This is a genomic window from Bradyrhizobium yuanmingense (genome assembly GCF_029167105.1).
In the GTDB taxonomy this organism is placed as follows: domain Bacteria; phylum Pseudomonadota; class Alphaproteobacteria; order Rhizobiales; family Xanthobacteraceae; genus Bradyrhizobium; species Bradyrhizobium yuanmingense_A.
Genome location: NZ_JARFML010000001.1, coordinates 169,453 through 283,455 on the forward strand (window position 1 = coordinate 169,453; position 114,003 = coordinate 283,455).

Genomic DNA, 114,003 nt, shown 5'->3' on the forward strand with positions numbered 1-114,003 from the left:
AGGTCGGCAATTCCCGCAAGCGCGTCGAGAAACGCCTCGGTCGCTGAAATGGAAAGGCGGCTGGCGTTGAGGCTCGCCGCCAGCCCTTCTAGTCTGGGGAGCATTCTGGGCAGGTGTCGCCGATCGAGTTCAGCACGTCGTGAACCTCGGCCGCCGCAGCATCAGGGGAGACGCCTGCTGGCGGTTCTCGGCGGGCGCTATCAAAGGCCCGCTACCGTGCATGAGGATCGGCGCGATCTTGCATCCAGCCGTGTTCTTCGCACTCGCGGATGGCGCCGGCTTCCTAGAGCACGTGAATTGCCCATCCTCGCAGCGTCCGTATCGCTGGCCTTCGTTCACGCGTCGTCAGCATTGAAATAGCTCCGGATACGACGAATCGTTATGTGCGTCATTTGTTCCCGTTAGCACAGGGTTGGATCGACGAGAGAGCAAGGTTGGCACGCTACGCGACCGCGAATTGCCGGCTTATTGTATGGGCGCGTGCGGATTCGCCGCACCGGGCTCTCGTGGACCGAGCCGCTTTGCGTCTCGGCCATCCGGCTTCGATCCCTCGCGCAGAGACGGCGGAGCTCCTCGCCGGGGGCACTCGGGAAAGGGGCTCGCCTTCGGCGATCGCTATCACTGCCCCGTTCCCGGGTGCCGCTGTTAACCGGTCTCGTCGCTGCACTCGGACCCGCGTGCCCCTTCGGGTCGCTATGCTCACGCTCTCCGGGTGCCATTTCAGTGGGGCGATGCGCCAGTGGCGCACGCCTGGTCGGGGCCTGCGGCGCTAAGCAGTATGACCCTATCCCATGAAGAAATGAGACGGACGGGCGGGGCGCCTCGCAGATTCCTTGTCCTCACGTTGTTCGTGCGGCGAGGGCCAACAGCCTCGTTAGTCACACGGCGAAGTTTACGCGCGGACAGAGCCCGAGAGTAAGAGTGCCGGCTGGGTTTTGCCGTGACGGGTTACAGGCTGCGAGAGAGGCTCGCAGCGCCCGTCGCGGAGGCCCGCGATGTCCAGACATTTTTCTCGAGCGCATACCGGTGAGAACCGGACGAACCTTTATGACGAAATCACCAACAAGATCATCGGCGAACTTGACGCGGGCCGAGTGCCATGGGTGCAGCCTTGGGTCACCACCGCGAAGGCATCATTGGCCATGCCGAAAAGCGCCGCGACCGGCCGCCAATATAGCGGCATCAACATTCTAATCCTCTGGGGAGCTGCCACTGAGCGCGCATTCACCGGTCAGAGCTGGCTTACATTCCGCCAGGCGCTGTCGCTCGGTGGTCACGTTCGCAAGGGCGAGCGCGGCACGACCGTCGTCTATGCCGACCGCTTCGTGCCGCTCGACGAAAAGCGGCGCGCGAGCGAAATGGGCGACGAAGCGCAGGCCATTCCGTTCCTCAAGCGCTTCGCGGTCTTTAATACCGATCAATGCGACGATCTGCCCTCGGAGATCGCGACGACGGCGCTGCCTCCGCCGCCAGGCCTGGTCGAGCCGCGTGTCGAAAAGCTCATCAAGGCGAGTGGGATCGATTTTCGCATTGGCGGCAACCGCGCATTCTATGCGCCGGCAGAAGACTATGTACAGGTGCCTCCACCACAAGCCTACTTTGAGCCAATCAACTGGCATCGAACCGCCTTGCATGAGCTGGCGCATGCCAGCGGCCATCAGTCACGTCTCAACCGCGACTTGTCAGGCGGCTACGGCACCAAGAAGTACGCGTTTGAGGAGCTCATCGCCGAGATGGCGTCCGCGTTCAGTTGCGCTTCGCTCGGTATTGCGCCGACGGTCCGGCACGCCGACTACATCGGCTCCTGGCTCGACGTGCTGCGCGAGGACAATCGTGCGATTGTGCGCGCCGCCTCGCAGGCCAGCAAGGTTGCGGATTATATTCTTGGATTCTTGCCGGAAGGGGTTGTCGACATGGCGGTGGAGAGAGCGGATCAGGAAGCGACCTGAGGTTCTGCTCGGTCACGGCGGGCTCGAGAGTGAGAGGGCCGGGTCGTTTTTCGCGACGGGTTGGAGGCCGGGAGAGAGGCTCCTGGCCGCCCGTCGTGGAGAATCGACATGACGAAGGCTGTCCAAAAGATCACGCTGTCGCCCTCACGCGACATTCCCTTCAACAAGCTGGTGCTCAGCCAGTCCAACGTCCGGCGCGTGAAAGCGGGCGTTTCGATCGAGCAACTAGCCGAAAGCATCGCGCAGCGTACGCTCCTGCAAAGTCTCAACGTGCGGGCGGTTGTAGACGCGGAAGGTAATGAGACCGGCATGTTCGAGGTGCCGGCGGGTGGCCGGCGTTATCGCGCGCTAGAACTTCTTGTCAAGCAGAAGCGCATGGCGAAGACGCAGGCGGTTCCGTGTGTCGTGCGCGAGGGCGGCATCGCAGAAGACGACTCGCTTGCGGAGAACGATGAGCGGGTAGGGCTTCATCCGCTTGATCAGTTCCGGGCTTTCCAGATCTTGAGTGGCGCCGGCATGTCCGAGGAGGATATCGCGGCTCGGCACTTCGTGTCACCGGCCGTCGTGAAGCAGCGACTGCGGCTGGCGTCCGTGTCGCCAAAGCTGCACGACGTCTATGCCGAAGACGGCATGACGCTTGAGCAGCTCATGGCCTTCTCGGTCACGGCGGATCAGACGCGTCAGGAACAGGTCTGGGAGAATGTCAGCCGCTCGGGCTACGATGAACCCTATCAAATCCGGCGGATGCTGACCGAAAATACTGTGCGGGCGTCAGATCGCCGCGTTCAGTTCATTGGGCTCGAAATCTACCAGCAGGCAGGCGGCGGCGTTTTGCGCGACCTGTTCGAGCACGATGACGGCGGCTGGCTTCAAGACGTCGCTCTGCTCGACCGTCTTGTTACGGAGAAGCTCAAAGCCGAGGCGGAAGCAATTGGTGCGGAGGGATGGAAATGGATCTCAGCGGCCGTTGACTTCCCCTACGGCCACACGACACGCCTGCGCGAGCTGGAAGGCCGACCTGTCGATCTCACCTCCGAGGAGCAAGCCACCATCGACGCTCTCAACGCCGAGCAAGCGAAGCTCGAATCCGAATATCAGGATGCGGATGAGCTGCCCGAAGAAGTCGACCAGCGTCTCGGTGCGATCGAGGCGGCGCTGCTGGCGCTCGAAGACCGGCCGAAAACTTACGATCCGGCCGAGATTGCTCGGGCCGGCGTTTTCGTCAGCATCGATTCCGAAGGACGCCTGTCCGTCGATCGGGGCTATGTTCGGCCTGAGGATGAGGTGCCTGCGGCCGATGTCGATATCGAGCAGGGCACCGATGCGTCGTCGACTGAAGGGCAGGAGGCTGGAGCTTCCACAACGCGCACGGCGATATCGGTCGCCGGCGCATCGACCGAAGCCGAGGAGGATGATGAAGATCCGGCAAGGCCGTTGCCTGATAGGCTCATCATCGAGCTGACGGCGCATCGTACGCTGGCATTGCGGGATGCGCTGGCCGAAAATCCTGCGATCGCATTCCAGGCGGTGCTGCACAACTTCGTGCTGACGGCCTTTTACCGGTTTGCCTCAATCGGGAGCTGCCTTGAGATTGGGCTGCGCACGCCAACCTTTCCCGCTCAAGCTCCGGGCTTAAGGGAAAGTGTCTCGGCTAAGGCTGTCGAGGCGCGGCATGAGGGCTGGAAGGCACGGTTGCCCAAGAGCGAGAACGATCTCTGGGATGCGCTGACGGCTCTCGATGGTGGTGCACAGGCATCGCTGTTCGCCCACTGCGCGTCCTTTGCGGTCAACGCCGTCTATGAGCCGGCCAACCGTTACCATCAGGGTCGCGTCACAGCCCACGGCGTCCGCACGCGTCTCGACCAGGCCAACGTGCTAGCGCGCGCTGCCGGACTTGACATGGTGCAGGCTGGCTGGAGACCGACCGTCGACAACTATCTCGGCCGAGTCACTAAGCCTCGCATTCTGGAGGCGGTGCGGGAAGCCAAGGGCGAGTCGTCGGCGCAACTGATCGACCATCTGAAGAAGGCCGACATGGCCAAGGAGGCCGAGCGTCTCCTGGATGGCTCGGGCTGGTTGCCGGAGCCGCTGCGTCTCGCCGATTCCAACCCGTCTTCGGCGGAGCCGGAAGGTGAAGCGGGCCCGCTGCCAGAATTCCTCGCTGGCGAGGAGGATCCGGAGAACGGGAGCGACGAGCATCCGCAACAGCTCGACGCGGCTGAGTGACAGCATAAGGGCTGGCTCCGGCTGTCCTGCAGTTGCTTGGGGGACCGGTGCCCAGCACCGGTCCCATTTTTATTGGGAAGGGCTGAGAGGAAGAGTGGGGCCGGAAGGGTTTGAATCGCCGTGGTCGTGAGAGCGCCGGGCGGTTCGACCCGTTCCTGCTCTCCGAAAGAAATCCCCATGACCGACTCTCTCGCTGGCGGCGCTGCCGCTGCGCCGCTCTCGATGCGTGCCGCTGCAACTATCACCTCCGCTGCGGTCAGGGCTGCGCGACAGCTCTTGACCAATCTCGAACGCGGCCGGCGCATCGATGCCGCCGTCCTGCGTGGCGCCATGGAGGCTGCCTTCGGCGCCTCGGACGCGGCCGGTGCCTGGAATTGGAAGACCGCCTATGACGCCTGTGAGGCGGCAACCATTCTATTCCTTCGCAAGTTCGGTCCGGCGATGCGGACCAAGGCAGGTTCGACAGCCGCGATGCTGCCGATGCTCGCGAGAGCCGCCAGTCTCCTGCCGACTCACACGCGGCGTTCCGAGGACAGCCAGCTGCTTCAACAATTCTCGACGCCTATCCCACTGGGGCTGGCCGCATGTACCGCGGCCTGCATTACGCCTTCCGACCGGGTTTTAGAGCCGTCCGCGGGGACCGGTTTGCTCGCCATCTTTGCCGAGCTCGCCGGCGGCGCTCTCGTGCTGAACGAATTGGCCGAGTCCCGCGCGTCGCTGCTCGATCACCTGTTCGCCGGTGTTGAGGTCACCCGGTTCGACGCCGCCCAGATCGATGATCACCTCAATGCGGGTGTCGCCCCGAGCGTTGTCCTGATGAACCCGCCGTTCTCGGCGCTGGCGAATGTCGATCGACGAATGGCGGACGCGGCGCTCCGGCACATCGCTTCGGCCTTGGCCCGCCTTTGCGACGGTGGGCGTCTGGTCGCCATCACCGGTGCAAGCTCCGGGCCGGACAATCCGGCATGGCGAAATGCCTTCGTACGCCTTCAGGAACGAGGACGAGTGGTGTTCTCTGCCGCCGTGGACGGAGCCGTCTACGCGAAACACGGGACACAAATCGACACAAGACTGCTCGTGATCGACAAGCAGCCTGCTGCGGATCCGACGGTCTTTCCAGCCTGGCTGGGCATGGCGGGCGATGTCGCGACGTTGCTCGAGTGGGTGAGCGGACATGTGCCCCCGCGGTTGCCCGTTGCTGCTCCCGTCGTGGTCGACGTCCTCAGGCGCCCTGCGACGTTGCGGCCGGTTGCAGCCCTCGCATCCCGTCCATCATGCACTTCGGGAGATGTCGCACCCCAAGGCGTCGAGCTAACTTACGAGATGGTCGAGTGGACGCCTCAGGAAGGCGCCAGGCTTACCGATGCGCTCTATGAGGAATACGGATTGCAGTCGATCCGTATTCCGGGCGCGCACGCGCATCCCACAAAACTCGTGCAGTCCGCTGCGATGGCATCGGTCGCGCCGCCGAAACCGTCGTACCGTCCACATCTGCCGGCCAATGTCGTGGCGGATAATATCCTGTCCGACGCCCAGCTTGAGAGCGTCGTCTATGCCGGCGAGGCGCATTCCGAATTCCTCGCGGGCTCCTGGACAGTCGATGCAACCTTTGACGTTGTCGCGGCCGCGCGCGACGACGCAGAGAATGCCGTCCGCTTTCGCCGGGGCTGGTTCTTGGGCGACGGCACCGGCGCGGGCAAGGGGCGACAGGTCGCCGGAATCCTGCTCGACAACTGGCTCAAGGGCCGCCGCCGCGCGGTCTGGATCAGCAAGTCCGACAAGCTGATCGAGGACGCACAGCGCGACTGGGCAGCGCTCGGCATGGAGCGGCTGCTTGTGACGCCGCTGTCGCGTTTTCGCCAGGGCACGCCGATCCGGCTTTCGGAAGGCGTCCTATTTACCACCTACGCCACGCTGCGGACCGACGAGCGTGGCGAAAAGCTTTCGCGCGTTCGGCAGATCGTCGAATGGTTGGGCTCCGACTTCGACGGAGTAATCGTCTTCGACGAGAGCCACGCGATGCAGAACGCGGCAGGCCAGAAGGGCGAGCGCGGCGACCAGGCAGCCTCTCAGCAGGGGCGTGCCGGCCTGAGGCTCCAGCATGCCTTGCCGAATGCCCGCGTCGTCTATGTGTCGGCCACCGGTGCCACCACCGTGCACAATCTCGCATATGCTCAGCGGTTGGCATTGTGGGGCGGTACCGACTTTCCGTTCGCCACCCGCGCCGAGTTCGTCGAGGCGATCGAGGAGGGCGGCGTCGCGGCGATGGAGGTGCTGGCGCGGGACCTCAAGGCGCTCGGTCTCTACGCAGCCCGCTCGCTCTCTTATGAAGGCGTCGAGTACGAGCTCGTCGAGCACCAGCTCACGCCAGAGCAGGTGCGCATCTACGACGCCTATGCCGGCGCGTTCAGCGTCATCCATAACAATCTCGATGCGGCAATGCGGGCCGCGAACATCACCGGCGAGACCGGCACGCTGAACGGTCAGGCCAAATCGGCCGCGCGATCCGCGTTCGAGAGCGCCAAGCAGCGCTTCTTTGGTCACCTCCTGACCTCGATGAAGACGCCCTCGCTGATCCGATCGATAGAACGCGATCTTGACGTGGGCCATGCCGCCGTCATCCAGATCGTCTCGACCGGCGAGGCGTTGATGGAGCGCCGGCTCGCCGAGATTCCGACCGAAGAGTGGGGCGACGTCCAGGTCGATATCACCCCGCGCGAGTATGTTCTCGACTATCTCGCCCATTCCTTCCCGGTCCAGCTCTACGAGCCGTTCACCGACCAGGAGGGCAACCTCTGCTCCCGGCCTGTCTATCGTGACGGTCAGCCGGTCGAGAGCCGGGAAGCTGTCGCTCGCCGCGAGCGTTTGATCGAGAAGCTCGCCTCCTTGCCGCCGGTCCCGGGTGCGCTGGACCAGGTGATCCAGCGCTTCGGCACCGACATGGTCGCCGAAGTCACCGGCCGCTCACGCCGCATCGTTCGCAAGGGCGAGCGGCTGGTCGTCGAAAGCCGGGCCGCTTCGGCCAACCTCGCCGAGACGTCGGCCTTCATGGACGACGTCAAGCGGATCCTCGTGTTCTCCGACGCGGGCGGTACGGGCAGGAGCTACCACGCCGAACTGTCGGCGCGGAATCGCCGCTTGAGGGTCCACTATTTGCTCGAGCCCGGCTGGAAGGCGGACGCCGCGATTCAGGGCCTGGGCCGCACCAACCGGACCAACCAGGCGCAGCCGCCGCTGTTTCGGCCTATCGCGACCGACGTGAAGGCCGAAAAGCGCTTCTTGAGCACCATCGCCCGCCGGCTCGATACGCTGGGCGCCATCACGCGCGGCCAACGCCAGACCGGAGGGCAGGGCCTGTTCCGGCCCGAGGACAATCTCGAAAGCCAGTATGGCCGCGATGCGTTGCGCCAACTCTACACGCTGCTGGCGCGCGGCAAGGTCGAGGGATGCTCGCTCGAGAGGTTCGAGGATGCAACCGGTCTGAAGCTGACCGATACCAACGGGCTCAGGGATGAGCTGCCGCCGATCACGACGTTCCTGAACCGGTTGCTGGCGCTCACGATCGAGCTTCAGAACATCCTGTTCACCGTGTTCGAGCAGCTGTTGACCGCCCGGATCGAGGGTGCGGTTGCATCCGGCACCTACGACGTCGGGCTGGGAACGCTCCGCGCCGAGAGTTTCGTCGTCACCGACCGGAGCACGATCTATACCCATCCCGGCACCGGCGCCGAAACCCGCCTGCTCACGATCACCCAGCGCCAGCGCAATTATCCGGTGAGCCTGGATGATGCTCTTGCTCGTCGTTCCGACCATCGTGCCATCCTGTTGATCAATGAGCGCTCGGGACGGGCCGCCGTCCAGCTTTCGGCTCCGAGCTTCATGCTTGATGACGGCGAGATCGCGCGGCGCGTCCGCCTGATTCGGCCGATGGAGCAGCATAGCTTTCCCTTGAAGATGATGGCGGAAAGCCATTGGGTCGAGACCGACCGTGATCGCTTTGCCGCAGCCTGGCTGGCGGAGCTCGCCGAGGTCCCCGAGTTCACGGAAACCACGATTCACGTCGTGGCCGGCTTGCTGCTGCCGATCTGGAAGCGCCTGCCGAACGAATCGACGCGGGTCTATCGGCTCCAGACCGATGCGGGCGAACGCGTCATCGGCCGCAAGGTCTCCGCGACCTGGGTCGCGAACGTCCTTGCGGCTGACGCGCCGGCGCTGACTCCGGTCGCGGCCTTCGCAGCGGTGATGGAGGGGCGGACCGTCCTCGAGCTTGCGGAGGGGCTCCAGCTTCGCCGTGCCCGGGTGATGGGCGCATATCGCATCGAAATGTCTGGGTTCAACGACACGATGCGCGACCGCTTGCGGGCCTACGGCCTGTTCGGAGAGATCATCTCCTGGAAGCTACGCATGTTCGTGCCCACCGACGCGAGCGGCGTCGAGATCCTGGCGAAGGTGCTCGAGCAGTATCCGGTCGCGCGCGTCAGTGAGCGGGAGGCTGCCTGATGCCGCGCGATGCCTCCGACCTGGCACATCGCCTCGCGCGCGATGCCGAAGCGGTGTGTCGACACTATCTCTCCAATGGCAGACGGGCCGGGCGGTACTGGCTGGTCGGCGACGTCCACAACACGCCCGGCCGCTCGATGTTCGTGCGGCTCCAGGAATCGCCGAAGGGGCCTGCCGGCAAATGGACGGACGCTGCGACCGGCGAGCATGGCGACCTCCTCGACATCATCCGCGAAAGCCTGGGATTGCGTGACTTCCGCGAGGTCGCCGAGGAGGCAAGACGCTTCTTGAAATTGCCTCGCGCTGAACCGGAGATCATCTCAAGGCCTGTCGGTCCGGCAGCACCGGCCCGATCGCAACAGGCCGCCCGTCGGCTCTTTGCGATATCCAGCCCGATCGAGGGAACAGTGGTCGAGACATATTTGCAGGGGCGCGGAATAGCCCATGTGCACCATGGTGGCAGCTTGCGGTTCCATCCACGCTGCTACTATCGGCCGGACGAGCACCTGCCGACCGAGACCTGGCCGGCGATGATCGCTTCTGTCACTGACCTCGATGGCAGGATCACCGGCATACACCGTACCTGGCTCGACCCGGACGGCTTTGATCGCGTTCGGCTGGGCAAGGCTCCGATCGATACGCCGCGACGCGCGATGGGCGACCTTCTCGGCAATGCCGTTCGCTTCGGCGTGGTGGACGACGTCCTCGCCGCCGGCGAGGGCATCGAGACCATGCTGTCGCTGCGCTACGTGCTGCCGACGATGCCGATGGCCGCTGCCCTTTCCGCCAATCACCTCTCGGCCATGTTGCTGCCGTCTGGCTTGCGGCGGCTCTATATCGCTCGCGATGCCGATGCCGCCGGTGATACGGGGCTCGCCGTTCTGACCGAGCGCGCAGCAGACGCCGGCATTGAAGCGATCGCGTTGTCACCACGGCTGGGCGATTTCAACGAAGATCTGCACGTCTTCGGCCTCGATGCCCTCCGAGCCGCCTTGCTGATTCAGCTGGTGCCTGAAGATGTCGTCCGCTTTCTGCATTCGTCGACGGTGCCCGCGGAATAGGTCACGACGGTTCGATCGACCGTGGCAGGTCGGTGATGGGCGAGGCCAATACCGGAAGAGGACGCGACCTCGGCCTTCTAGAGGGCGATCGGACGGCAAGCGGCCCGGGCCGGCAATGGCTGCGTCCGGCTATTTTCCGCCGCGCGCCGGCGCTGGGAACACATCGCTCATCTGAACGGCGCGCTTTGCATCGCGAGGCAAAATAGCCGGCCTCCGCCATCCTCCGCTGCCGCTTCGGCCCTTCGGGTTCTGGCCCGTTCCGCCCGCCGTCTGAGTGATCGCCACGAAGGCCGCGAAGGGCGCGGCCAAACCCGGCACAGGACCTCTTCCCATGACCGACCATGACGACATCGAACCGCCGCATGCCTCTTCTCCGGCCGATCACGTCCTCACCGAGCTACAGCTCTTCGGGTATCGTCCCTTCGACGACCAGCCTGATCCGAGACCGCTTCCCGAAGGCAAGATGATCTCCGGTGCCGTGGCCGATATCTTCGACGCCCTGGTTGCGACCCTGAACGACACGCGGCTCGAGCCGGACCTTGACGATCTGCTCTGGTCGACCGTCAACTTGTTCCATCGTGCCGTCGATCGCATCGAACGCCAGCTCGACGGCAACGAGCAGGCGCAGCACAAGAGCCAGCGCGAGCAGAACGGCTCCGAAGTACGATCGGTCGAACTCGAACGCCTCACGGCTGAAGGCATCACGCTGATCGAGCGACGCAACTGCCTGGAGCTCTTCCGCGACCAAGCCATCGAGCGATTTGAGGTCCACACCGGCTCGTCCTGGCGCCCGCGGTCGGGATCATTGGTTAACCACCGCACGCTCACCGCTGCAATGATCGACTCCCGCGACTTCATCGCAGCAAAACGCCGCGCCGAGACCGAGGTCCTGGTGCCATCAGGGCCGAAGATCGCACTCACCGGCGGGCTCGACTTCAACGACCACCACCTCATTTGGGATCGCCTCGACAAGGTTCACGCCAAGCATCCCGACATGGTCCTGCTTCATGGCGGCTCGCCGAAAGGCGCCGAACTCATCGCCTCCAAATGGGCGACCAATCGCAAGGTGCCGCAGATCGCCTTCAAGCCCGACTGGACCAAGCACGCCAAGGCGGCACCCTTCAAGCGCAACGACGCCATGCTCGAGCTTCTGCCGATCGGCGTCATGCACTTCCCGGGCACGGGAATTCAGGACAACCTCGCCGACAAGGCGAAGCGGCTCGGCATCCCGGTCTGGAAGTTCGGCGGCGCGTGAGCGTCGTCTTGCTCGTCTCCAAGACAAGGTGGAGTTGCACGCCGCAACTCCGCCTCGTTTCGATATTAGGTCCGAAGCCGCGCCGCGGTGGTGGTGGAAGGCGCGACTGGTACATCTATGCACATGGAGCCACCACCATGCTCGCCCTTGGGCTTGTTCTCAACACACTCGGCATTGGCTTGTTCTGCTGGGCGACCTTTGCGCTCGCTGTGTATGCCCTGCCGTTTTTCGTCGCACTTAGTATCGGGATGTTGGCATTTCATGGCGGCGCCGGCGTGGTCGGCGCGCTGGTTCTCGGATTGGCCTCCGGCGCCCTGACGCTTGCTGTTGGTCAGGCCGCCATCGCGGTCAGTCGGGTCCGGACCTTTCGCCTCGCGATCGCAGCCGCATTCGCCGTCCCTGCGGCTATCGCTGGCTATCATGTGATGTTCGCCCTGTCGAAGATTGGGGTGCCTTTGCTGGCGTGGCGCGAGGCCTTCGCTTGCCTAGGTGCGGTTTGCATCGGCGGCACGGCATGGACTCGCTTGACCGTTTTCGCGGAGACCCGCCCGTTGGAGTCGGCCGGGGTGGCGGAGAACATGCCTCGACCAGTGCTCACAGCAGCCACGCATGAGCGATGACGCTTCGTTGCCATCATCGGTCGAGCAAGGTCGCTCAGGGCGCCACGTTGAACGAGGGATCATCGAGCTTGAGCGAGAGGTAATCCCGCTTTTCCTCGTAGCGCTTTGACCAAGCCCCCCAATCTCCGCCTGGTCCACATTGCTGCGGTGGAGCGGCGCGCTGCGCTCGATCATTCCTTCCTGGACGATACCGCCCTTTGCGGCAGATTGTTTCTCTTTCTGCGCCGAACCGTACCAACCTCTTGTGCAGCTCGACCGAGATTCGCCAAGTCTTCTCCTTAAGATTGCGGTTCAGCACGCGGACGCACGTGGCCTCTTTGATGGCTTGATCTGGCCGAAGACCGGCTGCGCCTCGATCGCCTGAGCCGCAACGCCGTTGATGCGACTTTCTTCCCCTGGGCTTCGCCCATTCCTCGCGAGACAAGAAAGTCGCAACAACGGCGTCCTCCGCTGCGCTCCGGCCCGCGAGCGGGTGCGTCGCCGATCGTCCTCGGCCTCTAGATCGCCATCGAGGCCGCGGTGGTCGCGGACTCGAAACACAACAGGAGAAGTGACATGGCTAACATCGGTTCTTTCAAGAAGGTCGGCAATGAGTTCCAGGGCGAGATCGTCACCCTGAGCCTGCAGGCCAAGGGCGTCCGTATCGTCGCCGAGGCCAACCGATCCAACGACAACGCTCCCAGCCACCGGATCTACGTGCGCCGCGCCGAGATAGGCGCAGCGTGGTCGAAGCGCTCCGAAGAGGGCCGCGATTACCTCTCGCTCAAGCTCGATGATCCCTCGTTCAACGCGCCGATCTATGCGAACCTGTTCGAGGACGAGGGCGGCGAGGGCTACACGCTCCTCTGGTCGCGGCCGCGCAAGAGCGGCGAGTAGATGCTCCGCCAAGCCCCGTCCGGTCCGCCGGGCGGGGCTTCTCATCCTACTGCGCGTAACCAGCGCGACTCCGTCACCATGGCATGCTATCAATCGGTGACGGGCTGGTAGTCCGGTTACCGCCACACAGCGGCACAAGGACTGGCACCCTGCGAGGTCGCAGATGGGCCAACAGGAGACATTCCGACAGAAACAACCAGTCGCGCTACGTGTTGGCGGTTCCTAAGAGCCGGTCATAGTGACGCTTTATCGTCTCGTAGCACTCGCAGGCGCCCTCTTGCAGGGCTTCTACGTCAAGGATCTGGATTTTGCCCCGGCGGTATGTGATTAGATTAGCAGCTTGCAGCGTGTGTGCGGCGAGCGTCACGCTGGTTCGCTTTACGCCCAGCATCTCTGCCAAATATTCCTGCGTAAAATTCAGCGTCTCGCCGCCCGACAGGTCTCTTGCCCGCAACAGCCAACGGCAAAGCCGCGCGTGAATATGATGTGTCGCAAAGCAAGCCGCTGATTGTTGTGCCTGCGAATACACGGTCTGCTCATGACGGATGAGCACGGACAGCAGCGATGGACTTTCCATTGCAGCCGCCCTCAATCCGGCAATGCTACAAACGACGATGTCGCCCGGCAGCTGAATAATGCCGCGGCTGAGAGAAATGCGTCCATCGAGCGCTGCCGAAGCTCCGACGACGCCGTCCGAGCCAACCATGGCCGCCTCGACCATCTCTCCGGACTCGAGTGTCACGACTAAAGAGACCACCGCGCCGCTGGGAAAGTAGACATGCTTTATTTCCTGTTCGGCTTCAAACAGAACGGCGTGCTGTTTGAATGGCGACATCTTGAGAAAGGGCTCAAGTCGCTGAAAGTCATCGGGGCTGAGCTGAGCGAGCAAGCGGTTCTTCATTACGCGCTCCCTTGTGAAAGGCGGGAGCTTGAAGAACTCTCAGGTATCGGTGCCTAGGATCGTGTCCGATAATGCGACGATACTAGGCGCTTTAGAGATTATAGATAGCTTTAGTTCTGCTACGTCAGTTTTTGACATAAAGGAGATCAGCCCAACAGCGGGAATACAGGCTGCTGCAGTGCGAGAAGCTCCTAGCGAACCCTATTTCTCTGTTGCCCGGACAAGTTTTCCAGCGCCTTGGGCGGCTGTAATCCGGGAGAGCTAAGCCACTTATTGATATTCGAGGCCGTTTCAGCCTGTCGGGCCCGCCGCAAAAGAAGCTCCTTCGCTAGGCTTCCGGGAGGCTGCCTTTCCGCGGCTTCTCGAAACTTGATTGCCTCGTTCGCCAACCGCTCTTCAAAGGTCGCCGTGTGTTTAACGCGATTGCGCTTCTTTAGCATGGATGATTCCTCTCACGCCCACCCATGAATACTGAAAGCGAACTCCCCAATCGCGTCTGTCCCATACCCGACAAAACAGACTGGCCAAGCCACGAGAGCCAAGCCCGCTCCTAACACCTTCGACAACAAGCGAGCCAGAGGCGTCAATGTCGCCTTGGGGTCAAAGGCGGGCCTTGATAGCTGCAAGACCTCGGTCGGCTTGCCACCTGGAAATGGCCGTCGCGCGCAATCATGCATGTTTGCTCTGTCGAAGATCGGGGTGCCTTCGCTGGCTTGGATAAGATCCATCAAGCCCGCCCGAGCCGGGTGGGGCTTTCTAAAAGTCTGGTTCGGACCTTGCAACGGGTACCGAGCCGCGCAGCCCTTTGCTCAGCCTGACGGTCATTTCGGCCGCAACACCGCATTCGTCGTCGCCGGGATTGCTCGACGAGCCTTCCCGCAGCGTCATAGTCCGCGATTTGCAGCTCAATCACCTCCGCTTGCCGGGTTTTGGCCGCTCCTCTCGTGCCTCTTCATCTGGGAGGACGAGATCGACATGACTGACGCCCAACGTGCTAGCGAGTTCAAATAGAGTTACGACGGTTGGATTGCGGCGGCCACGCTCTAGATCACTGATATATTGTTGTGTGAAGCCGGACGCTTCGGCGAATTTCTCCTGCGTGAAGCGCTTCTGCTTCCGCAGTCTTGCGAAATTTCGGCCGACTAACTTGCGCATGTCCATCGGCGCAAGTTGCGTCTTTACATACTATGAGGTTTATCTCCTATAGTATGTATTTCCGGCTGGGCGACTGGTCCGGAATGGGGCTAAAATGAGACGCTTAGACAATCTTGGCCGTTCAGAGAGATTAGAATTATTCGCTGTTTGTTGGGATGCTCATGACGAAGCCGCCGCTAGATCCTGACGTCGCGGATGTCGCGCCGAACGAGCCGGCGCTGACGGCCTATGACGAACAGCATGTCCTCACGTACCTTCGCCTTCTGCAGGCGGAGGGCGAGGGGGCAGACTGGCGCGAAGTGGCTCGAGTAGTGCTGCATATGGACCCAGAGCAAGAGCCAGACCGTGCGCGGAGCGCATATGAGAGTCATCTTGCGCGCGCCAAATGGGCGACCGAGCAGGGGCGTCTCTTACGCGGCGCCGGCTCGAAATAGAAGAAAATCGCCGACTGGCGACTTGCAGGCAGAACGATTTTCTTCTGTTATCTGGTGGTCATTCCGGTGCACCACGTGGTGCCAAACTAGGGGCTTCCTACAACCGCATCGTTCATACCTATTGCGCCGCAATCCTTGTTAGCTGCATGTAATGGGGTGGAAGCAATGCCTGAATTCGACTGGCGGTCGCCGGATTCCTATAAGAGCCTACAAGACGCCGAAATCACCGACATCGCCTGGGAATGTCTCCGCCGCAACGCGGACTATCGACGCGAGTTTGAGGCGACGATTGCCAACAGTCCCGATGGCCAAGTGACACCGGAATTCAGGAGGAGGTGGGGCATCTGCTTTCGCCCATGACCCGCAGAGGTCCTTCGACGAACAGACGATCTTTTGGGCGCCTGAGGTTCTAGCGACGGTCGTTCCGGTTGCCTTGGCTGCCGATCTCAGTTCGGCGTCTCAGCCATTGCTCGATCTTACAGCCGGTCAGGTGCGCCGTGCCGCCGATGGCTGGCACACTGTGCTGCGCATCGGTGCGGTGGATCACCGTGTCTGGTCCAAAGAACCGCCGGTGCTCGGCGCGTCATACGCAGCGAAATTGCCGTTTGACGGCGATTTGGAAGCGCGCGCGTATGCAGCGCGGCGGCTGTGGCGCGCGATGAATGGACGCGCGCCAGGTCCTGCATTTCACAAACTATCTAAACAGCGGCGCGAACGACTGAGCGCCGCGATCCGTGCGCTCGATGCGCATACCGCGGGCGGCAGTTATCGCGTTGTCGCCGAAGCTCTCTTCAGCAAAAAGCGCATCCCCGATCGCGCCTGGAAGACGCATGATCTGCGCAATCGAACGATCCGCCTGGTGCAAGGCGGCATCGCGTTGATGCGCGGGGGCTACCGCAAACTTCTGCGGCCTGGGCGCAGGGACGAGTAGCGCAGTCCTCAAGGGGTGCCGAAAATCGCCCCCTCAAAAGTCGGCATCCCCTTCCGAGATCCTGCTTCTCCATGATGACCGCAGACACGCCGGCCTAGCCAGGCGTGGTGCGCTGTCCTCCTGGAGTTCTCAAATGCCCGATCTGATGGCCGGTCTTCCCCCGCGATTCCTGCGAACACCTGAGGCCGCGCGCTATCTTGGCCTGTCCGGTCGCACGCTCGAGAAGCACCGCACATACGGTACTGGGCCGACGTACCGGAAAATCGGCGGACGTGTTGTCTACGCCGTCGATGACTTGAAAGCGTGGGCCGACCGCGGCGCCAAGACGTCGACCTCCGACCCCGGGAAGGGGACCGTGCTGCCGGCCAAGAAGCATCCCGCCCTGCGCCCATATGCGGGCCAGGAACGCCGCTGATCACCGCGGAAGGACTGTGATCATGCGGCGTAAACTCCATTCCGAGCGCGATCAGCTTGAGCTCTTTCGGGCGCTGCCCGGTGACCTTGCGCCCCGCGACGCGCAGGATCTGATGGCATATCCGTTCTTTTCGTTGGCAAAGACCAAACGCATTGTGCCGATCGATTTCCGCGCGGGCGCGATTGCAATTCGGGTCGAAGCCGTTCCGGAACACGGCATGGCGACCATTTGGGATGCTGATGTCCTGATCTGGGCTGCGTCCCAGATCGTGGAAGCCCGTGACGCCGGCTTGAAGACGTCGCGCCTGATGGCTGCAACGCCTTACGAGATTTTGACGTTTGTCGGCCGCGGCACCAGCGCGCGTGACTATGACCGGCTGAAGGCCGGTCTCGACAGACTTCAGTCGACGACTGTGATGACATCGATCCGTCAGCTGACAGAACGGCGACGACATCGCTTCTCCTGGATCAACGAGTGGAAGGAGACGGCCGATGCAAATGGCCGTCCATTTGGGCTCGAATTGATCCTACCTGATTGGTTCTACGCGGGCGTAATCGATGAGGCGCTCGTGCTGACGATCGATCGCGCCTATTTCGATCTGACGGGCGGACTTGAGCGTTGGCTTTATCGTCTTGTGCGCAAGCATGGTGGCCGCCAGGAGGGCGGCTGGAGCTTTGACCTTGTGCACCTCCATGCCAAGTCCGGCATCCTCTCACCGCTCAAGCATTTTGCTTACGACGTACGTCAGATCGTCCAGCGCCAGACATTGCCCGGTTATCGGCTTCTGCTCACGCGCGATCCTAACGGCATCGAGCGGCTGAACTTCTTGCCTGCGCCTGTTGCTCCCCTAACGGCACGCCTGCGCCGGCGCGGTCTCATTCCAAATTCGGAGGACAACCTGTGAATCAGCTGGTGCTATCGGGGACCGCAACCCTCGTGCTATCGGGGACCCGATCCTCGTGCTATCGGGGACCGGAATCGGACTTAAGAGCTTGTTTCTCCGCGCTTTCCGGCCGCTCTAACTTTACTAACCAGAAATCCTTCGGATTTCTTCTAACGGATCAGGCCGAAAGCCGCGTTGGCGGTGTTCGGCGATGGCAGTCCGACAGGTCAGCCTGGCTTTGCCGGCCATACACGCTCTTTACCGAGCCCCAAGCTCACGGCTGCCAGCTCCGGCGTCAGGGTGCCGCCGCATGAGCGATCTCACGCAAGTGGAAGTGTTGTGGCTCGAGAAGCGGATCGAAAACCGCATTCGGTTCGGTCGCGTTGTCAAGGAACGGAAGCTTGATCGCCATCGGCGTGTCCTGTCATTCGCGCCAGGCAGCATCTTTGCCTTCGTCCGTTGGACCTCGAACGACTTTGGCACGATCATTTCGCGGATCGACATCCTGCGCGCAGTCGCTCCGGGACAGCGCTGCTTGACCATACCGTATGTGAAGCCTGGTGGAGAGATCCTGTTGCGGCTTTCCGGCTGGCAAAAGGTCGAACGGGTGCTGCAAATGATCGATGCCATCGAGGCACTTGGCATCGATCCCGCGGACATCGCGCCTGATCATTGGCATCACGTTCATAACCGCCTGTCCGTCAACGAAAACCCGCGTCCCTACACCAAGGCACGCCACCAGGCTTGGCTTCACCGTCAGAGGGTGATGCGATGACAGGCCGCCTGAAGACGCTAGCGGCGACGATTGGGGTCGCTGCTGCGCTCGTCGCGACGATCGTCCTGGAGCCGCTTCCGCTCTACATCTGGAATGCATCGGCAAGCGTGCCTATCGGTCTCTACCGTTTACTGCCGACCATGCGCTTCCATGTCACCGAGCTGGTCGCTGTTCACCCGCCGGAGCCGCTCGCGACCTTCCTCGACCTTAACGGCTATCTGCCGATCGGTCTCCCCATGCTCAAACGCGTCTTGGCGCTTCCCGGGCAAACTGTCTGCAGAAATGGGCTAACCATTTCGGTCGATACCGTCGCGGTGGGCGAGGCGCGGGATCGCGATGGACGCGGCCGGCCGCTGCCGAAATGGCAGGGCTGCCGCGTCGTCTGCGACGGCGAGCTGTTTCTGATGAACTGGCAGTCGGACGACTCTCTTGATGGCCGGTATTTTGGATTGCTTCCGGCATCTAGCGTGATCGGCAGTGCGATCCCGGTGTGGACGTGGAAGGAGTGATCGTGCGTATTCGACGTGTTCACCTCGCCATTCCTCTGTTCGATCGATTGCGAGATCATTCTTCCGTTCCAATCAGAGTCTGCAAGGCCGGCGCGCGCAGCGGCAGTCCAGGGCGGCCGAATGGCCGGCGCGGAACCGCTTTACCCTGGACGCTCGCGAGCACGGCGGCCTGCTTGGCTCGGTCGGGTGCGTGTGTTTGGGCTGTCGTGTCGCTGCTGTCTATTTTCGGTGTGCCGCACAGTGCTGCTCTGGCTGAGAGCGGAGCGGTCGCAGTTCGAACGGTCAACCAGGCGAGCAACTCATTTGCAGCGTTCGCCAACGACGCCTCAGAGCGCTTTGCCGTTCCGGTGAACTGGATTGGTTCAATCATCAACATCGAAAGTGCTGGTGAGGTGCACGCCAGATCGGCTAAAGGCGCAATGGGCCTGATGCAAATCATGCCGGCGACCTGGGCGGAACTTCGCGATCGCTATAATCTCGGCAGCGATCCCTACGACCCGCGCGACAACATTCTGGCAGGCACAGCATATCTGCGTGAACTGCTCGACCGATATGGTTCGCCTGGTGTGTTTGCCGCGTACAATGCGGGACCGGCTCGCTACGAAGAGCATCTCGCAGGCGGCTCTTTGCCAGACGAGACGCGAGCATACGTCGCAAAGCTTGCAAGCCTGCTTGCCATCGAACTGCCGTCGAGGTGGACGACCAGCGGACAGTCATCAGCAGGTGCGACGCTATTCGTCGCACGTTCCGATCTTATAAAAACACGCAATCAGTCGCCGTCGCTCATTCCGTCGAGCGGCGCCACGACCGCAATCTCAGCGCCTGATGTTTCGCGCATGGTCCCCCTACCTATCGGCGTGTTCGTCCCTCGATCGGATTCGGGGTCATCGCAATGACCAAGTGTGCGGGTTCGCAAGCCGATGGCGTATGGGCGATGCCTTCGGCCCGCGCTCTACTCGTCGCTTCGCTCCTCACCGAGCCACCCTTCGGGTGTCTCGGCCCTTCGGGTAACGATCGCTATCGCAAGCGCTCGGAAGCAGCGGGGGCTTCGCGAGTTGGCTGCCAAGTCGCGGCGGCTTTGTCACAATGAATCGGCCGCAGCCGACGTTTTCGGGAGGCGCTAGTGGAGGATCCAGTGCAATGACCAAGTGTGCGGGCTCGCAAGCTGACGGTGTATGGGCGATGCCTTCGGCCCGCGCTCTACTCGTCGCTTCGCTCCTCACCGAGCCACCCTACGGGTGTCTCGGCCCTTCGGGTAACGATCGCTATCGCAAGCGCTCGGAAGCAGTGGGGACTTCGCGAGTTGGCTGCCAAGTCGTCGCTACTCTTTCGGGAACCGGCGACCGGGAGACCACGACGGCAGGACGGCGAGATAAAAGGGGCTCGCCGGTCGAACCGCAAGCCATTGGCATGGCTTGGGTTCTGGCGTGCCGGTCGGTCGGGGCGCGTGCCGCGCTTTGCATTTTGACGAATTCAATCAAAGGCTTTTTCGGCACCATGTGCGCTTTTGATCTTGGGGAGGCCCTGCCGTGAGCGCGGGCGACAGCGATCTGCGTGTTCGGCCCGGACGCATTCGCAGTACCCGCGCGCCGAAGCAAAAGAGCTTTATCAACCAGGTGCTGCGCGCCGCCAAGAAAGCAGGACACACGCCACGTCAGGGGACCGCGGGCAGGCGTTCTGCGGCGTATGGACGCTCGACGTTTGGCCGCGGCAGGCTATCCTTTAGCCGCGCCAGATTGTTCAGCCCGACGCGCCGCGTTGTGGTGAAGGCGCGCGTGGTTCGTCATAAAGGGCGAGTCTTCCGTTCAGCACCACTGACTGCCCATCTCTCTTACCTGAAGCGCGACGGCGTGACCCGGAGTGGTGAGCCGGCCAAGATGTTCGACGCCGGCAGCGACCGTGCCGACAGCGCGGCTTTCGCAGAACGCTGCAAGGACGACCGGCATCATTTCCGGTTCATCGTCTCGCCCGAGGAGGCAGGCGAGATGACCGACCTGAAGGCCTTCACCCGCGACCTCGCCAAGCAGATGGAGATCGATCTCGGCACGCGGCTCGATTGGATAGCCGCCGATCACTGGAATACGGACAACCCCCATATCCATCTTCTCGTTAGGGGAGTCGATCGGGAGGGAGCCGATCTCGTGATCTCCCGCGACTACATCAGCCAGGGCCTGCGCTCCCGCGCCGAGGAACTGGTCGCCATCGAACTGGGTCCGAAACCGGAGCATGAAATCCGCAATTCGCTGGAGAGGGAAATCACGGCAGAACGATGGACGCGGCTTGATCGGGAGATCCGGCTGGCAGCAGATGAGACTGGCTACATCGATCTCCGCCCCGAACATCCCAGCGGCTCCGATCCCGAGATACGGCGCCTGATGATTGGTCGCCTTCAACACCTGGAGAAGATGGGTCTTGCTGCCTCGGCCGCACCAGGCGATTGGATGGTAGGGCTTGAGGCCGAGCGTAGCTTGCGCGACCTCGGCATGCGCGGCGACATCATCAAGACCATGCACCGTGCCTTCACCGAGCGTGGGGAAGCGCGCGGCGTTGCCGACTTCGTCATCGAGGGTGGACGGCCGACAGCCCAGATTATCGGACGGCTGGTCGACCGCGGATTGCATGACGAACTGACCGGCGAGGCCTATGCCCTGATCGACGGAACAGACGGACGGGCCCACCACGTGCGCTTCCGCGGCGTCGAGGCCTTCGAACATGCACCGCCGGTCGGCGGGATCGTCGAAGTGCGACGGTTCGGTCAAGCTGGCGAGCCGAGTCCCACCGTGATGCTTGCGACCCGTTCCGATCTCGATCTCAGTGCGCAGGTCACCGCGAAAGGGGCGACCTGGCTCGACCATCGCTTGGTCGAGCGCGATCCGATGCCGATCGCCATGGGCGGATTCGGCCGCGAGGCCCGCGATGCCATGGAAGCTCGAACCGAGCATCTGATCCAGGAAGGTCTGGCACGGCGCCAGGGACAGCGCATCATCCTGCAGCGCGACCTCCTCAACACGTTGCGCCGGCGCGAGCTGGACGAGGTGGCCGCAAAGGTCTCGGCCGACACGGGGCTAGCTCATGTGGCGGCCGCGTCCGGGGAACACGTGGCAGGCACGTATCGCCAGCGGCTGACCCTCAGCTCGGGACGCTTCGCCATGATCGATAATGGGCTCGGCTTCCAGCTAGTGCCGTGGTCGCGCGAGCTCGAAAAGAGGCTCGGGCAACACGTCAGCGGCGTCGTGAAAGACGGCGGTGGCATCGAATGGGGCTTTGGCCGCAAGCGCGACCTCGGGCTCTAGCAATCTCTCCAATTCAGCTGCGGAAGGACGTTCGGGATGTCGGGAACCAAGATCCTCTGGGGACAGGTCATCGTTGTCGGCCTGATCGTCTTGCTCGCCATCTGGGGAGCAACCGAATGGACGGCCTGGCGGCTTGCCTATCAACCGGAGCTTGGGCGGCCATGGTTCAAACTCTTGGGCTTCAAGGTCTATTACCCCCCGGTCTTCTTCTGGTGGTGGTTCGTCTACGATGCCTATGCGCCTCAGGTCTTTGTTGAGGGAGCCTTCATAGCGGCGTCGGGGACCTTCGTTTCGATCGCGGTGGCGATCGGCATGTCGGTCTGGCGGGCGCGCGAGGCCAAGAACGTCGAGACCTATGGCTCGGCGCGCTGGGCCGGTGCGGAAGAGGTTCGAGCGGCCGGACTTCTCGGTCCCGATGGTGTGGTGCTCGGCAAGCTCGACCATGACTACCTCCGCCATAACGGACCGGAGCACGTCCTGTGTTTTGCGCCAACGCGATCGGGCAAAGGTGTCGGGCTCGTCGTTCCCTCGTTGCTGGCCTGGCCCGGTTCGGCCATTGTGCACGATATCAAGGGCGAGAACTGGCAGTTGACCGCCGGCTTTCGCTCTCATCACGGCCGCGTCCTGTTGTTCGATCCGACCAACCCAAAATCCTCGGCCTACAATCCGCTGCTCGAGGTCCGGCGTGGGGAGTGGGAGGTGCGCGACGTCCAGAATGTCGCCGACGTCCTGGTTGACCCCGAGGGTTCACTCGACAAACGGAACCATTGGGAGAAGACCAGTCATTCGCTCCTGGTCGGCGCCATCCTCCATGTTCTCTATGCCGAGGCGGACAAGACTTTGGCTGGCGTCGCCGCTTTTCTCTCCGACCCGAAGCGACCCATCGAGGCGACGCTGAAGGCGATGATGACCACGCGACACCTTGGCGAGCAGGGCGCTCATCCCGTGGTCGCTTCGACTGCGCGCGAACTCCTCAACAAATCGGAGAACGAACGTTCAGGCGTCCTGTCCACGGCGATGTCGTTCCTCGGGCTGTACCGCGATCCCGTCGTGGCCAAGGTGACCTGCCGATGCGACTGGCGGATCGCCGACCTGATCGCCGATCACCGACCGACGACGCTCTACCTGGTGGTGCCTCCCTCCGATATTTCGCGGACCAAGCCCCTCATCCGTCTGGTGTTGAACCAGATCGGCCGGCGCCTGACCGAGGACTTGCACGCCCGCGATCGTCGACATCGAGTCCTGATGATGCTTGACGAGTTCCCGGCGCTGGGGCGTCTCGATTTCTTCGAGTCCGCACTCGCCTTCATGGCGGGGTACGGCATCAAAAGTTTCCTGATCGCGCAATCGCTCAATCAGATCGAGAAGGCCTATGGGCCCAACAATGCGATCCTCGACAATTGTCACGTCCGAGTCAGCTTCGCGACCAATGACGAGCGAACCGCCAAACGCGTGTCCGACGCCTTGGGTACGGCGACGGAGATGCGCGCGATGAAAAACTATGCCGGGCACAGGTTGAACCCCTGGCTGGGGCACCTCATGGTCTCTCGGCAGGAGACGGCGAGACCGCTGCTGACCCCCGGCGAAGTCATGCAGCTTCCGCCGATGGACGAAATCGTGATGGTGGCAGGCACGCCACCGATCCGGGGGAAGAAGGTGCGCTACTATGAGGATCGGCGGTTTAGCGAGCGGGTCTTGCCGCCGCCCGATCCGGCGACATCCGGTCGGTCATCGCGAACGGACGGATGGTCAACGGCCGGAACGCTGAGACCGGTGCCACTTCCAACTGACAGAGCGCAAGGAGAGGAAGACACGGCAAACAGCGGCCTTCGTCGCGAGCCCGAACTCCCCGATCACGTTGCGATCGCAAAGGAGACGACCGAGCCGACGCCGGCAGAGGAATTTGCCGTCGTTCTTGACGACGACGAGGATGCAGTCCGCCAGTCCCAGCTTATGCGTCAGCAGATGCGCGGCGTTGCCCGTCAGGTCGCCATGGACCCCTACGATGGTATGGAGCTCTGAGGCGACATGCGCGACCGGATGAACGTCTATTTCCCGCCAGAGCTTCTGAAGCAGATCTCGGATCTCGCCGACCGCAAGAAGCTTTCCCGGTCTGCGATCGTGGAAGCGGCCGTTGCTTCATTTCTGTCACCGGACGCAGCGGACAGGCGGGAAGCAGCATTCACGCGGCGCCTCGATCGGCTGTCGCGTCAGATGCAGCGCTTGGAGCGTGATGTTGGTCTAACGGCTGAGACCTTGGCCCTCTTCATTCGCTTCTGGCTGACAATCACGCCGCCGTTGCCCAACGACGCGCAGGCGGCCGCGCAGATAAAGGGTAGGGAGCGCTTCGAAGGATTTGTCGAGGCGCTCGGACGCCGCTTGCAAAAAGGGCAAAGCTTTCTGCGCGAGATTCCAGAAGATATCCGTCAGGAACCGGCCGGCGAAACCTGACTGAGCGTCCTTGATGCGCCGACCGCGTCGGCTCTTCTTTTTCTACGCCAGCCTACGACCGCAGCAACTTAGCCGAACTGACAAAAAGCTGGACGCGCTATCCGCTCGAACGAGCCGATAGCGAAAAGGACCAGCATGCAAATCTCACTAGGATGGTCTCGAATTGCGCGCGTTTTCCTCCCATTTGCTGCTGGATACTATCTTTCGTATCTGTTTCGAACGATCAACGCTTTGATCGGAAGTCATCTCAGCTCAGATGCCGGGCTGGGTACCGCCGACCTCGGGTTGCTGACGTCAGTCTATTTCCTTGTTTTCGCAGCCGCTCAGATCCCCGTCGGCATATTGTTGGACCGCTTTGGTCCGCGCCGAGTCCAGAGTGTTCTGCTTTTGGTCGCCGCCGCCGGCGCCGAACTGTTCGCGACATCGACCGCCTTCCTGTCACTTTTGATCGCGCGGGCAATGATCGGGCTTGGCGTGGCGGCGGCGCTGACAGCTGGACTGAAGTCCATCATCATCTGGAGTCCCAAGGAGCGAGTTGCCTTGCTGAACGGCTACATGGTCATGCTGGGCTCGCTCGGAGCGGTCACCGCTACCGCTCCCGTCGAACACCTTCTCGCCTGGATCGGCTGGCGGCAGCTCTTTGAGATCCTGGCGGCCGCTACTGGTGCGGTAGCCATTCTCATCTATGTCGTGGTGCCTGAGCGAGGCATTGTCCCATCAACAGCGCCCGCCACCCTTAGCTCCGTTTTCGGCGATCAGCGCTTCTGGCGAATGGCCCCGTTGTCGGCGACTTGCGTTGGATCGGCTTGGTCCCTGCAGGGATTGTGGGCCTCACCGTGGCTAGTGGACGTGGAAGGCCTTGATCGCGCGAGTCTGGTCGGGCAGCTGTTCATGATGTCGATCGTACTTAGCGGCGGCGCCTGGCTGTTTGGTACGACAGTCCACCGCATGAGGCGACGAGGAATCGGAGCTGAGACAGCATTGGCGATAGTCGCGGTGCTGTTCGTCGTAGCGCAGCTCGCCCTGATCTTGCGCGCGCCTCTGCCATCCATTGTGCCATGGTCCGTGGTGGCAATTGTAGGAACGGCAACCGTGGTGAGCTTCGCGGTAATAGCGGATTACTTTCCGCCGGAGCTTGCCGGTCGTGCCAACGGCGCCTTGAATGTCTTGCACTTTGGTTGGGCGTTTCTGGCACAATACGCGACAGGTCTTATCCTGGAGCAATGGTCTGCGAATGATGGCCATAGGCCCCTCCAAGCCTATCAAATAGCGTTCAGCCTCAACGTAGCTCTGCAGATCGCATCGTTTGTCTGGTTCGCGCGGCCCTGGCGCCGATCCATCGCTTCGTGGACGAGTTCAATCCTCTTGTTCAGGCCCGCTGATGTTTCCTACGCTCCCGAGTCAGTTGGGTTGTATGAGGATTCGGTTATCGTCCTGCCCGCGGATGATGATGGGGAGTGGTGAGCAACGACTCGCTACGAGCGGATACGATTAAGTAGCCGTCAAATACCAGTTCTCAGTCTTCCTTTTTCTACGCCAGCCTACGATCATTAAAGGCGCTTGTTGCGCCAAGTGCATTGGTGCCTTTTCTAATGATCCCCATCTGAGGACGCGCTTTGGACGTCCTCATTCGTGGGGCGAACGGTGGCAATCCATACCTTTCAATCGGAAGCGAATTCGCGCGGTGCGCGAATGCTACGTAGCGCGCTTGGCGCTGCGATCGCCGGTTACCTCGAAGACGAAGCGATTATCGAGGTGATGCTCAACCCGGATGGGCGGCTGTGGATTGATCGGCTGTCAAATGGCCTGATCGATACAGGCGAAACTCTGTCCGCAGCCGACGGCGAGCGCATCGTTCGCCTTGTAGCGCATCACGTAGGTGCCGAGGTGCATGCCGGCGCGCCCCGGGTTTCGGCCGAACTGCCCGGGACCGGCGAGCGTTTCGAAGGTCTCTTGCCTCCGGTCGTTGCGGCACCGGCTTTTGCCATCCGCAAGCCCGCGGTCGCCGTGTTTACGCTGGACGACTACGTCGGCAGGGGGATCATGACCTCGGAGCAGGCCAGGACGCTGAAGGGCGCGGTCGATGCTCGTAAGAACATCCTCGTCGCCGGGGGGACATCGACCGGCAAGACAACATTGACGAATGCGCTCCTGGCGGAGGTGGCCAAGACCTCCGATCGGGTCGTGCTGATCGAAGACACGCGGGAACTCCAGTGTATGGCACCCAACCTTGTGGCGCTGCGGACCAAGGACGGCGTAGCCACCCTATCTGACCTCGTTCGGTCCTCGCTCCGACTTCGTCCTGATCGCATCCCGGTCGGCGAGGTTCGCGGTGCCGAAGCACTCGATCTGCTCAAGGCCTGGGGCACCGGCCATCCCGGCGGCATTGGCACCATTCACGCAGGCAGCGCGCTCGGCGCGCTGCGGCGGCTCGAGCAGCTCATCCAGGAAGCCGTCATCACCGTTCCGCGGGCTCTGATCGCCGAGACCATCAACATCGTCGCTGTCCTTGCGGGTCGCGGCGCTGACCGTCGCCTCGCTGAACTCGCCCTCGTTTCAGGGCTTGGCGCCGCTGGCGACTACGACCTTTCACCAGCAGGAGACTGACATGCGTCATAAATTTCGCCTTCTTCGAGATGTCGCTTCATTAGCTGCCTCCGGCACCGTTTCTTTGGTGTCGGCGTCGGCATGGGCGGCCGGCTCGAACATGCCGTGGGAGCAGCCGCTCAATCAGATCCTTCAGTCGGTTGAGGGACCTGTCGCCAAGATCATCGCCGTCATCATCATCGTCGTGACCGGGCTCACGCTCGCGTTCGGAGATTCGTCTGGTGGTTTCCGCAGGCTGATCCAGATCGTGTTCGGGCTGTCGATCGCCTTTGCCGCCTCGAGCTTCTTCCTGTCGTTCTTCTCGTTCGGTGGCGGCGTGGTGATCTGATGGACGATCAGGTGGCAGGCTTTGTTGTGCCCGTTCATCGCGCGCTCACTGAGCCGATCCTGATGGGTGGTGCGCCGCGGTCCGTTGCGATCGTCAACGGCACGCTTGCTGCGGCCCTCGGGCTCGGATTGCGGCTCTGGATCGCGGGCCTCGTCCTCTGGTTCATCGGCCACATGGCCGCCGTCTGGGCCGCCAAGCGCGATCCCGCTTTTGTCGATGTGGTGCGCCGACATCTGCGCATTCCAGGTCACCTCAACACCTGAGCCCCGGTCATGATGAATCTCGCCGAATATCGCCATTCCAATACGCGTCTTGCCGACTTCCTGCCCTGGGCAGCACTCGTCGACGAGGGAATCATCCTGAACAAGGACGGCTCGTTCCAGAGGACAGCAAAGTTCCGGGGGCCTGACCTCGACAGCGCGGTGCCGGCTGAACTCGTCGGCGTCGCCGGTCGCTTGAATAATGCGTTGCGCCGTCTGGGATCTGGTTGGGCTGTATTTGTCGAGGCGCAGCGTCATTTTGCTGGGGCCTATCCTCCCAGTGCATTTCCAGATGTCGCGTCCGCGCTGGTCGATGCCGAACGCAGGGCTCAGTTCGAAGAGGCCGGCGCTCACTATGAATCCAGCTTTTTCCTGACCTTCCTCTATCTGCCGCCGGAGGAGGGAGCCGCCAAGGCAGAGCGCCTGCTCTATGAGGGCCGCGATCGGACTGTTGGCGCTGACGCGCAGGAGGTGCTTCGCGGGTTTATCGATCAAACCAATCGCGTGCTGCAGCTCGTCGAAGGATTCATGCCTGAATGCGCCTGGCTCGATGATCAGGACACGCTGACCTACCTGCACTCGACGATCTCGACCAAACGGCACCGCGTCCGGGTGCCGGAAATTCCCATGTACATCGATGCGCTGTTGGCCGACCAGCCGCTGACCGGCGGGCTTGAGCCGATGTTGGGGTCAGCCAACGTCCGGGTTCTGACGATTGTCGGCTTTCCCGGTGCGACGACGCCGGGAATTCTCGACGATCTCAATCGTCTTGCATTCTCCTATCGCTGGTCGACCCGCGCGATCATGCTCGACAAGACCGATGCCACCAAGCTGCTGACCAAGATTCGCCGGCAGTGGTTCGCCAAGCGAAAGTCGATTGGCGCCATTCTCAAGGAGGTTATGACCAACGAGGCGGCGACGCTGCTCGATACCGATGCACACAACAAGGCGTTGGACGCCGACGCGGCGCTACAGGAACTGGGGTCGGACCAGATCGGACAAGCCTTTGTCACGGCGACCGTCACCGTCTGGGACCGCGATCCCGATGCTGCCGACGAAAAGCTGCGGCTGGTCGAAAAGGTCATTCAGGGCCGCGATTTCACCTGCATGATCGAGACGGTGAACGCAGTAGAAGCCTGGCTCGGCAGTCTGCCGGGGCATGTCTATGCGAACGTGCGGCAGCCACCGGTATCGACGCTCAACCTCGCTCATATGATTCCGATGTCGGCCGTGTGGGCCGGCGAGGCGAGGGATCTGCATTTCAAAGCTCCGCCCCTCATGTTCGGCAAGACCGAGGGATCGACCCCCTTTCGGTTCTCGCTTCACGTCGGCGACGTCGGCCATACGCTTGTGGTGGGACCGACCGGTGCGGGCAAGTCGGTGCTCCTCGCTCTGATGGCGCTACAGTTCAGGCGTTATCCAAACTCTCAGGTCTTTGCGTTCGATTTTGGCGGTTCAATTCGTGCGGCCGCACTCGCCATGGGCGGTGATTGGCATGATCTCGGCGGTGCATTGTCTGACGGGGACGAAAATCCCGTTGCGTTGCAACCGCTGGCCTGGATCGATGATCCCTCTGAGCGCGGATGGGCCACGGAATGGATCGGGGCGATCTTGGCGCGCGAAAAAATCGAGATCACGCCGGAGGTCAAGGACCATCTGTGGTCGGCGCTGACATCTCTCGCCTCGGCGCCGAGGGATGAACGCACCCTGACCGGGCTATCGGTCCTCCTGCAATCGAACTCCCTGAAACGCGCCTTGCAACCGTACTGCCTGGGTGGTCCGTCCGGGCGCCTGCTCGATGCCGAATTCGAGCGCCTTGGCGAGTCCTCGGTCCAGGCCTTTGAGACCGAAGGGTTGATCGGAACGAGCGCGGCCCCGGCCGTGCTGGCCTACCTCTTCCATCGTATCGGCGATCGTCTCGATGGCCGGCCTACACTCCTGATTGTCGATGAAGGTTGGCTTGCCCTCGACGACGAGGATTTCGCCGGTCAGCTCAGGGAATGGTTGAAGACGCTTCGGAAGAAGAACGCGTCCGTCATCTTCGCCACCCAGTCGCTGTCGGACATCGATGGCTCCGCGATCGCGCCCGCGATCATCGAAAGCTGCCCAACGCGTCTGTTGCTGCCGAACGAACGGGCGATCGAGCCGCAGATCACTGCCATCTATCGCCGCTTTGGCCTCAATGACCGCCAGATCGAGCTTCTGAGCCGGGCAGCGCCGAAGCGCGACTACTACTGCCAGTCCCGCCGCGGCAACCGGATGTTCGAACTGGGTCTTGGCGAGATTGCGCTCGCCTTCACCGCGGCCTCTTCCAAGACCGACCAGGCTGCCATCGCGCAGCTACTCGCCGAACATGGGCCGGACGGCTTCGTACCGGCCTGGCTCCAGCGCCGTGGCGTCGCCTGGGCCACCGACCTGATTCCCAATCTCGTCAATCTGGAGAAATCGCTATGAGGCGTCTTGCCCTATTGGCGACCGCTGGCACCGTCGCGCTGGTGCTTGGCGTCGCGGTACCTGCACGGGCGCTGATCGTCTTCGATCCCAACAACTACGTCCAGAATGTCCTGACCGCCGCGCGAGAACTTCAGCAGATCAACAACCAGATCACCTCGTTGCAGAACGAGGCACAGATGCTGATCAATCAGGCCAGGAATCTGGCAAACCTGCCGTACTCTTCGCTGCAGCAATTGCAATCATCGATCCAGCGCACGCAGCAACTGCTGGCCCAGGCCCAACGCATCGCATACGACGTGCAGCAGATCGATCGGGCTTTTTCGACCAGCTACGCGCCGGCGACAAGCAGCCAGTCGAACCAGTTGCTGATCGCCAACGCTCAATTGCGGTGGCAGAATTCTGTAGCCGCATTGCAGGATGCGCTCCGTGTTCAGGCCGGCGTCGTCGGCAACCTCGACACCAACCGCATCCAGACGTCAGCGCTTGTAACTTCAAGTCAGGGTGCCAGTGGCGCCTTGCAGGCAACTCAGGCCGGCAATCAGATCCTCGCGCTTCAAGCGCAACAACTTGCCGATCTCACGGCTGCCGTGGCGGCGCAGGGCAGGGCACAAAGTCTCGAAGCGGCACAGCGCGCATCGGCCCAGGATCAGGGGCGAGAGCAGCTCAGGCGCTTTCTGACGCCAGGACAGGGCTATCAATCCTCCAACGTGCAGATGTTCCACCGATGACCGACGTAAAGGCATTCAAGGCGCTGTCGCTGCTTACGACAATCGGCCTAGTGGCCGTCGCCGCCTGCACGATTCAGCTTCGTGGTGGAGAGGAGTCTCGGTCGTCGCCCCAGGCGGAGCAGACGACAGGCATAACGAGCTCAGACCTCGCACGTTGCCGCAGCGTCACTTCGGAGGAACCGGCAGCCTATCAACATTGCAAGCAGGTTTGGGCCGAAAACCGGCGTCGCTTCTTTGGCAGGAAAGACGGTGCGGCCGTTCCTGGCCATGATGATTCTGCCGCAGCCTTGGCGCCCGTCCCAAAGGATCAGAGCCGGATGCCGCAAAGATATCCACCCTTGGCGACACCTGACGCGAGCAAGCCATGACCGATACGGGGATTATCGACCAGTTCTTGGAAACGTTCACGCGTTACATCGACAACGGCTTCGGGCTGTTGGGTAGCGATGTCGGGTATCTCGCAGCGACCCTTGCCGCGATCGACATCACGCTTGCTGCGTTGTTTTGGAGTTGGGGCACCGACGAGGACATCATCGCCCGTCTTGTCAAGAAGACGCTCTTCGTCGGCGTCTTTGCCTACCTCATCGGCAATTGGAATAGCCTGGCGCGTATCGTCTTCGAGAGCTTTGCCGGCTTGGGACTGAAAGCATCAGGCGCAAGCCTCTCCGCGGCAGATTTCCTGCGACCGGGAAAGATCGCTCAAGTCGGCCTCGACGCCGGCCGACCGCTGCTCGATTCGATCTCCAACCTGATGGGCTATATCAGCTTCTTCGAGAATTTCATCCAGATCGTCGTTCTCCTATTCGCCTGGGTCGTGGTTCTGCTCGCTTTCTTCATTCTGGCGATCCAGCTCTTTGTCACCCTGATCGAGTTCAAGCTCACGACGCTCGCTGGCTTCGTCCTCATTCCCTTTGGCTTGTTTGGCAAGACCGCCTTCGCGGCAGAACGGGTGCTGGGCAACGTTATATCGTCTGGAATCAAGGTCCTGGTCCTGGCCGTCATCGTCGGCATTGGTTCGACCTTATTCTCGCAGTTCACCGCAGGCTCCGGCGGGGCGCAGCCGACTATCGAAGACGCGATGACGCTTGTCCTTGCGGCACTTTCCTTGCTGGGTCTGGGCATCTTTGGTCCCGGCATCGCGAACGGTTTGGTCTCTGGCGGACCCCAACTAGGCGCCGGGGCCGCAATTGGAACAGGCATCGCCGCAGGCGGCATCGTCGCGGCGGGTGCGGGCCTCGCTGCCGGCGGCGCCGGTCTCGCAGGAGGCGCAATGGTCGGCGCCGCGCGCGGTGGCGGCGCTGTCATCAGCGGAGCATCAGCCGCCTATCGAAGCCGCGGCATTGCTGGCGTCGCGGAGGCCGGCGCCTCAGCTGCCATGAGCCCTTTACGTCGGGTAGCGGCTGCGCTCGGCGGAGGTGGGCGAGCGGGCAGGCAGACCGCGAGCTCCTTCGGGGAAGGGCAGCCCGACTGGGCGCGTCGCATGAAGCGTGCTCAGGCCGTTCGACACGGTGCATCCGCCGCTGGTCATGCGGTCCGCTCCGGTGATCACGGTGGCAGCGGATCCTCTGTCGATTTGTCCGAAGGAGATCGCTGACGGGCAGTCAATAGGCGCTCGCCACCGGCCGTGCGCCCACACGTTAAATCCAAACACACTCGTTGAAACGACGACCTTAATCTAAGGGGCCATTATCGATGTTCAAACGACCTTCAGTTCACTACGGGCGCATGCCCGAGCCGATTACGCCTTATCAAAAGGCAGCACAGGTTTGGGATGAACGCATTGGATCGGCCCGCGTGCAAGCCAAGAACTGGCGTCTGATGGCGTTCGGCTGCTTGATGCTATCCGCCGGCCTCGCGGGCGGACTTGTTTGGCAATCGAGCCGAGGATCGATCACGCCGTGGATCGTCGAAGTCGATCATCTCGGTCAGGCTCAAAGGGTTGCGCCGGCCAACATCGACTATCAGCCCACTGACGCTCAGATTGCCTACCATCTGGCGCGCTTTATCGAGGATGTCAGAGGCCTTCCTGCCGATGGGATCGTTTTGCGCCAAAACTGGCTCAGGGCCTATGATTTTACGACCGATCGCGGCGCCGCTGCTCTCAACGACTACGCGCGCAGCAATGATCCCTTTGCCAAGCTGGGCAAGGCTCAAATCTCGGTGGACGTATCGAGCGTCATTCGTGCGTCTTCAGAAAGCTTTCGGGTCGCGTGGACCCAGCGCACCTACGACAACGGCTTGTTGAGTGCGACCGAGCGTTGGACAGCAATTCTCACAGTCGTGATCGAGACGCCGCGCGATGCCGAACGTCTGCGCAAGAATCCCCTTGGCGTCTACGTCCGCGCCATCAACTGGTCGAAGGAGTTGAGTCAGTGACCAAGACGACCTCTGACATTCAATCGAAACGCTTCCTCCAGCAAAGCCGGCTCGATCCGACGCCGCCCAAGTCCGTGACCGCCAAACGAGCATGTCTTCACACTCTGCTGCTTTGTGCGTCGATGCTTGGCGGGTGCGCGACCTACATTCCGCCCGAGATCAGCTATGATGCTGAAGTCCCTCCGTTGCCGGCGCCGGCAGTTACTCTCGACGACAGACCACGACCGCTTCACGTGCCGCCGCTCTGGAAGCCGGCTCTCGGCGGCAGGTCCGCCGCGAAGGAAGAGCCCGAACCCGTGAGCCGGGTTGAGACGGCAAACAGCGCAGCCCGGGTTGAACCGCGCAAGCGGGGGTATTTCAACGCGGCGCAAATCTATGCCTACAGCCCAGGGGCGCTCTATCAAATTTACGCCGCGCCTGGACAGATCACGGATATCGCGCTCGAGGAAGGGGAACAGTTGACGGGATCAGGGCCCATTGCGGCCGGTGACACCGTGCGCTGGGTCGTCGGCGATACCGAGAGTGGGAGCGGGGACACACGACGCGTCCATATCCTGGTCAAACCGACCCGCGCATCGATCGAGACCAACCTCGTCGTCAATACTGACCGGCGCACCTACCTGCTTGAGCTCCGTTCCCGCGAGCGGCCCTATATGCCATCAGTTGCCTGGTACTATCCGGAAACATTGCGCGAACGATCGCGCGCAGTTGCTTTGAAGCCGGTCCTTCCGGAGCCGGCGCAGCGTATCTCTCGATATGCGATCGAAGGGGACAGTCCGCCCTGGCGGCCGCTTGCCGCATATGACGATGGCCGCAAGGTCTATGTCGAGTTTCCGCAAGGCATCGTCCAAGGCGAGATGCCGCCCCTCTTTGTCATCGGCCCGGACGGCAAGACCGAACTCGTCAACTATCGCGCCTACGGCAACGTATTGATCGTCGATCGGCTGTTTGCTGCCGCCGAACTGCGGCTCGGCGGCGAGCACCAGCAGAAGGTCCGCATTGTCCGGACCGACGGGAGGCCGTCGTCATGAATGTCAGGAATGGAAACGATCAGGAGCAAGCGGCTCCCCCTGAGACACAAGAGGATCAGTCCAGGAGCTTCCGCTTGAGAGCAGAGCATCCGCGCGTGACCCGGTTGTCACGGAAAGTTCTGGCTGGAGGGAGCGCGGTTGCCCTGCTTGTCATCGGCGGAGCCGTGTTGTGGTCGCTGCAGAGCAATCGCCCCCGCAACCAAGCTGCCGATGAGCTTTATAGCACCGACCATCATAATGTTGCCGACGCCATTGCGACGCTGCCGAAGGACTACGCGGCTGCTCCACGCCAGACTATCCCACAGCTTGGTCCACCACTCCCTGGAGACCTCGGTCGACCGATCCTTGCTGCGCAAGGCCAACTGGCGACGAACGGCGCTGACCCGGATCAACAGCGCCGGGACCAAGAGACCGAAGCAGCACGTATCAGCCATCTGTTCGCTTCGACAAATGGGAGTGTCGGGCGTCAACCCGCAGCTGCAGTTGCAGGGAGCGACCGCAGCGCGTCAGCGAATCCAACGAGTGCCAGCGACGATGGATCGGCGCAAAACGGTCAGGACCGAAAGCTTGCCTTCGTCAACGCATCTGTGGACCGTCGCACGGTCAGTCCTGACCGCATCACCAGGCCAGCTTCACCATATATCGTGCAGGCTGGGACGGTTATTCCGGGAGCCCTGATCACCGGAATCAGATCGGACCTACCAGGCCAAATTACGGCGCAGGTAACCGAGCACATTTTTGATACGCCGACAGGCCGCTTTCTGCTAGTGCCCCAAGGAGCGCGTCTGATCGGGGTTTACGATAGCCAGGTTACTTTCGGCCAGTCGCGCGTTCTGCTCGTCTGGACGCGCCTGATCATGCCGAATGGGCGTTCAATCGTCCTCGAGCGGCAGCCTGGCGCGGACGCTGCGGGATATGCGGGCCTTGAAGACCAGGTCGACAATCACTGGGGCGAACTCTTCAAGGCTGCTGCACTATCGACGTTTCTGGCAGTCGCGACCGAACTAGGTACCGGCTCTGACACCAACAACAACGACGGCGCAATCATTCAGGCGTTGCGGCATGGCGCCTCCGACTCTCTGAACCAGACTGGACAGCAGGTCGTACGGCGCAGCCTAAATATTCAACCTACTTTGACGGTACGACCTGGTTTCCCAGTTCGCGTTCTTGTCAACCGCGACCTCATACTTGCGCCATACGAAGGGTAATGCATGCCCAAGCTTAAAATAGGAGCCTTGCCCGACGATAGGCCGGTCAAGGTCACCACCGAGCTCTCAGCAAGAGTTCATCGAGATCTCGTCGCCTATGCAGAGGCTTTGGCACGCGAAAATGGGCAGCCCATCGATCCGCTAAAGCTGATCGCGCCTATGCTGGCGCGCTTTATGGCCTCGGACCGGGCCTTTGCAAAGGCGAGACGGGTCGGTCAGGCCCCGAGAGCCGGCGGAGACGGAACAGATTGAAGAAACGGTTCAGAGCCGGATTCCCATTGTTTTCGCGCGGGCGTGCTGCGTTGGAAAGCGAAGACCCGGTTTTTGTATCGGGGCGACGCGCCGCCGCTTACTCGAGGAGGTCGACCGACCGTCGCTCAAGCCAATCGCCGGGAGGAGAGCGCTGCGTCGTCCCGGAGTGGCGGCTCCATCGCAGCGGCCTCGATTACGCCGAGGTGAAGAAGCATTATTTCAGCGCCGCGCATCGCTTTGTGTGCGCCGAGGGCAAGGTGCGGTGCATTGCCTCAATCGTATCTCGCTCCCTTTGCGCTGATTGAGATTCATCGGGCCTTCCGCGCGCCAAATCTCGAAACGCTTGAAACTTGACTTTCTGCCCAGTGCGGCTGCGACCAAATGGCTCACTAGAATTAGCGCGTGATCTTCGGCCAATCAGAGGGCTGACCAACAACGCGCACACGCAGAGTGGCTTGATTCTAACGTAACGTCAGGATGTAGAGATCTTGCTCTTGAGCTACCCTTCGCACCCAGAGTTGTTGAGACGCAGCCCAGCGCAAATTTCAAGGACACACATACAGCAGGGGACGGAAGTGAACCGGCTTATTAAGGGGACGTCTTCGGCCGCTTGGCAGAAGGCGCGCGCTCAAGAGATCTGGACTTCATGCTTCTCGCCACGTGAGAGGGTGAAGTATATCCGCCGAAATCGCTCGCAATTCGAGTTCAGCAGCTACGCCCAAATGTTCGACGTGGTGCGGCGGCGTCGGTTCAATGGTTGCGCATTGACGTTAATCCACTGGCGCAATCGACTAAGGACCACTACTTGGCGGGAGGCCGTGGTCTTCTGCATTGCTATCTGGGCGCTAATCATCTTCATCGGTGTCCGCGCCGTACAGGCTCTAGCCGGATAGTTTAGAGGAGCGAGTCTCTCAGCCGGAGAACGAATGCGCCCCCTGCGGTTCGCGGCGACGCCGCCGCCTTGATGCGATCCCTTCAACTGCTTTCCCTACGAAAAAGCAGCTGGGGCGCGTCCAGCTGTAAAGTCGGAGGCACAATGTCGGTCCGGTGAGGCCTTGATCACCAGTAAGTTTGCCCAATCGGACTGCTCCGCCGATCGACGAAATCTTGAATGAAAATCACTCGCTTGAAAGAGCTCCCGCCTACGTCGCGTAGCCATGGCCTTGCCCGGTGGTGATGGAAGCCGGTGTGCCAATATTGTTTCACCCTAAAGCCGGTGATCGCCAGCGATGATTGCCGCTGAACGGACCAGGCGCATGGGCTTCCGGCCCGGAGAGAAGATCGAGCGCGGAGCCACGGCGAGCCATTCCTTTATGATCGGGAGGAGTCGAGCATCGATGGCCAACGTGGCAAAGGCTTGAGCCGCACATAGCGGGGCCTCGACCAAGGGATCGACCTCCGAGCTCGCGATCAAGCTGAACTAGTCGGACCCGCTCACCTTCGTCGACACAGGCTCGGCCTACATGGCGGTCCAGCAGAACAAGGTGGTCGGAATCGTGGCCAACACCATGACCATCACCAAGCTCGTCAACGAATCCAAGAGCGCCGGCCAGCCGCTGAGGATGATCGAGGAGCCCATGGTGCTGCAGCCGATCGGTATCGGTATGAAGAAGGACGAGCCGGCGCTGCTCGCCAAGGTCAACGAGACGCTGCTCGCGCTCGATCAGGCGGGTGAGATCAACCAGCTGTGGGACAAGTGGCTCGGCCCGAACACCGAGTTGAAGATGACCCGCTCCGACAAGGTCGTGCCGCTCAGCGAGCTCAAGTTCACGTCGTTACCGTGAGCAGTGCCGCCGGGATCGGCCCCTCCTTCCGTCGAGACGCAGATCAGCCGTCCGCTTGTTCAGCTTCCGAGATGTTCGGTCAGACAGTTCGATCTCACCGCGACGACCCCGGCGTCTCGACTCCGAGTTGCGCTACGACCCAGTCTGCGAAAGCTCGCACCGCCGATCTCTGTCGGCTGGCGCGCGGGTAGATGAGGCGGTGACCAACATATCGAATATTGGTTGCGCGCTTCGCCAACGGAGCAACCAATCGTCCGCTGGCCAGTTCGCGTTCAGCCAGAAGCGTCGATTCCAGAGCAACCCCCAATCCCTCGGCCGCCGTCGCAATCGCCAGAAAGCTGCGATCGAATCTCATGCCATGAAGTGCGGGAGCTTCCAATCCGTTTGCGGTAAACCATTGGTGCCACTGGACCTGTTTGACATCGGAGCGGATCAGCGTCTGATCGAGCAGGTCGGCAGCCTTTTTTATCGACTTTGCGAGTGAGGGCGAGCAAAGCGGCGTGACCATCTCCTGGGCTAGAGGAACAACTTCGACACCCTCCGCACGCGGTGGACCGTAGACGATGTCGACATCGAAGTCGTCGTTGCTGAAGCGCGCATATTCCGTGCTCGCAGCAAGCCGAACCTCGAGCTTCGGATAAGCGGCGAGAAATTGTGAAAGCCGTGGCGCCAGCCATTGCGCAGCAAAGCTCGGCGCGGAGTGGACGCGTACCAATTGCGGTCCGCGTGCGGCGACCTCTTCGAGCCCGCGGCGGATTTGATCGAAAGCGGCTCCGGTGTGACGCATCAGATTTTCGCCCTCAGGGGTCAGTCGCACCGAGCGCGTACTGCGTTCGAACAGAACGGTCCGAAGCGTATCCTCAAGCTTGCGGATCGCATGACTGACCGCACTCGGCGTCAGGTGAAGCTCATTCGCCGCATCACGGAAGGATCCCGTGCGGGCCGCAGCTTCAAAGACGCGAATTGCCGATATTGGGATGTTTGAAAGCATTTCATAAGTGAACCAGATTCATCGATCCGTGACAACTATGCGCTTGTCCGTTTTCGTCGCGCAGGTCATTCCTAATCTTGGCAAGCAGAATAATTTGAGGGAGGAACGGATGCTGCTCAGCGGTAAGACGGCCATCATCTCGGGCGCGGCGTCGCCGCGGGGAATCGGGCTTGCCACGGCACGGCGGTTCGCCGCTGAGGGTGCTCGGGTCGCCATCCTGGATATTGACGCCGGCGCTGCCGAGGAAGCTGCGGCTTCGCTTGGAAAGTCCCACATCGGGCTTCGGTGCGATGTTGCCGACAAATCGTCTTGCGAGCAGGCGGTCGCGAGCGTGGTCGAAGCGTTTGGGGGCATCGACATCCTGATCAACAATGCTGGAATCACCCAGCCGGTCAAGTTCCTAGACATCTCGCCGACCGATTGGGATCGCATTCAGGACGTCAATCTCAAGGGCATCCTGTTCCTTTCTCAAGCAGTAATTCCGGACATGCGCGCCCGGAAGGCCGGGTCGATTGCCTGCATGTCGTCGGTATCGGCCCAGCGCGGTGGCGGAATTTTCGGCGGCCCGCATTACTCTGCCGCCAAAGCCGGCGTTCTTGGTCTCGCCAAGGCGATGGCGCGGGAGTTCGGCCCGGACGGCATTCGTGTCAACTGCGTTACGCCCGGCCTGATCGGAACTGATATCACGTCAGGCAAGCTGACCGATGAGATGCGGGCGAAAATTCTGGAAGGCATTCCGCTCAATCGCCTCGGCACGGCGGAAGACGTCGCCGGCATCTACACCTTCCTCGCGTCTGATCTCTCCGCCTACGTCACGGGTGCCGTGATCGACGTCAATGGCGGGATGCTCATCCACTGACCCGCAAGACAAGGTCCAGTTCAATGGCAACCTCTACCAAGACGCTGACCAATACGCCTACCCTCGCGGATCGGGCGTACAACATTCGCCGCAATGCACTCCGCATGGGTGAAGTTCAAGGTCAAGGTTATATCGCGCAAGCGCTAGACATCTCCGACGTCCTTGCTGTGTCCTATTTCCATGCAATGCGCTACCGGCCCGAAGATCCGTCCTGGGAAGAGCGCGACCGCTTCCTGCTTTCAAACGGCCACTACGCCATCGCGCTTTACGCAGCTTTGATAGAGGCTGGCATCGTCCCCGAGGAGGAGCTCGAAACCTATGGCAGCGACGAAAGCCGCTTGCCAATGTCAGGCATGGCGTCCTACACGCCTGGAATGGAAATGTCGGGCGGCTCGCTCGGGCTTGGGCTCAGCATTGCAATCGGCATGGGCCTCGGGCTCAAGCGCAAGAAATCCGAGGCTCGGGTATACACCTTGTTCTCCGATGGTGAGCTTGATGAAGGCTCCGTCTGGGAGGCGATCCAGTCGGCAGGCCACTACAAGCTCGACAATCTGATCGGCATCGTCGACGTCAACAATCAGCAGGCGGACGGTCCTTCCACGCAGGTCATGGCATTCGAGCCGCTCGTCGAGAAGCTTCAGGCCTTCGGCTGGTTCGTGCAGCGTATCGACGGCAACGATCTGGAGGCGGTAATCGCAGCATTCGATAACGCCAAGTCACATCCCGAGCCAAAACCGAGGATGATCGTTGCAGACACGTTGATGGGGAAGGGAGTACCTTTCCTGGAACAGCGCGAGAAGAACCATTTCATCCGCGTCGAGCAGCACGAATGGCAGCTCGCGCTTGCGGCACTCGAAGCCGGGAGGCAGGCATGAAGACCGTCAGATCGGCACCACAACTGGGCAGGCCGCGCCTGACCACTTCGGCCATGATCGCTTCGATCGCAGCCGAGGGACAGAAGACGAAGCCGGCGCCCTTCGGGCATGCGCTGGTCGAGCTCGCTCGCACCCGCTCTGATGTGGTCGGCATGACAGCCGATCTCGGCAAATACACCGACCTGCACATCTTCGCCAAGGAATTCCCAGATCACTACTATCAGATGGGTATGGCCGAGCAGCTTCTGTTCGGAGCTGCCTCCGGCCTTGCGGCAGAAGGCTTCATGCCCTTCGCGACCACTTACGCGGTGTTCGCATCGCGTCGCGCCTACGATTTCATTCACCAGACGATCGCGGAGGAAGACCGCAACGTAAAAATCGTCTGCGCGCTGCCGGGGCTGACTTCGGGCTATGGCCCGAGCCATCAGGCCGCCGAGGATTTGGCGCTGTTTCGCGCTATGCCGAACATGACGGTGATCGATCCCTGCGATGCTCATGAAATCGCGCAACTGGTTCCCGCCATCGCGGCGCATCAGGGACCGGTCTACATGCGCCTATTGCGCGGCCAAGTGCCGGTCGTGCTGGACGAATACGGCTACAACTTCGAGCTCGGCAAGGCCAAGCTGATCCGGGACGGGAAGGATGCCCTGATCATTTCATCAGGCATCATGACGATGCGTGCGCTCGAGGCCGCGCAAGCGCTGAAGAACGACAGCGTGGACGCCGCAGTGCTGCATGTTCCGACAATCAAGCCGCTCGATGCTGAGACCATCTTGCGGGAAGCCGGCAAGCCGGGCCGCCTTGTGGTGGTTGCCGAAAACCACACCGTCATCGGTGGCCTCGGTGAAGCAGTGGCCGCACTCCTCATGCGTTCAGGGATTCATCCGGCTTTCCGCCAGATTGCATTGCCTGACGAATTTCTCGACGCCGGCGCACTTCCGACCTTGCACGACCGTTACGGGATTTCCACGGCAGAGGTCGCAAGGCAGATCAAGCAGTGGCTTTAGTCTGCCGGCGCTAGGCGCCAACCAAGCCAAGCCTCTGTGAGGACCTACGCCCGCCGCATGGTGCGGCGGCGAACGATGGCTCTTTGCCCAAACGCGAAGAGCCCGAATACCCGCGCGTCGGCGATGCAGCGGGAAGCAAATTCAAAGCAGGACCTGGAGGAACACATGACCGTCTCGAAGACAGGAAGCATCAACCGCCGTTCGTTATTGATGGCAGCCACGGCCCTACCTCTTTGCGGGGTTCTGACCCGCCCGGCCTCTGCCGCCGAGTTCGTCTACAAGTTCGCGACGGGACAGGATCCGGCGCACCCGGTGAATGTCCGGGCGCAGGAGGCGATTGACCGCATCCGCGAAGCGACCGGCGGCCGGCTGGAGATCCGGTTGTTTCCGGCCAATCAGCTCGGCTCCGACACCGAGCTCCTGACCCAGGTTCGCAGCGGCGGAGTCGAGTTCTTCAACCAATCGTCCTCGATCCTTGCCACCCTGGTGCCCAGCGCGGGCATCGTGAATACCGGCTTCGCATTCGCCGACTACGACAGCGTATGGAAGGCCATGGACGGCGATCTCGGCACTTACATTCGGGCGCAGATTGCGAAAACGCCGATCATGGCGGTCTCGAAGGCCTGGGACAATGGCTTCCGGCAGGTGACCTCGTCCGGGCGCGAGGTGCGCACGCCGGAAGATCTGAAGAACTTCCAGATCCGCGTTCCGCCGGCGCCGCTCTTGACCTCGCTGTTCAAGGCTCTCGGGGCGGGGCCAACGCCGATCAATTTCAACGAGGTCTATTCCGCGTTGCAGACCAAGGTCGTCGATGGACAGGAGAATCCATTGCCGATCATCGCGACTGCGCGCCTCTATGAAGTGCAAAGCACGTGCAGCCTGACTGGGCACGTCTGGGACGGTTATTGGATCCTCGGCAACAAGCGCGCCTTCGAGCGTCTTCCGAAGGATGTGCAGGAAATAGTGACGCGTGAGCTCGACCGCTCCGCCATCGATCAGCGCGCCGACATCGCAAAGCTCAGCCAGTCGTTGCGAACCGATCTCTCGGCCAAGGGACTCAAGTTCATCGACGTCGATCGCGCCGCCTTCCGCCAGGCCTTGTCGAAAACTAGCTTCTATTCCGACTGGAAGGGCAAGTTCGGCGGGGAGGCGTGGTCCCAACTCGAAAAGGCCGCGGGACAGCTATCATGACCGGCATGAGCCGTACGCCGCACCTCGATGCCGGTATGGCGGCCGGCGCATCTCAAGGAGGCTTGCGCAGTTGGACAGTGAAAGCGAATGCGGTGCTCGGTCACGTCGTCGCAGTACCGGCGGCGTTACTCGTGCTGGCCGAGGTCGCGGTTCTATCCGCTGGCATTGTAGCCAGATACGTGTTCCGTTCGCCGATCGTCTGGTCGGACGAACTTGCCGGTATCCTCTTCCTCTGGCTCGCCATGTTTGGATCCGTGATTGCGTTCCAGCGGGGCGAGCATATGCGGATGACCGCCATCGTCGGGATTCTCAGGGCGGACGTTCGCGCGTTCCTGGATGTCGTGGCCGCCGCTGCATCGCTTGCATTCCTCGCGCTCGTCGTCTGGCCGGCCTATGAATTCGCGGCCGACGAGGCATTCGTGACAACGCCGGCGCTCGAGATCGTCAACAGCTGGCGCGCGGCAGCGCTACCCATCGGCATCGGACTGATGCTGGTCGCAGCGTCCCTTCGCCTCATTCGCATCGCGAGCCTGCGTAGCTTGCTGGGTTCCTTGGCCATCGTCGCAGGCATCATCGGGACGTTCGTTCTGCTGGCGCCGGTCCTGAAGCCGCTCGGCAATCTAAATCTTCTGATATTCTTCGTCTTCGTCGTCGGGGCGATGGTCTTTGCTGCCGTGCCGATCGCATTCGCATTCGGCCTTGCCACCGTCGGCTATCTCGCCCTGACCACCAGCACGCCTGACGTGGTGATGATCGGACGAATGGATGAGGGCATGAGCCACCTGATCCTGCTAGCCGTGCCGCTCTTCGTCTTTCTGGGCCTTCTCATCGAGATGACCGGGATGGCCCGCGCCATGGTCGGCTTCCTCGCGAGTATTCTGGGCCATGTGCGCGGCGGACTGCACTATGTGCTGGTCGGAGCGATGTATCTGGTTTCGGGCATTTCGGGTTCCAAGGCAGCGGACATGGCTGCTGTGGCTCCGGTGTTATTTCCCGAGATGCGGCAAAGGGGGGCCAAGCCGGGCGATCTCGTTGCGCTCCTGGCGGCGACCGGCGCGCAGACCGAAACGATCCCGCCCTCGCTCGTTCTGATCACGATCGGCTCGGTGACCGGCGTTTCGATCTCAGCGCTGTTCACCGGCGGTCTTCTTCCGGGCGTAGTCCTTGCCGTCATGCTCGCGGCCGTGGTGTGGTGGCGATATCGCCGGGAAGACCTGTCTCACGTCAAAAGGGCGACCGGACGGCAGATCGGCCGCGCCTTCGTTATCGCGGTCCCTGCCATCGCCCTGCCGTTCGTGATCCGGACCGCCGTCGTAGAAGGGGTTGCGACGGCAACGGAGGTCTCGACCATCGGCATACTATACTCGGCTTGTGCGGGTCTCTTTATCTACCGCCAGTTCGATTGGCGCCGGATCTATCCGATGCTGGTCGAAACAGCCTCGCTCTCGGGAGCGATCCTGCTCATTATCGGCGCGGCGACCGGCATGGCCTGGGCGCTTACCCAGTCTGGATTTTCTGCCTCTCTCGCGAAGATCATGACCAGCCTCCCGGGCGGGGTGCCCGTCTTCCTGGCCGTGACGATCGTGACTTTCGTGATCCTCGGCAGCGTGCTCGAAGGGATTCCGGCCATCGTCCTGTTCGGCCCGCTGCTGTTCCCGGTTGCGCGGCAGGTTGGCGTGCACGATGTTCACTATGCGATGGTTGTCGTTCTCGCCATGGGCATTGGCTTGTTCGCGCCCCCGTTCGGGGTCGGCTACTATGCGGCCTGTGCCATCAGCCGCATCAACCCGGATGAAGGCATGAAACCAATCGTGGGCTACATGATCGCGCTCCTGATCGGGACACTGATTGTGGCCGCCGTGCCCTGGCTATCGATCGGATTTCTTGAGAAGCCGTAGCGATGATGTGCGATGCCTCGCGGGACAGGCCGCGAGGCTCCTCGTCAATCGAATTTAGGCAGATGCAGCGGCAGACCCTCACAGGGCACATCGATCTCCTCGACCTGGCCCTTGCCGACTTCAGTGACGCGAAGCTTCTTGCCCTCGAGCGTGAAGGCACAATTCGTTGGCTGTAGTCCGTCTAAGATCAGGCGGTCGACCACCTCTCCTCGGCGGTCTAGTACCGTGACGTTCTTCTGGTTGTACACCGTGCAATAAAGCCGGCCGTCCTTGCTGAAGGCCATTCCGTCTGGGCCCTTGAAATCGGGATTGGCATCGGGTTGCAGGACGTTGCCGAAGACCACGCGTTCCGGCGCGGTCTCGCCGAACACGTCGTATCGATAGACATCGCCAGTGAAGGATGCGTTAGCATAAAGGTGATTGTCAGGACCGAAGGCAATACCGTTGGTGAAACGGATCTTACGATCAAGGACGCGCAGCACCTTCATGGCCGCCGGATCGATCTCGTATACGCGGCCGTCCCAATCGAGGTCCATGTAGCCGACTACAAAGGCCTGGCCATTGATGAAATCCTCGGCGGCCATGCCGGAATCTGTCATGTAGAGCAGTCCGTTCGGACCGAAGCAGAGGTCGTTCGGAAACAGAAAGCGATCGGCGCCTTCGCCCTGCATGCGTCGGATTTCGTTTCCGCTGTCATCGATGCAGATCAGCGCGCGGAGCCCGGCTTCGGCGATCCAGATCCGGCCATGGCCATCGATCGTCAGTCCGTTCGGACGACCGCCCGTTGTCCGGATCACCCTGCGGTTGCCGCGAGGGTCGAGCCGCGTGATGCAAAGGGTCGACGCCGACATTTCCGTGACATACATGGACCCGTCCGGCAGGCAAATCGGTCCCTCGGGTGCTCCAATTCCCCTCGCAAAAAGCTTCGGCGTCATTTCTGTCATCCTGTTCTCGATGTTGACCCGGCCCTTGCTATGCAATGACCAGCCCACTAGCCGGATCGATCAGCACCACGCGATTGAGGTCGATGGCGAGATCGATCCGCTCGCCATGCCTGCTGACGTCATGAGCCTGCAGCTCGGCAACCACATCCACTCCGCCTATCTTGATGGTGGTGAATGTACGGGTCCCTGTCGGCTGAATGAGATCAGCGACGGCCGAATAGGCGACCACTCCATCGCGGAGAGATCCGCCGCCGGCCCGACTGAAATGCTGCGGACGAATGCCGACGAGAACCTGTCGCCCTTCCGCGCTGGTCAGTGACGTGGTCTTCGCGCTCGGAAGTGTCATCGTACCACCGGATTCAAACACAACCGCTGCGCCGCCGCCGTTGATCTTGAGGGTCGCTGGGATGAGGTTGATCGACGGGGAGCCGAGGAAGCCGGCCACGAAACCGGTTCGAGGCTGCTCGAATAGCTCGAGCGGAGCTCCCTGCTGCTCGATCTTCCCGTCGCGCAGCAGCACGATGCGGTCGGCGAGCGTCATCGCCTCAACCTGGTCATGGGTGACGTAGATCATCGTCGTCGTGATCTCGTGATGCAGACGCTTGATCTCAGTCCGCATCTCGTCGCGCAGCTGGGCGTCGAGATTCGAGAGCGGCTCGTCGAATAGAAACAGGTCCGCCTTGCGGACAATGGCGCGGCCGATGGCAACCCGCTGACGCTGTCCGCCGGAGAGCTGACGAGGATAGCGTTGGAGAAGACTGCCGATCCCGAGCATCTCGGCGGCTTCGCCGACCCGCTTCCTGATCTCGATCTCGGGCGTTTTGCGGGCACGCAGACCAAACGCGATGTTATCGTTGACAGTCAAATAGGGATAAAGCGCGTAGTTCTGGAATACCATGGCGATGTTCCGTTCGCGCGGGCGTAGATCGTTGACCACTGCGCCGCCGATCGTGATCGTTCCATCGTCCGGATCTTCGAGGCCGGCGATGGTGCGCAAGAGCGTGCTCTTGCCACAGCCAGACGGTCCCACGAGCACGGCGAATTCACCGTCGCCGATGGTCAGATCGAGACCTCGAACCGCGTGCACATTGCCGTAATATTTGTGCACCCCGGACAGCTTGACGTCAGCCACTCCGCTCTCCCTAACCTTTGACAGCGCCTAAGGAGATGCCGCGTACGAGATAGCGCTGCATCACCGAGACGGCCACGAAGATCGGCAAAGTTCCCAAGACAGACATGGCCGCGATCTTCCCCCAAAAATTCGATTGTCCGCCAAAATAGTGTGTCAACTGGACCGGGAAGGTGATGACCTCGGTACGTGTCAGCACGAGCGCAAAGAGAAAGTCATTCCAGGCGAATACGAAGGTGAACACCGATGTGGCCATAAGGCCGGAACGAACCATGGGGAAGACGACTTTCCAGATCACTTCCCATCGGTTCAGTCCGTCGACGAGAGCGCTTTCCTCAAGCTCGAGCGGAACATCGACGATGTAACCGCGCATCATCCAGATGACGTAGGGAAGGTTGAATGCCGTGTAGAGCAGGATCAATCCGAAGAAGCCATCAACCATGCCGAAATGGACGTAGAGCAGGAATATCGGGAAGACGACCGCGATGGGTGGGATCATGCGCTGGGAGATGATCCACATCGCGAGGTTCTCACCACCGGTACCGAAGCGGGCAAGGCTGTAGGCGCAAAGCGTACCCAAAACGATTGCGATGCCGGAACTGACGCCGGCGACGATCAGGCTGTTCAGGATGGCTACAACGTCACCATCCTTGAACAGAACGTAGTAGTTCGAGAACTGGATCTGTGCAGGAACCCACAAGGGCGGCACGTGATAGATCTCGTCCGGTGTCTTGAACGAGATCATGAACAGCCAGTATACCGGAAACAGAAACAGCAGCGTCACGACGGTCGCGCCGAGATAGCGAAGGCCCAGGATGCGGACCTTTCTCGCTGGAAGTTTTCCGACTTTCATCGCGCAAGCTCCATGCGCTTGAGGACGAGAGTGGTGATGATCGTCAGCAGCGCGATTACGAGGAAGGAGATTGCGGCTGTGTAACTGATCTCGAACTGCGAAAAGCCTTGCACGTAGGTGTAGAGCGATATGGTTTCGGTCATCGAACCCGGACCGCCTTCGGTGAGGGCCCAGATGATGTCAAAGATGCGGACGAGGTCGAGGCCGCGGATCAGACAGGCAACAGCTATCACCGGCGCAATCGAAGGCAGAATGATCGCGCGAAGCACGCGGAGGTATGACGCCCCGTCGATTTCCGCAGCTTCGAGCTGCGACTGGTCCACGTTCGACAGGGCCGCAAGCAGCAGCAGGAACATGAATGGCGACCACTGCCAGACCTCGCAGATGATGATCGCCGGGTAGACGTAGGCGGGATTGACAGTCCACAAGATCCGGACCGGCTCGCCAGCGAAGAAGCTGAGGATCTGGCCTATCGGACCGAAGCGAACGTCGAACATCAACCGCCAGGTCGCTCCGGCGACAATCGGGGAAATCACGGTCGGAAGCACCAGGAGCGCGACGAAAAGTTGGCGGCCCGGCAGGCGGTCAATGAAAAGCTGCGCCATCAGAAAGCCGATCAGAAGCTCGAGGGGCAGGGCGACTGCGGTGATGATCGCAGTATGACCAAGCGATGCCCAGAGGCGGGTGTCCCTGAATAGCTCTGCATAGTTCAGCAGGCCGACAAAGGACGTGTCGTTGTCGGTCATCGTGATGCGCTGAAAGCTCACGACCAACGAGTAGATGAGTGGGAACAAGCCGACTAAAAGAAGAATGAAGATCGCGGGTGCGACGATGAGATAGGGTAGGCGGTCCTCGAGCATACGCCCGAGACGGCTGGGGCGGCGTTGTTCAGCCCCATTGAGACTTGTGGCAAGCGTCATCATCAATCCAGGAGACAGCGCTGCATGGGAGGAGGCGCCTCCCATGCGGCAACAAAGGCAGTTACTGTGGATAGGCGCCAGGCTTTGCCGCCCAGACCTTGTAAACGGCCCTTTGATTTTCGATGCCGACCTTCTCCGTGATGGCGTCGAATTGTTGTGCCAGGCGGTCGAGAATGGCCTTGGCATCTTCGCCCGCCCAGAGGCTGGAGATCGCCTTGGTCATTGCCTCGTCGTACTTGTCCTGTTGCAGCAGGGAGAGATCGAGCAGGCCCTTCTCACCGGATGTCTTGACGGTGTCGAGATAGGAGGGTGCATCGGGCCAGAGCGAACGATATTTCTCGCTCGCGTAGTGCGACACGCGGAACGGGTCGCGCAGCGTATAGGGGAGCTGGACGCGCTCGAGGCTCGTCTTCTTGCTGTTCAGCCACTGGATGAACAGGTAGGCGGCTTCCTTGTTCTTGCTGGTGGCAGAGACCGCGAGGTCGAAGCCGACACCGAGTTCCGGCCGACCGAGCGGGTTGAGGGCATAGCCGACCTTGCCGGCCACCTGCGATTTTGGCACCCATTTCAGCGCCTCCTCGCCGGAGCCATAGCCTGCTGCCCAACGTCCATAGGGAGGCCAGGAGATCGTCATTGCCGTGGTGCCCTGGAGGAACGCCGCGAGATTGTCGACGAAATTCCACTGCTCCACGCCGGGCGGCATGAACTTGTTTTCCGCCAGCATCTGCTTGAACACTTTAAGGCCGACGTCACTGTTCACCGTTGCCTTCATGGTATCCGCATTGAAAAACTTGCCGCCTTCCATGCGGAAGCGTTCCTGAAACATGTACTGCGGATAGGGCGCGGCGCGAAAGAAGCCGGCGCCGTAAACCTTGGGCGCCATCTTGTCCGTGATGAACTGGCCGATCTCGTCGAACTGCTTCCAGTCTTTCGGTGGCGCCAGTTCGTAGCCGAACTTGGCCTTGAACTCGTCCTTCATCTTCGGATCTTCGAAGATGTCCTTCCGATAGTAGAGCAGCATCACGTCGCCGTCGTCCGGAAAACCGTAGATCTTGCCGTCATACTGCATCTGGTTGTCGCGGTAGGCGGCTGCAATGTCCTGCAACTCGTCGCGATAGCCGAATTTGTCGACATACTTATCGAGAGGCTCGAGTGCGCCGGCGCGTGCAAGGTCTGGCATCCAGGACGGAATGACGTTCAGCGCGTCATAAGCTCCTGCGCCCGATTTGAAATCCTGCATGATCTTGGTGAACATCTGGTCGGTAGGGACTTCGACCACCTTGACCTTTATGCCGGTGAGCTTCTCCCATTTGGGACCCGAATAGTTCAGCGGGTCGAGAGATTGGAGGCCGGCTTCCCAGACGATGCTGATCGTCGCGCCCGCATATTTCTTTGCGGCTTCGACGGCGGTGTCGGCCGCATCCTTATCGGCGGCATGCGCCGAGGCGCCGGTAAGCGCCAGCATGGCCGATGCACCAAGAAACGTCCTGAACTTCATCCCTTCTTCCTCCTCTTCTGAGCGTCCGCGGGCCGCCGGTCGGCTTAGGTGCGCTTCTCATGTGATTTTTCGCCGAGCAGCCAGCCGTGAGCGTCATCGGACGCCGTTTCGGCACGACGAGCGATCGAACAAACGGATTCAACTATGTCGAGATTTGCCGCGCGGGCCCAAAATGCCGGGTGACTTTGCGCCAACACGCCCGAAATACGCGATAGCTTCATTGAAGCGCCTGTATCCTCCCCAAAACGCTCGCAAGCTTTGATTTTGGAGCAGTCTGCGTCGTCGTGGGATGGACGGACAAATGAGAACTTTGCACGTATGGGTGATCTGGATTCACTTGTCTGTCTGCACCCGAAAGAAAGCCGGTTAGAGCATGGCCAACCCCATAGTCCGGACGCGGCTCGTGCCATGCATGGATCCAACAGGCCAGCTAAATCGATCGCCCAAGTTGCGGCGCGCTTCGAAGCCGGATTTCCACTTCGTGCGCGATGATACAGCCGTGGGGCCGATTTCGTTCGCCGCTCAATACGCGAAGCGCTGACATCGAACCGGGCATCTATGCAAAAGCCGAGATCACGGTAATAGTGCGAAGCCGCAGACGACGGGCCACGATGGGAATCGCCCTGCAGAGACGTTGAGAAAGCGTTTGAGATTCGAACCGGCGCGCGAGCCGTCTCCGACTAGACGGATCTAACCCAGCGCCGCAGGCCTTCGATCGTGCGAAACCCGTCGGCAGCGTAGGACCAGCGATGACTCGGAGGCTTACACCGTCTGGGCAGGCGCATGTGCTGGGTCGAGGTCTAGCACGGCCTTTGCACCCCGCTCTGCAACCGCTTTCAGAGTTGCCGTCCAGTCGATTTGGCGCGCGACCTGGTTTGCAAGTTTCGCAGGCCGCGGCGGCGGAGAAGATGCGTTCGCCCTCACGCCGGCAAGCAGAACGTGCTGGCCTGCGACGGCCGAGTGCTTGCCGGCATCAAGCGCTTGCTGCAGAGGCGCCCGCGCGAGCCTCGCAACAAGGCCTGTGCGCGCGCTCCCTTGGCAGCCCTCGTCGCGGAGAGCGCTGACATCCGGCTCCGCGCCCCCGCATACGAGCAGACCGGACTCTTTAAGCAGGCGACTTGGCGAGCCAACGGTCCCGTTCAACAATTTAGGCCAATTGTCGATGGAACTGTTGAAATTGATTTTCCTCGATAAATTTCGTTTCAACGGCGGGGTCAAAAATCGGGCCGGATTGTTGAAGCCATGGATTTTCAAGAATTTAACAACGGTCAGGTCAATAGTCAGCAGCGCTTCCGCGCCCTGAGGGACGCCAAAGAGGCTCCGCTGGAGCGCAGCCGTTTGATCGAGCTCCACGAAGGCTCGCAACCAGCCAGAGCCGGGCTGCGATCAAGAACACGATCATCTTCGCAACGAAGGGGGTGCCGATCATCACGATCACCGCCTTGAATACACCGCGGCTCAACACCGGCGTCCGCATCAGTTTAGCCAAAGAGCGTTTGCGCTATAGTACAATCTTAGGAGAGAAAAATCTGGCTGGATCGCCTCGCAAGCTCATCCAAGTATTGCAGATGTCGTATTTTATGAGGGATCAATTTGGGCGCGCTTCGAAATCTTTTGCAATGCTGGCCCAGCTATCAACCACCATTTGCCCAGCCGCCCCGTTCTCATTTGACCGCCGAGCTAGATGAGAAGCACTACCTGAGTTATTTCGAATAGCTAGCTCGTGCGACGTGCTAGCAGCAGCGTCGCTCCCAGACCGCACATGACGGCGCCCGATGCCTGTCGCATCCTAGCAACAAACGACGGGCGCTTCGCCAATCCATCTCTAGCTTTTGCAGCCCAATAGGTCACGATCAAGTCTACGCTCGTGTTGAGTGCAACCGAGATAAGGCCCAGCACGACGAACTGCTCTGCAACATTCGCCGATGGGTCGACGAACTGCGGGATGAAAGCAAGAAAGAATGCCGCCGTCTTCGGGTTGAGTGCTTCGACGACGATGCCCTCGCGAAACGCTCGACGCGCGCCGGTCGTGCGAACTTCGCCAGGTTCGACGAGACGCGCTTCGCGCCAACTTTTGATCCCCAACCAGACGAGATACAAGCCTCCCGCGATCTTCAGTACAGCAAAGGCCTCCGCGCTGGCCATGACAAGGGCTGATAAGCCGATGGCGCCCGCCAGGACGTGCACGAGGCCACCGAGGCCTAGGCCGACGCTTGACGTCAAGCCCTCAGTTCTGCCGCCCGCGAGTGTTCGTGCAACAATATAGAAGATCCCGGGTCCGGGCGTGACCGCCACCAGCAATGCTGCTGCCGAGAATAGGACGAAAGTCTGGTATCCGAACATGGCTTCTCCATATCGCATAAGGGCAAAGGAGATCTGCTCGTCTCCTTGCTACAAGGCCGGGGGTGGGCAGGGCTGCACGGCTAAGGCGTCTCGCGCTTGGCCTCGAACCTGATCATGGGGATACAACACGCGGACGACACGAAGCAACCGAGCGTTAAGGTTGTGCTTGACTGCTACGGCCTGGCCGCGAAGCTTCTGCGCGGCTTTCAATCGGGATCGCGGTACGGATCATACGATCAGTGTAGAGGATATGCCTGTCAACCTGCCGACGCACGGACATGGGCAAGGCTACGCCGACGTCAAGTTCCTGATCCCCGGGCTGGTCCAGCCGGTTGGTATCCGCAAGGTTCATACTTCGCAACTGTCCGCAATTCGCTACGCTTGCGCGGTCAGCATCGACGCCATTAACAGCCTGCCGACAACTATCGCGGAAATGACCTTGGCAATTTTGGGTGTCGCCGCGGCGGGTTCCACCGAGGCAGGCGGCGGCGCACTGATCGCCGGTCAAGAATAGCAGCAGGGACTATGCGTGGAAGGTGTCGCACAATGGGCGCAAGATCAACAGAGCCCTGCGCTGTAGCCAAGATACCGCAACCGATTGGTTCACGCTCTCGACACTGATTAGACGGCGCAGCGCGCCATTGATCCGGTATGTCATCTGCCGCTTCGGCTCGCTGGATCCACCGACGGCGCCACCTTCCGTCACTTCAGCCTCTCCGGCAGCTGTACGATAGTTTGCTCGGCGCACGCGACTAAGACGAGTACTCCTACGGTGCTCCTATCTTGTAGTTTTTTGCGTCTGCTCGCCTGTCGAGTTCAGAATCAATGAAATCAATGAGTTAGTAGGCGCCGTATGGTTCGAGACGCAGGGGGCGTCCACCGTCAGATCCCGACTTGAACCGATGCCAATCGGTGGTTGCGTCTTCCCGATTTGAACCTACAACCGAATTGTCTCAGCGGCCTCATCTCGGACCCGCAGTACGAGGCAGGACCCTAAGCGCGCTTGGCTTCCATTTTACACGACATTGCCCGCTTTCGTACAATCTGCGTTGGCGACCGTTAAACACTTCTCGTCAACGGCGTAAAGCAGCTTCTCGCTCAAGTCTCCCGAACTGCTTCATGCGAAGGAATGGATGAGATATCGTATGTTTTGGTGGTGTGGGGAAAAGCGGTAGCGCTCCCCCGCTACCAAACAATCCCGCTACCAATCTGGAATTTCCCGGCTAATCTACAATTTCGGCGTGTATTTTCGCGCCGTTAGTGCTGCGCATTCCTTAGGGATGACGTGGTTTGGCGGCGGTTTGACAAGATTCGTCGTAGCACCTTCACTCTCGACTGTACTCTCAGTGAATGTTTTCGACGATCGGCGCGACAGTTGATTGGCTTGCAAAGGTTCTCTCATGGAGACGAACAATTTTCAGCGGGTGGGGGCCGCTAGCAACACTGAGGTCGGGCGCGATTTTGAAGCTGCTGCTCACATTTTTTTCGACCAGAGTGGCATCAAACTGAGGCGTAGCTTTCCGGTCGAGATAGAATTTCGTGTCAAGAAAAGTCACAGCTTCGATTTTGGAAGCGAAGACCCGCCGATTTTGGTGGAGTGCAAATCCTATACATGGACGTCCGGCGGTAACTCACCCAGCGCCAAAATCAAGGGACTGAATGAAGCGATGCTGCTGTTCAGCGTCGCGCCAGAACCATACCGCAAGATCCTTTTCGTTCTAAAACACCTTCACGAACGCAGACGCCTGAGCTTAGCGACTCACTACATCAAAAATCACGCACATCTTTTTCCACCGGGCGTGGAAGTTTGGGAGTTTGATTTGGGTGGCTCGCACGCAGAGCGAATGTTCTAAAATCTCACGGCCAAAAATTGCAAGGGCTGCTGAGTAAATCGAAAGCTGGCCGTCATAGAATTCATTCGTCACAAGCCGGATAGAGCGAGCAGGAGTGGTTGTTATGGGAATGCCAGAAGAGCCGTACTACACGCTTATAGTGGAAACTTACTATGAGTCTGGATCCGGCTTGCATGGTGATATTCATGTGCGCTGCATTGAGGGGCAGCAATTTCCTCAATCGCTCCGCATTCGATCTCCGAGAGAGATGCGGCGCAGTTATCCAATTGGAACACGCTTCCGCATCTATGCGAAGCTAACCGATAGGGAGGGAGGAAACCAGTTCCTGCACACCCACCACAACTGGCCCTATGAAGTTCTGAAGGATTAGGATTCCGGATGGGATCTCGGTGGGCCAGCTTAGTTTTCCTATTCTGCCTACAGGCCAGCTTGGCTGGAGCAGCAAATCATGATTCTAAGTCGGCATAAGCTGCATCAGCTCGGCCTGATAGCTTCAATCAAAGATAACGTTATTAGACACGGTTATGCCTTTGTCCCGGAATACCGTCCGGACGAGCCGATAGTTTCGATTGCACATGCGCTTGGCCGGCCATTGGCTCTATGGCAGAACCGATTAGTTCAAGAGCTAATCCCACGGCCGATTGCGCCGCCAAATACCTATAGCGGAATCTTTGGTCTGCAACGCTTTCCGCTTCATACCGATCTTGCTCATTGGCGTCTACCGCCTCCCTATCTCCTGCTTCGATGCGTCAAGGGCTATGCAGAGGTCCCAACTCAAATCGTAGATGGTCGTACCCTCATCGAGGCTATTTCCCAAGATATCCTGACGAGAGCCATTGTTAAGCCGCGCCGCCCTCAAAACGGCTCGCTTATTCTACTCCGGCTTTGCGAGTTCGTTGACGAGCGGTACTGCTTTAGATGGGACGAAGTATTCCTCAGGCCGGCCAGCAGGGTTGGTGATGTCGCCAGCAAAGCAATCCGGGCGCTACTTAATTCGAGCGAACCTTCATCTATCCCCCTGGTGCAGGCCGGCGACATGCTTTTGGTTGATAACTGGCGGATATTACACGGTCGTTCGCCAATCCCTGCAGGTCGGGAAGACCGGAAGATCGAAAGAATATACTTGGAGCGACTGCATTGAAGAAGACAGTTCTGCCGAACGCGACACCACCAACGTGGGATGCCAGTGCTCTCTACCTCAAGGCGGAGCGTTATGTTCAGCACATGAGCGCTCTTGATAGCGACGAATGGGAGTATGCGCTGTGGTCGAGTCTTTCACTGGAGTTCCTAGCACGTGCGGCTCTGGCCAATGTTAGTCCCGCGCTCTTGGCGGATACAGAAAAGAGTTGGGCGAGTCTCTATCATGCATTGGGATTTGCTCCTCTTGAAGAGCGATTTGCGCCAAAGTCCATCGTAGTCAGTGAGGTATTCAAACGCCTCACCGCCATTCTTCAGGACTTCACGAAGGAGCACGAGAGTTTCGGCATCCAGCATACCGGCCGACGCAATACTGAATTGCACTCAGGCGATCTCGCGTTCGAAGGAATCAAAAGCTCAGTCTGGCAGCCACGCTTCTATCAGACTTGCAAGGTTCTTCTCGATTCAATGGGGATGACTCTCCGAGATTTTCTCGGCGACGATGAAGCAAAAGTGGCTGAACAGCTAATCAGTGCCGCGGCTGATGACAGCGCTAAAGCTGTAAAGGGGGAAGTCGAGGCCCATAAAAAGGTTTGGCTTGCAAAGGGAGAACAAGAACGAGCAACCCTGAGCGCACAAGCCTCAGTTTGGGCGTCAAGACTCGATGGGCACAGGGTGGACTGCCCCGCCTGCGCCTCGAAAGCATTGGTTGTCGGTGCAGCTGTCTCAGCGCCCGTGCAGCGGCTCGAGGATGGCGAAATAATCGAGACGCAGGAATATCTACCCAACCAATTCGAGTGCATAGCTTGTGGCTTGAAAGTTGCCGGACTTTCGCGCTTGGCGGTCATCGGCCTCAGTGATCGTTATAAGAAGACCCAAGTCTATGATGCCTCCGAGTACTATGCTCCCGAGGATGATTATGTCGGTTACGAGGACGATAACAACGAGTACTAAAAGTCTTGAACTTGACCTCATCTAAAATGGAAGGTCGCTCTCCTCTGGAGAGACTCCCGATTGGATAACCCCACTCGGTAGTGGTAAATTGCTGACTACGTAAAGGTTGATGATGTCTTCGCGATCCATGAATAGAATCTGACTGCGTTTTGACGCATCGAGCTTGTTGCCAAGCCAATTCCTTGCCGCCTTAGTAATTTCACCGCCCGCGATAATAAATGCATGATCGACTAGAACGCGCTTTCCAATCTCCGGATCGAATACCTCATGACCTAGCATCATCGTCGCCTGGTTGAGAATCTCGGCTACATTGGAAGTGGACGCTTTGCTAACGCCAGATGTGTCGAGCTTGCCCCGTTTTACTTGCATACCAAAATACAATACATGCTGTGTGGGTAGGGTGAATTTCATCCACGCGTCCTTGCCATATTCGAGTTGCTTGTCCTTATGTCCAGCGGCTGTGACTCGATGGAAGCCTAGTTGCCGGAGGAGCGGGAGAAGCATCTCTTCAATCAGTATGTCTTCCGACGCTGCATCTAAAAAAGCTGTGAGTTGCTCGCGTCGCCTGAGCTCTGCTGCTGTGAAAGGGCGGTGCGGGTTAGGGCTCGGCGTCGCAATCGCTCCTGTCGCTATGTTTCGCAAATAGCATTGCTTGTCCTCCGAATAGAACGCCTCAAATCGTTCCCTTGATAACGCAGTGTTCAGCATCGACAATGCTCCTGGTCTGTCGGCACCTTCGTTCTTCGCATTTGATTGATCCATGAGCACTCGGATCACGCGGCAGAATATTTCAGGAGGAAAGTTCGGGCTTGGCTGTGGCCCCGCTAGAATGTCCTTCAATGTCTGGGCTACCCAATAGTTGCGGGTTGATCCATCGTGCGCATAGTCAGTGTCGCAATCGTAAAAGAACTCGGTCAGGCGGCTGCTACTCCGATACTCAAAAAAGCTCTCTTCGTCGTTGAAATTTCCGCAGATCATGTCGGCGATCTGCATGAGCGTCCGTTGCTTAAATTCCATCGGGCTGACTCAATGCGGCTCGGATTGTTGATTGTAAGCCGAAAGATACAGTAGTTTGCGATCGGAAACATTCATTTCCGCGCGCTATTATTGGGGACCCGACTGCTGGGCCTTTCGTCTCGGGCAAAACACCCCCGTCAACCCCTCCCCACAAAAATATTCCCCTTTACCGAAATTCTGAAATCCCGTATATCCCGCCCATCCCGGCTCATCCTGAGGGGCGATCGCGTCGTCGTCTTGATCGCGAGCCGGGCTTGCGGTGGACGCGGCAGCGTCGGGCGCGAAAGGTGCGGGCAGGGAGGGTAGTCCCCGGTGAGCTCGCGGCCGCGCGCGGACGAACGGCGCTGCTAGGTCTCGTCTCGTCTTGCAAGTTTCCGGCGCTGTCGACGGTGTCAGGGAATACTGCGGCGAAATGGCGGGCCGTGCGTACGGCAAAACCGTGTGGTCCTGGCCGTCGTTGCTACGGTCAAGCTCTTGCGGAGGCGGCTCTCGCGTCAACCGGCGCGAAAGCCGGTGAATTCCGCGAGCGCGAGGGAGGCCAGAAGGAACTCGGCTCCCGGGAGAGCGCGGCATAAGCCGTCCGACCATCGCGCAGGGAAGGCCGAGTGATCGGCACCACCTGTATGCTGCTGTGCGGTTCTTCTGCGTGTGCAATTTGCGCAGCAGACCGCGGGTGCGATGTCAGCACCCGGCCTTCCCTGCGCCCTCTTGGCTTTCAGAGGGGCGAAACATCCGGCAAAGCTCGGGCGAAATCAGCCGCGAGGCTGCGAAGGCGTGTCTGTGATGCGAAGCGCTGTCAGGTCCCACGACGCTGCCCTTCACTCCCTCGGCGCGGGCGCCATGTCCGTGGCGGATCATGCTGGAGACAAGGACGAGAACCTCGACCGCTCACGCCGACTTATGCTTGAATACTGATTTGACCTGCCGTCGCGCCGGTCCTCGAAGGTTTGCTCGGGAAGCAAGCGACCGGTTCTGTGATCACCATCACAGGTGTGGCCGCCTTCCCCATCTATACTGCCGGCTCGGAGGCAGGGTGGCGACCATGCGGAATCGGATTGCACTGGTTTTCAGTTTGTTTTTTTTCACTTCTCTGGCAGCCGCTGATCGTGCGGCCGCAGACGATCGGACCATCTGCGCGCAGCGCGGCCATGAAGACCGCATCGCCGCGTGCTCGCGGCTGATCGCAAAGAGCGGTGGGCGCGACGCCGTGGCGTTCGACAATCGCGGTGCCGAATATGGCGACAAGGGCGACTACGATCGCGCAATCTCCGATTTCAGCGAGGCCATCCGCATCGATCCGAAATACGCGCTTGCCTGGCAGCATCGCGGCGCCGCCCTGCTTCGCCGGAACGAGGTGGATCGGGCCATCGCCGACTTGACCCAGTCGATCCGGCTCGATGCAAACAATCTGAACGCCTTGAACGACCGCGGCATGGCCTATGCCGCTGCAGGTGATTCCGAGCGCGCGCTCTCGGATTACAACGCAGCGATCCGCATCAATCCGAGGTTCAAGTTCGCCTACTTCAATCGGGGGCGGCTCTATGCCGGCAAGGGCGACCATACCCGGGCGATCGCCGAATATTCCGAGGTCATCCGCATTGACCCGACCTACGGTTATGCGTTCAACAATCGCGGACTGTCCTATCGGGACACCGGCCAGTCCGATCGTGCCGTGGCCGATTTCAGCGAGGCGATCCGGCTTTTGCCGAGGACGACGCTGGCCTACAACAACCGCGGCGACATCTATCTCCTTCAGGGCAGGTACGATCAAGCCCTCGCCGATTTCAATCAGTCGCTGCGCAATGATCCGCAACACCAAAGCGCGCTGGTGAACCGCGGAATGGTGTTCGAGAAGCTGGGTGAGGTCGCAAAGGCCCGCGCCGACTTCAACGCAGCTCTGGCTGCCCCGCAGAAGTACGACAGCGCGAAATGGGCGATGGACAAGGCGCGCGAACGCCTCGCCGCGCTGGACGATACGTCCATCAAGACCGTTCCCCCCACCACCGCGCCGGTTGTCGCGCTGCCGGGACCGTCAAGTCGAAATGACAGGCGCATCGCGCTCGTGGTCGGAAACTCCGCTTATGAGAATGTCGCAGCGCTCGCCAATCCGGCGCGCGATGCGGCGCTCGTCGCCGAAACGCTCAAGCTCACCGGATTCGATTCCGTCACGCTGCTGACCGATCTGCGCAAGGATGCGTTGACCGCGGCACTGCGCGACTTTGCAAGGCAGGCGGAAATCGCCGACTGGGCGATGGTGTATTACGCCGGTCACGGCATGGAGGTCGGCGGCGTCAACTATCTGATCCCGATCGACGCGAAGATCGCCTCCGACCGCGACGTCAGCTTCGAAGCCGTGGCGCTGGACCAGGTGTTGAACGCGGCGGAACGCGCCAAGCGGCTGCGCCTCATCGTCCTCGATGCCTGCCGCGACAATCCCTTCGCCAACCAGATGAAGCGCACCATGACGCTGGCGTCGCGTTCGGTGTCGCGCGGCCTTGCGGCGATCGAGCCCGAGGCAGGCACGCTGGTGGTGTATGCCGCCAAGGACGGAGAGATGGCGCTCGACGGAGAGGGCAGGAACAGCCCGTTCGCCACGGCGTTCGTCAACAACATGCGCAAGCCCGGTCTCGAGGTGCGCCGGCTGTTCGACGTCGTGCGTGACGATGTCATGGAGGCGACCAATCGTGCACAAAAGCCATTCAGCTACGGATCGGTCTCGGGCCGGCAGGATTTTTACTTCGTTGCCGGGAAATGAGACGCAAGGCTTTGGCTGTCGCGGGAAAGCGAGCCTCTGGTTCGCAGGCAAGACGTAGGTCACCGCCAACGGCCTAGATGGAATGTTGACCACCGGCCCTGATACCTGGCTGCGAACGCTCCACTGCTGAAGGAGCAACGAACAGCAGAAGCGCATCATCCGGAAGATGGAAATCCGCTGCCATCGCCTTCAGACCGACCGCGCTTCGTCGGCGGAGATCAAGTTGTTGGGTCGGTGGCCCAATTCTTGCACCAAACAGGTGACAACAGAGGGCGAGAGTTGGATTTGAAAGTCCTGATTCAAAGTGTCGGCAATTGGTGCGCGAAGGTCTGGCGCGGGATCAACGATTCCGTCAAGCACGTCCCAATGCACTAATCGCAGGCGAGCCGAAGCTGGCAGCTCGAGGCTGCAAGCGTTTCCGGCTGCACATCGTGCGGTTCATTTGGCCGTTTACTGCTGATCGTCTTCGATGTGCCGTCTCGCGCGTCTCCGCGGCGATGTCCATGTTTGATGCCGGCTTCGCCGCCATACCGAAATCCGTCGAAGCGCATAGTTTCTTTTGATTTCTGCTGCGAGGAAACGCTCTCTAAGCTTTTGATCGCGCGCGGGGGCGGGCGTCATGTTTACCCTGAGCGATACCGATTTCCCTGCGACAGATGAGAAAGCGCGGTCATGACCTCTGCCACGGTTTATTTCCTGAATGGTCCCAATGCGAATCTCTACGGGCTCGACAAGAGCGGCACCTATGGCCGGGAGAGTTTCGTCTCCATCAAGAAGCGCTGTGAAGATCACGCGGCGTCACTTGGCCTGACCGTCGATTTCCGTCAGTCCAATCACGAGGGCACTTTGGTGGACTGGATCCAGGAGGCGAGGGAGAAGGCGGAGGGCATCGTCATCAATGCGGCCGGGCTGACTTATTCCTCCGTCCCGATCCTCGATGCCTTGCTCGCTTTCGAGGGCCCCATCATCGAGGCGCATATGAGCAATATCTGGAAGCGTGAGCCGTTTCGTCATCACTCCTATGTTTCGCGAGCGGCGACGGGCGTGATCGCAGGGCTCGGTGCGCTTGGCTATGAACTGGCATTGACGGCGGTGTCGCGCCTGATCGCCGAAAAGGCCGCCCGATGACATCGGAGGTCATGGCGTTCTACAGCGCCTTCGATGACTTCGAGACGTGGCGTGATGCGCTTGTCGCAGAGGGTATCGATCTGCGCCGGGCAGACGACATCGCAAATCCGCTCGAGGTCAGGCAGGCGCTGGTGTGGAAGCCGCCGCATGGCTTTTTCACCCGTTACCCAAATCTCGGACTCGTGGTCAATCTCGGCGCCGGCGTGGATGCGCTGGTCGGGCGCGATGATCTGCCGGATGTGCCGATCACCCGCCTGTCCGATCCGAAGATGGCGCGGATGATGGCCGGCTATGTGCTATTCGCCGTGACGCGCCATGCGCGCGATATCCCGGCCTTCGAGCGCGCTCAACGCGAGCATCGTTGGCGCTACATTCATCCGCGCGATCCTGAGACCATCACGGTGGGCGTGCTTGGTCTCGGTGAGCTCGGGCTGACGGCGGCGCTGGAATGCGCGCGGCAGGGTTATCGGGTGCGTGGCTGGTCCAACACGCTAAAGTCGGTGGATGGCATCGAGACCTCTGCCGGCCTGTCCGCATTGCCGGACATTCTGCGCGATAGCGACATCCTGGTCTGCATGCTGCCCGAGACGCCGCAGACCCGCGGCCTACTCGACGCCGAGCGGCTGGCGCAGATGAAGCCGGGCGCCGTCTTCATCAACGTGTCGCGCGGCAGCATCGTCGATGAGCCGGCTTTGATCGAAGCGCTTCGTTCGGCTCATATCGCGGAAGCGACGTTGGACGTCTTTGCCTCCGAACCATTGTCTCCGGACAGTCCCTTGTGGGCAATGGACAATGTTCTGGTGACGCCGCATCTGGCATCGGTGGCGCTGCCGCGGTCAGCGGCACGGCAGATCGGCGAGAATGTGCGCCGGCTTCGGGCCGGGCAGCAGCTGCTAAGCCGCGTCGATCCCCGACGGGGCTATTGAGCCCGGCGCGAACTGGCCGCCAACGGCAAAGGCCTCGCGCGCGTAGTCGGCAAATGTCTGCACCGCCGGCCGCAGCGCGTGACGCTTCAGGCGAAGCGCCATCACATTCGTCGGCGGCAGTTTCTCGGTGATGGGCACCACCGCGACGCGGCTGCCGTCATAGCCGATGGTGGTGCGCGGAACGGCGTTGTGGATCGAATATCCCTGGCCGTGCCCGATCAGTCCGCGGATCAGTTCGAATGACCGGGTCCGGAACGAGATGCGCGGTTCGATGCCCGATGCCGTGAACAGGCTGGCGAAGTAATCGCGGGAATGCGGCAGATCCAGCAGGATGAACGGTTCGTCCCGCATTTCGGTCAGGCTGATCGAAGACCGCGTCGCCAAGGGATGACTGGCCGATAGCACGATAAAGGGCGGCAATTCGCAGAACTTTTCGCCGATGACTTCATCGGGGACGGCAAAGGAATAGGAGAGCGCCAGTTCCGTCCGCCCAGAGGTCAAACCGTCGATGATCTCTTGCTGGTCGCCTTCCTCCAGTTTCACCGAGATGCCTGGCTGACGGGCGCGAAAGCCGGCCAGCAGCCCAGGCATGAAGCGCGTCGCAAGCGTCAGGAAGCTGCCGACCACGATCTCGCCATGCAGGGTACTGCCAAGCGATTGGGCGCTTTGGGCAAAATCGCGAGCATGGTTGAGCAGCAGCCTCGCATCGTTCACCAGCCGCTGGCCGGCCGGTGAGAGCGTGACGCCCTTCGCGAGGTGACGGATGAAAATCTGGATACCGAGCTCGGCCTCCATCTGGCTCAGCGCAGCGGAGATCGAGGGCTGAGAGACGTTCAGGCGCTTGGCCGCCTCCGTCACGCTGCCCGCGTCGGCTGTCTCGACCACGTAACTCAGGGCCCGGAGCGAGAACCTCATCGCATTTTCCTATGCATCTCCAAACATAAAAATATTTTTCTTATGATAGGCACTCCGGCACCCTGTCGTCCAGTCGAACAGGAGCCGATGAATGATCCGCACGGGCGAAGAGTACAAACAGGGCATTCGCGATGGTCGCGAGGTCTGGGTCGATGGCGAGCGCGTCAACGATGTGACCACCCATCCCGCGCTGAAGCCGATCATCGATATCAAGGCCCGCATGTACGACATGGCGCGGGAAGAGCGTTACAGCGGCGATCTGACCTATGTCGAAGGCAATGAGAAGTATTCGATCTTCTACCGGCCGCCGACGGAACCGAAGGACTGGCACGACAAGATCAAGGCTGTCGACCATGTGATGAAGGATATCGGGGGAGTCGTCACCCGCGTGGGCGACGAGACGATCGGCGAGATGTGGTCGCTCAGCGATGGGCGCGACGTGCTGGCCGAGATCGATTCGCGCTTCGCCCCCAATATCGACCGGCATATCCGCGCCGTGGTCGAAAAGGACGTTTTCCACGTCTCGGCCAATACCGACCCGAAGGGCGATCGCTCGCTGCCGCCGCAGCAGCAGGATCCCGACCTGATGGTTCACGTTACCCGCGAGACCGATGCGGGCATCATCATTCGCGGCGCGAAATATGAAACTGCGGCCCCCTATGCCGATCAGGCCTATCTGAAGCCGACCGTCGGTGCCTGGGCGAACGAAAAGCTGTCCGACTACGCGGTGGGCTGCATCGTCAAGATGGGCGCGCCGGGCGTCAAGCATATTTGCCGCTCCGGCTTCGCCAATCGCGGCAGCGCCAAGGATTATCCGCTCTCCAACCGCTTCGACGAAGTCGAGGCGCTGGTCGTCTTCGACGACGTTCTGATCCCGTGGGAGGACGTATTCTTCTATCGTCATACCCGTGCGGCGCAGTTCGTGCGCTCGACACTGCACCGCTATTCGGCATTCCCCTATGTGCTGCGGTTGCTCTACACGGCTGACATGATGATCGGCGCGGCGATGTGGAATGCCAAGCAGACCGGTCTGGACAAGCTGCAATCGGTGCGTGAGAAGCTCGCCGATCTCGTTTGTTATCGCGAAGGCATCAACGCGCATCTCACCGCCTCGATCGCTATGGCGGAGAAGAGTCCCGGCGGACTTCTGATGCCGCAGCAATCGATGCTCTATGCCGGCCGCGTGTTTGCCTGTTCGCAGCTTCCGGCAATGATGCACATCGCCCGCGAGCTCTGCGGCGGCCAGATCTGCATCACGCCGAATGCCGATGCGTTTGAGGCTGAAGGCAGCGGCAAGTGGCTGAACAAGTTCTATTCGCTCAATGAGCAGTGGCAGGCCGACGATCGCCGCAAGCTGCTCGCTTTCGCGCGCGATCTGTTGAACTCCGACTATGCCGGACACCGCCTGACCTTCGTGCAGTTCGCGCAGGCGCCGCACTTCAACCATCTGGCTGCCGTCTACAACAGCTTCGACTTCGCCGGACCGCTCGACTTCGTGAAGAAGTCGGCGGGGCTGTCGGACCGTATCGACGGGGGACAATCGTGAGCCGCGCGTCGCATGACGTCGTCGCCGTCGATGAATTTCGCGACGCGATGCGGACGACTGCGTCGGGCGTCGCGGTGGTGACGACGGATGGTGAGGCCGGCCGGGCCGGTGTCACGGTCTCGTCGTTGTGCTCGCTATCGATGGAGCCGCCGTCGGTGGTGTTCAGCGTTCACCGCGACAATCGCGGTCTCGCTCTGCTGCTCGCCAATGGCGTGTTCGTCGCCAATGTTCTGTCAGATACGCAGGAGCGTGTCGCCAGCAGCTTCGCCGGGCTGATCCCCGAACTGCGCGACAACCGCTTTCTCGCCGGCGCTTGGTCGGAACTGCTCACCGGAGCGCCAGCGCTCGATGGTGCGTTGTGCAATTTCGATTGCCGCGTCGCCAGCCTGTTCGATTTCGGCTCGCATCGCATCGTCACCGGCGAAGTGCTGAGTGTCCGCAAACAAGCTGCGCGTCCTTTGATCTTCTGCGATCGCACATTCCGTCGTCTCGCTGCCGCCTGAGGATTTGGTTCATGACCCATCAGCGTTTCCGCAAATTCAATACCAAAGATGCCTATCCCGAGCAGAACCTCGACAACGATGTCTGCATGGTGGTGCGTGCCAACAACACCGTTTACGTGCGTGGCCAGACGGCGATGGACCTCGACGGCAAGATCGTCGGCATCGGCGATGCCGCTGCGCAGACTGAAAATGCCATGTTGTGCGCCAAGGTGCTGCTTGAAGAGGCGGGTTCGAGTCTGCAGGACGTGGTGAAGATCGTCATCTACATCACCGATCGCGCCTATCGCGAGCCGGTCTATCGGGTTGTCGGCAAGTGGTTGAAGGGCGTCTACCCGGTTTCGACCGGAATCATCGTTCAGGGGCTCGCCAAGCCCGAATACCTGATGGAAATCGACATCATCGCGGAAATTCCGACGTAGCACCGCGTAGATTTTCGACGCCGAAGTATAGCTACGAAGTTTTGCAGCCGGATCTTTCGAATGAAAGGTCAACGGAGTCTCTTGCGCTGTAAATACTTGAAAATATTGCTGAATTCGTTTCGCTTGGCATGGCGTTTGCTTTTTTATCGGCGTCATAATTCTCATGAGGTTCCGAGATGAAGCGCGTCTTGAAGTTTACTGCAGTGATGTTGCTGTCGACGCTTGCGATCGGCGCGCCGGCATCCGCCCAGGAGAAGCTGATCGTCAGCACCTGGGGTGGAAGTTTCCGCGATCTGATCGATGAGGCGATCGCGAAGAAGTTCACCGCCGAGACCGGCGTCAAGGTCGAATACATCACCGGCGGCACGATCGACCGGCTGAATCAGGCCAAGCTCGCTGCAGCCAAGCCCGAGAGCGACGTCACCTTCACGACGGCCCATGTCGGCTGGCTCTATGCCAACGACAATCTGTTCGAGAAGCTCGACATGGCGAAGATTCCGAATGCCAGCCATCTGGTCGGGCAAGCCAAGATCAGTCCGTACCACGTTGGCGCCTGGGCCTATGTCTACACCATCGGCTATCTGCCTGACCGGCTACCCAAGGGCGTCAGCTTCGATAGCTGGGAGGGCCTGTGGAATCCTGCGCTCAAGGGTATGATCTCGTCGCCCGATTTCGACCCGAGTCATGTGATGGTCGTCGCGGCCAAGCTATCTGGCGGTGATGCTGCGAATTGGGAAGTCGGCGAAGCCAAGATGAAGGCGCTGAAGCCGAACTACAAGGCCTTCTACACCAACGACGCCAACAGCCAGCAGCTGTTCGCCACAGGCGAGACGCCGGTCCAGGTCGTGCTGTCGATGAATGCCTATTACATGCAGAACCAGGGCGTGCCGATCAAGCTCGTGATCCCGAAGGAGGGCGCGGTGCTCGGTATCGACACCATGGCCATCACCAAGGGTTCGACCAAGGCGGAGCTGGCCTACAAGTTCATGAACATCGCCCTCGACCCGGAAGTGCAGGCCAGGATCGCCGAACTGAAGAAGGGCAGCCCGGTGGTCGACAATGCCAAGCTCAAGCCGGAGATCGCTGCTTTGACCGGTGTCTTCTCCACGCCGGATCAGTGGGCGAAGCAGAGCCTGGTGATCGACGCCAAGCTGCGTGCCGAAAAGACCGGTACCTGGCGCAAGTGGTTCACCGAGAACATTATGGCTCCATAACACGGTCCTGGTCACGATCCGGCTGATACGGCCGGATCGTGACCATCGCTGTGAGTTTGCCCACGTCGAGTTTGTCCATGAACACACGTCCGTTTCTGGGTTGGTTCGTTTCGCCGGCCGGCCTCGTCGCTGTGGGTCTCATCGCGGCGATGCTGGCCGTCTTTCAGTATAGCGTCCGGGCCTACATTCCAGGCTCGCTCGAAGTCGGTGGGTTCACGTGGCAGAATTTCGCGGCCATGCTGCGGCCGCTCTATGCGTTGGCATTCTGGAATACAGTGTTGTTGTGTTTCGAGACGGCGGTGTTCACGCTTATCCTGGCCTATCCGCTGGCTTATGCGCTGGTGCGCACCAATAGCTCGGCGCTGCGCTCCTTCATTCTGATCGTGTCGGTCACGCCGCTGTTTCTCGGCGAGGTCGTGCGGACCTATTCGTGGATGATCGTGCTCGGCAGTAACGGCTTTCTGAATACGCTGTTGCTCAAGCTCGGCCTGCTGGATCGTCCGGTGCAGATGATGTTCACCGCCGGCGGCGTGGTCGCCGCGCTGGTGCATGTGACCATGCCGATCATGGTGATCATGCTGGCCGCGGCGCTTTCGCATATCGACCGCAACTACGAGAAGGCCGCCGAAAGCCTCGGTGCCGGTCCGGTCCGCGTTTTCCTCACCATTACCCTGCCGCTGTCGATGCCTGGAATCGTCGCCGGCTTCTCCACGGCCTTCGCATGGACGTTCAGTGCTTTCGCGACGCCGCAGCTGATCGGCGGCGGGCGGGTCAGTACCGTGTCGACGCTGATCTATCAGCTCGGCTTCTCGTCCTTCAATTTCCCCTTTGCTGCCAGTCTCTCCATCATTGGCCTCGCATTGTCGCTGGCCGTGATCGCCCTGCTGAGGAAGGCCGCGCGCCCACTCGAGCGTATGGCGAGCACGACATGAAGCGCTCTCCCGGTACCCTGCTGCTTCGTTGGTCGGGACGCGTCCTCGTCGCCACCGTTCTCCTGTTCGTGCTGCTGCCGGGCATCGTGGTGGCGATTTCGGCCTTCAACGACCGTGCGATCTTGGCGTTTCCGCCGCAATCATGGTCGCTGCGCTGGTTCTGGCGCGCGTTCTCCTATGCCGATTTCGCCAAGGGCTTCTGGAATGGCCTGGCGGTGACGGTATGGGCGTCCAGCATTGCGCTGGTGGTCGGATCGGCCTTCGCCTTCGCCATTCACCGCTACAAATTCGCGCTCAGGGATCTTCTCGAAGGCATTTTGCTGTCGCCGCTGATCATTCCGCACTACACAATCGGCCTCGGCGTTCTGATTCTCGCCTCGCAGACCAATGTCGAGCGCGGCTTTCCGCTCGTCATCTTCGCCCATGTGGTCATGGTGCTGCCTTTCGTGATGCGCAGCACTTACATCTCGCTGGAGAATCTCGACATCCGGCTCGAACTGGCGGCGTCCAGCCTTGGCGCCACGCCGCTGCGGATCCTGTTCACCGTGACGATTCCGCTTTTGATTCCGGGTTTGCTGAGCGGCTGGCTATTCGCAGCAATTCTATCCTTCAACGAGTTCACGGCGACCCTGTTCGTCAGCAGCCAGGCCACGCAGACGCTGCCGGTCGCCATGTACAATTACGTCCGCGAATTCGCGGATCCCACACTGGCCGCCCTGTCGGTCATCTACATCGTCGTGACTGCGACCTTGCTTACGATCGCCAATTCCGTCCTGGGCCTCGGAAGAATCCTGAATGTTGATGCGCACTAATCAGATGGCTGCGAACACGTCAGTCGCGGGAAGCGACAAAGCCCGTCCGGCCGTGCAGCTCGACGGCGTCACCAAGCGCTTCGGCGATTCCATCGCGTTGCATGAGGCCTGGCTGAAGATCCGGTCCAGCGAGTTCATGACCTTGCTGGGGCCGTCGGGTTGCGGAAAGACCACGCTGCTCAATCTCGTTGCGGGCTTCCTCGAAGCGGACGGTGGCGAGATCTTTATTGAAGGCGCTCTGGTCACGGAAACGCCGGCGCACATGCGCGAGATCGGCATCGTGTTTCAGAACTATGCGTTGTTTCCGCACATGAGCGTCGCGAAGAACGTCGCTTATGGACTGAAGACCCGCGGTGTCGACAAGAAGGAGATGGCGCGTCGTGTCGACGAGGCGCTGGCTCTGGTCAAGCTCTCCGGCTTCTCAGACCGCAAGCCCCGGCAGCTGTCGGGTGGTCAGCAGCAGCGTGTCGCGCTCGCGCGCGCGCTCGTGATCAGGCCGAAGGTGCTGCTGCTGGATGAGCCGTTCTCCGCGCTCGACAAGAATCTGCGTGGTTCCATGCAGGTCGAGCTCAAGCAGATTCAGCGCGAGCTCGGCGTCACCACGATCTTTGTTACCCATGACCAGGGCGAGGCGCTGTCGATGTCGGATCGCATCGCGGTGATGTCGGCCGGACGCATCCGCCAGATCGCCGCTCCTGACGAGATCTATCGTCGTCCCGCCGATCGCTTCGTCGCGTCCTTCGTGGGTGATGCCAACGTTCTCAATGGTCGGCTCGTCGAGCGGAGCGGCGATGCCGCGGTGGTCTCGATCGGCGAGGTGCGCGCGAGCGTTCCTGCCGCAACGATTGCCGAAGTGGCCATTGGCGGTTCCGTGGATGTCTTCGTACGGCCGGAACATCTATCCGTGACGTCGCGAGGGGCATCGGGATCGCTGCCTGGCACTGTGACGACGCAGGTGTTCCAGGGCGGCCATGTCGATCTCTATATCGATGCGCCAGGGAGCGCGCGCGATCCTATTTTGCTGCGGTCGCCGGGTATTGCGGGGCTGTCGTCCTGTCCGGTCGGAGCCGAGATCGGATTGTCGATCGGCTCCGACGACATCGTGGCGTTTCCGCCGGGCGAGGCGCCGTGATGCGTCCCTACCTAGAACGACGGCGCCGCAGCCGGATTCTTCGCGCGCGCGACATAGTCTGTCTGTTGCGGCCGATAGCGCTCCCACAACGCGCGCAGCTCGCCGATCGGCGCGTCGTGCCAGTCGACACGCAGGTCGACGACCGGCCAGTCGAAGAGGTGAGCGACATGAAGGCCCGCCGCATGCTCGTCGTCGGTCTCACCGCCGGCATCGAGGCCGGCTTCGAGCGCCGACATCAACCGCTCCGCCAGCGGCTGGCCAGCGGTTGCCTCGAACCGCGCAATCATCGTGCTGGGCACCTTGTCGTCGGCGAGCAGATTGCCAAGCGCGAGGCAGCCGGCGCCTTCGGCAATTGCCGCAACGGCCAATGCCTGAGCGCCGGAATGCCAGGCCACCTGACCGTAACGATCGATCACGCCGACCTGTCGCCATGCTGGCTGCGGTGTGCCGAGCGTGAGGCTGTTGAGGACGGCAGCCGCACCGAGTCCCTGGCGCAGCAGCGCAAGACCGGTCGGGCCGAGCGCCGGGTCGGTCACATTCTGCGACACCACGAGGCCCAAAGGCCCGACCCACGCGCAGCGCGCCGGCACCGCAATACTGGACGACGTGATGGCGATGCCGAATGCGCCGGTCTCCGGGCAACGCGCCGAGATAGAATAGGTCATCGTGAAGCTCCCGTATAAGTAATACTAGTATAGATGATCGAAAAGATAGCTCAATACTTTACGAGTTGATCAGTATTCAAAGTATAATTGAATTCCAAGCTCGACGACGGGGACGACAGTCTCTATGGCGGAGACATGGCGGCGCCGACGCTTTCATGGTCTCTGCACGGCAGCGGCAACGATGTCGTGGTGGTGGGTTTCGACGCGGGGGCCGGGCGCCCGACCCCTCGATCAGCACTGCGGGAAGCCAGATGATCTTCCAGGGGACGCACGCCGACTGGCATCTGGCTTAGGCGTCGCTCACAGGCGTGCCTCGGATCGCGAGATCGTCCCTAGTCTTCGGGCCAACGGTCGGTAGGGCCGGAATTAGAGGCGCGTCCGTGCGCCGCACGGGCCGGCTGCTTGGCAGGCCTGCCGATCGACGAGAAATAAAGCGCGAGTTCGAGCACGCCATACATCGCGAGCAGCATCAACCCCTTGATTGCCTCGTTGGTCGTCTGGATATCCTCCAGCATCCGCGTTCGACTAACGTTGTGCCAGCTTGATCGGACTTTGGATCGGGTGGGCCTTGTAAACAGCCAGGCTGCTCGTCGTCTGCACGTTGATGTCAGGATGGGTCAGGTGGAAGGCGAGGGCCGCCGCGACGATCATGATCCCGCCAAGCAGTCCGGCGATGACCACCTTCAGGTGCGTTGCCCTGTCCGCGCTGTAGATCGAGTGATTCATTGCAGGCCCCTTCCCGGCGCGTGCTGGTGATTGCTTTCTAAGGCATCAACTTTCCCATCGAAATTTGGGGCCATCACCTAAGGAGATATCCGGAGCGTGCGGAGGAGGTGGTAGCCCGCGATCCCGCCCGGAACCGGCAGCCGTAGCAACCATTAAATGGCGGCGTTGTTTTGCGCGGCTGTACGGTTTTCCTGCGCGTGCCTTTCGCGCAGCAGACCGCGGGTGCGTTGTCAGCACCCGGCCTTTCTTGCGCCCTCTTGGCTTTCAGAGGGTGGAGCGACGAAGCAAAGCTCGGGCGAAAGTCGTCGCGAGGATGCGAAGCCATGTCGCAATCAGCCGGCGATCTCACGCTGGCGCCGTGCGAGGGTGGAACTGGGCCCGGTTGGAACTCGCGGGCGTGATGGTCGTTTGCTTGGCCGGGGCAGCAGTAGCGAGCAGGGAGAGCACGTGAACCGACGCCAGCTTGTTCAAGGGTCGGCGTTGCTGCCGGCTTTGCTGCTTGCTTCCCGACGCAGCTTGGCCGCCCCATCGGATGCGTTCGGGCCGTCCACCGTGCGGGACCTGGCGCGGATGCTGGCGAGCAAGCCCTACGAGGCGCCGGACGAGAAGCTCCCGAGCGGACTGAAGGACCTGGATTACGATCAGTATCGTTCGATCCGCTTTTTGCCCGAGCGGGCGCTCTGGCGCGGCAAGAATCTTCCGTTCGAAGCGCAGTTCTTCCACCGCGGCTTTTTCTACAAGAACAGGGTGAACATCTTCGAGGTCGCGGACGGAAAGGCATCCGAGCTCAAGTACCGCAAGGCGGACTTCTCCTTTGGCGAGAAAGTCCCGCCGTTCGAGGACAGCGATCTCGGATTCGCCGGCTTCCGCATCCATGCGCCGATGAACCGTCCCGACTATTACGACGAGGTATGCGTCTTCCTGGGCGCGAGCTATTTCCGCGCCGTGGCCAAGGGGCAGACCTACGGGCTTTCCGCCCGTGGGATGTCGATCGATACGGGCGAAGCCAAGGGCGAGGAATTTCCGCTTTTCAAGACGTTCTGGCTCGAGCGGCCGGCGCCGGGTGCGACCTCGTTGGTGATTCATGCTCTGCTCGACAGCAAGAGCTGCGCCGCGAGCTACCGATTCACCGTGCGCCCCGGGGAGACGACGGTCTTCGATGTCGAGATGTCGGTCTACCCGCGCGTCGAGATGCCGCGCGCTGGTCTCGCGCCCATGACCAGCATGTTCTTCTACGGTCCGAACGACCGCAACGACATCGACGATTTCCGCCCCTCAGTCCACGATTCCGATGGCCTTGCGATCTTCAACGGGAAGGGCGAAAGCCTGTGGCGGCCGCTCAGCAATCCTCGCGACCTCCAGATCAGCACCTTCCAGGATCTCAATCCGCGCGGCTTCGGGCTGATGCAGCGGGAGAGAAACTTCTTCGCCTACCAGGACATCGAATCCAGCTTCGAAAAACGCCCAAGCCTCTGGATGGAGCCGATCGGCGATTGGGGCGAGGGCGGCGTCACGCTGTTCGAGATCCCGACCAAGGAAGAGGTCCACGACAACATCGCCGCATTCTGGCGGCCGAAAAGCCCGCTGCAGGCCAAGGGCGAACACAATTACACCTATCGGCTGCATTGGGGGCCGGATAGCCCGAAGCCGCATTCGCTGGCCAGATTCACGCGAAGTGGGATCGGGGCGAGGGGCGAGGACGCGCGCCTGTTCGTGCTCGATCTGCTCGGCGACAACCTCAAGGGCGTCGATCCTGCCGGTGTCAAAGGCGTGGTGACGGCGGGGAAGTCCGAGGTGAAGAACATCGTCACGCAGCCCAATCCCTACACCGGTGGCTGGCGGCTCAGCTTCCAGTGCCAGGTGAAAGGCGAGCCGATCGAGCTGCGGGCGTTCCTGGCCGAAGGCGACAAGCCCTTGTCGGAAATCTGGGTCTACCGATGGGCGCCCTGAGCACGGCACCGCGGCCGATTGCCGGCGATATCGCGACCCAGCGCCTGCTGCCGGGCGAGTCCCCCCTTCCGATGACTCCCGGCGACCTCGGAAAACACCGGGTACCCGACCGCATTCCTGCGCCGGTTGCCCCCGCAATGGCATGGCGGCGCGGCCTCATCCTCCTCTCGACGGCGGCGCTCACGGCCGGCGGCGGATACGAGATGTATCGCGTGCTGGAGGTCGGCGGCGTCACCGTCCTTGAAGCCATGGTGCTGGCGCTCTTCCTGGTCCTGCTCGCCTGGGTCGCCTTCTCGTTCGCCTCCGCGCTGGCCGGCTTCTTCCTGCTGCTCGCTCATCGTCCGGACGCCTTCGCCCCAGAGGCGGAGCTGCCTGCGATCGCAAGCCGCACCGCCATGTTGCTTCCCACCTACAACGAAGACCCGCACCGATTGACGGCGCGGCTTCGTGCGATCATCGAATCCTTGGAGGCGACCTCACAAGGAAAGCTGTTCGACTGGTACGTTCTGAGCGACAGCACCGATCCTGACATCTGGGTCGCCGAGGAAAAAGCGCTCCTCGCGCTGCGACAGGCAATGGGGACGCCACGGCTGTATTATCGCCACCGAGCCGAGAATACGGCGCGCAAAGCCGGGAACATCTCGGAGTGGATCACGCGGTTCGGCGGCGGCTACGACTTCATGATCGTGCTCGACGCCGACAGTCTCATGAGCGGGCAGACCATCGTCCGACTGGTCCATGCCATGGAGAGCAATCCGAGCGCCGGCCTCATCCAGACGCTCCCAATGGTCGTCAACGCGCGAAGCCTGTTCAGCCGAATCCAGCAATTCGCGGGCCGCCTGTACGGACCGATGATCGCCGTTGGAGTCGCCTGGTGGCACGGCTCCGAAGGCAATTACTGGGGCCACAATGCGATCATCCGGGTGAGGGCGTTTGCTGAAGAGGCGGCGCTGCCGCAGCTTCGGGGACGGAAGCCGTTCGGCGGGCACATCCTCAGCCATGATTTCGTCGAGGCTGCGCTGATGCGGCGCGCCGGGTGGGGCATCTACATGCTGCCGACGCTCGGCGGAAGCTACGAAGAGGTGCCGCCTTCGCTGCTCGATTTTGCGGCGCGCGACCGGCGCTGGTGTCAGGGCAATCTTCAGCATCTCGCCGTAGTGCCTGCGCGGGGTCTCCACTGGGTCTCGCGCGTGCATTTCATGGTGGGGATAGGGGCATATCTGACGGCGCCCCTCTGGCTGCTGTTCCTCTTGCTGGGAATGCTGATCTCGTTGCAGGCCCGCTTCGTGCGTCCGGAGTATTTTTCGAAGGGGTTCTCGTTGTTTCCGACGTGGCCGGCCCAGGATCCCGTGCTTGCCATCTGGGTGTTCGTCGCCACGATGGGGTTGCTGCTGTTGCCGAAGCTGCTCAGCCTCGTGCTCGTTTGGATGCGAGGCTCGGTGAGACGCCAGTTCGGCGGCGCGTTGCGTGCTTCGGCCGGAGTTCTCGCGGAGATCATCGTATCCGCGCTGATGGCGCCGGTGATGATGATCTTTCAGTCGATCGCGGTGATCGAGATTCTCGCCGGCCGCGATGCCGGCTGGCAGACGCAAAGGCGCGACGACGGCACGGTGCAGCGGCGCGAGCTCTATCGGAAATACGGCGTTCCGACCCTGTGCGGTGTTGCGATGGCCGCAAGCGCCTACGCCGTTTCGCTGCCACTTCTGCTCTGGATGTCGCCGGTCATCGTTGGGCTGCTGTTCGCCGTTCCCATAGGCGCGCTGACCGCCATGCCCGTCTCCGGAAGATTGTTTGTCACTCCGGAAGAACGAGAGCCGCCTCGCGTCCTGCGGCGAGCGAACGAACTCAGCGCGTCGGCTGACGCAGGGGGCATGCCTGCCTTGGTGGAGCTGCGCCAAGACCCCGCGCTCCTGGCCTTCCACCTCGCGCAGCTGCCGCCTCCTCGCCCCACCAGGCCCGACACGGTCGACGCCAATCTGGCGGTCGGCCGTGCCAAGGTCGATGCGAGCGAGACCTTCGAGGAGGCTGCAGAGCATCTATCTTCGCGAGAAATCTTCTCGATCTTGAACGACGGTCCGGCGCTTTCCACCGTGTTGCAGAAGCGATGAAGCTTCGGCCTGGATCTGTCCTGCGGCCGTTCGGAGCTTTTCTCGTTGCGTAGACCGCTATTGCTCTCTCCCTTGATGGCCGGCATCCTCGAACCAAGTGCGCGGAAAAGCGCCCCAAAACGTCCAAGGAAGGAAGCAATCGATGAAGATGATCAAAGGGCCTGCGATATTCCTCGCTCAGTTCGCTGGCGATGCGGCGCCGTTCAACTCGCTCGATGCGATATGCGGATGGGCGGCATCCCTGGGCTACAAGGGGATTCAGATCCCGAGTTGGGATGGGCGGCTCTTCGACCTGAACAAAGCCTCGGAGTCCCAGACCTATGCCGACGAGGTGAAGGGTGTCGTGGCGCGCCACGGGCTTTCCATCACCGAGCTTTCGACCCATCTGCAAGGCCAGCTCGTCGCCGTTCACCCGGCCTATGATGCGGCGTTCGACGGCTTCGCCGCGCCGGAGGTGCGTGGCAATCCCAAGGCGCGCACGGAATGGGCCGTCGATCAGGTCAAGCGCGCCATCCTGGCGTCCAGGCGGCTCGGGCTCAGTGCGCAGGCGACCTTCTCCGGCGCGCTTGCCTGGCCCTATGTCTATCCCTGGCCGCAGCGTCCCGCCGGCCTGATCGAGACCGCCTTCAACGAACTCGCCAGGCGCTGGCTGCCCATTCTCGATCATGCCGACGAGCACGGTGTCGATCTCGCCTATGAGATCCATCCTGGCGAGGACCTGCACGACGGTGTCTCCTACGAAATGTTCCTCGAGCGGGTGAACAACCATCCGCGCGCGAACCTGCTCTACGATCCCTCGCACTTCGTGCTGCAACAGCTCGACTATCTCGACTACATCGACATCTACCACCAGCGCATCAAGGCGTTTCACGTCAAGGACGCCGAATTCAATCCGACCGGTCGCCAAGGCGTCTATGGCGGGTTCCAGAGCTGGGTCGACCGTGCCGGCCGCTTCCGCTCGCTCGGCGATGGTCAGGTCGATTTCGGCGCCATCTTCTCCAAGCTCACGCAATACGATTACGACAGCTGGGCGGTGCTCGAGTGGGAGTGTGCCCTGAAACATCCTGAGCAAGGCGCGGCCGAAGGCGCCGAGTTCATCCGAAAGCATATCATCCGGGTGACAGCGAAGGCCTTCGACGATTTCGCAGGCAGCGGCGCTGACGCGGCTGCCAACCGCAAGATGCTCGGCATCTCCTGAAAGAGAGGGTGCAACATGGCGATCGAAGCAAGCAACGAAACCGGCGGCCATCGTCGTATCCGACTCGGCATGGTGGGCGGTGGCCAGGGCGCCTTCATTGGTGCCGTCCACCGCATTGCCGCGCGCATCGACGACCAGTTCGAGCTGGTCGCCGGCGCGCTCGCGTCGGATCCGGTTCGCGCCAAGACTTCCGCAAAAGAGCTCGGTATCGCTGACGGCCGGGCCTATGGCTCCTTCGAGGAGATGGCGCGGGCTGAAGCGGCGAGAGCGGATGGCATCGAGGCGGTCTCGATCGTGACACCCAATCACCTGCACAGCCCCGTCGCGAAAGCTTTCCTTGAAGCCGGCATCCACGTCATCTGCGACAAGCCGCTGACGACGACCGTTGCAGAGGCCGAGGAACTGGTGGCGCTGGTCAGGAAGACCGGCAGGGTCTTCGTCGTCACGCACAATTACACCGGCTATCCCATGGTCCGGCAGGCGCGCGCCATGATCGCGAATGGCGATCTCGGCGAGATCCGTCTCGTCAAGGTCGAGTATCTGCAGGATTGGCTGACCGAGCCATTGGAAACCACCGGCCAGAAGCAGGCGGCGTGGCGCACCGACCCGTCCCGGTCCGGCGCCGGCGGGTGCATCGGCGACATCGGCACCCATGCCTACAATCTTGCCTGCTTCGTCAGCGGGCTCGAGCTCGACGAATTGCTCGCCCAATTGTCGACCTTCGTCGAGGGGCGGCGGCTCGACGACGATGTCCAAATTCTCCTCAAGTGGAAGGGCGGCGCCAAGGGCATGCTGTGGGCGAGCCAGGTCGCCGTCGGCAATGAGAACGGGCTCACGCTGCGCGTTTACGGCAGCAAAGGCGGCCTCGAATGGGCGCAGGAGAATCCGAACCACCTCTGGTTCACACCCTACGGCAAGCCCAGGCAGCTCCTGACCCGCGGCGGGGCCGGCGCATCGGGCGAGGCGGGTCGGATCACCCGCATTCCATCGGGGCACCCCGAGGGCTACCTTGAAGGCTTCGCGACGATCTATGCCGAGGCGGCGCGCGCCATCCGCGCGGCAGCGGCCGGTGAAAAGCCGCATCCCGATGTCGTCTTCCCGACGGTCGAGGATGGCCTCGCCGGCGTGAAGTTGATCGATGCTGCGGTGAAGTCGTCCGCAGGTAATGGCGTCTGGGTTCGGATGACGTAACGGCCCACGTGCATCCGACATCGGCGCAATGCCGGGTGGAAAGGCATGCACGCCCCGGGACAAGCCGGCCATCCGGCACGGGCAGTCGCGTAGGAACTCTTGCACATGGTCGAAACTTGACTCTGCGGGTCAGCATCGCCGCCGATCGCTGGCCTGCACGGCCCCGCCTCCAAGCCCCCCATACCCCCCAGGGTGGGGCCGTGCTTCCAAGCAGGAGGTGCAATTGTCCGAGCCGACCGAGCAAGAAATCAGAGAACGCGCGCACCAATTGTGGGAGCAGGCGGGCAAGCCCGAAGGGCGCGAGGACGAATTTTGGCACGCGGCGGAGCAGGAGCTGCGCAACGAGGACAAGTCGAACACGCTGCGGACGCCAGATACGCTGTGACCGACAAGGCCTGCCCATTCTGCCAGGGTCTCGGATGGGTCTGCGAAAACCATCCGCTCCGGGTCTGGAGCGAGAAGCTCGGCGGCTGTCGCTGCGGCGAGGGCATGCCCTGCAGCTGCAACACGACTGAGGATCCTGAAATCAGGGTGGTGATCGTCGAAGCCGACACGACGTGGCACTAGCGGCGCCCGCCGCTCCGCGTGGAGTGATGGTGCGACGGTGGGCACTTCCGAAGCGTTGCACCTCAGGGAACGGACCATCCGGGAGGGAATTTAGTGTCCGTACGGCTCAGACAACAATCCTTTCCCACGGCAGTTTCCGCGGTGGACGAGCAGAAGAAGCTAGAGCACCAGATCGAACTCGCAACGCGAGCGGCCTCGCTCGTGAAGGACGAAACCACCGGACAGCGCTTCAGGACCTTCGCCGAGGAACTGAGACGAAAGCTGCTTCGCATGATGCGTCGTGGCAAGGTGCGCGCGCGTGCCTACGAGCTCTGGGAGCAGGCTGGCCGTCCCGGCAATCGCGAGCTGGACTTCTGGCTCGAAGCCGAACGGCAGATCGAGGAAGAGCGAGAGGAGAAGAAGGGCCCGGGCGCTTCATAGCGCCGGGCGGTACCGCGTCTGCAGCGCCGCGTGACACGTGCCGCGCGCGCAAAGCAAGGAAAAAGCCGCCGGGCTCTCACCCTGGCGGCTTCGCAAGTCCGTAGCTGTTGATTGTCTTCCCAGCCTCGTGCGTACCGCCGTTACCTTGTTTGCGGCCATGCCCGATCGTTGTAGGCGATGGTGCGCGATTCCGCTGTGATCTGCAGCACACAGTGGAGAGGATTCGGTGTCACGTTCTGAACCCCGCGCTGCGCTGCAACCATCAGCGCGCTCACGGGCTCCTCAGGTCCGATACCACGCCGCCAGGTTCCACGTGATGGTGTCCCAGCCGGAGATGTCGATCATCAAATTGTTGGCGCCGGCGTTGACGACGTGGCGCGAGAGCAGGGGCAGAAACACGTTGGCCTCGCAGAAGATCTCGTCGACCTTCATCAGCAGCGCGGCGCGCTTGACCGGATCGAGCTCGTTCTGCGCGGCCTTGTAGGCCTTGTCGGCTTCGGGATCGGAATAGCGCGAATTGTTGCGGCCGAGCCATTTGTTGTCCTTGGTGGCGATCTCCCAGGACACGCACTGGTTCAAGAGGCGCTCCGGATCTGGCTGCGGCTGCGTCGTGTTGTACATCTCCATGTCGGCGTAGAATTTCGAGTAGGTGTCGGGATTGCCGACGTCGGATGAGAAGAACACGGAGGCGGTGACCGCCTTGATCTCGATGTCGATGCCGGCCTTCTGGCACGCCTGCTTGATGATGGCCTGCGTCTTCTGGCGCGGGGAATTGGTCGAGGTCTGGAATACGTATTTGAGCTTCTTGCCGTCCTTCTCACGGATGCCGTCCGCGCCCCTGGTCCAGCCGGCGTCGTCGAGGATCTTGTTGGCCTTATCGATGTCGAACTCGTATTTCAGCTTCGGTGACTTGAACTGCTTCGGCGCGTTGACGAAGCTCGCGGTCGCGATGGCGGCGCGTCCGTAGATGAACTTCTGGATCGAATCGCGGTCGATCAGGACATTGATGGCGCGGCGAACGGCGGGATCGGACAGCGTCGGATGCTTGGTCTTGACGCTCGAGCGCTCGCCGTCGACCTCGGTCCAGGGGTCCGTGGTGTTGAGGATGATGAACTCGACATTGCCGGAAGGCGTGATGTCGAGCTTGCCCTTGCCACCGGCCTCCATGCGCTTGAGGACTTCCTCCTCCACCTGCATGTTCCAGGCAAAGTCGTATTCGCCGGTCTGCAGCACGGCGCGCGCCGCAGACACCGCGTCGCCGCCGCCCTTGATCTCAAGCATATCGAAATGCGGCTGGTTCTTGATGTGATAGTCGGGATTGCGCTCGGCGCGGATCATGTCGCCAGGCTTGAACTCGACGAATTTGTACGGGCCGGTGCCGACCGGCTTCAGATTGCCCGGCGCTTCACGCGACTTGGCCCCGACATACTCGCCGAAATGATGCTTCGGCAGGATCATCCCGACCGAGCCGACGAACGGATCGGCCCAGAACGGCGTCGGCGCCCGGAAGATCACCTTGACAGCGTGGTCGTCGATCTTCTCGACCTTGATGTCCTTGTAGGAGCCCGTGGTGTAGGCCGCGGTGGCGAGATCCGCGGCGTATTGCCAGGTGAAGACGACGTCGTCGGCGGTGAAGGGCTTGCCGTCATGCCAGGTCACGCCGCGCTTCAGCTTCCAGATCACGCTCATGCCGTCGGCCGCAAGGCCGCCGTTCGCCTTGGTCGGAGCCTCGGCGGCGAGGCAGGGGATCAGGTTGCCCTCCTTGTCCCAGCCGGCGAGCGGCTCGAAGAAGATGCGCGAGGCAATCTGGTCCTTGGTGCCGAGAGCGAAATGCGGATTGAGCAGGGTGGGCGCCTGCCAGAGCAGCATCTTGAGCGTGCCGCCGCCGCCGGCCTTGGCCGGCTTGTACGGCAGCGTGGCGTCAGCCATCGCGACGTCATGCCAGACCAGGATTTGGCTCGCGATCGGCGCTGCGATTCCGACCGCGGCCATTGTCCTGATGAACGAGCGCCGCGACAGCGTGCCTTGCTTCACCTCTGCGACCAGATTGCGGATTTCGTTCTCGTTCATTGGATGATCCCCACTTCGTCGCCACCGGCTCAGTGCGCGCTAACTCAGCACGTCGGGCGTGGTGGAGTCAAAGAGAAGGACGCCGGCCCGGGTGCGGATGGAACGAAAGTGTAATCCGGGATTCTTGCCACGAGCGGCAGCAGCCCTGCTTGCGCGGCGCTTCATCCGGTTTACGCGCGCGCACTTTGTCGCACTCTGCATTCGTTTCCCGTTTGCGGCCGAATGGAGAAAGGCTGGCCCCGAGCCGCGGCCAATATGGATTTCCATTTCATTGATTTCGCATCGCAGAAAAGGGAATACGGTTCCGTTGCCCAAGACCCGTTGCCCAAGACCCATGGAGACCAAGATGTCGTTTCGCCTTCCCCTGATTCTCTCCGCCGTGCTGGCCGCATGGTCCGCCGCAGCCGCGGCCGAGACCATCAAGATCGGCGTGACGCCCGGACCGCATGCGCAGATCCTCGAAGCCGTGAAGCCGATCGCCGCCAAGCGGGGCCTCGACATCCAGCTGCTGGAGTTCTCCGACTACGTGGTGCCGAACGCTGCGCTCGATGCCGGCGAGATCCAGGCCAATTCGTTCCAGAACCAGCCTTACCTGGACAATCAGAAGGCCGACCGCGGCTACAAGATCGAATCCGTCGGCCTGACCGTGAACTTCCCGATCGGCGTCTATTCGAAGAAGCACAAGGCCTTCGCCGATATCCCCGCTGGCGGCAAGGTCTCGATCCCGAACGATCCGACCAATGGCGGCCGCGTGCTGCTGCTGCTGCGAGACAAGGGCGTGATCAAGCTGAAAGACGGCACCGGCTTCAAGCCGACCGTGCTCGACATCACCGACAATCCCAAGAAGCTGAAGTTCATCGAGGTCGACGCGGCGCAGGCACCGCGCGCGCTCGACGACGTCGATGCCGCCGCGATCAACACCAATTACGCAACCCAGGCGGGCCTCGATCCGGTCAAGGATCCGATCCTGCGCGAGGACCCGAAGGGGCCCTATGTCAACCTGATCGCGGTGCGCAGCGCCGACAAGGACAAGCCATGGGTCAAGATCCTCGTGGACAGCTACCACACGCCTGAGGTCAAGGAGTTCGTCCTGACCAAGTTCAAGGGCGCGGTGCTGCCGAGCTGGTAGGCAATCTGCCCGCCCGGAGTCCAGATCAAGGCGATCCGGCGGGCAGCCCGTATGAGGCTTGCGCATGTGCCCTGCGTAATGCCTGCTTGTCGGGAGCTGCGGCAACCGACATCATCGGGACCCATCCTCGCCCGACAGGGATCGTATGAAACGCTTTGCCAACCTGAAACGCCTGGGCTTCTTCACGCGGCTGCTCGACGAGGCGCCGGCGGCGGACCGCTATCGCTTCGCCGCCGAGCAGATCGTGCGCGCCGAGAAGGCCGGGCTCGATTCCGCGTGGATCGCGCAGCATCATTTCCATGAGCGGGAGGGTGGCCTGCCGTCGCCCTTCACCTTCCTCGGCTATGTCGCCGCGCAGACCTCGCGCATCCGCCTCGGCACCGGCATCGTCACCCTGCCGCTGGAGAACGCGGTGCGGGTGGCGGAGGATGCCGCGGTGCTCGATCTCCTCTGCAGCGGCCGCTTCGAGCTCGGCGTCGGCACCGGCGGCAATCCGTCGGCCTTCGCCGCCTTCGGCCTCGACAGCGCCCGGCGCAACGAGATTTTCAGCCGCAATCTGGACATCGTCCGCAAGGCCCTGACCGGCAAGCCGCTCGACGGCGGCGACACGCTCTATCCGCAGCGGCCGCAATTGGACAAGCGCATCTGGCAGGCGACGTTCTCCGTCGCCGGCGGCGCCCGCGCCGGCAAGGCCGGCGACGGCCTCCTGCTCTCGCGCACGCAGCCGCGGGCCAAGGACGCGCCGAACGCGACGCTCGCCGAGATCCAGAACCCGATCATCGACGCCTATCTCGCCGCGCTGCCGCCGGGCTGCGAGCCGCGCATCATGGCCTCGCGCAGCGTCTTCGTCGCCGACGACCATCGCGAGGCGCTGCGGCTCGCCGACATCGGACTGCGCCGCGCGCTGCCGCAATTCATGAAGGGCGGACACCTTCCGCCGGGCGAGACACTGGAAGAGATGATCACCGCGTTCGACACCCATGTCGGCGATGCCGACCACGTCATTGCTTCGCTTCGCACCGACGCCACGCTGGAACGGGTGACCGATCTCGTCTTTCAGGTGCATTCGGTCGATGCGCCGCATCCTCACGTCCTGCGCTCGATCGAGCTCGTCGCCGACAAGGTCGCGCCGGCGCTGGGCTGGACCCGGACGGCCGCCAAAGACGTTGCCCTCGCAGGCTAGCCGGAATGAACAGAATCACACTGAACGAGCCTGAATGATGGGTACGCAAGACATCATCGACACGCTCGCCGGCATCGAGCCCGGCTCCACCCTCGACGCCATCCGCGCGCGCCGCCTGCAGGCGCGCGAGAATGCGCAGAAGAGCTATCTCGCTTTGTTCGAGCCGATCGACGCCGGCGATTTCTCGCTGGCCGAACGCGCCGCGGTCGCGGCCTTCGTGACCGGGCTCCATGGCGCGTCCCCTGTCGCCGCCTTCTATCGGGACAAGCTTGCCGCGACTGCGGAAGGCGCGCCTCTGCTCGATGCGATCAACGCCGAGATCGAGCGCGGCAGGACCTCGGGTCCATATGGCGCCTATCCGGCCGGCCCGTTGTCGATCGAGAACAAGGCCGGGCTGATCTATCGCGTCAGTCCGGAGCGCAAGCCTGTCCTCGGCGCCCGGCTGGTCGCAGCATTGGAGCACGCGCATCTGCTTGTCTTCCACCCGCGCGACGCCGCATCCGCCGACATGAAGGCACTGCTGGCCGCCGGCTGGTCGGCCACCGGCATCGTCACCTTCTCCCAGCTCGTTGCGTTCCTGTCGTTCCAGGTGCGCGTCGTCAGCGGCTTGCGCACGCTCGCCGCGGCAAGCGCGTAGGAGGCCCAATCATGAGCACCGTCAATCCGCCCGTCGTCTTCACCCAGGACGAGCTCGGCTGGGTCTCGTGGATCGACCCGCTGCCCGAGGCCGAGCTGACCGAGCGGCACTACGCCGGCCTCGTCGACCGCGCCCGCGCCAAGTCGGAATATTTTCGTCTCTTGGTGCGCGATCCCGAAGTGCTTGAGGCCCGCACCAAGACCGACAAGGACATCTTCTACAACGTTGCCGACGGCCTGCCGCGCGCCGAGCGCGAGCTCGCGGCGGCGGCCACCTCGCGCTACAATGGCTGCATCTATTGCGCCTCCGTGCATGCGCGCTTCGCCAGCACTTATTCCAAGCGCCGCGACGACGTGCAGCGCCTGCTCGACGAGGGCATCAAGGCCGATCTCGGCGAGCGCTGGAATGCGGTGGTCAAGGCCTCGGTAGCGCTGGCCGCAACGCCGATCGCATTCGGGCCTGACAATATCGCCGAGCTGCGTCGCGCCGGTCTCGACGACGCCGAGATCGTCGACGTCGTCAACGGCGCCTCGTTCTTCAACTGGGCGAACCGGCTGATGCTGTCGCTCGGCGAGCCCTCGAAATAGGCAATCTCACCGGCACGAGAATTGCTGCTGTATCAACATTGAATGGATGGAGCCGTGAATGAGCAACATCGATCGCCGTATCCTGGTCAAAGGCTCGCTCGCCGCCATGATGGCGGGCACAGCCTTCTCGCGCGCCGCACTGGCGCAATCCGCCGAGCCGATCCTGCTCGGCGTCAGCGGCCCCCTCACGGGACCGAACGCGCAATATGGCGCGCAGTGGAAGCAGGGCTTTGATCTCGCGCTCGACGAGATTCACGCCGCCGGCGGCATCAACGGTCGCAAGCTCGCCTACCAGTTCGAGGACAGCCAGAGCGATCCGCGTCAGTCGGTGGCGATCGCCCAGAAATTCGTCTCCGATCCCCGCATCGTCATGGAGCTCGGCGATTTCTCCAGTCCCGCCTCGATGGCGGCCTCCCCGATCTATCAGCGCGGCGGCCTGGTGCAGTTCGGCTTCACCAATTCGCACCCCGACTTCACCAAGGGCGGTGACTTCATGTGGAGCACGTCCGTGAGCCAGGCCGACGAGCAGCCGCTGCTGGCGTCCTACGCCGTCAGGCGGCTCGGCCTGAAGAAGCTTGCGGTGCTGCACCTCAACACCGATTGGGGCCGCACCAGCCGCGACCATTTCGTCAAGGCGGCCAAGGAATACGGCGCCGAGGTCGCGGTCACCGAGGGCTACATCGCCGAGGAACGCGATTTCCGCTCCACCCTGGTGCGCGTGCGCGACGCCAGCCCGGACGGGCTGATCCTGATCTCCTATTACTCCGACGGCGCGCTGATCGCGCGCCAAGCGCGCCAGGTCGGCCTGAAGCAGACGATCTGCGCGGCCAGCTCGGTGTACTCGCCGAAATTCCTGGAGCTCGGCGGCGAGGCGGTCGAGGACGTCCACCTCGGCACGCGCTATTTCCCGCAGGATCCGCGGCCCGAGGTGAGGAAGTTCATCGAGGGCTTCAAGGCCAAGTACAACGGGCAGGAGCCCGACGCCTTCAACGCCTATTCCTATGACGCGATGAACATGGCCGCTGCCGTGGTGAAGATCGGCGGCACCGACCGTCGCGCCATCCGCGACGCCTTCGCCAAGGTGAAGGACGTCTCCAGCGTCATCTTCGGCAAGGCGACGTTCGACGTCGAGAGTCGCCGCGTCAAGGGCGCGATGAACGCCGAGATCGTCGTGCGCAAGGGCCAGTTCACGCTGTGGGACGGCAAGCCGACCTGACCGATGGCCGGAGCGCGCGCTCCGGCCGCTTTCTCCCTGATTAGGAATGCTGCGTGTCCTCCTGGCTCGACCACACCATCAACGGGCTGATCGTCGGCAATGTCTATGCGCTCGTTGCAGTCGGGCTCGCGCTGATCTTCGGCGTCAGCCGGCTGATCAACTTCGCGCAAGGCTCGATCTATCTGGTCGGCGCCTATATCGGCTGGATCGCGGTGGTGCAGCTGCACACGCCGCTGCCTCTCACCATCATCGTGGTCGCCGTGGCCGCGGCGATCGTCGGTCTGATCATCGAGCGGTTCGGTCTGCGGCCGCTGCAAAACTCGGTGCGCATCGCGCCGCTGCTCGCGACCATCGGCATCAGCTTCGTGCTCGACCAGCTGGTGATGCTGATCTTCTCGCCCAATCCGCGCGCGCTGCCGAGCCAGTTGCCCGATGTCCGCTTCCAGGTCGGCGGCGGGACGATCGGGCCACTTGATCTGCTCATTGCCGGCGTCGGCCTCACCAGTGCGCTGCTGCTGTTCGTGTTCCTGCGTTACACCAAGCTCGGCTGGGCCGTGCGTGCCACCGCGCAGGACCGCGACGCCGCCATGCAGATGGGCGTCGACGTCAACCGGGTCAATCAAGCCGTGTTCGGTATCGCGGCGGCGCTCGGCGGCGTCTCCGGCATGCTGGTCGGCATGTACTACAACCAGATCGACACGGCGATGAGCCTTCAGGCGACGCTCAAGGGCGTCGTCGCGGAAGTCGTCGGCGGCGCCGGCAACGTGCCGGGCGCGGTGATCGGCAGCCTGCTGCTGGGCCTCGTCGAGAGCTACGGCGTCGCCGTGCTCGGCACCAGCTACCGCAATTTGTTCGCGTTCCTGCTGCTCGTCGTCGTGCTCGTGCTGCGGCCGAACGGCCTGTTCGTCAGCGCACGGCAGGCGCCGCCCGAGCCGCTCACCGGCACGTTCATCGCGCCGAGCCGCCCGGTGAATATTCCGCGCTGGGCGCTGTTGGCCGCCGTTGCCGGCTTTGCGATCCTGCCGCTGTTTCCGGTATCCTTCTACGTGCTCCAGACCCTGATCAACGCCTGGCTGCTCGGCATGCTCGCGCTCAGCCTGACGCTGGTTGCGGGCACGATGGGGCAGGTCTCGCTCGGTCATGCCGCGCTGCTTGCGATCGGCGCCTACACCTCCGCATTGCTGTCGCTGACGCTGGCCGTTCCGGCCGGACTTGCCGTCATCGGCGGTGGCCTGATGAGCGCCGCGCTCGGCACGCTCCTGATCTCGCCGTCCTTCCGCCTGCGCGGGCATTACGTGTCGATCGCGACGCTCGCGATCGGCGAGATCGTGGCGCTGGTGATCCTGAACTGGGAGAGCGTGACGCGCGGCCCGATCGGCATCTCCGGCATCCCGCCGCTGGCTCTGTTCGGCTATGACCTGATCAGCCCGACCTCGGTCTACTGGTTCAGCCTTGCGGTGATGGTCGTGCTGGCGCTGCTGCAGGGGCGGCTGCTCACCTCGCATCTCGGCCGCAGCTTTCGCGCCATCCGCGACGACGACATCGCCGCGCGCGCCTATGGCCTCAGTCTGAACCGCTACAAGTCGCTCGCCTTCATCTTCGGCGGCTTCGCCGCCGGCGTCAGCGGCGGCATCGCCGCGCATCTCTATTCCTACATCAACCACGAGACCTTCAACACGCAGCAATCCATCCTGGCGCTGACCGTCGTCATCCTCGGCGGCCTCGGCAACGTCGTCGGCGCGATCGTCGGGTCGGTCGCGCTGGTCGGCCTGCCTGAAGTCTTCCGTATCGCGGCCGAGTACCGCATCCTGATCTACGGCATCGTTCTCTTGCTGCTGGTGCGGTTCAGGCCGCAGGGCCTGTTGGGGACGGTCTGATGGAGAAGCAGCTTCACGCCATGCTGTCCCTGCGCGGCCTGACGCGCCGTTTCGGCGGCCTCACCGCGGTCGATACGATCGACCTCGATCTCGCCAAGGGCGAACTGATCAGCATCATCGGCCCGAACGGCGCCGGCAAGACGACGCTGTTCAATCTCGTCACCGGGCTTGACCGGCCCGATGCCGGCACCGTCAGCTTCGAAGGGCAGGACATCACCGGCCTGTCCCCGGAGCGGCTCGCGGCCGAAGGCATCGCGCGCACCTTTCAGCTCGGCCGCGTGTTCGGCAATCTCAGCGTCATGGACAACGTCCTGATCGGCGCGCACACGCGACTGCGCGCGGTGAAGCCGGCCGTGCCGGTGATCGGTCCGCTGCTGGAATTGGGTCTGGCCCTGCTGCGTCCCTCGCGCGTCAGGGCCGAGGAGGAGCGGCTGCGCGAGGAGGTGAAGGCCATCCTCGCCCGTTTCGGCGAACGGCTGCTGCCGCGCATCGACCAGCCCGCCTATAGCCTCTCCTACGCCAACCGCCGCCGCGTCGAGATCGCGCGTGCGCTCGCGCTGAAGCCGCGGCTGCTTCTGCTCGACGAACCCACCGCCGGCATGAACCCGACCGAGACCGCGGAGATGCAGGGGCTCGTCGCCGAATTGAAAGCCGAAGGGCTGACGATCTTGCTGATCGAGCACAAGCTGGAGATGGTGATGCGCCTGTCCGACCGCGTCATCGTCATGGACGAGGGCAAGAAGATCGCGGAAGGACCGGGCGAGCAGGTGCGGAGCGATCCCAAGGTGATCGAGGCCTATCTCGGCCATGGGCTATCAGGGACGGCGGAGCAGGAGAGCGCGGCATGACGAGCGCACCCGAAGCATTGCTGGCTTTGTCTGATGTCAACACCTTCTACGGCCAGGCCCAGGTGCATTTTGACCTGTCGATCACGGTGGCGCGCGGCCACATCGTCTGCCTGCTCGGCGGCAACGCGAGCGGCAAGTCGACCACGATGAAGATCATCTTAGGGTTGGTGAAGCCGCGGTCGGGCGAGGTGACGTTCGACGGAGCCTCGCTGATCGGGCTTTCCACGCCGCAGATCGTCCGCCGCGGCATCGCCTCGGTGCCGGAGGCGCGGCGGCTGTTCGCCGACATGAGCGTGCGCGAGAACATCCTGATGGGTGCCTTCGTACGCAACGACCGCGACGCCATTGCGCAGGATCTCGACAGGATGCTGACGCTGTTCCCGAAGCTCGGCCAGCGGCTGTCGCAGCGCGCCGGCTCGCTGTCCGGCGGCGAGCAGCAGATGGTGGCGATGGCGCGCGCGCTGATGAGCCGCCCGCGCATGATCGTGATGGACGAGCCGACCATGGGCCTGTCGCCGCTTTATGTCGATCGCGTGCTGGAACTGATCCGCAGCATCAACCAGGCGGGCGTCTCGGTGTTCATGGTCGAGCAGAACGCCAGCCTCGCGCTCGAGATCGCGCACGAGGCCTATGTGCTGCAGACCGGCAAGATCGTGCTGTCTGGCCCCGCGCGCGCACTGAAGGACGACCCCCGCATCCGCGACGCCTATCTCGGCGGCTCCGAGGCGGCCTGACGCTCAAGCCGACGCCGCGCTAGCGACTTGCTCCGCCGGCTGATCATCGCCGTTGGGATCGCCCGGCGCGGTCGCCCAGGCGAGTTCCACCAGCGTCACGATCCGGCGGCCGCCGCCGTCGAGCTGGACGACGATCAGGCCCTGCTCCTCCATGTAGCCGAGCAGGCGCTGCGCGCGGCGCAGCGAGTGCGAGCCGTAGGCGCGGGCGATCGCGGCATCGCCGGGGCAGGGCCAGCCTTCCTTCGCCGCGCGCGCGATCATCATGAACACGCCCTGCATGTCGTCGGGCAGGATCGAGGCGCGCAGCGCCACGTCCTGCCAGGCGTCGTCTGCAGTGAGTTCCGTCCCGAGCCCGGCACGCGCATGCGTCAGCATGCGCCGGAATTCGTTGAGATCGGGCACCGCCGCTCCCAAGCCCTCGATGCGGCAGCGGACCACGAATTCCTGATAGAGCACGCCGATGGCGCGGAAGCCGGCATCGGGCTCGGCCATCACGGCACGCAGCGTGCGATCCACGCGCTCGCGCCGCTCGGCGAGCTCTTCGGCACTGACGGGAGCCTCGACCGCTTCTAGCCGAATCTCCGGCACCGCGGCGGCCTTCGCCGCGCGAAGCTGCTCGAGCAGATCCGGCGCCGGCCGTCGCTGCGGCCGGCTGGCATCGGGCGGCGGTGCGGCGAGGATGACCGCGCGGGCATCTTCAAGCGTGGCCTCCGGCAGCGGCATCAGCCGCGGCGTCGAATTGCGCGGGCTGGTCTCGGTCGGGCCGATGTTGAGGCGCAGCGGACGGCGCGACAGCGCAGGTCCCAACGCCATGAACTGGCCGCGCTCGAGATCGCGGAAGGCTTCCGCCTGCCGCCGCTCCATGCCGAGCAGGTCGGCGGCGCGCGCCATGTCGATGTCGAGGAAGGTCCGCCCCATCAGGAAGTTCGAGGCCTCCGCCGCGACGTTCTTGGCGAGCTTGGCCAGGCGCTGGGTCGCGATGATGCCGGCAAGCCCGCGCTTGCGGCCGCGGCACATCAGGTTGGTCATGGCGCCGAGCGAGAGCTTTCGTGCTTCGTCCGAGACTTCGCCCGCCACCGCCGGCGCAAACAGCTGCGCCTCGTCGACGACGACGAGCATCGGGTACCAATGATCGCGGTCGACGTCGAACATCCCGCCGAGGAAGGCCGCCGCACGCCGCATCTGGTTCTCGGCATCCAGCCCTTCGAGATTGAGCACGGTGGAGACGCGATGCAGCCGCGCGCGCTCGCCCGCGACCTGGAGGCCGCGCTCGGTGTGGTCCTCGGCCTCGATCACCAGGTGGCCGAAGCGCTCGGCCAGCGTGACGAAGTCGCCCTCGGGGTCGATGATGGCCTGCTGCACCCAGGGCGCGCTCTGTTCCAGGAGGCGCCGCAAGAGATGCGACTTGCCAGAGCCCGAATTGCCCTGCACCAGGAGACGGGTCGCCAGCAGTTCCTCGAGGTCCATGGCGGCCGCGGCGCCTGCCGTGGTCTGCCCCATCTCGATCGCAACCGTCATGTCCCCGACTCAAAGTCCCGTCATTCGCGGACAGCGGCTTATCAATCCAGCCGCGGCGCGTCGAGCACTCCAGCGCGAATCAGGTGGCGTTGCCCACGCCAAAACCGGAAGTATCCGCCGCGAGCGGCAGGAACCCGGTGCCGAAAGGCCTCGGCTCGGGGAAGAATGGTGCAGATCGCCATCGCTCGGCCAAATGACGCAGATCAAGATCGACGGGTTCGAGAGCTGCTATCTAGCCGTATGACCTTTCTGACCTTCTTCACGGCGACCTATTTTCTGCTGGCGGTGCCGGGGCCGACCAACACCCTGCTGGCGACATCGGGGGCCGGAGCGGGCATCTCGCGCTCCCTTTATCTGCTTGCGGCGGAACTGTGCGGCTATCTGCTGGCGATCGCGGTGCTGCGGCTGGCGCTCGGTCCAATCATCAGCGACATCCCGATTGCGGCGCTGCTGCTCCGCGTCGCCGTGACCATCTACATTCTGTGTCTTGCGGTCATGCTCTGGCGCGTCAACACGCGAGAGCTGCGCGACGGCGCTGCCGTGACGTTCGGCCAGGTGCTGCTGACGACGCTGCTCAACCCGAAAGCTCTGGTCTTCGCGTTCCTGCTGCTGCCGCTTGAGGCCGGGCCGTTCGAGCTGGCGCCGTGGCTCGGCGTGATCGCGCTTCAGATTCTCAGCTCCGGCGCCGCGTGGATCATTCTGGGCGCAACGCTCGGACGCGGCGCCAGTCGCCTCGGGCACCCTGACCTCGTCACGCGCACCGGCGCGGTCACGCTGGTCGCCGTGACCGGCCTGATCTGGCTGCAATCCTTCCTGGTTGCCTGAACGGACGTCGCTGGGAGCGGCGCTACTGGGCGCCGGAGCCGCCCTGCACGATCTTCTCGTTCAATTTCTGGTCCACGGTATCGACGGTGCGGTCGATCTCGGCATTGGGCACGCCGAGCTGATGCGAGATCAGCTTCACCAGCAGGTCGACGCGCTCGATGAAGGGCGCGCCGCTGGCGACGGCGCGCGCCGCCGATGATGGCTTGAGCAGGCTCTCGGCGGCCTTGGCGTATTTCACGAACGGCACCTGGTCCTGCGGATCGGCGCCGAGGCGGCGGGCGATCGCGTCGACATGGTCGTAGATCGTCTGCGAACGCTTGAGATCGCCGTGCACGGCGTCGCGGATCGACTGCGGCTCGTTCGGCGTGATGCAACGGTAATTGCCGGTCAGCAGCATCGACCATTTCGCCAGCGGCACGAACAGCGAATCGAACACTTTCAGCTTCACCGGCACGTCGTGGCCGTCGAGCGTCACCGCGTCGATGTCGGCCTCCAGCTCCCGCAGCAGCTTGTTGTGCTTGTCGTCGGCGAAGACCGACGCCTTGAAGTTGGTGGGCAGGCCGACATGCAGCACGTTGGCGGCTTCTTCCGGCGGGCGGAAGGCCTGCGGGTCGGGCGAGCACAGCGTCACCAGGCCCGGCTCGAACCGCTCCCACACCTGCGCATTGGTGTAGGCCTCCTCGAGATCCATGTCGGCGAGTGCCGGAATCCGCTTCAGATAGGGCAGGGGCGGCATGTTCATGATCGACAGGCACGGCAGCTTCGCCGCGGCAATCTTGACCATGAGGACGCGCACCGTGTGGTTGGTGTATTGCGGCTCCTGCATCGCGAGGCCGACCAGATCGTAGCGGGAGAGGTCGACATTGGCCGGCGTGACCGCGTCGAGCTTGCCGGGGAGGTTGCGGGAGAAGATCGCCCGGTGCACCGCCTCGTCGCGTAGCTTGATGCGCACCTCGGTACCGTCGCGGTTGATCAGCTCCGCGGTCTTGGCGCGGCAGACCAGGGTCACGTTGTGGCCGGCCATCAGCAGCTTCGTGCCCAGCAGGGAGCCGTAAGAAGCCCCAAGAATCAATATGTTGCGCGCCATGCTCCGTCCCCTTGGAAATTGTGTGATTTTTCGGCCCGGGCCGTCGTCCGCGGGCGAGTTGGCGGCATGTAAAGCGAACTGCGGGGGGATGGCAACTGGGATAATGCATACAAGGGGTGCGTCTGGTCCCGCGGGCGCGAGGGCCAGCCTGGCGGGCCTGTTTCGGCCTGGTGTCAACCCAGCGAAGCAAAGATATTCTTCTTTACCGAAATTCGGATTTGTCGTATGTGTCGGTCATCCCGGCTCAATCTCGAGGGGCGTCCATGAGGTCGTCATTGTCGCGAGCCGGGCTTGCGGTGGACGCGGCAGCGTCGGCATGAAAGGTGCGGGCAGGGCGGGTAGTCCCTGTGAGCTCGTAACCGCGTGCGGACGAGCGGCGCTGTAAGGCTCGCCTCGCCAGCATTTCTCCCGTGACGTCGACAGCGCGGGAGAACCCTGCGGCGAACATGCGAGCCGCGCGTACGGCAAAACCGTGTGGTCCTGGCCGTCGTTGCTACGGCCAAGCCCTTCGAAGATGCGCGCGAGCCCAACCGGGCGGACGGCATTGTCAATTCGCAGGGGTGAGGGAGGCCAGAAGGAACTCGGCTCCCGGGAGAGCACGGCATAAGCCGTCCGACCATCGCGCAGGGAAGGCCGAGTGATTGGCACCACCTGTATGCTGCTGTGCGGTTTTCTGCGTGTGCGTTTTGCGCAGCAGACCGCGGGTGCGAGGTCAGCACCCGGTCTTCCCTGCGCCCTCTTGCCGATGAGGGCGGCGAGACGAAGCAAAGCTCGGGCGAAATAAGCCGCGAGGATGCTAAGGCGTGTCTGCAGGCTGACACGAGAGTTGGTGAATGACCATGCGACCTCATATTCCGTCATTGCGAGCGAAGCGAAGCAACGACGATATTGATGGAGCGCCGCTTATTGGCAGCCTCAGCCCTGGCTCGCCATGCGGTCGCGGTCGAGATGCTGCTCGATCTTGGGGCGGTCACGCGTGCGCTCGAAGCTGGTGCAGAGCAGCTCGGTCTCATCGAGCGAGATCGGAGCACGATAGAGCCGGCACATGAATTCGGCGGTTCCACGTCCCTTGGAGGTAGCCGGGCCGCGCTCTGCGAGAAACATGCAGTCCCGGCAGATGCTCGCTTCGAGCCGCTGATGGGCAGCATCGAGGTGATTGAGGATCTCGCGGAGAGAGTCGCGCAACCTGATGCACTCCTCGGTCCCGAGCGACGTCACCGCGTTGACCACGTGATTGATCGGGTCGTGCTGGCTCAGGCACTTCTCACCCTGGGACGTGACGTGCAGGACGACGGAACGCTTGTCCTCATGCGACGGCTTTCGCACCAGGAACGACTTGCTCTCCAGAGTCTTCACGATCTGCGACGCAGTCGCGCGTGTGGCGCCGATGAAGCCGGCCAGTGCGGACGGCGTGCGCGAAAACCTGTTGGCGCGCCCGAGAAAGCGCAGCGCCATCCATTCCCGATCGCGCAATCCATGCCGATTGCCCTCGAAATACCAAGCCCGCGCCGCCTGAACCAGCAGCTCGACGGCTTCCCGCGCCAATGGCATGAATCTACCTCGTCCCCGGAACTTCGTCTGCGGCGTCCCGAAGCCGCTTTGCGCCCTGAGTGTCAGACGAGCATGCCCTGTCGAACTCTCGCAAAATGGCGCGGATCGCACCGCGCCCGACCTCGGCCGATGAGCGTCGCATCGTCCGCAGCGAGAAGCCGTATCGCTGATGGCATGCCAACAGCGTGGTCGTCGCGCGGGAGCTCGGGTTGCCGTCGCCGGCAAACGGTGGATCGGAGTAGCTCAACCGAAGCCCCCAAAGTTCAAGTCACAAGCAGACGTTTCTTATACTCAACCAAAACGATGGATGAGCTTCTCAACAAAATCAAGTAGAGACCCTCTCACAGGCTGGATGTCGTCGCAGGCGAATGTAACGTTCAAGGGCAATATCGTTGTTCGGGACACATGATGGTGAACGCAATACATGGCACGGCGAGTAATATGCACTCGATATTGTGAGAGTTTGATTGCACGCGCGGTGTTGTCTTGCGTTGATGCAAACTGATCGAAGCTTGTGCATCACGATGACGTTTGGCGGCACGTCATCCACAACTTGTGCGTTCTGCCGCGGAATCGTCGAGGGAACTCATTGGAATTGCACGCGGCGGTTGTTCCCGTCGTGCTTGCAGAATAGACTCTTCGATCGCTTCCACAGCGCTTGCCAGCTCGTGCACACCCGAACGGCGAATTCGCTCACGACGAAAATCGGTGAGCCGGTGTGCACGCGCATGCGCTGGAAGCGTAGCGACATGCGCAATCTCTTGTCGAAAACCACGGGCAGGGCGGACGGCAGGCGCCTCACCCTCTCCACCCGTCAGTCGCCCTTGAGCATGTCCCGAAGCTCGCGGAACGGATCGGCGCTCGGCGGGGCCGACGCGCCCTGTCGCATCGCGTTGTAGATTCGCGGAACCATCTCGACCGCCTGGTCGAGGCCCGAATCACGTCCCGGCTGATAGCCGCCCATCAGGCGAAGGTCGCGCGTGTCCTCGTATTTCGCGATCATGGCGCGCAGCTTGCTCACCAATTCGCGCTCCTCAGGGTCCCAGACGTTGTGGGCGAGGCGGGAGACCGAGGCCAGAACGTCGACGGCCGGGTAGCGCGCCTGGTCGGCGATGTGCCTGGAGAGCACGATGTGCCCGTCGAGCGTGCTGCGGATGGTGTCGGCGATCGGCTCGTTGTGATCGTCGCCGTCGACCAGCACGGAGAATATCCCGGTGATGGTGCCGGAACCCTCCTCGCCCGGGCCGGCGCGCTCGAGCAGGCGCGGCAGATCGGTGAAGACCGTCGGCGCGTAGCCGCGCGCCACTGCGGGCTCGCCCGCGGCGAGCGCGACCTCGCGGGCGGCGTGGGCAAAACGGGTGATCGAATCCACCATCAGCAGGACCGATTCGCCGCGGTCGCGGAAATATTCGGCGACCGCCATCGCCGTCTTCGGCGCCAGTCGCCGCATCATCGGGCTTTCGTCGCCCGTCGACACGATTGTGACAGCGCGATGACGGTCATTGCCCAGCACATCCTCGATGAACTCGCGCACCTCGCGGCCGCGCTCGCCGACCAGGGCCAGCACGACGGTGTCGAAGCCCTGGCTGCGGGCGAGCATCGCGAGCAGCGTCGATTTGCCGACGCCCGATCCGGCGAAGATGCCGACGCGCTGGCCGGCGCAGACCGGCGCGAACAGGTCGATGACGCGTACGCCGGTGCGCAGCGGCTTGTGCACGCGCGCACGCTTCATGGCCGACGGCGCCTCCGCCTCCGCCGAGACCGCCTGCGACCCTTGCGTGAGCGGCCCCTGTCCGTCCAGCGGCGCGCCGAGGGCGTTGATGACGCGGCCCTTCCAGCTCGGATCGGGCGCGAAGGACAGCGGCGGCATCCGGTAGGCCGCCGAGTCGAGCCCGCCGCCAAATTGCCGGTCGAACGGCTTGGCGATGATGCCGTCGCTGTCGATCCGCACCACCTCGCCGATCTGGCGCTTGCCGCTGCAATTGACGCCGATGAGCTCGCCGAGCCTGACGAAGCGCGACAGGCCGGAGACGCGGAAATGCGTCGGCGCGATCTCGGAGATCGCGCCACTGACGCTTGCCAGGGGAGTGCTCTGCTGAAGCTCCAGCAGCGCCCACTCGAGTTGCCGAAGAGCGTTCAAGGAAACCGTCCAACCTCATCCTGCGCGCTTGGCGCGCAATCTACTTGCCGGGTTCGCCGAGGGTCCGGATCGCGTTCTGCAGCGAGCTCTCAGTGCCCTCGATCATCGAGTTGGTGCCATCGAAAGCGCGCGAGGCCGAGATCAGCCGCGTCAGTTCGAGCATTGGATTGGCGCCGGAGCCTTCGACATAGCCCTGCTTGAAGCCGTCCCGGGAGAAGTCCGCGATGGCGGTCGCAGGCCGGTCGGGCGTCACGCCGGAATTGCCGTAGCGTTCGAGATTGGCGTCGGCCGGAATGCTGAACAGGCCGATGGTGCCGATCTCGTTGTTGTCCTGGATGATTGCGCCGCTGCGCGCGATCGAGATCGGTCCGCCGTTCGGGTCGAGCGTGATCTGCGCGCCGCCGGAATCGACGATCGGAAAGCCGCTCACGGTCTGAAGATCGCCGTTGGGGGCGATCTGGAGCCGGCCGTCGCGCGTGTAGACCGTGCCGTTCGGACCGGCGAAGGCGATCCAGCCCTGGCCGACCACGGCGACGTCGAGCGGGTTGCCGCTCTCGGTGATGCTGCCCATCTCTCGCGAGATGATGTTGTCGCCGGGCGAGGAGAACGCCACCGGTGTCGGACCTGCCTTGGACAGCACGGTCTCGAACTTCACCACGTCGGTGCGGAAGGCGGCCGTGTTGACGTTGGCGACGTTGTTGGCGATCGTCTGGAGGCGCTTTTCGAGGGCGACCTGCGCCGACAATCCCACATAGAGAGCCGATTGCATGAATTACCTGTTGAACTTGATGTTCTGAAGCGTCGTGAGCACGTTGGTATCCATGCTGACCGACGTCGCGGCGCCGGCGATCAGGACCAGCGCGGGATTGGTCGAGCTGTCGTTCCGGGCCTGGGTCGCATCCCACATCGCCGCAAAGCGCTGCACGAACTTGGTCACCTTGGCCGGATCCTGGAAGTCGGTGAGCTTGATCCTGTCCGCGATCATCTTGGCCTGGGCGTCGATGTTGGCCGCGCTGATCGTCGACGGCAGGCCGAGCGCGGTCTGCACCACCTGCGTCAACGCCTTGTCGGCCAGGATCTGGTAGGCGGTCGTGATCGTGGACGCCTTGCGGGTGAAATACAGCGCCAAACGCAGGCCTTCGTTCTGATCGCCGGCCTTCTCCTCCATCGTCTGCGTGACGTATTGGGTCGCGGTGCCGGTCGTGGCTGCGGCGCTCTGGGTCGCCTTGTCGCCGAGTGCGGCGAAATTGAAGGCGGTTGCGAACTGCCGGTAGCGGACGTCGGTCAGCTTGTTGGCGAAGGCGTCCTTGCTCGCGACGCCCTCGGTCAGCACCTTGCGCATGAACGCCTTGGCGTACGTCATGTCGCTGAGGCCATAGGCCTTCATCGCATAGGAATAGAGACGATAGTCCTTCAGGAAGTCGTCGATCGTCTTCACCTTGCCGATATGGCTGAGGAAGTAGTCGGTCTCGCGGCTGACATCCGGCTGCTTCGCGACCTGCGTCAGCGACTTGCCCATGTCCTTGGTCAGCCTGGTGTAGTCCGCGATGGTGGATAGCATGACACGCGCCCCTCTGGCCGCCGGTGCGACCCCGCTTCAAGCTGCCGGCAATTGCTTGCGCGGGGCTGGCGACCTCGAAGCCAGCTTCGCGCAAGCGTCGCCGACTAGGTATTCCAGGTGGGATCGGCGATGGAGCGGCGCGTTGGGCAGTTTCGTGGGGATTTTCATCACGGTAGCGGCGCTGCTCGGCGGCTTTGCCGCCATGGGCGGGCATCTGGCCGTGCTCATGCAGCCGTGGGAGTTCGTGATCATCATGGGAACCGCGGTCGGCACCTTCATCGTGGCCAATCCATGGAAGACGGTGGTGGACACGGGCGTCGCCTGCATGCAGGCCATCACCGGCGCGGTGCCCGGCCAGCGCTACTACCTTGACCTGCTCGGCGCGCTCCACGCTCTGATGCGCGAGCTGCGTGGCAAGGGGCGCAACGAAGTCGAGGCGCATATCGACGATCCCGCCTCCTCCGAAATCTTCAAGGCGTTCCCCAGCGTGCTCGGAGATCCCTCGCTGCTCCAGTTCATCTGCGACTATGTCCGCCTCATCATCATGGGCAATGCGCGCACGCACGAGATCGAGGCGCTGATGGACGAGGAGATCCATACCATCGTAAAAGGCAAGCTGGCGCCCTATCATGCGCTGGTGACGGTGTCCGAGGCGCTGCCGGCGCTCGGCATCGTCGCCGCCGTGCTTGGCGTCATCAAGGCGATGGGCGCGCTCGACCAGTCTCCGAAATTATTGGGCGGCTTTATCGGTGCAGCCCTGGTAGGCACCTTCGCTGGCATCTTCCTGTCCTATGGCGTGCTTTCGCCCTTCGCGATCAAGATCAAGATGACGCGCGAGAAGAAGTGTCGGCCCTACATCATCGTCAAGCAGACGCTGCTGGCATTCATGAACGGTGCCATGCCGCAGATCGCCGTCGAGCACGGCCGCAAGATGATCTCCAGCAGCGAGCGTCCCTCGATCGACGTCGTCGAGAACGAGACGATCGCAGGTCCCAAGGCCGTCGTTGCCGACGCTGAACCCAAGGCGGCGCGCGCATGATGATGGAAGACGCCGAGGTCGACCAGCGCAAGCAGCTGCCGAACTACCTGCTGGACGCTGCCGGCATATCGATCGAGCGTATGCCGATGCTCAATGTGATCTTCGATCGCATGGCGGCATCGTGCACCGACAGCCTGCAGCCGATGGCCGGAACGCCCTGCTATTTCTCGGTCAACGGCATCACCAACGACCGTGTCGGCGATATCATCAAGGACTACGAGGCCAACGCGGTCGCGGCGGTGCTCTATGCCGAGCAGTGGGACTCCCGCGTCATCATCATGCTGGACCGTGACTTCGTGTTCACGATGGTCGAAGCGATGTTCGGATCCGACGGCGCCGAGCCGCCGCTCGATGTTGAGCGCGCGTTCTCCAACATCGAGCTCCGCCTGGTCCAGGCGCTGTTCGAACGGTTCGCCAAGGCGTTGCAATCCGCCTTCGCCGGCACGTCGAACGTGACCTTTCGCGTCGAGCGGGTCGAGACTGCGATGGCCTCGCTCGCGATCGGGCGGAGCGGCAACATGTCGATCTGCGCGAACATCATGCTGCAAGCGCTCTACCGCGGCGGCCAGATGTTCCTCATCATTCCGCACTCCGCGCTCAATCCGCTGCGCCAGAAGCTCGCTCACGTGGTCGTCAGCGACGGTCGCGCCGCCGACCCACGCTGGCGCGAGCAGATGGAAAGCGAGGTGCAGCGGACGGAGGTGACGCTCAGCGCCGTGCTCGACGAGAAGATGGTGACGCTCGGCGACGTCGTGAAGTTCGAGGTCGGGCAGGTGCTCGAGCTCGAGGCCACGCCGCGCACGCTGGCCCGTCTCGAAAGCAACAATCAGGTGTTGTTCTGGTGTCAGATCGGCCAGCTCGACGGCTATTACGCCATGCAGGTGGCAGATCCCGTCGATCAGAAGCGGGAGTTCGTCGATGATATCCTATCTCGTTGATATCGTGCTGCTGGCTGCGCTCGCCTTCACCAGCATGCGGGTGACCAGGATGCACCGCGAGCTGGCGCGGCTGCGCAGCTATCAGGGCGAATTCTCCACCATCATGCACGAGACCGCGGGTGCCTTCGACACGGTCATCACCGCGGCGCACGATTCAACCGCGAATCTCGGACGCCTCGCCAACGTGTTGAGCACGAAGATCGACCAGGCTCACGAGGCGATCGCGGCGCTCGATGCGCGCAGCGGGCTCGCACCCGCGGCGACCGCCGAGCTGAACAAGCACTGAAAGCCGGCACCGGCAGAACAATACGGCCGGAACGCCGCGGCGCTCCGGCAGCGGAAGTACCAAGAGGCGATACCAAATGGCGCAATCCTTCGACTATGAGCCTGCATCTGCATCGACCGAGGCCGAGACCTCTCCGCTGGAACGCCTGGCCGAGATCGCCCAGCGCACCGCCGAGGAGACTGGCAAGTTCGCCAACGTCGACGCAATCTTGCGCATTCCCGTCACCATGCAGGTGGTGCTGGGATCGGCGACCATTCCGGTGGCGAACCTGATGAAGCTCGGACGCGGCGCGGTGGTTCCGCTCGATCACCGGGTCGGCGAGCCCGTCGACGTCGTCGTCAACGGCCGCATCGTCGCCCGTGGCGAGGTGGTCGTCGTCGAAGAGGACAATTCCCGCTTCGGCGTCTCGCTGACGGAGATCGTGGGGCCGCTGGGGCAGGGTGATACCTGACCATGGCGGCACCGGTCGGCATCGCTCCCACCAAGCAGCGAGGCGTTACCACGCTGGGCGGCACGGAAAAGGTCGCCGCGCTCCTGCTGGCCATGGGCCGGCAGGCGGCGGCGAGCGTGCTGCAGCAGTTCGAACCGCAAGAGATCCGCATCGTCACCAAGGCGGCGGCGGAGCTGCGGCCGATCACCGCGCAGGAGCTCGAGGGGATCGTCGAGGAGTTCGCCCAGCAGTTCTCGATGGGCGCGAACATCCTCGGCACGCTCGGCGGTCTGGAGGCCGTGCTCGGCGACGTGCTGCCGGCCGACCAGGTCTCGCAGATCATGTCTGATCTGCTCGGCAATTCGAGCAGGTCGGTGTGGGACCGCGTCTCCTCGGTGTCGGAAAACTCACTGGCGAGCTACCTGTCCAAGGAGCATCCGCAGACCGCGGCGCTGATCCTGTCCAAGGTCAAGCCGGCCTGCGCGGCCAAGGTCATGAGCCAGCTGCCATCGAGCCTCCGCAACGAGCTGATGCGGCGCGTTCTGAGCCTCAAGCCGATCGTCGACGACGCCATGCGCATCATCGAGAAGACGCTGCATGAGGACCTCACATTGAACTTCGCCCGCAACCTCGGTGCCGACACCTACGCCCGCGTCGCCGACATCATCAACAAGATGGAACGCGGCCACATCGAGGACATGCTGAAGAGCCTGTCGGAGAAGCGGCCGAAGTCGGCCGAAGTGCTGAAGGAGCTGCTGTTCACCTTCGACGACGTCGTCAACCTGACGCCGAAGGCGCGCACCATGATCTTCGACCAGGTGCCGACCGATCGCATCGTCGTGGCGCTGAAGGGCACCGACAAGCATTTCCGCGAGCTGATCCTGTCCTCGGTCGCCTCGCGCGTCCGCCGCGTCGTCGAGCACGAGCTCGCCATCGGCGAGCCGTCCAACCAGCGCGACGTGTTGGAGGCACGACGCGTGATCACCGACCTCGCGCTCGAGCTGGCGGAGAAGGGCGAAATCGAGCTCAACCCCGAGCAGGAGGATGAGCTGGTCTTCCGCTGACCGCTGAACGGGCATGGCAGAAACATCCGATCAGGAGAGCAAGACAGAAGAGCCGACCGAGAAGAAAGTCCGCGATGCGCTCGAACAGGGCAAGATTCCGGTCTCTCGGGAGGCCTCCATTTTCGCCTCGATGGCCGCGCTGATGGTGATCCAGGCGTTCCTGATCGGCCAGGGCGTGCAGCAATTGACGCCGACGCTGAAGAGCCTGCTCGACGATCCCGAGGGCTTCCCGCTGTCGACCGGTGCGGACGCGCAGAACCTGCTCACCGTGGTCGGCCTGCAGGCGCTGCGATTCCTGGTGCCGCTGGTCGTCATCCTGGTGGTGTTCGGGCTCGCCGCCTCGCTGCTGCAGAACGCGCCGCGCCTGGTGCTCGAGCGGATCAAGCCTGACTTGTCGAGGATCTCTCCGGTCAGCGGCTGGAAGCGGTTGTTCGGGACGCAGGGCCTGATCGAGTTCGCCAAGTCGCTGTTCAAGCTCGCCGCGGTGACCGCCGTGGTCGCCTTCGTGCTGCGCGCATCCGAAGCAAGGGCCTTCGAGGCCATGTACACCGATCCGGTCGCGCTGCCGGAGATGATTCTCAGCATCGCGATGCGCATCGTCTCGGCGATCTGCATCGCCACCATCGTGCTGGTGGCGATCGATCTCGCCTGGGCGCGCTTCCACTGGCGGCGCGAGCTGCGCATGACCAAGCAGGAGATCAAGGATGAGCACAAGCAGGCGGAAGGTGATCCCCTGATCAAGGCGCGCCTGCGCTCGCTGGCGCGCGACCGGTCGCGGCAACGCATGATCGCCTCGGCCTCACGCGCGACGCTGGTGATTGCCAACCCGACGCACTTCGCGATCGCGCTGCGCTACAAGCGTGAGGAAAACGCCGCGCCGCTGGTCGTGGCCAAGGGCATGGACGTGATCGCGCTGAAGATCCGCGAGATTGCCGAGCAGAACCGAATCCCCGTCATCGAAAACAAGGCGCTGGCGCGCGCGCTCTACGAGGCAGTCCAGGTCGATCAGGTGATTCCGGCGGAATTCTTCCGGCCCGTTGCCGAGATCATCTACTTCCTCCAATCCAAGCAGGCGCCGCGGCCCGAGAGCGTCCGATAGATTTCCGAGGATGGTGCTTCGCGCAACAGCTTGACGAAAGCTTAACGCCCTAGGCTCGTCCCGAATGGATCAGAATGGGGCCGTCGTGGGACCGCTTTATCTCTTCGAACTCGCATCGTCGCAGGCGCGCTATCTCGAGCTGCGTCAGTCGACCATCGCCACCAACGTCGCCAACGCCAACACGCCGGGCTTTCGGGCGCGCGATGTTGAGCCGTTCAATAAGGTGCTCGATGGCATGCCGGTGAGGCTTGCGACGACGTCGCCTTCGCACATGCAATTGGCCGCAGCCGAGACCGACACGCGGGCGACCGCGAAGAAGGACAGCTGGGAGGTGGTTCACTCCGGCAACTCCGTCAGCCTCGAGCAGGAAATGATCAAGGGCAACGACGTCAATCGCGACTATTCGATGAACGCGGCGATCGTGCGGTCGTTTCACCGCATGGTGCTGTCGAGTGCAAAGGCCTGAGGTGAACTGACATGCTGGACTCACTGAGCGCCTCTCTGACGGTCGCAAGCTCCGGGCTCGAAGCGCAGTCGACGCGCATGCGCATCGTCTCGGAGAATCTTGCGAACGCCACCTCGACGGGGCGCGCCGCCGGTGCCGATCCGTATCAGCGCAAGACCATCACCTTCGACGCAGCGATGGATCGCGCCTCGGGCGCACAGCTCGCGAAGGTCAAGGAGATCGGGGTCGACACCACGCCTTACCGGGTGGAGTACGATCCGGGGCATCCCGCCGCCGACAAGGCCGGCTACGTCAAGCTGCCGAACGTGAACATGATGATCGAGATGGCCGACATGCGGGAGGTCAACCGCTCCTATGAGGCCAATCTCCAGGTCGTGAAGCAGGTGAGGTCCATGCTGGGCATGACCATCGATCTCTTGAGGAGCTGACCATGCTTGAGGCGATTTCATCCACCGCGATTTCCGCAGGGCAAGCCGCGAGCCGTGCGAGCGAGACGCAGGCCGTCTCGCCTGCCGCGACAACGCCGGTCCAGGCCAGTGACGATGCCGGCTTCGAATCGGTGATGAAGCAGGTGACGTCGGATGCGATCGGGACGCTGAAGACGGGCGAGGCCGCATCGATCTCGGCAATGCAGGGCAAGGAATCGACGCGCCGCGTCGTGGAGGCGCTGATGTCCGCCGAGCAGGCTTTGCAGACGGCGGTCGCGGTTCGCGACAAGGTCGTCCAAGCCTACCAGGAAGTTGTTCGGATGTCGATTTGATCTGAAGGAGTGGGACCAGTGAAATCGCTCGCCATTGCGGCCACGGGCATGAACGCCCAGCAGACCAACATCGAAGTCATCGCGAACAACATCGCCAACATCAACTCGACCTCCTACAAACGGGCGCGCGCGGAGTTCACCGATCTGTTCTACCAGATGGACCGCATGCAGGGCGTCGCGAATACCAACGGCTCCTCGCCGATTCCGGAAGGTGCCAATCTCGGCCTCGGCGTCAAGTCCGCGGCGATCCGCAAGCTGCACATTCAGGGCGCGCTGACGCAGACCGGCAATCCCTATGATCTCGCGATCAACGGACGTGGCTGGTTTCAGGTGCTCGGCCCCAACAACGAGGTGCAATATACCCGTGCGGGCTCGTTCAACGTCAACGCCAACGCTCAGCTGGTCACGATCGACGGTTACCTGCTGGATCCCGCGATCACCATCCCGCAGGGGACGGTCGAGGTCACGGTCAACCAGACCGGCCAGGTGTTTGCCAAGCTCGACACGGAAGTGAATCCGCGGCAGATCGGCCAGCTCAACCTCGCCAACTTCGCCAACGAAGCGGGTCTCGAGCCGCTGGGCAGCAATCTCTACAAGGAGACCACGGCGTCCGGCACGCCGGTCGTCGGTCTGCCGGGCGATGCCGGCTATGGCAAGATCAACCAGAAATGGCTCGAAGCCTCGAACGTCGACCCGGTCAAGGAAATCACCGAGTTGATCTCGGCACAGCGTGCCTACGAAATGAATGCCAAGGTCATCCAGGCCTCGGATGAAATGGCCCAGACGGTCTCGAAGGGCATGCGCTAGTTCCGGTGTCTCGATGTTGAACAGGGTGGGCCTGATCGTGCGCGGGTTGGCCGCCGTGCTGCTGGTTCTCGTCGCGGCGCGGGATGCCGCGGCCGAGGAGAAGCGGCTTCCGGTGCCGGCCGTCTCGATCCGCGCCGGCGAGATGATCCGCGAGGAGATGATCACCGAGCGCGCCTTCGCGCCGAGCCTGCTCGGCGTCGCCATGTTCATCGAGGGACGCCACATCCTGGTCGGTCGCATGGCGCGGCGCGCGCTGTTGCCGGGCCAGCCCATTCCAACCAATGCGGTGGAGGATCCCTGGACCGTCGCGCGCGGCGCCACGGTCAAGGTCGTGGTCGAGGACAGCGGCCTGTCCATCGTCACTTACGGTTCGGCGATGCAGTCGGGTGCGGCCGGCGCGCTGATCCCCGTGCGCAATACGGACACCGGCGTGATCATCAGGGGCGTCGTCCAGCCGGACGGCAGCGTCAAGGTCATGGACGGATCATGACCAGGCTCCTGCTTGCGCTCGTCCTGCTCGTGTCGGCCGCCAGCGCCCAGGCCGCCGTCCGCATCAAGGACATCGCGGACATCAAGGGTTTGCGCGAGAACCAGATCGTCGGCTACGGTCTCGTCATCGGGCTCAACGGTACCGGCGACACGCTGCGCAACGCTCCGTTCACCGAACAGTCCCTGCAGTCGATGCTCGAGAACATGGGCATCAACGTCAGGAACGAGACCACGAGCACCAACAATCCCCCGCGTCCGACCACGCTGCGCACGCGCAACGTCGCAGCGGTGATGGTCACGGCGGACCTTCCGCCTTCGATCGGGCCCGGCGAGCGCATGGACGTCACCGTGTCCTCGCTCGGCGATGCGACGTCGCTGCTCGGTGGGACGCTGGTGATGACGTCGCTGCGCGCAGCGGATGGCGCGGTTTATGCGGTGGCGCAGGGTGCGATCACGGTTGCCGGCTACAGCGTCGGAGGCCAGGCGCAGAACGTCAGCCAGGGCACGCCGACGGCCGGGCGCATCCCGAACGGTGCGCTGGTCGAACGCGAGGTGCAGGGAAGCCTCCACGAGATGGAGTTCCTGGTGCTACAACTGAAGAACCCGGACTTCGTCACCGCAACGCGCATCCTCGACGCCGTCAACCGCTACGCCGGCGGTCGGTACCGCGCGCAGATCGCCTTCGAGCGCGACTACCGCACCATCGTGCTGTCGAAGCCGCGCCATGTCGGCCCTGTCCGCTTCCTCGCCGAGATCGGCGAATTGGTGGTCGAGCCGGATACGCCGGCGCGGGTCGTGATCAACGAGCGCACCGGCACGGTCGTGATCGGGCGCGACGTGCGGATATCGACCGTCGCCGTGACCCACGGCAATCTGACGGTTCGCGTCACGGAGATGCCGGTTGTGTCGCAGCCGGCGCCGTTCTCGCGGGGACAGACGGTGGTCGTCCCGCAGACAGTGGTCGAAGCCAACGAGGCCGGATCGCAGGTGGCGATCCTGAGCGGGGTCGATCTCCAGCGCTTGGTGCGCGGGCTGAACCAGATTGGCCTGAAACCATCGGGGATCATCGCGATCCTGCAGGCGATCAAGACGGCAGGCGCGCTCCAGGCCGACGTCATCGTGCAATGATGCGCAAGCGTCGTGCAAGCTTGGTCGCTCAATGCTCAGGTCTGAAGCGAGAATCGCACGCGGCCCGATGCTGAAGCTGGATCACAAAGCCAAACTCCTCCTGCTGGCCGCGGCAGCAATGCTCGGGAGTGCCTCGCCCGCGCTCGCCTTGGACGAGGCCAAGCCGTCGAAACCGCTCAACCTGCTCTCCTTCGCCCGCGCCCGCGCGGGCGGACCGCAGAAGCCGCAGCCGTCGGCCACCGCGACACCTGTCGACAACGCTTCGGTCCGGGCCACGGCATGGGCGGCCGAAGATTCGGGCCCCGCGGTCACCGGTGCGGTGCCGGAGACACCGGCGCCTGCGCCAGCCCGTCCGGCCAAGCCCGGCAGCGTCACGGCGCCGCCGAAGCCTGCGCCGCCGCAGGCTGCGCCGGCCCCGGACAACGAAATCGCGCTGTTCTGCAGCAACGTCGCCGATCCCGCCGTCGACGCCAGGCTGGCCTGGCAGCTCAAGGAGCTCGAGAAGGCCGAGAGCCTGTTGCGCGAGCGCATCGCCGAGGTCGAGGCCAAGCGCGCCGAATACGAGAAGTGGATGGCGCTGCGCGACGACTTCCTGAAGAAGGCCGAAGCCAGCGTCGTCGAGATCTATTCGCGCATGAAGCCCGAAGCTGCGGCGACGCAGATCGCCGGCATGGCCGACGAGACCGCCGCCGCCGTGCTCGCCAAGCTCAGCCCGCGCAGCTCGAGCGCGATCTTCAACGAGATGGACACGGCACGCGCGGCGCACCTCGCAGACCTGCTCGGCGGCATGCGTCGCGTGGACGACGGAAAGAACAAATAGATGACCAAGCCGATCCTCTCCCTGCTCGCGGCGTCGGTGCTCCTGGCCGGGTGCTACCATCCGGCCGAAGTCCTGACCGGTCCGCAGATGTCGCCCGTCGGCAGCGGCTTGCGGATGCAGGCCGATCCGATCCCGGTGACGCCGCGCATGCGCACGCCCGTCAGCTATCGCTCGACCTGGGACGACGGCACCGATCTCTACCGCGATCCGCGCGCCCGGCGCACCGGCGACGTCGTGACGGTGATCATCTCGATGCAGGACAAGGCCAAGCTCGACAACAAGACTGGCCGTTCGCGCGATTCGCAGGTCAAGTTCGGGCTCGACTGGCTGATGGACATCGCTGGATGGAACGACACGGGTTCGGCCAACGCCAATCTCAGCACCAATACCCAGATCAAGGGCAACGGCCAGATCGACCGCACCGAGGACATCAGGCTCTCGATCGCGGCCATCGTCACCGACGTGCTGCCCAACGGCAATATGATGATCAGCGGTTCGCAGGAATTTCGCGTCAACACGGAGATGCGCGTGCTCAAAGTCGGCGGCATCGTGCGTCCGCGTGACATCTCGCGGGCCAACACCATCTCCTACGACAAGATCGCCGAGGCGCGCGTGTCCTACGGCGGGCGCGGAAATCTGTCGGACGTGCAGCAGCCTGGATGGGGACACCGGATCTATGACGCCGTGGCACCATTCTGAGACCGGCGTCGGCCGGGGGGCGTTGCGATGCCAGGGGACGCCATGCGCCTGATCGCCGCCATCGTCGTGCTGACCCTGATCGCGATCGGCGCGGGCGCGATTGCCGGTCTGCATCTGATCGCGACCGCCGAACGCGTTGCCGACGCCAAGAAGAACGCCACATCGCCGCCGATCGCGTCGAGCTACGCCGGCAGCGCGCGGCTCAGGAAATTGTCTCCGATCGTGACCAATCTCGCCGCGCCGGCCAACAATTGGGCGCGCATAGAAGCCTCGATGGTGACCGACAGCATGAGCGACGAGGATGCCGGCATTCTGGCCGCCCACATCAGCGAGGACATCGTGACCTATCTGCGGTCGGCGACGGTCGCGCAGTTCGAAGGATCGCGCGGGCTCCAGCATCTGCGCGACGACCTGACCGAGCGCGCCAATATCCGCTCGTCGGGCAAGGTCCGCGAATTGATCATTGAGACGCTGGTGATCCAGTGAGGGTGAAAGTCCTGCTGCTCGCGCTGGTTCTGGTCGTGCTGCCCGAAGCGGCGCTGGCCCAGATTCCGGACCTGAATTCCCTGCTGCCGCCCGGAAACGGCTCGACCAGCGGCCGGATCATCCAACTGATGGCGCTGATCACGGTGCTGTCGGTGGCGCCGGGGCTGCTGATCATGGTGACGAGCTTCACGCGATTTGCGGTGGCGTTGTCGTTCCTGCGCGCAGGTCTCGGCCTCCAGACCACGCCTGCCAACCTGGTGCTGATCAGTCTCGCGCTGTTCATGACCTTCTATGTCATGGCGCCGACCTTCGACCGGGCCTGGGAGAGCGGCGTCCAGCCGCTGATGAAGAACGAGATATCGGAAGAGGAAGCCTATCTGAAGATCACGGACCCGTTCCGCGAGTTCATGCTGGCCCATGTCCGCGACAAGGATCTCCAGACCTTCGAAGCGCTCGCCGCCGAAAGCTTCCGCAGGAAGTTCGACGACAAGCGGGTCGATCTGCGCGTCATCATTCCGGCCTTCATGATCTCCGAGCTCCGGCGCTCCTTCGAGATCGGATTCCTCATCATCCTGCCGTTCCTGGTGATCGACATGATCGTGGCGACGCTGACCATGTCGATGGGCATGATGATGATGCCGCCGACGATCCTCGCGCTGCCGTTCAAGATGCTGTTCTTCGTGCTGATCGACGGCTGGAATCTGCTGGCCTCCGGGCTGGTCCGCTCGTTCTCGTGAGCGCTGCGAGCGCCGGCCGGCCCTTTATGGTTAAGCGATACGCACTGGTTATGGTTAGCAGTGCGTAATGTTAACCATATGATTTTACTGTGGAATTCAAACTCGTCTTAATCCGGAAGCAAGATTCGGCGTGCTAGCAACACGGTACGGCGGGTTGGACCCAGACAGAGCGGTCCAAAGGCATGATGCCGCCCTTCCGTACCGGTGAAAGCCCGGTATGTCCCCTCGTGAAAATGTAAACGCGTACATAAAGGGACATTCGCAATGTCAAGCCTGCTTACGAACTCGACTGCCATGACCGCGCTCCAGACCCTGCGGTCTGTGGGTTCGCAACTCTCCACCACGCAGAACCGGATCTCCACCGGCCAGCGCGTGTCCACCGCGTCGGACAACGCCGCCTATTGGTCGATCGCAACGTCGATGCGCTCCGACAACGCTGCGCTCTCGGCGGTGTCCGACTCGCTCGGCCTGTCGGCCGCGACCGTCGACACCGAATATACCGCTCTGACCTCGGTGATCGGCGACAAGGACTCGGGTCTGACCAAGCTCCAGGCTCTGCTGGTCCAGTCCAAGACCGCAGGTATCGACCGCACCAAGATCCAGGCGGACATCACCCAGATCCAGCAGGACATGAAGCTGAAGGCCAACTCGGCGACCTTCAACGGCATCAACTGGCTGAGCACCACGACGGGTACCACCCCGACGAGCTTCAGCCTGGTGTCGTCCTACTCCCGCGTCGGCGGTACGCCCACCATCGGCTCGATCACGGTCACGACGGCCAACTACACGCTCTACTCGACCACGCAGACCGGCATTCTGGATACCGTGGCCGGCAGCGCCTCGGTCGACACGATCAACATCTCTGCGCTGACCGACTCGGCCGCCGACCAGACCACGCTCGATGGCTACATCGCGCAGGTCACGACTGCGATCAACTCGGTGGCCTCGGCCGCCGCCAATCTCGGTGCCGTCAAGAACCGTATCTCGACCAACACGAACTTCGTGAAGTCGCTGATGGACTCGGTTGACCGCGGTGTCGGTCAGCTCGTCGACGCCGACATGAACGCGGAATCCACCCGCCTGGCCGCCCTTCAGGTCCAGCAGCAGCTCGGTGTGCAGGCGCTCTCGATCGCCAACAACAGCAGCCAGAGCATCCTGTCGCTGTTCCGCTAAGACGGATGTCATCGGGGGAGGGCCGCGCTTCTCGCGAAGCGCGGCCCTTTCGCTTGGGCATGGCCACGCGCGCCCAAGTCCGGCCGCCTGTTGCGGCCGGAACACAGAGCCGCAAGCCCCGCACAAGCTTCGCTCGCTAACCTCGCCGCTACGACAGATTGGGCCCTGAATCCGCGTTTGCGGCACGCCCAAAGGCATGACGCCGCCCTGTCGTACCGGTGCAAGCCCGGTATGTCCCCAACTCAAGTCAATCTTCAAAGGGACATCAAAATGGGTTCTAGTCTTCTCACCAACTCCTCCGCCATGACCGCGCTGCAGACCCTGCGGTCTGTCAGCTCGCAACTCGCCACCACGCAGAACCGGATCTCCACCGGTCAGCGCGTGTCCACCGCTTCGGACAACGCCGCCTATTGGTCGATCGCAACGTCGATGCGCTCCGACAACGCTGCGCTCTCGGCGGTGTCCGACTCGCTCGGCCTGTCGGCTGCCACCGTCGACACCGAATATACCGCTCTGACCTCGGTGATCGGCGACAAGGAATCCGGCCTGACCAAGCTCCAGGCGCTGCTGGTCGAAGCCAAGACTGCCGGTATCGACCGCACCAAGATCCAGGCGGACATCACCCAGATCCAGCAGGACATGAAGCTGAAGGCCAACTCGGCGACCTTCAACGGCATCAACTGGCTGAGCACGACGACGGGTACCACCCCGACGAGCTTCAACCTGGTGTCGTCCTACTCCCGCGTCGGCGGTACGCCCACCATCGGCTCGATCACGGTGACGACCGCCAACTACACGCTCTACTCGACCACGCAGACCGGCATTCTGGACACCGTGGCCGGCAGCGCCTCGGTCGACACGATCAACATCTCCGCGCTGACCGATTCGGCCGCCGACCAGACCACGCTCGATGCCTACATCGCGCAGGTCACCGCCGCCATCAACTCGGTCGCCTCGGCAGCCGCCGATCTCGGTGCGGTCAAGAACCGCATCTCGACCAACTCGGAGTTCGTCAAGACCCTGATGGACTCGGTCGACCGCGGTGTCGGCCAGCTCGTCGACGCCGACATGAACGCGGAATCGACCCGCCTGCAGGCTCTGCAGACCCAGCAGCAGCTCGGCGTTCAGGCGCTCTCGATCGCCAACCAGAACAGCCAGAGCATCCTGTCGCTGTTCCGCGGCTAAGCGGCGCTTTCGAAAACGACCGTGCTCCCTCAAGGAGCACGGTCCCCGCCGCGATGGTGGGCGCCGACACACGACGTGCCGGCAATCGAACATTCGTCATCGTCTTGCGACATGCTGCAGCCGCTCGGGCTGCCGTGCGCCCGAGCGCTCGCTCGCGGCTGCCAAACCGATTGCGTCGCCTCGTCTTGCATAATTGCAACGCCTCGCCAGCGAACCCACACATTCGCGCCTCGCGCAACCTTCAGACAAGGTTGGCAGCTGAGTGTCGTCACCATTCGCATTGGTACGAGGTCATATGCTCAGTCGTGCGCAGGTACAGCAACTGCTCAACAATCTGCTGGAGCTTGGGCCGCGACGCCTGATGGCCTTGGGACTGATCGGCTTTGCGGTTCTCGTCACGGTCGTCGGCGGCGCCTATTATCTCAGCCGCCCCGAGTTCGAAACGCTCTATACCGGCCTCACCCGCGAAGACGTGACGCGCATCGGCGCGGCACTGCGCGAGCAGAACATCACCTTCGACGTCAATTCCGCCGGCGATGCGGTCTCGGTGCGTCCGAGCCAGACCATGCAGGCGCGGATGCTGCTCGCCGAGAAGGGGCTGCCGACCAGCGCCAATTCCGGTTACGAGCTGTTCGACAAGATCGGCTCGCTCGGGCTGACCTCGTTCATGCAGGAGGTCACCAAGCTGCGCGCGCTCGAAGGCGAGATCGCCCGCACCGTCCAGCTGATGAAGGGCGTGAAGGCGGCGCGCGTGCATATCGTGCTGCCGGTGCGCGGCTCGTTCCGCGCCACGCAGCAGCCGCCTTCGGCATCGGTCGTGCTGCGCACCGACGGCGCGATCGAGGCGCGCACGGCGCAGTCGATCCGGCATCTCGTCGCCGCCGCCATTCCCGGCATGAGCCGCGACAAGGTGACGGTGCTCGATGCCGACGGCTCGATGCTGCTCGCCGAAGAGGACGAGGCCAGCGCCGCGCCGACCAAGATGGCGAGCCTGCAGAAGACGGTCAGCGGGATGGTGCAGGAGAACATTCGCAAGGCGCTGACGCCGTATCTCGGCCTCGACAATTTCGAGGTGAGCGTCGCTCCGCAGCTGTCCACCGACAAGCGGCAGATCAACGAGACGGTCTACGATCCCGAGAACCGCGCCGAGCGCTCAGTGCGGGCTGTACGCGAGAAGGAATCCTCGCAGAACGCCGACCGCTCGTCGCCGACCACGGTGCAGCAGAATCTCCCCGACCAGCAGGTGAATGCGGGCGGCGGCAAGAACTCCAGCGAGGACAAGACCCGCCGCGAAGACGTCACCAATTTCGAGGTCTCCTCCAAGACCACAACGACGGTCAGCGACGGCTATTCCGTCAAGAAGCTGTTCATCGCCGTCCTGGTGAATCGCGCGCGGCTGGTCGCCGATCTCGGCGACAAGAGCAACCAGGCCATCATCGACAGCAAGCTCGCCGAGATCAGCCAGCTCGCGGCGACGGCGGGCGGATTGGACAAGGCGCGCGGCGATCAGATCCAGGTGACGGCCGTCGATTTCATCGAGGGCTCGCGTGAGCTGGCGCCGGTGCCGCCGATCAGCTTCGTCGAGATGATCAACAAGCAGCTCGGCAGCGTCATCAACGCGATCACGATCCTGGCCGTGGCTTCGATGCTGGTCTGGTTCGGGCTGCGGCCGGCGGTCAACGGTATTCTGACCCATCGCGCGGAGCAGGAGCAGGCCGAGGCGGCCGAGGCCGCCCAGCTCGAGGCCTCGGCGGCCCTTGCGCTGCCCGACGGCGAGGAGGCCGAGCTCAACCTCGTCGAAGATCTCGAAGGCAAGATGCAGCGAACGCCGCAGAAGCGGCTCGAGCAGATCGTCCGGCTCGATCAGATGCAGGCGGCGGCGATCCTTAAAGACTGGATGCGACGCGAGGAGGCGGCATGAACGCGGCAATCGGAAAACTCCTGACGCAGTTCGATGCGAATGGCCGGGTCAAGTCGTCGCCGCCGCCCCCGCCTCCAAAAATCCAGGACGTGCTGACCAGGCCAAAGGAGGCGAGGCGCGATCCGCAGCCTCAATCGCAGCCGCAGGCCCACACGCAGCTTCAGGCTCAGTCCCCGGCGCCCGCGACGGAAGCGCCGCCGGTCAATCTCCTGGACGACGCCTATCGGCGCGGCCATGCCGCGGGCGTCGCGGAAGGCGACGCCAAATTGGCCGAGGAGCGCGTCCGCAGCGCGATCCGGCTCGGCGAAGAGCGGGCCAAATGGTCCGATCAGCAGGCGGTCGCGATCGTCAGCGGCTTCGAGGCGGCCTGCCGCGAGATCGAGACCAATATCGCAAGCTCCGTGGCGCGGATCCTGCTGCCGTTCCTCACCGATGCGGTGCGCGACAAGGCGATCGGTTCGCTGGTCGAGCAGATCGCGGCACTGACCGGCAGCTCGTCGGCGCCGGCCTTCAAGGTCACCGGCCCGAGCGAGCTGCTGGACCTCGTGAAGACGCAGCTCGAGGCGTCGAGGCGAACGGGCATCGCATACGAGGCCGCCGAGACGCTCGAGGTGCGCGTCGTGGCCGACCAGACCGTGATCGAGACGCAGATCTCCACCTGGAGTGAACGGCTCAAGGAAGCGCGCCGGTAGTCCGCCATGGAGGAGGTCAAGCATGAGATCGTGATCGTCCGACGCCGCAGCGCCTTCGCCGAGGAGGCGCATCACGGCGGCGTCTGGAAGATCGCCTATGCGGACTTCATGACCGCGATGATGGCGTTCTTCCTGGTGATGTGGCTGCTCAACGCGCTCAACCAGGACCAGAAGCAGGTCGTCGCGAGCTATTTCAACCCGATCAAACTCGCTGAGAACTCACCTGCCCCAAAGGGCCTCAAGGATCTCTCCAACAAGGAGCCGTCGTCGTTCGAAGGCCAGGACGGCAAGCGTCAGCCGGCCGGCACGAACGAGGAACGTCGCGGCGATTCTCCGACGGCCGAAAAAAAGGCCTCTTTCGAGGAGAAGGTCCTGTTCCGCGATCCCTATGCGACGCTCGCCGAGATCGCCAACAGCGCGAACCAGTCGACGGGCCAGCGGCGCGCCGGCGCTCTGACCTCCGCTGAAGAGGACGGCCTCAAGGGGGGCGATGCCTATCGCGATCCATTCGATCCCGGCTATTGGAAGCTGGCGCCACAGGCGTCCAAGGACGCCGATCGCTTCATCGAGAGCGAGCCGAAGCCGAATGCCTCCGCGCGAGACGGCGCAGCCGGAGCAAATCCGGGCGAGGTGCAGGCGCGCCGGAGCAGGACGGATGATGCCGGCGGCAACGTGCCTCCGGGCCCGGAGAGCTCGTCCGCAAGTCTGTCGCCGCTGGCGCCGCCGGGCGCCGCACCGACGCAGTCGCCGCGCGAGGGCAGCGCCCAAGCTGGCGTCCAGGTGAGCACCGCCCGGCAGGCTCGTCTCAACGATACGGCGAAGGAGCCGGAGGCGCGCGACACGGCGCAAACGCAGCAACCCACCCTCAAGCAGCTTCAGTCCGCGGTCGCGGAGGCGCTGTCGGACATCAAAGCAGGGGCGGGGCCGGCGGCCGAGGTGCGTCAGGTCGAGGAAGGGCTCCTGGTCAGCCTCACCGACGATGC

At 62.5% G+C, this 114,003-nt stretch carries 111 protein-coding genes and 3 pseudogenes (2 of these 114 cut by a window edge); 89 read left to right on the forward strand and 25 right to left on the reverse strand.

All coding sequences use genetic code 11. The features are described 5' to 3' along the window. Positions 1-47, forward strand: the final stretch of a protein-coding gene (locus P0R31_RS00840) for a DUF3606 domain-containing protein (RefSeq protein ID WP_050631509.1). The gene continues 142 nt to the left of window position 1, outside the view; only the last 47 of its 189 coding nucleotides appear in the window; its start codon lies beyond the left edge, outside the window; its stop codon occupies positions 45-47. A gap of 41 nt (positions 48-88) precedes the next feature. Here the strand turns inward: P0R31_RS00840 and P0R31_RS00845 are convergent. Beyond that, positions 89-352, reverse strand: a pseudogene (locus tag P0R31_RS00845) (hypothetical protein). A 643-nt stretch (positions 353-995) separates the two neighbouring features. Between P0R31_RS00845 and P0R31_RS00850 the strand changes: the two are divergent. The 6 genes from P0R31_RS00850 to P0R31_RS00875 all read left to right on the forward strand — a co-directional run bounded on the left by P0R31_RS00850 (position 996) and on the right by P0R31_RS00875 (position 11,611). Next, a complete protein-coding gene (locus P0R31_RS00850; RefSeq protein ID WP_275512467.1) occupies positions 996-1,949 on the forward strand; it encodes an ArdC family protein in 954 nt (317 codons plus the stop codon). A gap of 108 nt (positions 1,950-2,057) precedes the next feature. Next, positions 2,058-4,175, forward strand: coding sequence for a ParB/RepB/Spo0J family partition protein (locus tag P0R31_RS00855; protein ID WP_275512468.1), 2,118 nt, complete (start codon positions 2,058-2,060; stop codon positions 4,173-4,175). 177 nt (positions 4,176-4,352) lie between these two features. Beyond that, positions 4,353-8,675: a strawberry notch family protein gene (locus P0R31_RS00860; protein ID WP_275512469.1), complete on the forward strand. Its 4,323-nt coding sequence runs from the start codon at positions 4,353-4,355 to the stop codon at positions 8,673-8,675. Continuing rightward, the gene (locus P0R31_RS00865; protein WP_275512470.1) at positions 8,675-9,736 is read left to right on the forward strand and encodes a DUF7146 domain-containing protein; all 1,062 of its coding nucleotides are present in this window, start codon (positions 8,675-8,677) and stop codon (positions 9,734-9,736) included. Before P0R31_RS00860 ends, P0R31_RS00865 begins: the two co-directional genes overlap by 1 nt. Positions 9,737-10,067: 331 nt before the next feature. After that, positions 10,068-10,991, forward strand: coding sequence for a DUF2493 domain-containing protein (locus P0R31_RS00870; RefSeq protein WP_157286359.1), 924 nt, complete (start codon positions 10,068-10,070; stop codon positions 10,989-10,991). A gap of 137 nt (positions 10,992-11,128) precedes the next feature. Next, positions 11,129-11,611 (forward strand): hypothetical protein, encoded by a 483-nt coding sequence (locus P0R31_RS00875; RefSeq protein WP_275512471.1) that lies wholly within the window; start codon positions 11,129-11,131, stop codon positions 11,609-11,611. A gap of 46 nt (positions 11,612-11,657) precedes the next feature. On the opposite strand, the pseudogene P0R31_RS00880 reads toward P0R31_RS00875, so the two are convergent. Continuing rightward, a pseudogene (locus P0R31_RS00880) lies at positions 11,658-11,773 on the reverse strand (DUF736 family protein); the annotation flags it as partial. A 393-nt stretch (positions 11,774-12,166) separates the two neighbouring features. Here P0R31_RS00880 and P0R31_RS00885 point away from each other — a divergent pair. After that, the gene (locus P0R31_RS00885; RefSeq protein WP_157286357.1) at positions 12,167-12,487 is read left to right on the forward strand and encodes a DUF736 domain-containing protein; all 321 of its coding nucleotides are present in this window, start codon (positions 12,167-12,169) and stop codon (positions 12,485-12,487) included. A gap of 205 nt (positions 12,488-12,692) precedes the next feature. Here the strand turns inward: P0R31_RS00885 and P0R31_RS00890 are convergent, their stop codons facing one another. Both P0R31_RS00890 and P0R31_RS00900 read right to left on the reverse strand, forming a co-directional pair. Next, positions 12,693-13,388 carry a Crp/Fnr family transcriptional regulator gene (locus tag P0R31_RS00890; RefSeq protein WP_157286356.1) on the reverse strand — a complete coding sequence of 232 codons (696 nt, stop codon included), beginning with the start codon at positions 13,386-13,388 and terminating at the stop codon, positions 12,693-12,695. Between the two features lie 909 nt (positions 13,389-14,297). Beyond that, a complete protein-coding gene (locus P0R31_RS00900; RefSeq protein ID WP_157286355.1) occupies positions 14,298-14,549 on the reverse strand; it encodes a helix-turn-helix domain-containing protein in 252 nt (83 codons plus the stop codon). Between the two features lie 155 nt (positions 14,550-14,704). On the opposite strand from P0R31_RS00900, the gene P0R31_RS00905 reads away from it, so the two are divergent. From P0R31_RS00905 to P0R31_RS01020, 24 genes and pseudogenes are all read left to right on the forward strand, one after another. Continuing rightward, on the forward strand, positions 14,705-14,977 hold the full coding sequence (locus tag P0R31_RS00905) for a DUF2285 domain-containing protein (RefSeq protein WP_246732421.1): 273 nt from the start codon (positions 14,705-14,707) through the stop codon (positions 14,975-14,977). A 165-nt stretch (positions 14,978-15,142) separates the two neighbouring features. Beyond that, positions 15,143-15,337, forward strand: a complete 195-nt coding sequence (locus P0R31_RS00910; protein ID WP_157286354.1) for a transcriptional regulator domain-containing protein — start codon at positions 15,143-15,145, stop codon at positions 15,335-15,337. 106 nt (positions 15,338-15,443) lie between these two features. Beyond that, on the forward strand, positions 15,444-15,908 hold the full coding sequence (locus P0R31_RS00915; RefSeq protein WP_338122795.1) for a DUF2285 domain-containing protein: 465 nt from the start codon (positions 15,444-15,446) through the stop codon (positions 15,906-15,908). A 133-nt stretch (positions 15,909-16,041) separates the two neighbouring features. Beyond that, a complete protein-coding gene (locus P0R31_RS00920) occupies positions 16,042-16,323 on the forward strand; it encodes a helix-turn-helix transcriptional regulator (RefSeq protein ID WP_157286352.1) in 282 nt (93 codons plus the stop codon). Positions 16,324-16,345: 22 nt separating this feature from the next. Continuing rightward, positions 16,346-17,227 carry a replication initiator protein A gene (locus P0R31_RS00925; protein ID WP_157286351.1) on the forward strand — a complete coding sequence of 294 codons (882 nt, stop codon included), beginning with the start codon at positions 16,346-16,348 and terminating at the stop codon, positions 17,225-17,227. 289 nt (positions 17,228-17,516) lie between these two features. Beyond that, positions 17,517-17,981, forward strand: a complete 465-nt coding sequence (locus P0R31_RS00930; protein WP_157286350.1) for a DUF2840 domain-containing protein — start codon at positions 17,517-17,519, stop codon at positions 17,979-17,981. Continuing rightward, entirely contained in the window at positions 17,978-18,490 is a 513-nt protein-coding gene (locus P0R31_RS00935; protein WP_275512472.1) for a S26 family signal peptidase, read from the forward strand. Before P0R31_RS00930 ends, P0R31_RS00935 begins: the two co-directional genes overlap by 4 nt. A gap of 206 nt (positions 18,491-18,696) precedes the next feature. Continuing rightward, positions 18,697-19,386 (forward strand): lytic transglycosylase domain-containing protein, encoded by a 690-nt coding sequence (locus P0R31_RS00940; protein ID WP_275512473.1) that lies wholly within the window; start codon positions 18,697-18,699, stop codon positions 19,384-19,386. A gap of 633 nt (positions 19,387-20,019) precedes the next feature. Continuing rightward, complete coding sequence (locus P0R31_RS00945) at positions 20,020-21,783, forward strand: relaxase/mobilization nuclease domain-containing protein (protein WP_275512474.1); 1,764 nt, start codon at positions 20,020-20,022, stop codon at positions 21,781-21,783. A 36-nt stretch (positions 21,784-21,819) separates the two neighbouring features. Continuing rightward, positions 21,820-23,805, forward strand: a complete 1,986-nt coding sequence (locus tag P0R31_RS00950; RefSeq protein ID WP_157286348.1) for a conjugal transfer protein TraG — start codon at positions 21,820-21,822, stop codon at positions 23,803-23,805. A 6-nt stretch (positions 23,806-23,811) separates the two neighbouring features. Next, a complete protein-coding gene (locus tag P0R31_RS00955) occupies positions 23,812-24,234 on the forward strand; it encodes a CopG family transcriptional regulator (RefSeq protein ID WP_157286347.1) in 423 nt (140 codons plus the stop codon). A 135-nt stretch (positions 24,235-24,369) separates the two neighbouring features. Next, entirely contained in the window at positions 24,370-25,698 is a 1,329-nt protein-coding gene (locus P0R31_RS00960; RefSeq protein WP_275512475.1) for an MFS transporter, read from the forward strand. A 228-nt stretch (positions 25,699-25,926) separates the two neighbouring features. Further along, complete coding sequence (gene trbB / locus P0R31_RS00965; RefSeq protein WP_157286372.1) at positions 25,927-26,841, forward strand: P-type conjugative transfer ATPase TrbB; 915 nt, start codon at positions 25,927-25,929, stop codon at positions 26,839-26,841. A gap of 1 nt (position 26,842) precedes the next feature. Continuing rightward, complete coding sequence (locus P0R31_RS00970) at positions 26,843-27,169, forward strand: TrbC/VirB2 family protein (protein ID WP_275512476.1); 327 nt, start codon at positions 26,843-26,845, stop codon at positions 27,167-27,169. Then, entirely contained in the window at positions 27,169-27,432 is a 264-nt protein-coding gene (locus tag P0R31_RS00975; protein ID WP_157286345.1) for a VirB3 family type IV secretion system protein, read from the forward strand. The genes P0R31_RS00970 and P0R31_RS00975 overlap by 1 nt, the downstream gene beginning before the upstream one ends. Before the next feature lie 9 nt (positions 27,433-27,441). Continuing rightward, positions 27,442-29,883, forward strand: a complete 2,442-nt coding sequence (gene trbE / locus P0R31_RS00980) for a conjugal transfer protein TrbE (protein WP_157286344.1) — start codon at positions 27,442-27,444, stop codon at positions 29,881-29,883. Continuing rightward, positions 29,880-30,611 carry a P-type conjugative transfer protein TrbJ gene (gene trbJ / locus P0R31_RS00985; RefSeq protein ID WP_157286343.1) on the forward strand — a complete coding sequence of 244 codons (732 nt, stop codon included), beginning with the start codon at positions 29,880-29,882 and terminating at the stop codon, positions 30,609-30,611. Before trbE ends, trbJ begins: the two co-directional genes overlap by 4 nt. Next, positions 30,608-30,979 (forward strand): putative entry exclusion protein TrbK-alt, encoded by a 372-nt coding sequence (gene trbK-alt, locus P0R31_RS00990; RefSeq protein WP_275512477.1) that lies wholly within the window; start codon positions 30,608-30,610, stop codon positions 30,977-30,979. Before trbJ ends, trbK-alt begins: the two co-directional genes overlap by 4 nt. Then, on the forward strand, positions 30,976-32,205 hold the full coding sequence (gene trbL, locus P0R31_RS00995) for a P-type conjugative transfer protein TrbL (protein ID WP_275512478.1): 1,230 nt from the start codon (positions 30,976-30,978) through the stop codon (positions 32,203-32,205). Before trbK-alt ends, trbL begins: the two co-directional genes overlap by 4 nt. 98 nt (positions 32,206-32,303) lie before the next feature. Then, complete coding sequence (gene trbF / locus P0R31_RS01000) at positions 32,304-32,987, forward strand: conjugal transfer protein TrbF (RefSeq protein WP_157286340.1); 684 nt, start codon at positions 32,304-32,306, stop codon at positions 32,985-32,987. Next, positions 32,984-34,018, forward strand: coding sequence for a P-type conjugative transfer protein TrbG (trbG, locus tag P0R31_RS01005; RefSeq protein WP_275512479.1), 1,035 nt, complete (start codon positions 32,984-32,986; stop codon positions 34,016-34,018). The genes trbF and trbG overlap by 4 nt, the downstream gene beginning before the upstream one ends. After that, positions 34,015-35,226: a TrbI/VirB10 family protein gene (locus P0R31_RS01010; protein ID WP_157286339.1), complete on the forward strand. Its 1,212-nt coding sequence runs from the start codon at positions 34,015-34,017 to the stop codon at positions 35,224-35,226. The genes trbG and P0R31_RS01010 overlap by 4 nt, the downstream gene beginning before the upstream one ends. Positions 35,227-35,229: 3 nt before the next feature. Next, positions 35,230-35,478 carry a DUF2274 domain-containing protein gene (locus P0R31_RS01015; RefSeq protein WP_128263965.1) on the forward strand — a complete coding sequence of 83 codons (249 nt, stop codon included), beginning with the start codon at positions 35,230-35,232 and terminating at the stop codon, positions 35,476-35,478. Positions 35,479-36,854: 1,376 nt separating this feature from the next. Then, positions 36,855-37,262, forward strand: a pseudogene (locus P0R31_RS01020) (transporter substrate-binding domain-containing protein); the annotation flags it as partial. A gap of 94 nt (positions 37,263-37,356) precedes the next feature. Here the strand turns inward: P0R31_RS01020 and P0R31_RS01025 are convergent. After that, positions 37,357-38,253, reverse strand: coding sequence for a LysR substrate-binding domain-containing protein (locus P0R31_RS01025; RefSeq protein WP_157286338.1), 897 nt, complete (start codon positions 38,251-38,253; stop codon positions 37,357-37,359). 109 nt (positions 38,254-38,362) lie between these two features. On the opposite strand from P0R31_RS01025, the gene P0R31_RS01030 reads away from it, so the two are divergent. From P0R31_RS01030 to P0R31_RS01050, 5 genes are all read left to right on the forward strand, one after another. Then, a complete protein-coding gene (locus P0R31_RS01030) occupies positions 38,363-39,112 on the forward strand; it encodes an SDR family NAD(P)-dependent oxidoreductase (RefSeq protein ID WP_157286369.1) in 750 nt (249 codons plus the stop codon). Between the two features lie 23 nt (positions 39,113-39,135). After that, entirely contained in the window at positions 39,136-39,987 is an 852-nt protein-coding gene (locus P0R31_RS01035; protein WP_128263963.1) for a transketolase, read from the forward strand. Then, a complete protein-coding gene (locus P0R31_RS01040; RefSeq protein WP_193760455.1) occupies positions 39,984-40,994 on the forward strand; it encodes a transketolase family protein in 1,011 nt (336 codons plus the stop codon). The genes P0R31_RS01035 and P0R31_RS01040 overlap by 4 nt, the downstream gene beginning before the upstream one ends. A 165-nt stretch (positions 40,995-41,159) precedes the next feature. Continuing rightward, positions 41,160-42,185: a TRAP transporter substrate-binding protein gene (locus P0R31_RS01045; RefSeq protein ID WP_275497141.1), complete on the forward strand. Its 1,026-nt coding sequence runs from the start codon at positions 41,160-41,162 to the stop codon at positions 42,183-42,185. A 35-nt stretch (positions 42,186-42,220) separates the two neighbouring features. Continuing rightward, entirely contained in the window at positions 42,221-44,083 is a 1,863-nt protein-coding gene (locus P0R31_RS01050) for a TRAP transporter large permease subunit (RefSeq protein ID WP_275512750.1), read from the forward strand. Between the two features lie 44 nt (positions 44,084-44,127). On the opposite strand, the gene P0R31_RS01055 is transcribed toward P0R31_RS01050, so the two are convergent. From P0R31_RS01055 to P0R31_RS01085, 7 genes are all read right to left on the reverse strand, one after another. Then, on the reverse strand, positions 44,128-45,018 hold the full coding sequence (locus tag P0R31_RS01055) for an SMP-30/gluconolactonase/LRE family protein (protein ID WP_157286335.1): 891 nt from the start codon (positions 45,016-45,018) through the stop codon (positions 44,128-44,130). Between the two features lie 37 nt (positions 45,019-45,055). Further along, entirely contained in the window at positions 45,056-46,159 is a 1,104-nt protein-coding gene (locus P0R31_RS01060) for an ABC transporter ATP-binding protein (protein ID WP_275497139.1), read from the reverse strand. Between the two features lie 10 nt (positions 46,160-46,169). Further along, positions 46,170-47,009, reverse strand: a complete 840-nt coding sequence (locus P0R31_RS01065) for a carbohydrate ABC transporter permease (protein WP_128263957.1) — start codon at positions 47,007-47,009, stop codon at positions 46,170-46,172. Further along, complete coding sequence (locus P0R31_RS01070) at positions 47,006-47,929, reverse strand: carbohydrate ABC transporter permease (RefSeq protein WP_275497138.1); 924 nt, start codon at positions 47,927-47,929, stop codon at positions 47,006-47,008. The genes P0R31_RS01065 and P0R31_RS01070 overlap by 4 nt, the downstream gene beginning before the upstream one ends. A gap of 61 nt (positions 47,930-47,990) precedes the next feature. Beyond that, entirely contained in the window at positions 47,991-49,427 is a 1,437-nt protein-coding gene (locus P0R31_RS01075; protein WP_157286333.1) for an ABC transporter substrate-binding protein, read from the reverse strand. A gap of 44 nt (positions 49,428-49,471) precedes the next feature. Continuing rightward, positions 49,472-49,648: a hypothetical protein gene (locus tag P0R31_RS01080; protein WP_157286332.1), complete on the reverse strand. Its 177-nt coding sequence runs from the start codon at positions 49,646-49,648 to the stop codon at positions 49,472-49,474. A gap of 541 nt (positions 49,649-50,189) precedes the next feature. Next, the gene (locus tag P0R31_RS01085; RefSeq protein WP_157286331.1) at positions 50,190-50,780 is read right to left on the reverse strand and encodes a hypothetical protein; all 591 of its coding nucleotides are present in this window, start codon (positions 50,778-50,780) and stop codon (positions 50,190-50,192) included. Between the two features lie 65 nt (positions 50,781-50,845). Here P0R31_RS01085 and P0R31_RS01090 point away from each other — a divergent pair, with 65 nt between their 5' ends. After that, on the forward strand, positions 50,846-51,115 hold the full coding sequence (locus P0R31_RS01090) for a hypothetical protein (RefSeq protein ID WP_275512480.1): 270 nt from the start codon (positions 50,846-50,848) through the stop codon (positions 51,113-51,115). A gap of 28 nt (positions 51,116-51,143) precedes the next feature. On the opposite strand, the gene P0R31_RS01095 is transcribed toward P0R31_RS01090, so the two are convergent. Beyond that, positions 51,144-51,770, reverse strand: a complete 627-nt coding sequence (locus tag P0R31_RS01095; protein ID WP_157286330.1) for a LysE family translocator — start codon at positions 51,768-51,770, stop codon at positions 51,144-51,146. 250 nt (positions 51,771-52,020) lie between these two features. Between P0R31_RS01095 and P0R31_RS01100 the strand changes: the two genes are divergently transcribed. From P0R31_RS01100 to P0R31_RS01115, 4 genes are all read left to right on the forward strand, one after another. Then, positions 52,021-52,284 carry a hypothetical protein gene (locus tag P0R31_RS01100; RefSeq protein ID WP_133408717.1) on the forward strand — a complete coding sequence of 88 codons (264 nt, stop codon included), beginning with the start codon at positions 52,021-52,023 and terminating at the stop codon, positions 52,282-52,284. Positions 52,285-53,170: 886 nt separating this feature from the next. Beyond that, complete coding sequence (locus P0R31_RS01105) at positions 53,171-53,623, forward strand: hypothetical protein (protein ID WP_275512481.1); 453 nt, start codon at positions 53,171-53,173, stop codon at positions 53,621-53,623. A gap of 448 nt (positions 53,624-54,071) precedes the next feature. Continuing rightward, positions 54,072-54,764 carry a TauD/TfdA family dioxygenase gene (locus P0R31_RS01110; protein WP_275512482.1) on the forward strand — a complete coding sequence of 231 codons (693 nt, stop codon included), beginning with the start codon at positions 54,072-54,074 and terminating at the stop codon, positions 54,762-54,764. Then, on the forward strand, positions 54,761-55,714 hold the full coding sequence (locus tag P0R31_RS01115) for a hypothetical protein (RefSeq protein ID WP_275512483.1): 954 nt from the start codon (positions 54,761-54,763) through the stop codon (positions 55,712-55,714). Before P0R31_RS01110 ends, P0R31_RS01115 begins: the two co-directional genes overlap by 4 nt. Before the next feature lie 21 nt (positions 55,715-55,735). On the opposite strand, the gene P0R31_RS01120 is transcribed toward P0R31_RS01115, so the two are convergent. Then, on the reverse strand, positions 55,736-56,731 hold the full coding sequence (locus P0R31_RS01120) for a hypothetical protein (protein WP_275512484.1): 996 nt from the start codon (positions 56,729-56,731) through the stop codon (positions 55,736-55,738). Between the two features lie 1,072 nt (positions 56,732-57,803). On the opposite strand from P0R31_RS01120, the gene P0R31_RS01125 reads away from it, so the two are divergent. The 3 genes from P0R31_RS01125 (at position 57,804) to P0R31_RS01135 (ending at position 61,540) form a co-directional block, all read left to right on the forward strand. Beyond that, positions 57,804-59,486 carry a tetratricopeptide repeat protein gene (locus tag P0R31_RS01125; RefSeq protein WP_275512485.1) on the forward strand — a complete coding sequence of 561 codons (1,683 nt, stop codon included), beginning with the start codon at positions 57,804-57,806 and terminating at the stop codon, positions 59,484-59,486. A gap of 672 nt (positions 59,487-60,158) precedes the next feature. Then, positions 60,159-60,614: a type II 3-dehydroquinate dehydratase gene (locus P0R31_RS01130; RefSeq protein WP_275512486.1), complete on the forward strand. Its 456-nt coding sequence runs from the start codon at positions 60,159-60,161 to the stop codon at positions 60,612-60,614. Beyond that, a complete protein-coding gene (locus tag P0R31_RS01135; protein ID WP_275512487.1) occupies positions 60,611-61,540 on the forward strand; it encodes a 2-hydroxyacid dehydrogenase in 930 nt (309 codons plus the stop codon). Before P0R31_RS01130 ends, P0R31_RS01135 begins: the two co-directional genes overlap by 4 nt. Here the strand turns inward: P0R31_RS01135 and P0R31_RS01140 are convergent. Then, on the reverse strand, positions 61,508-62,455 hold the full coding sequence (locus tag P0R31_RS01140; RefSeq protein ID WP_275512488.1) for a LysR family transcriptional regulator: 948 nt from the start codon (positions 62,453-62,455) through the stop codon (positions 61,508-61,510). The two genes, P0R31_RS01135 and P0R31_RS01140, sit on opposite strands and share 33 nt — an antisense overlap. A gap of 91 nt (positions 62,456-62,546) precedes the next feature. Between P0R31_RS01140 and P0R31_RS01145 the strand changes: the two genes are divergently transcribed. The 7 genes from P0R31_RS01145 to P0R31_RS01175 all read left to right on the forward strand — a co-directional run bounded on the left by P0R31_RS01145 (position 62,547) and on the right by P0R31_RS01175 (position 69,013). Further along, the gene (locus P0R31_RS01145; protein WP_275512489.1) at positions 62,547-64,001 is read left to right on the forward strand and encodes a 4-hydroxyphenylacetate 3-hydroxylase family protein; all 1,455 of its coding nucleotides are present in this window, start codon (positions 62,547-62,549) and stop codon (positions 63,999-64,001) included. Then, a complete protein-coding gene (locus P0R31_RS01150; RefSeq protein WP_275512490.1) occupies positions 63,998-64,504 on the forward strand; it encodes a flavin reductase family protein in 507 nt (168 codons plus the stop codon). The genes P0R31_RS01145 and P0R31_RS01150 overlap by 4 nt, the downstream gene beginning before the upstream one ends. An 11-nt stretch (positions 64,505-64,515) precedes the next feature. Further along, positions 64,516-64,923, forward strand: a complete 408-nt coding sequence (locus P0R31_RS01155; protein WP_275512491.1) for a RidA family protein — start codon at positions 64,516-64,518, stop codon at positions 64,921-64,923. Positions 64,924-65,099: 176 nt separating this feature from the next. Continuing rightward, the gene (locus tag P0R31_RS01160; RefSeq protein WP_275512492.1) at positions 65,100-66,137 is read left to right on the forward strand and encodes an ABC transporter substrate-binding protein; all 1,038 of its coding nucleotides are present in this window, start codon (positions 65,100-65,102) and stop codon (positions 66,135-66,137) included. 38 nt (positions 66,138-66,175) lie between these two features. Next, complete coding sequence (locus tag P0R31_RS01165) at positions 66,176-67,069, forward strand: ABC transporter permease (RefSeq protein WP_275512493.1); 894 nt, start codon at positions 66,176-66,178, stop codon at positions 67,067-67,069. Further along, positions 67,066-67,881 (forward strand): ABC transporter permease, encoded by an 816-nt coding sequence (locus tag P0R31_RS01170; protein WP_275512494.1) that lies wholly within the window; start codon positions 67,066-67,068, stop codon positions 67,879-67,881. Before P0R31_RS01165 ends, P0R31_RS01170 begins: the two co-directional genes overlap by 4 nt. Continuing rightward, a complete protein-coding gene (locus P0R31_RS01175; RefSeq protein WP_275512495.1) occupies positions 67,865-69,013 on the forward strand; it encodes an ABC transporter ATP-binding protein in 1,149 nt (382 codons plus the stop codon). Before P0R31_RS01170 ends, P0R31_RS01175 begins: the two co-directional genes overlap by 17 nt. A gap of 11 nt (positions 69,014-69,024) precedes the next feature. Here the strand turns inward: P0R31_RS01175 and P0R31_RS01180 are convergent, their stop codons facing one another. From P0R31_RS01180 to P0R31_RS01190, 3 genes are all read right to left on the reverse strand, one after another. Further along, positions 69,025-69,678 carry a DUF1028 domain-containing protein gene (locus P0R31_RS01180; protein WP_275512496.1) on the reverse strand — a complete coding sequence of 218 codons (654 nt, stop codon included), beginning with the start codon at positions 69,676-69,678 and terminating at the stop codon, positions 69,025-69,027. A 332-nt stretch (positions 69,679-70,010) separates the two neighbouring features. Further along, the gene (locus tag P0R31_RS01185) at positions 70,011-70,193 is read right to left on the reverse strand and encodes a hypothetical protein (protein WP_275512497.1); all 183 of its coding nucleotides are present in this window, start codon (positions 70,191-70,193) and stop codon (positions 70,011-70,013) included. 10 nt (positions 70,194-70,203) lie between these two features. Beyond that, entirely contained in the window at positions 70,204-70,404 is a 201-nt protein-coding gene (locus P0R31_RS01190; RefSeq protein WP_275512498.1) for a hypothetical protein, read from the reverse strand. Positions 70,405-70,851: 447 nt separating this feature from the next. Here P0R31_RS01190 and P0R31_RS01195 point away from each other — a divergent pair, with 447 nt between their 5' ends. The 7 genes from P0R31_RS01195 to P0R31_RS01225 all read left to right on the forward strand — a co-directional run bounded on the left by P0R31_RS01195 (position 70,852) and on the right by P0R31_RS01225 (position 77,838). Continuing rightward, positions 70,852-72,354 (forward strand): glucan biosynthesis protein G, encoded by a 1,503-nt coding sequence (locus tag P0R31_RS01195; RefSeq protein WP_275512499.1) that lies wholly within the window; start codon positions 70,852-70,854, stop codon positions 72,352-72,354. Beyond that, positions 72,342-74,462, forward strand: coding sequence for a glucans biosynthesis glucosyltransferase MdoH (gene mdoH, locus P0R31_RS01200; RefSeq protein WP_275512500.1), 2,121 nt, complete (start codon positions 72,342-72,344; stop codon positions 74,460-74,462). The genes P0R31_RS01195 and mdoH overlap by 13 nt, the downstream gene beginning before the upstream one ends. 142 nt (positions 74,463-74,604) lie before the next feature. Beyond that, the gene (locus P0R31_RS01205) at positions 74,605-75,660 is read left to right on the forward strand and encodes a sugar phosphate isomerase/epimerase family protein (RefSeq protein ID WP_275512501.1); all 1,056 of its coding nucleotides are present in this window, start codon (positions 74,605-74,607) and stop codon (positions 75,658-75,660) included. A gap of 15 nt (positions 75,661-75,675) precedes the next feature. Continuing rightward, positions 75,676-76,851 (forward strand): Gfo/Idh/MocA family protein, encoded by a 1,176-nt coding sequence (locus P0R31_RS01210; RefSeq protein WP_275512502.1) that lies wholly within the window; start codon positions 75,676-75,678, stop codon positions 76,849-76,851. Positions 76,852-77,074: 223 nt separating this feature from the next. After that, entirely contained in the window at positions 77,075-77,236 is a 162-nt protein-coding gene (locus P0R31_RS01215) for a DUF2934 domain-containing protein (RefSeq protein ID WP_275512503.1), read from the forward strand. Continuing rightward, complete coding sequence (locus tag P0R31_RS01220; protein ID WP_275512504.1) at positions 77,233-77,418, forward strand: hypothetical protein; 186 nt, start codon at positions 77,233-77,235, stop codon at positions 77,416-77,418. The genes P0R31_RS01215 and P0R31_RS01220 overlap by 4 nt, the downstream gene beginning before the upstream one ends. Positions 77,419-77,511: 93 nt before the next feature. Continuing rightward, positions 77,512-77,838, forward strand: a complete 327-nt coding sequence (locus P0R31_RS01225; protein WP_275512505.1) for a DUF2934 domain-containing protein — start codon at positions 77,512-77,514, stop codon at positions 77,836-77,838. 282 nt (positions 77,839-78,120) lie between these two features. Here P0R31_RS01225 and P0R31_RS01230 read toward each other — a convergent pair whose 3' ends face one another. Continuing rightward, positions 78,121-79,908 (reverse strand): peptide ABC transporter substrate-binding protein, encoded by a 1,788-nt coding sequence (locus tag P0R31_RS01230; RefSeq protein ID WP_275512506.1) that lies wholly within the window; start codon positions 79,906-79,908, stop codon positions 78,121-78,123. Positions 79,909-80,242: 334 nt separating this feature from the next. Here P0R31_RS01230 and P0R31_RS01235 point away from each other — a divergent pair, with 334 nt between their 5' ends. The 8 genes from P0R31_RS01235 (at position 80,243) to P0R31_RS01270 (ending at position 88,119) form a co-directional block, all read left to right on the forward strand. Further along, complete coding sequence (locus P0R31_RS01235; protein ID WP_275512751.1) at positions 80,243-81,037, forward strand: MetQ/NlpA family ABC transporter substrate-binding protein; 795 nt, start codon at positions 80,243-80,245, stop codon at positions 81,035-81,037. A gap of 145 nt (positions 81,038-81,182) precedes the next feature. After that, complete coding sequence (locus P0R31_RS01240; RefSeq protein ID WP_275512507.1) at positions 81,183-82,220, forward strand: putative FMN-dependent luciferase-like monooxygenase; 1,038 nt, start codon at positions 81,183-81,185, stop codon at positions 82,218-82,220. Positions 82,221-82,257: 37 nt separating this feature from the next. Continuing rightward, positions 82,258-82,857, forward strand: coding sequence for a CMD domain protein (locus P0R31_RS01245; RefSeq protein ID WP_275512752.1), 600 nt, complete (start codon positions 82,258-82,260; stop codon positions 82,855-82,857). A gap of 11 nt (positions 82,858-82,868) precedes the next feature. After that, the gene (locus tag P0R31_RS01250; protein ID WP_275512508.1) at positions 82,869-83,444 is read left to right on the forward strand and encodes an alkylhydroperoxidase domain protein; all 576 of its coding nucleotides are present in this window, start codon (positions 82,869-82,871) and stop codon (positions 83,442-83,444) included. Positions 83,445-83,502: 58 nt separating this feature from the next. After that, on the forward strand, positions 83,503-84,660 hold the full coding sequence (locus tag P0R31_RS01255) for an ABC transporter substrate-binding protein (RefSeq protein WP_275512509.1): 1,158 nt from the start codon (positions 83,503-83,505) through the stop codon (positions 84,658-84,660). Positions 84,661-84,713: 53 nt separating this feature from the next. Next, positions 84,714-86,537 carry an ABC transporter permease gene (locus P0R31_RS01260; RefSeq protein WP_225142113.1) on the forward strand — a complete coding sequence of 608 codons (1,824 nt, stop codon included), beginning with the start codon at positions 84,714-84,716 and terminating at the stop codon, positions 86,535-86,537. Next, positions 86,537-87,385, forward strand: coding sequence for an ABC transporter ATP-binding protein (locus P0R31_RS01265; RefSeq protein ID WP_275512510.1), 849 nt, complete (start codon positions 86,537-86,539; stop codon positions 87,383-87,385). The genes P0R31_RS01260 and P0R31_RS01265 overlap by 1 nt, the downstream gene beginning before the upstream one ends. Beyond that, entirely contained in the window at positions 87,382-88,119 is a 738-nt protein-coding gene (locus P0R31_RS01270) for an ABC transporter ATP-binding protein (RefSeq protein ID WP_275512511.1), read from the forward strand. The genes P0R31_RS01265 and P0R31_RS01270 overlap by 4 nt, the downstream gene beginning before the upstream one ends. 3 nt (positions 88,120-88,122) lie before the next feature. Here the strand turns inward: P0R31_RS01270 and P0R31_RS01275 are convergent, their stop codons facing one another. Next, positions 88,123-89,637 carry an ATP-binding protein gene (locus P0R31_RS01275; protein WP_275512512.1) on the reverse strand — a complete coding sequence of 505 codons (1,515 nt, stop codon included), beginning with the start codon at positions 89,635-89,637 and terminating at the stop codon, positions 88,123-88,125. 240 nt (positions 89,638-89,877) lie between these two features. On the opposite strand from P0R31_RS01275, the gene P0R31_RS01280 reads away from it, so the two are divergent. Then, the gene (locus tag P0R31_RS01280; RefSeq protein WP_275512513.1) at positions 89,878-90,462 is read left to right on the forward strand and encodes a LysE family translocator; all 585 of its coding nucleotides are present in this window, start codon (positions 89,878-89,880) and stop codon (positions 90,460-90,462) included. A gap of 22 nt (positions 90,463-90,484) precedes the next feature. Here the strand turns inward: P0R31_RS01280 and P0R31_RS01285 are convergent, their stop codons facing one another. The 5 genes from P0R31_RS01285 to P0R31_RS01305 form a co-directional block, all read right to left on the reverse strand. Beyond that, entirely contained in the window at positions 90,485-91,549 is a 1,065-nt protein-coding gene (locus P0R31_RS01285) for a ketopantoate reductase family protein (protein ID WP_275512514.1), read from the reverse strand. Positions 91,550-92,464: 915 nt separating this feature from the next. Beyond that, positions 92,465-93,100: a MarR family winged helix-turn-helix transcriptional regulator gene (locus tag P0R31_RS01290; RefSeq protein ID WP_275512515.1), complete on the reverse strand. Its 636-nt coding sequence runs from the start codon at positions 93,098-93,100 to the stop codon at positions 92,465-92,467. An 814-nt stretch (positions 93,101-93,914) separates the two neighbouring features. Next, the gene (gene fliI, locus P0R31_RS01295; protein WP_275512516.1) at positions 93,915-95,240 is read right to left on the reverse strand and encodes a flagellar protein export ATPase FliI; all 1,326 of its coding nucleotides are present in this window, start codon (positions 95,238-95,240) and stop codon (positions 93,915-93,917) included. A 40-nt stretch (positions 95,241-95,280) separates the two neighbouring features. After that, the gene (flgF, locus tag P0R31_RS01300) at positions 95,281-96,009 is read right to left on the reverse strand and encodes a flagellar basal-body rod protein FlgF (protein WP_275512517.1); all 729 of its coding nucleotides are present in this window, start codon (positions 96,007-96,009) and stop codon (positions 95,281-95,283) included. Between the two features lie 3 nt (positions 96,010-96,012). Beyond that, on the reverse strand, positions 96,013-96,801 hold the full coding sequence (locus P0R31_RS01305) for a DUF1217 domain-containing protein (protein ID WP_275512518.1): 789 nt from the start codon (positions 96,799-96,801) through the stop codon (positions 96,013-96,015). A gap of 142 nt (positions 96,802-96,943) precedes the next feature. On the opposite strand from P0R31_RS01305, the gene motA reads away from it, so the two are divergent. The 21 genes from motA to P0R31_RS01410 all read left to right on the forward strand — a co-directional run. Further along, positions 96,944-97,840: a flagellar motor stator protein MotA gene (motA, locus tag P0R31_RS01310; protein WP_271542096.1), complete on the forward strand. Its 897-nt coding sequence runs from the start codon at positions 96,944-96,946 to the stop codon at positions 97,838-97,840. Then, complete coding sequence (locus tag P0R31_RS01315; RefSeq protein WP_128263907.1) at positions 97,837-98,778, forward strand: flagellar motor switch protein FliM; 942 nt, start codon at positions 97,837-97,839, stop codon at positions 98,776-98,778. The genes motA and P0R31_RS01315 overlap by 4 nt, the downstream gene beginning before the upstream one ends. Continuing rightward, positions 98,759-99,064, forward strand: a complete 306-nt coding sequence (locus P0R31_RS01320) for a hypothetical protein (protein ID WP_036037681.1) — start codon at positions 98,759-98,761, stop codon at positions 99,062-99,064. Before P0R31_RS01315 ends, P0R31_RS01320 begins: the two co-directional genes overlap by 20 nt. Before the next feature lie 76 nt (positions 99,065-99,140). Then, the gene (fliN, locus tag P0R31_RS01325) at positions 99,141-99,515 is read left to right on the forward strand and encodes a flagellar motor switch protein FliN (RefSeq protein ID WP_057030117.1); all 375 of its coding nucleotides are present in this window, start codon (positions 99,141-99,143) and stop codon (positions 99,513-99,515) included. 2 nt (positions 99,516-99,517) lie between these two features. After that, complete coding sequence (locus tag P0R31_RS01330; protein WP_128263905.1) at positions 99,518-100,558, forward strand: flagellar motor switch protein FliG; 1,041 nt, start codon at positions 99,518-99,520, stop codon at positions 100,556-100,558. Between the two features lie 13 nt (positions 100,559-100,571). Continuing rightward, complete coding sequence (flhB, locus tag P0R31_RS01335) at positions 100,572-101,657, forward strand: flagellar biosynthesis protein FlhB (protein ID WP_275512519.1); 1,086 nt, start codon at positions 100,572-100,574, stop codon at positions 101,655-101,657. A gap of 64 nt (positions 101,658-101,721) precedes the next feature. Then, complete coding sequence (flgB, locus tag P0R31_RS01340) at positions 101,722-102,123, forward strand: flagellar basal body rod protein FlgB (protein WP_157281919.1); 402 nt, start codon at positions 101,722-101,724, stop codon at positions 102,121-102,123. An 11-nt stretch (positions 102,124-102,134) separates the two neighbouring features. Beyond that, on the forward strand, positions 102,135-102,551 hold the full coding sequence (gene flgC / locus P0R31_RS01345; protein WP_036006988.1) for a flagellar basal body rod protein FlgC: 417 nt from the start codon (positions 102,135-102,137) through the stop codon (positions 102,549-102,551). A 2-nt stretch (positions 102,552-102,553) separates the two neighbouring features. Further along, on the forward strand, positions 102,554-102,883 hold the full coding sequence (locus P0R31_RS01350) for a flagellar hook-basal body complex protein FliE (RefSeq protein WP_275512520.1): 330 nt from the start codon (positions 102,554-102,556) through the stop codon (positions 102,881-102,883). Between the two features lie 18 nt (positions 102,884-102,901). Further along, positions 102,902-103,690, forward strand: coding sequence for a flagellar basal-body rod protein FlgG (gene flgG / locus P0R31_RS01355; RefSeq protein ID WP_036006992.1), 789 nt, complete (start codon positions 102,902-102,904; stop codon positions 103,688-103,690). Positions 103,691-103,703: 13 nt separating this feature from the next. Then, entirely contained in the window at positions 103,704-104,180 is a 477-nt protein-coding gene (flgA, locus tag P0R31_RS01360) for a flagellar basal body P-ring formation chaperone FlgA (RefSeq protein WP_275512521.1), read from the forward strand. After that, positions 104,177-105,307 carry a flagellar basal body P-ring protein FlgI gene (gene flgI, locus P0R31_RS01365; RefSeq protein ID WP_275512522.1) on the forward strand — a complete coding sequence of 377 codons (1,131 nt, stop codon included), beginning with the start codon at positions 104,177-104,179 and terminating at the stop codon, positions 105,305-105,307. The genes flgA and flgI overlap by 4 nt, the downstream gene beginning before the upstream one ends. Before the next feature lie 67 nt (positions 105,308-105,374). Then, entirely contained in the window at positions 105,375-106,127 is a 753-nt protein-coding gene (locus P0R31_RS01370; protein ID WP_275512523.1) for a MotE family protein, read from the forward strand. Then, a complete protein-coding gene (flgH, locus tag P0R31_RS01375) occupies positions 106,128-106,826 on the forward strand; it encodes a flagellar basal body L-ring protein FlgH (protein WP_275512524.1) in 699 nt (232 codons plus the stop codon). Positions 106,827-106,868: 42 nt separating this feature from the next. After that, entirely contained in the window at positions 106,869-107,312 is a 444-nt protein-coding gene (locus P0R31_RS01380) for a flagellar basal body-associated FliL family protein (protein WP_036037699.1), read from the forward strand. After that, complete coding sequence (gene fliP / locus P0R31_RS01385; protein ID WP_036007014.1) at positions 107,309-108,049, forward strand: flagellar type III secretion system pore protein FliP; 741 nt, start codon at positions 107,309-107,311, stop codon at positions 108,047-108,049. Before P0R31_RS01380 ends, fliP begins: the two co-directional genes overlap by 4 nt. A gap of 264 nt (positions 108,050-108,313) precedes the next feature. Next, positions 108,314-109,222, forward strand: coding sequence for a flagellin (locus P0R31_RS01390; protein ID WP_157281907.1), 909 nt, complete (start codon positions 108,314-108,316; stop codon positions 109,220-109,222). 270 nt (positions 109,223-109,492) lie between these two features. Continuing rightward, the gene (locus P0R31_RS01395; protein WP_275512525.1) at positions 109,493-110,407 is read left to right on the forward strand and encodes a flagellin; all 915 of its coding nucleotides are present in this window, start codon (positions 109,493-109,495) and stop codon (positions 110,405-110,407) included. Between the two features lie 295 nt (positions 110,408-110,702). After that, a complete protein-coding gene (gene fliF, locus P0R31_RS01400) occupies positions 110,703-112,328 on the forward strand; it encodes a flagellar basal-body MS-ring/collar protein FliF (protein ID WP_275512526.1) in 1,626 nt (541 codons plus the stop codon). Beyond that, on the forward strand, positions 112,325-113,020 hold the full coding sequence (locus tag P0R31_RS01405; protein WP_275512527.1) for a hypothetical protein: 696 nt from the start codon (positions 112,325-112,327) through the stop codon (positions 113,018-113,020). Before fliF ends, P0R31_RS01405 begins: the two co-directional genes overlap by 4 nt. Positions 113,021-113,026: 6 nt before the next feature. Then, on the forward strand, positions 113,027-114,003 hold the 5' portion of the coding sequence (locus tag P0R31_RS01410) for a MotB family protein (protein WP_275512528.1). Its footprint extends 337 nt past the window's final position; 977 of the gene's 1,314 nt are visible here — the first part of the coding sequence; its start codon is at positions 113,027-113,029; the stop codon falls past the right edge of the window.

Excerpts from the sequence above, each read along its gene's own strand:
- P0R31_RS00850 (WP_275512467.1), top strand. The coding sequence starts at position 996 with ATGTCCAGACATTTTTCTCGAGCGCATACCGGTGAGAACCGGACGAAC.
- P0R31_RS00855 (WP_275512468.1), top strand. The coding sequence starts at position 2,058 with ATGACGAAGGCTGTCCAAAAGATCACGCTGTCGCCCTCACGCGACATT.
- P0R31_RS00860 (WP_275512469.1), top strand. The coding sequence starts at position 4,353 with ATGACCGACTCTCTCGCTGGCGGCGCTGCCGCTGCGCCGCTCTCGATG.
- P0R31_RS00865 (WP_275512470.1), top strand. The coding sequence starts at position 8,675 with ATGCCGCGCGATGCCTCCGACCTGGCACATCGCCTCGCGCGCGATGCC.
- P0R31_RS00870 (WP_157286359.1), top strand. The coding sequence starts at position 10,068 with ATGACCGACCATGACGACATCGAACCGCCGCATGCCTCTTCTCCGGCC.
- P0R31_RS00875 (WP_275512471.1), top strand. The coding sequence starts at position 11,129 with ATGCTCGCCCTTGGGCTTGTTCTCAACACACTCGGCATTGGCTTGTTC.
- P0R31_RS00885 (WP_157286357.1), top strand. The coding sequence starts at position 12,167 with ATGGCTAACATCGGTTCTTTCAAGAAGGTCGGCAATGAGTTCCAGGGC.
- P0R31_RS00890 (WP_157286356.1), bottom strand. The coding sequence starts at position 13,388 with ATGAAGAACCGCTTGCTCGCTCAGCTCAGCCCCGATGACTTTCAGCGA.
- P0R31_RS00900 (WP_157286355.1), bottom strand. The coding sequence starts at position 14,549 with ATGGACATGCGCAAGTTAGTCGGCCGAAATTTCGCAAGACTGCGGAAG.
- P0R31_RS00905 (WP_246732421.1), top strand. The coding sequence starts at position 14,705 with ATGACGAAGCCGCCGCTAGATCCTGACGTCGCGGATGTCGCGCCGAAC.
- P0R31_RS00910 (WP_157286354.1), top strand. The coding sequence starts at position 15,143 with ATGCCTGAATTCGACTGGCGGTCGCCGGATTCCTATAAGAGCCTACAA.
- P0R31_RS00920 (WP_157286352.1), top strand. The coding sequence starts at position 16,042 with ATGCCCGATCTGATGGCCGGTCTTCCCCCGCGATTCCTGCGAACACCT.
- P0R31_RS00925 (WP_157286351.1), top strand. The coding sequence starts at position 16,346 with ATGCGGCGTAAACTCCATTCCGAGCGCGATCAGCTTGAGCTCTTTCGG.
- P0R31_RS00930 (WP_157286350.1), top strand. The coding sequence starts at position 17,517 with ATGAGCGATCTCACGCAAGTGGAAGTGTTGTGGCTCGAGAAGCGGATC.
- P0R31_RS00935 (WP_275512472.1), top strand. The coding sequence starts at position 17,978 with ATGACAGGCCGCCTGAAGACGCTAGCGGCGACGATTGGGGTCGCTGCT.
- P0R31_RS00950 (WP_157286348.1), top strand. The coding sequence starts at position 21,820 with ATGTCGGGAACCAAGATCCTCTGGGGACAGGTCATCGTTGTCGGCCTG.
- P0R31_RS00955 (WP_157286347.1), top strand. The coding sequence starts at position 23,812 with ATGCGCGACCGGATGAACGTCTATTTCCCGCCAGAGCTTCTGAAGCAG.
- P0R31_RS00960 (WP_275512475.1), top strand. The coding sequence starts at position 24,370 with ATGCAAATCTCACTAGGATGGTCTCGAATTGCGCGCGTTTTCCTCCCA.
- trbB (WP_157286372.1), top strand. The coding sequence starts at position 25,927 with ATGCTACGTAGCGCGCTTGGCGCTGCGATCGCCGGTTACCTCGAAGAC.
- P0R31_RS00970 (WP_275512476.1), top strand. The coding sequence starts at position 26,843 with ATGCGTCATAAATTTCGCCTTCTTCGAGATGTCGCTTCATTAGCTGCC.
- P0R31_RS00975 (WP_157286345.1), top strand. The coding sequence starts at position 27,169 with ATGGACGATCAGGTGGCAGGCTTTGTTGTGCCCGTTCATCGCGCGCTC.
- trbE (WP_157286344.1), top strand. The coding sequence starts at position 27,442 with ATGATGAATCTCGCCGAATATCGCCATTCCAATACGCGTCTTGCCGAC.
- trbJ (WP_157286343.1), top strand. The coding sequence starts at position 29,880 with ATGAGGCGTCTTGCCCTATTGGCGACCGCTGGCACCGTCGCGCTGGTG.
- trbK-alt (WP_275512477.1), top strand. The coding sequence starts at position 30,608 with ATGACCGACGTAAAGGCATTCAAGGCGCTGTCGCTGCTTACGACAATC.
- trbL (WP_275512478.1), top strand. The coding sequence starts at position 30,976 with ATGACCGATACGGGGATTATCGACCAGTTCTTGGAAACGTTCACGCGT.
- trbF (WP_157286340.1), top strand. The coding sequence starts at position 32,304 with ATGTTCAAACGACCTTCAGTTCACTACGGGCGCATGCCCGAGCCGATT.
- P0R31_RS01010 (WP_157286339.1), top strand. The coding sequence starts at position 34,015 with ATGAATGTCAGGAATGGAAACGATCAGGAGCAAGCGGCTCCCCCTGAG.
- P0R31_RS01015 (WP_128263965.1), top strand. The coding sequence starts at position 35,230 with ATGCCCAAGCTTAAAATAGGAGCCTTGCCCGACGATAGGCCGGTCAAG.
- P0R31_RS01025 (WP_157286338.1), bottom strand. The coding sequence starts at position 38,253 with ATGCTTTCAAACATCCCAATATCGGCAATTCGCGTCTTTGAAGCTGCG.
- P0R31_RS01030 (WP_157286369.1), top strand. The coding sequence starts at position 38,363 with ATGCTGCTCAGCGGTAAGACGGCCATCATCTCGGGCGCGGCGTCGCCG.
- P0R31_RS01035 (WP_128263963.1), top strand. The coding sequence starts at position 39,136 with ATGGCAACCTCTACCAAGACGCTGACCAATACGCCTACCCTCGCGGAT.
- P0R31_RS01040 (WP_193760455.1), top strand. The coding sequence starts at position 39,984 with ATGAAGACCGTCAGATCGGCACCACAACTGGGCAGGCCGCGCCTGACC.
- P0R31_RS01045 (WP_275497141.1), top strand. The coding sequence starts at position 41,160 with ATGACCGTCTCGAAGACAGGAAGCATCAACCGCCGTTCGTTATTGATG.
- P0R31_RS01050 (WP_275512750.1), top strand. The coding sequence starts at position 42,221 with ATGGCGGCCGGCGCATCTCAAGGAGGCTTGCGCAGTTGGACAGTGAAA.
- P0R31_RS01055 (WP_157286335.1), bottom strand. The coding sequence starts at position 45,018 with ATGACGCCGAAGCTTTTTGCGAGGGGAATTGGAGCACCCGAGGGACCG.
- P0R31_RS01065 (WP_128263957.1), bottom strand. The coding sequence starts at position 47,009 with ATGAAAGTCGGAAAACTTCCAGCGAGAAAGGTCCGCATCCTGGGCCTT.
- P0R31_RS01070 (WP_275497138.1), bottom strand. The coding sequence starts at position 47,929 with ATGACGCTTGCCACAAGTCTCAATGGGGCTGAACAACGCCGCCCCAGC.
- P0R31_RS01075 (WP_157286333.1), bottom strand. The coding sequence starts at position 49,427 with ATGAAGTTCAGGACGTTTCTTGGTGCATCGGCCATGCTGGCGCTTACC.
- P0R31_RS01080 (WP_157286332.1), bottom strand. The coding sequence starts at position 49,648 with ATGAAGCTATCGCGTATTTCGGGCGTGTTGGCGCAAAGTCACCCGGCA.
- P0R31_RS01095 (WP_157286330.1), bottom strand. The coding sequence starts at position 51,770 with ATGTTCGGATACCAGACTTTCGTCCTATTCTCGGCAGCAGCATTGCTG.
- P0R31_RS01100 (WP_133408717.1), top strand. The coding sequence starts at position 52,021 with ATGCCTGTCAACCTGCCGACGCACGGACATGGGCAAGGCTACGCCGAC.
- P0R31_RS01105 (WP_275512481.1), top strand. The coding sequence starts at position 53,171 with ATGGAGACGAACAATTTTCAGCGGGTGGGGGCCGCTAGCAACACTGAG.
- P0R31_RS01110 (WP_275512482.1), top strand. The coding sequence starts at position 54,072 with ATGATTCTAAGTCGGCATAAGCTGCATCAGCTCGGCCTGATAGCTTCA.
- P0R31_RS01120 (WP_275512484.1), bottom strand. The coding sequence starts at position 56,731 with ATGGAATTTAAGCAACGGACGCTCATGCAGATCGCCGACATGATCTGC.
- P0R31_RS01130 (WP_275512486.1), top strand. The coding sequence starts at position 60,159 with ATGACCTCTGCCACGGTTTATTTCCTGAATGGTCCCAATGCGAATCTC.
- P0R31_RS01135 (WP_275512487.1), top strand. The coding sequence starts at position 60,611 with ATGACATCGGAGGTCATGGCGTTCTACAGCGCCTTCGATGACTTCGAG.
- P0R31_RS01140 (WP_275512488.1), bottom strand. The coding sequence starts at position 62,455 with ATGAGGTTCTCGCTCCGGGCCCTGAGTTACGTGGTCGAGACAGCCGAC.
- P0R31_RS01145 (WP_275512489.1), top strand. The coding sequence starts at position 62,547 with ATGATCCGCACGGGCGAAGAGTACAAACAGGGCATTCGCGATGGTCGC.
- P0R31_RS01155 (WP_275512491.1), top strand. The coding sequence starts at position 64,516 with ATGACCCATCAGCGTTTCCGCAAATTCAATACCAAAGATGCCTATCCC.
- P0R31_RS01160 (WP_275512492.1), top strand. The coding sequence starts at position 65,100 with ATGAAGCGCGTCTTGAAGTTTACTGCAGTGATGTTGCTGTCGACGCTT.
- P0R31_RS01170 (WP_275512494.1), top strand. The coding sequence starts at position 67,066 with ATGAAGCGCTCTCCCGGTACCCTGCTGCTTCGTTGGTCGGGACGCGTC.
- P0R31_RS01175 (WP_275512495.1), top strand. The coding sequence starts at position 67,865 with ATGTTGATGCGCACTAATCAGATGGCTGCGAACACGTCAGTCGCGGGA.
- P0R31_RS01180 (WP_275512496.1), bottom strand. The coding sequence starts at position 69,678 with ATGACCTATTCTATCTCGGCGCGTTGCCCGGAGACCGGCGCATTCGGC.
- P0R31_RS01185 (WP_275512497.1), bottom strand. The coding sequence starts at position 70,193 with ATGCTGGAGGATATCCAGACGACCAACGAGGCAATCAAGGGGTTGATG.
- P0R31_RS01190 (WP_275512498.1), bottom strand. The coding sequence starts at position 70,404 with ATGAATCACTCGATCTACAGCGCGGACAGGGCAACGCACCTGAAGGTG.
- mdoH (WP_275512500.1), top strand. The coding sequence starts at position 72,342 with ATGGGCGCCCTGAGCACGGCACCGCGGCCGATTGCCGGCGATATCGCG.
- P0R31_RS01205 (WP_275512501.1), top strand. The coding sequence starts at position 74,605 with ATGAAGATGATCAAAGGGCCTGCGATATTCCTCGCTCAGTTCGCTGGC.
- P0R31_RS01210 (WP_275512502.1), top strand. The coding sequence starts at position 75,676 with ATGGCGATCGAAGCAAGCAACGAAACCGGCGGCCATCGTCGTATCCGA.
- P0R31_RS01230 (WP_275512506.1), bottom strand. The coding sequence starts at position 79,908 with ATGAACGAGAACGAAATCCGCAATCTGGTCGCAGAGGTGAAGCAAGGC.
- P0R31_RS01235 (WP_275512751.1), top strand. The coding sequence starts at position 80,243 with ATGGAGACCAAGATGTCGTTTCGCCTTCCCCTGATTCTCTCCGCCGTG.
- P0R31_RS01240 (WP_275512507.1), top strand. The coding sequence starts at position 81,183 with ATGAAACGCTTTGCCAACCTGAAACGCCTGGGCTTCTTCACGCGGCTG.
- P0R31_RS01245 (WP_275512752.1), top strand. The coding sequence starts at position 82,258 with ATGGGTACGCAAGACATCATCGACACGCTCGCCGGCATCGAGCCCGGC.
- P0R31_RS01250 (WP_275512508.1), top strand. The coding sequence starts at position 82,869 with ATGAGCACCGTCAATCCGCCCGTCGTCTTCACCCAGGACGAGCTCGGC.
- P0R31_RS01255 (WP_275512509.1), top strand. The coding sequence starts at position 83,503 with ATGAGCAACATCGATCGCCGTATCCTGGTCAAAGGCTCGCTCGCCGCC.
- P0R31_RS01265 (WP_275512510.1), top strand. The coding sequence starts at position 86,537 with ATGGAGAAGCAGCTTCACGCCATGCTGTCCCTGCGCGGCCTGACGCGC.
- P0R31_RS01270 (WP_275512511.1), top strand. The coding sequence starts at position 87,382 with ATGACGAGCGCACCCGAAGCATTGCTGGCTTTGTCTGATGTCAACACC.
- P0R31_RS01275 (WP_275512512.1), bottom strand. The coding sequence starts at position 89,637 with ATGACGGTTGCGATCGAGATGGGGCAGACCACGGCAGGCGCCGCGGCC.
- P0R31_RS01280 (WP_275512513.1), top strand. The coding sequence starts at position 89,878 with ATGACCTTTCTGACCTTCTTCACGGCGACCTATTTTCTGCTGGCGGTG.
- P0R31_RS01285 (WP_275512514.1), bottom strand. The coding sequence starts at position 91,549 with ATGGCGCGCAACATATTGATTCTTGGGGCTTCTTACGGCTCCCTGCTG.
- P0R31_RS01290 (WP_275512515.1), bottom strand. The coding sequence starts at position 93,100 with ATGCCATTGGCGCGGGAAGCCGTCGAGCTGCTGGTTCAGGCGGCGCGG.
- flgF (WP_275512517.1), bottom strand. The coding sequence starts at position 96,009 with ATGCAATCGGCTCTCTATGTGGGATTGTCGGCGCAGGTCGCCCTCGAA.
- P0R31_RS01305 (WP_275512518.1), bottom strand. The coding sequence starts at position 96,801 with ATGCTATCCACCATCGCGGACTACACCAGGCTGACCAAGGACATGGGC.
- P0R31_RS01315 (WP_128263907.1), top strand. The coding sequence starts at position 97,837 with ATGATGATGGAAGACGCCGAGGTCGACCAGCGCAAGCAGCTGCCGAAC.
- P0R31_RS01320 (WP_036037681.1), top strand. The coding sequence starts at position 98,759 with ATGATATCCTATCTCGTTGATATCGTGCTGCTGGCTGCGCTCGCCTTC.
- fliN (WP_057030117.1), top strand. The coding sequence starts at position 99,141 with ATGGCGCAATCCTTCGACTATGAGCCTGCATCTGCATCGACCGAGGCC.
- P0R31_RS01330 (WP_128263905.1), top strand. The coding sequence starts at position 99,518 with ATGGCGGCACCGGTCGGCATCGCTCCCACCAAGCAGCGAGGCGTTACC.
- flhB (WP_275512519.1), top strand. The coding sequence starts at position 100,572 with ATGGCAGAAACATCCGATCAGGAGAGCAAGACAGAAGAGCCGACCGAG.
- flgB (WP_157281919.1), top strand. The coding sequence starts at position 101,722 with ATGGATCAGAATGGGGCCGTCGTGGGACCGCTTTATCTCTTCGAACTC.
- flgC (WP_036006988.1), top strand. The coding sequence starts at position 102,135 with ATGCTGGACTCACTGAGCGCCTCTCTGACGGTCGCAAGCTCCGGGCTC.
- P0R31_RS01350 (WP_275512520.1), top strand. The coding sequence starts at position 102,554 with ATGCTTGAGGCGATTTCATCCACCGCGATTTCCGCAGGGCAAGCCGCG.
- flgA (WP_275512521.1), top strand. The coding sequence starts at position 103,704 with ATGTTGAACAGGGTGGGCCTGATCGTGCGCGGGTTGGCCGCCGTGCTG.
- flgI (WP_275512522.1), top strand. The coding sequence starts at position 104,177 with ATGACCAGGCTCCTGCTTGCGCTCGTCCTGCTCGTGTCGGCCGCCAGC.
- P0R31_RS01370 (WP_275512523.1), top strand. The coding sequence starts at position 105,375 with ATGCTGAAGCTGGATCACAAAGCCAAACTCCTCCTGCTGGCCGCGGCA.
- flgH (WP_275512524.1), top strand. The coding sequence starts at position 106,128 with ATGACCAAGCCGATCCTCTCCCTGCTCGCGGCGTCGGTGCTCCTGGCC.
- P0R31_RS01380 (WP_036037699.1), top strand. The coding sequence starts at position 106,869 with ATGCGCCTGATCGCCGCCATCGTCGTGCTGACCCTGATCGCGATCGGC.
- P0R31_RS01390 (WP_157281907.1), top strand. The coding sequence starts at position 108,314 with ATGTCAAGCCTGCTTACGAACTCGACTGCCATGACCGCGCTCCAGACC.
- P0R31_RS01395 (WP_275512525.1), top strand. The coding sequence starts at position 109,493 with ATGGGTTCTAGTCTTCTCACCAACTCCTCCGCCATGACCGCGCTGCAG.
- fliF (WP_275512526.1), top strand. The coding sequence starts at position 110,703 with ATGCTCAGTCGTGCGCAGGTACAGCAACTGCTCAACAATCTGCTGGAG.
- P0R31_RS01405 (WP_275512527.1), top strand. The coding sequence starts at position 112,325 with ATGAACGCGGCAATCGGAAAACTCCTGACGCAGTTCGATGCGAATGGC.